Raw genomic sequence first — 112,410 nt, forward strand, 5'->3', positions numbered from 1 at the left:
GGCCTTGAACATCACCAGCGAATTGTACGCAGGCCGCCCTGGCCCCGCCGGCGAGCGCAGCCGCGCAAGGATCTTCTCGAAGCGATACCACTTCACCAGCGACGACAGCCGGTCCAGCCGACCACTCCGACCAAGACCCTGTGGCAGCAGAGCCTCCACAAAACTGAACTGACCGCTCGGCTTCGTCGTCATCGCAAAATCCCCGTTTCAAAAACAGGGAATCACATCCATCCAATTTTGCAACAGTCCCCTTGTGGGAGAAGGGGGATCGGCGCGATAGCGCCGAGACGGTTGAGGGGTGTTCCAGCGGAGTGAGACGCTGGCTTTCCCTGGAACCCCCCTCATCCGTCGCCTGCGGCGACACCTTCTCCCACAAGGGGAGAAGGTAAAAAGCCTCCTAAAGCCGCGCCAACCGCTCCACCAGCAGCGCGAAAAACGCGTCATGGTCGATGTCGCGCATCACCATGGCGTTCCTCGGCCGCTTGGTCACGCCCCACCAGTCGATCACGGTCATGCCCATGGTGAGTTCGGAGGCCGTTTCCACGGTGACGTTGCACTTGCGCCCATTGAACAACTCCGGCTTCAACAGATAGGCGATGACGCAGGGGTCGTGCAGTGGGCCGCCATCGGTGCCGTATTTCTCCTCGTCGAAGCGCTCGAAGAATTCCAGCATCTCGGCCGTCGCCGTGCCGACCCTGGTGCCGAGCTTGCGGATGGCCTGCGTGCGCTTGGCCGTGGTCAGCGCCTTGTGGGTAACGTCGAGCGGCATCATGACGATCGGAATGCCGGATTTGAACACCAGGTCGGCGGCCTGCGGGTCGACATAGATGTTGAACTCGGCGGTCGGTGTGACATTACCGCCCTCGAAGAAACCGCCGCCCATCAGCACGATTTCCTTGATGCGCGGCGCGATCTTCGGCTCGCGGATCAGCGCCAGCGCGACATTGGTGAGCGGGCCGAGTGCGCACAGCGTGATCGTGCCGGCCTCTTCCTTCATCAACGTCTCGACGATGAAATCGACCGCATACTGGTGCTGCAGCTTCATCTTCGGGTCGGGCAGTTGCGGGCCGTTGAGGCCGGTCTTGCCATGCACTTCCTCGGCGGTGACGAGTTCGCGCGCCAGCGGGCGGATGGCGCCGGCATAGACCTTGATATCGGGGCGACCGGCCAGTTCGCAGATTTTTCTGGCGTTCTTCTCGGTCAATTTCAGCGGCACGTTGCCGGCAACAGCGGTGATGCCGACGATCTCCAGCTCGGCGCTGCCGAGCGCCAGCAATATGGCGACGGCATCGTCCTGGCCGGGATCCGTGTCGATGATGATCTTGCGGGTTTGGGGCATTTCATTTCCTTATGCGGGGGAGTCTTTTGGCGGGGGTTTTAGACGGCTTGAACTTCGCCGCGGCGCGGACCATATCAAGACCATCGGGAAAAATGCCATCCGGGTTTTTCCAGTTTATGTCGCTCCAAAGAGGACAGTGTAACATGAGCCGAATGACGCCCTTCTCCAGCCCGCTTCTCCTGGGTTTCGATGCCATGGAAAAGACCTTGGAACGATTGGCGAAATCCGGTGACAGCTATCCTCCCTACAACATCGAGCGCCTCAGCGGTGCCGACGGCAACGCCGAAAGGCTGCGCATTACGCTCGCTGTGGCGGGATTCGCCGAAAGCGATCTCGATGTCACCACGGAGGAAAACCAGCTGGTCGTGCGCGGCCGTCAGACCGACGACACCGAGCGCGAATTCCTCCACCGCGGCATCGCCGCGCGCCAGTTCCAGCGCTGTTTCGTGCTGGCCGACGGCATGCGGGTGATCGCAGCGGAACTGAAGAACGGCCTTTTGTCGATCGATCTCGATCGGCCGGAGTCCGAACGGCTGGTACGGAAAATAAATATATCGGTGAAAGACTGATCTTACCGATGGCTCTCATGCGGGATGGCCTTGAGCGGCGTCCACGCGCCAAGGAGGCTTTGAAATGACCAGAACTGACGAAACCATCACCATGACCAGCGGCGAATTCGCCCATCTCGGCGAAGGCTCGGTCGCTTACCTCCGCAAGGTCTCGAGCGAAGAATTGCTCGGCCGCTTCCCCAATCTCGGCGAAATCGCGCCCGGCATGGTCTTGTGGGCCCTGTTTGCCGCCAACGGCCAGCCGATCCTGCTTTCCGATGCGAAAGACCGGGCTCTGGCCGGCGCCATGGAAAACGACCTGACCACTGTCGCTATTCACTAAGGCGCACCGTCGCCATTCACTATGGCGATTGTCAGGATCGGAAATGCAAAGGGCCGCCTTTGGCGGCCCCTGGAAGACTTAATCCCCGAAGACTTCAGGCCGCGTGCGAGGCCTGCGTGTCCGACAGCAGCGCGTGGATGGCGACCGCATCGCGCGTGCCCCTGATCTTGGCCACCGTGTCGGCGTCACGCAACACCCTTGCGATGCGCGACAGCGCCTTGAGGTGATCGGCGCCGGCACCTTCCGGGGCCAGCAGCAAAAACACCAGATCGACCGGCTGGTCGTCCAGCGCCTCGAAATCGACCGGCGTCTCCAGCCGGGCAAAGACGCCGGCGATGCGCTTGACCCCGGCGAGCTTGCCGTGCGGAATGGCAATGCCGTTGCCGACGCCGGTGGAGCCCAGCCGTTCGCGCTGCAGGATGGTGTCGAACACTTCGCGCTCCGGAATGCCGGAAATCACCGCCGCTCTCTCGGACAGCAATTGCAGAAGCTGCTTTTTGGAGTTCGCCTTCAACGCCGGCAAGATCGCCGGAACGTTGATAAGATCGCTCAGATCCATGCTTGAAAATCCCTTATTCGCCTGCCGTCGCCAGTCCTCGCCCCTCGCGCGGCTGGTTCTTTATCCCTGTGCGACTATTGTCGTCATCCTTGTGCGACTTTGGTCGTGGACGGGTCGATCCAGCCGATATTTCCGTCCGGCCGCCGATAGACGATGTTGAGGTGGTCGTTTCCGGCGTTGCGGAAGACGAAGACCGGGCTCTCCTTGGTGTCGAGCTCGATGACTGCCGACGCCACCGACATGGTCTGCAGCGTCATGGTTGATTCGGCGACGATGGCCGGCGCGAAATCCTCCGGGATCTCCTCGTCGTCGTCGGCTAGCGGCGCCATCACCGTATAGGCGATGTCGGTGATTTCGCCATTTCCGTTGCCTGAATTGTGCGACTTCAGCCGGCGCTTGTAGCGCCGAAGCCGAGTTTCGAGGCGATCCGCAGCCGCCTCGAAGGCAAGCGTTGGATCCTGGGCGTCCCCGGTCGCCTGCAGCGAAGCGCCGGAATCCAGCCGGATCATACAGTCGGCGGAATAACGCGAACCCGATTTGATGACCGTGACATGCCCTGAAAAACCGCGGTCGAAATATTTTCCGATCGCCTCTCCGACACGGTCGGTGATGCGCGTACGAAACGCATCGCCGATATCCATGTGCTTTCCCGATATGCGCAGCTTCATCTGAAAACTGACCTTCCTTGCTCAGGCTTCAAACTGGCCAGAGTTTATACTCGTGGTCCGTGCGCACAAGCTTTGCGGCGTCAACTCGCGCCGATTTTAGATCCGAACTTTCCGGTTGATCACAATCCGCCTTCTTGGCCGTCCCGTGGCCTTCATCGTGACGGACCATCCGCATGCGGGCAATTCAGCCCGTCTCATGCGGGCGGGCTTCTAGACACTTCATTGCGGCTTGTCAATGAAGGCCTAGAGTTGTGGAAATCCAGCCACAGCAAAAGCCGTGTCGGGCAAGCAGAACTAGCGCCCGGCGCTGGCCAGAGCGCGCTTCTCGCGCCGCCTCTGCACCGATGAGGGAATGTTCATGCCCTCGCGGTATTTGGCCACGGTGCGCCTGGCAATATCGACGCCGCTTTCCTTCAACATGTCGACGATGGCGTCATCGGACAGCACGTCTGCGGGCTTTTCCTCGTCGATCAACTGCTTGATGCGGTCGCGCACCGCTTCCGAGGAATGCGCGTCGCCACCGCCCGATGCCGCGATCGAAGCGGTGAAGAAATAGCGCAGCTCGAATACGCCACGCGGCGTCAGCATGTATTTGTTGGCCGTCACCCGGCTGACGGTCGATTCGTGCATGCCGATGGCATCGGCCACCGTGCGCAGGTTGAGCGGCCTGAGATGACGCACGCCATGGACCAGAAAAGCGTCCTGCTGGCGCACGATTTCCGACGCCACTTTCAGGATCGTCTTTGCCCGCTGGTCGAGGCTGCGCGTCAGCCAATTGGCGTTCTGCAGGCATTCGGCCAAAAAATCCTTCTCCGCCTGGTTCTTGGCCTGCGGCGAGACCTGGGCGAAATAAATGTGGTCGACCAGAACCCGCGGCAGCGTCTCGGCGTTGAGCTCGACCGTCCAGCTGCCGTCATTGGCGACGCGGACTTCGACATCGGCGACGATGGCGTCGCTGGTGCCGCCTGAAAACGCCATGCCAGGGCGCGGGTCCAGCGCGCGGATTTCGGCCAACATGTCGAGGAGATCCTCCTCGTCGACCCCGCAAAGCCGCTTCAGCGTCTGGAAATCGCGCCGCGCCAGGAGTTCGAGGTTGCCGACCAGCGTCTTCATCGCCGGATCGAGGCGATCGCGCACGGCAAGCTGCAGCGACAGGCATTCGGCAAGGTCGCGCGCAAACAGGCCGACCGGCTCGAATGTCTGGCAAACGGCCAGCACCTTGGCCACCATGGCCTGATCGGCGCCGAGCCGTTTCGCGATGTCAGCCAGGTCGGCGCGCAGATAGCCGGCCTCGTCTAGGCAGTCGGCCAGTTCGCTGGCGATCAGCCTTGCGGCCGGATCGGCAAAGGCAAGCGCAATCTGCTCGCCGACATGCTGGCGCAGCGTGATGGCGGCAGCAGCCATGTCGCCGACATCGAAGCCTTCGGACGAGCCGGACGAACCATTGCCGGTGGCCGACTTCCACTGCGCCGTCAGGTCGGGCCCGAGTCGCTCGCTGGTGCCGGGATCGTCTGGAAACAGGTTCTCCAGCGAGCTGTCGAGCTTGTCCGAGATTGCTTCGGCGCTCCACGCCGTCTCGCTCTCGAACCAGTCGCCATCGGCGGCAGGCTCAGGCGCGGCGTCGCCCTTCTGCACCTGGTCACTTGCGGCGTCATCCTGGGGCTCGGCGCGCTCCAGCAACGGATTGCGCTCGATCTCGTCGTCGATGAAGTGGTCGAGCTCGATATGGGTGAGCTGCAGCAGCCTGATCGACTGCATCAGTTGCGGCGTCATCACCAGCGACTGGGATTGTCGTAGCTGTAGTTTCGCCGCCAGCGCCATGGTTCGGTTTCAAACGCCCTTCTGCACCCGGAAGCCTACACATCAGAAGCTGCCGGAAAATGAATTTTTCCGACCCTCCATAGAAACTGGCCCAGCTTTTGCTTGTCAAGGAAAATGCTGGCAAACGGCCTCTACCAGGGCGCTATCTCACGCAAAATCGAAGAAAAAGGCTCGGCTGGGCGGCAAAAATCGCGTCAGGAAACAAATTTCACGCTCAGAGCGTGAAACCCTCGCCGAGATAAAGCCGCCGCACATCGGGGTTTGCCACCACCTGGTCGGCGCGGCCATGCGTCAGCACCTGGCCGGCATGGATGATGTAGGCGCGGTCGATGAGGCCGAGCGTTTCGCGCACATTGTGGTCGGTGATGAGCACGCCGATGCCGCGCGCCGTCAGATGGCGCACCAGCTGCTGGATGTCGGCGACCGCAATCGGGTCGATGCCGGCGAAAGGCTCGTCGAGCAGCATGTAGGCCGGCCGCGTCGCCAGGGCACGGGCGATTTCCAGCCGCCGCCGCTCGCCGCCGGACAGCGACATGGACGGCGACTTGCGCAGATGGCTGATGTGGAATTCCTCGAGCAGTTCGTCGAGATTGCGCTCGCGCACCTTGCGGTCCTTCTCGACCACCTCGAGCACGGCGCGAATATTCTGCTCGACATTGAGGCCGCGGAAGATCGACGCTTCCTGCGGCAGATAGCCGATGCCGAGCCGGGCGCGACGATACATCGGCATCGAGGTGACGTCGAAACCGTCGATCTCGATGGTGCCTTCGTCGACCGGCACCAGGCCGGTGACCATGTAGAAACAGGTGGTCTTGCCGGCGCCGTTCGGGCCGAGCAGCCCGACAGCCTCGCCGGCGCGCACACCGATGGTGACGCCGCTGACCACCTTGCGGCCCTTGTAGCTCTTGGTCAGACCCTTGGCGATCAGGGTGCCCTTGAACTTCGCGGAATCGACGGTGACAGTGGCCGGTGCAGCAAGTTTGCTGGCCGCCCGTCCCGGAAGGCGGGTCAGCAGCGAAGATACGCCAGTCATTCGGGCTTCGGCGCCTCAGATTTCGGCGGCGGTGTCATCGACATGATGACTCGCCCGCCGCAGCCATCGACCTGAGCCAGGCCGCTTTTCATCTGCACGGTGAGCTTGCAGCCCTTGAGCACATTGGGGCCCTGGGACAGCACGACTTCATTGCCCGACAGGACGAGAACCTGCGTCTTCATGTCGAACGTGGCGTTGTCGCCGGTGGCGATCTGATCATTCGACTTGATGTAGACTTTGTTCTTGACCACCAGGTGATCAATGTTGGCCGAGCCGGTCATCGCCGAAGCGCCGGCGGCCGCACCCTTGGCGGCGTTGGGGTCCTTGACGTAGTAGACTTCCATACTGCCGGCCTTGAGCAGCGTCGGCCCTTGCGTGACGGTGACGTTGCCGCTGAACAGCGCCATGCTGTCGGCCTGGCGGACCTCGAGCTTGTCGCTCTCGATCTGGATCGGCTGGTCGCCCGACAGTTTGAGCCCGGATTGGCTGCTGGCGCTGGACTGAGCCCAGGACGGCGCCACACCCAGCAACAGCAAGGCCGAAGCTGCGGCGACAAGCCGTGCCGAATTACTGGGACGCATTCGATTCTCCGCTCTTTGCCTCTGCCGCCTTCATAGTGGCCGGATCGATGTGAACGCTTACCTTATTTTCGAAAACGACAACGTTGCCATTTTCTTCGACCGACATCGAACCCGCCGTGATCCGCGAGCCGTTGCGGCTGACATCGACCGGATCACCTGTCTTCATAGAGCCTTTGCCCATGTCGAGGAAGACCGATTTGAACGTGGCAGCGACGCCGTCGGTGGTGGTGACGGTGACATCGCTGGTCATGTCCATCGTGTTGGCGTTGCGGTTATAGATGCCGCGCTTGGCATCGACGACCGCCACATTGTCCGCCGTCAGCGGCAGTTTGGCATGGATGCCTTCGAGTTGGATGATGTCCTGCTTGCCGACGTCCTGGATGGCGCGCAGCGCCGTCAGCGAATAGGGCAGCTTGCCCTTGGTGAAGCCGTTGAGCTTGGGATTGGCCATCACCAGCTTGCCGTCGGCAAAGGCGGTGCCGTCTGCCTGTATCGAGATCGAGACCGGCGCCGCAAGATAGGAATAGACCGGAAACGCAACCGCGATTCCAGCGGCAAGCACCGGCACTGCGAATTTCAGCACGCGCACACGGCGCGAATGGCGCTGGGCGCGGTCGAAGGCGTCGCCGCGCGTGCCCGCTGGCGCCGTGGGCGCCAAGGCTGCATCGGCGTTGGTCGGTTCGTCCGATCGAGCTAGCATGACTGTCTTCTAATAAACCCTTGTCCGCCAAAACACCTGCTATAGGTGGGTTGCCGGCCCCCGCAAGCAAGCACAAGCGGAGGAAAACCGCAAAAATGTGACGACCGTTGTTTTTGCAAACGGAAATCAGGCGACACAATTTCGGCACTTCATAGCAGAAACGAACGCGTCGCGTCATTTTTTCCTGAAATGCCTCCGACGTGAAGGTCGCTTCGTCGCAGGCCCGTGAGGAAGAGGTAGCCGGGCGCGGGCGCTTGCTTTAAAAGCATCGCTTCCCACCGACTATGAGGCAGACCATGGCAATGAGAGCCGACGACCTGATCGACCGCCGCCGCTTGCGGCGCAAGCTGACCTTCTGGCGCGGCGCCGCCATTGCCATCGCGGCCCTCGGGGTGATTGCGCTTGCAGGCTGGTTCTACGGCGAAGACCTCGGCGGCTCTTCCGTCGACCATATCGCCAAGGTCAGGATCGAAGGCACCATCACCGAGGATGAGGAGCTGATCAAGCGGCTGGAAACCATCCGCACGTCCTCGCAGGTCAAGGGCGTCATCCTGGCCATCGATTCGCCCGGCGGCACCACGGTCGGCGGTGAATCGATCTACGAAGAGGTGCGCAAGCTCGCCGCCGACAAGCCGGTGGTGGCCGAGGTCGGCACATTGGCCGCATCGGCCGGCTACATGATCGCCAGCGCCAGCGACCACATCGTCGCCCGCAAGAACTCGATCGTCGGCTCGATCGGCGTACTGATCCAGTATCCCGATGTCAGCGGCCTGATGGACAAGGTCGGCATCAAGCTCGAAGAGGTGAAATCCTCGCCGCTGAAGGCCGCGCCCTCGCCCTTCAAGCCGACCAATGACGACGAGCGCGCCATGGTCCGCAAGCTTATCCTCGACAGCTATGACTGGTTCGTCGGCATCGTCGCCGAGCGCCGCAAGATGACCCGCGACCAGGCGTTGGCGCTCGCCGACGGGTCGATCTTCACCGGCCGCCAGGGTCTCGCCAACGGTCTGATCGACGCCGTCGGCGGCGAAAGCGTGGCCATCGACTGGCTGGCGACCAAGGGTGTCGACGCCAAGCTCAAGGTGGTGGAATGGAAGGACACCGAACGGCGCGGCAGCTTCCTGTTCTCGAAAGCAATAGCGCGCAGCGTCGGCAGCGCGCTCGGTCTGTCGGAGACCGGAAGCGACGTTCTTCACGAAATCGGCGCCGATCGCTTGTTTCTTGACGGTCTCGTTTCCGTCTGGCACCCTTGATCTGCCGTTTGGGGCGAGTAAAAAAACAAATAAAATCATCCTGATAATTTGACCGCAGCGCTTTCACGGGGACCTTTCTGATGATCAAATCCGAGCTTGTGCAGATCATTGCCACGCGCAACCCGCATCTTTTCCTGCGCGACGTCGAAAACATCGTGGGGGCGATATTCGACGAGATCACTGATGCCCTTGCGGAAGGCAACCGGGTCGAGTTGCGCGGCTTTGGAGCTTTTTCGGTGAAAAACCGCCCTGCCCGCACCGGCCGCAACCCGCGCACCGGCGAATCCGTCGAGGTCGAGGAGAAGTGGGTGCCGTTCTTCAAGACCGGCAAGGAATTGCGTGAACGGCTGAACGGCGGCAAATAAGCGCGGACTTGACGCGTCGGCCTTCTCAAGGCCTGCCTTTCCCAAGGATTCTCTATGTTCAACCGCTTCATACTTATCGTGGTCTTCGTGCCGCTGGCCGTCATCCTGATTGCACTGGCCGTCGCTAACCGCGAACTCGTCGCCTTCACGCTCGATCCGTTCAACCCGGGCAATCCGAAGCTGACGCTGAACTTGCCGCTGTTTATCTTCCTGTTCGTGGCACTGGCCATCGGCATGGTCGTCGGCAGCCTGGCGACCTGGGTCAAGCAGGGCCGCTACCGCAAGCTGGCGCGCCAGCGCGGCGTCGAGGCCGAGAATTTGCGCCAGGCGGTCAGCCGCGTGCCGGCCGCGCCGCAAGGTTCTGCCCCGGGGACGGCGCTGCCGAAGCCAACGGCCTGAAGCCGGCGCTTTTGCCTTCGCGGAGTTTTGCATGCTGACAATTTCGGCCGACGCTGTCGACCAGGCGCTGAGCTTTCCCGGACTGGTCGAGACATTGCGCGCGGCCTTCCGGGAGGGTGCTGTGCAGCCCGTCCGCCATCACCACGGGGTCGAGCGGCCCGACGGTGCCACGTCGACGCTGCTTTTGATGCCGGCCTGGACCGACTTCCATGCCGCCGGCACATCGGCGGGCGGCCATATCGGCGTCAAGATCGTAACCGTATCGCCCGACAACAACGCCATCGGCAAACCGGCTGTGATGGGGCTCTACCTCTTGCTCAACGGTGCCACCGGCGAGCCCGAGGCGCTGATCGACGGCCAGCGGCTGACGCAGTGGCGCACCGCTTGCGCCTCGGCGCTCGCCGCCTCCTATCTCGCCCGCGAGGACGCCTCACGGCTTCTGGTGGTCGGCGCCGGCGCGCTGTCGCCATTCCTGGCCAAGGCGCATTCGGCGGTTCGGCCGATCAAGACCATCCGCATCTGGAACCGCACGCCGGCCAATGCCGAAAAGGTTGCGGCCGATTTGCGCGAGGAAGGTTTCAACGCTGAAGCCGCTAGCGATCTCGACGGCGAGCTTGCTCAGGCCGACATCATCTCATCGGCGACCATCACGACGACTCCGCTCGTCAAGGGTGCGCTGCTGAAGCCGGGCGCGCATGTCGATCTGGTCGGCGGCTTCACGCCGACCATGCGCGAAAGCGATGACGACGCGATCATGCGCGCCCGCATCTATGTCGACACCCGCGCCGGCGCCACCAAGGAAGCCGGTGACATCGTCCAGCCGCTCGCCTCCGGCGTGTTGAAATCGGAAGCCATCGTCGCCGATCTGCATGAACTGGCGCGCGGCGAAAAACAGGGCCGGCAGAGCTCCAGTGAGATCACGCTGTTCAAGTCTGTCGGCGCGGCGCTCGAGGACCTCGCCGCCGGCATTGCCGTCTACAACGCCCTCAAGCCGTAGCGTCGGCCGGCGCTACGGCGCCAGCCTTGCGATCGAATTTCCGGATTGCTTCCGCGCTGACCGGAGTGAAGAAGTTCACCAGATTGCCGTCGGGATCGCGCAGCAGCAGCGATCTGTTACCCCATGGCATTGTCGTCGGCGTCTGTACGAAGCCGCCGATGATTTTCGCCAGCCTGCTGTACTCCGCATCGACGTCGCTGACGCGAAACTCGATGATCGCTGATCGATTGGCGGCCGGCTGCGCCACATCCGTTCCGAACAGGGCCAGAGTGCGTGTGCTGCCGATCGCCAGCGTGCAGGAGGGCGTTGCCAGCTCGGCGAAATCGTCGGTGAACCAGGTTGCGCTAAGCCCGGTGATCGTTTCGTAGAATGCCACCAGTGGTTTGATCTGGTCGGTTATGATGCGGATCGAGACGAAGTCCATACTATTCTCCTTGGGGAGGCGCGGCGGATCAGGTGACGATGCGCTTGTCGCACAAGACTGCTGACAGCTTGGCGTCAGCAGCCTTGTCACCATGGCCGTGCCAATCCGGGGAGCTGAAGACCTAGGCTGCCTTCGTGGTTTCGGCGCCCATCGCCTCGGCGATCAGCGAGAAATCATGCGCGGTGATTTCGAACAGGCCAAAGCGCAGCTGGTAGCCCCAGTTCGACTTGCCCTTGGTGAAGTCGAGTTGTTCGAGCAGCGGCTTGATCGGCGCTTCGTCCGCCTTGGCCCATGCGACATCCCTACGAAACGGTGTGAAACCGGCGCCCATGTCGCCCTGGTAAGGTTCGCCTTCGCGCACGGTGCCGATCGCCGTGAAGGCCTGCAGGTGGTCCTTCTCGCGCAGAATTGTGGTCGGCGAGTAGTAGACGATGCCGTCACTGGGCTTGATGGCCGTGATTGACCTGCATGAAGCCGGCCTCGCGGCCGCGCCGCACATGTTCGGCGGAAGCCACCGCGATCCAATGGGCACTCATCCCTGTTCTCCGTCGTTCAGCCAATAAACGCGCAGCCGGTGGTTGTCGGGATCGAGCGCAACGAAGGTGCGGCCGAAATCCATGTCGGTCGGTGTTTGCAGGATGGCCAGGCCGCGCCCTGCCCAGTCCTTATGGGCGGCGTCCACCGCATCAGCCCGGTCCAACGCGAAGACGAGCTCCGCACCACCACCCGCTGCGGCGGCCGACGGCTCCACGGTGTGACGCGACCACAGGCCGAGCTTGAAGCCGTTGTCGAGCACGAACAGCACAAAGGTTGGCGCTGCCTCCACCGGCTGGCGCCCAAACAGCGCGCTGTAAAAGGCACCGCTCCGCTCCGGGCTGTCGACATAGAGGATGACGAAATTAGGGGTGGTCATGCCTGCTCTCCAGGGTTTCGATTGGAGGAGCATAGGCGGCCTCACTGTCAGATTCTGGCAGCAGTGATTCGCCAACTCGTAAAAGGAAGCATCACGCGTCAGTTTGGCGCTTTGGCGCATCCAACGTCACGCGCCATTCCTTCAGCAGCGCATGCCGGCGGCGCGGATAGCGGGTGTCGGTGGCGTTGAGAGCAGACATGCGATCAGCTCGAAAGTGGCGGAAATCCTGGCGCGTCTCGCACCATGCGACCATCACCCGCACCTTGTCGAAGAAGCCGATCGCAAACGGCCAGACCATGCGCTGCGAAGCGGCGCCACCGGCATCGCGATAGATAAAGCCGAGTTTTCGCTCATTGCGGATCGCCTGGCGAACAAGTCCAAGATCGATACCTTCGACGGCATCGCCGCGCGGCCCGACCAGCAGTGTGTTTGCATCGAGGTCCTCGCGCAGATCGTCCGGCAGCACCGCGGCGATCTTGGCCAGCGCGTCGGCGGCCGCGGCCGAGAGACGCTTGTCCGGTTGGCTGCCAACCCAACGCGATCCGAGCACAATGGCCTCGATCTCCTCGTCGGTGAACATCAGCGGCGGCAGCATGAAGCCGGGCTTCAGCACATAGCCCAGCCCCGCCTCGCCCTCGATCGGCGCGCCTTGCCCCTGCAGCGTGGCGATGTCGCGATAGAGCGTGCGGATCGACACATTCATCTCGCCGGCAAGCGTGCGGCCGCTGACCGGCCGGCGATGCCGGCGCAGGATCTGGATCAGGTCAAGCAGGCGTTCGGAACGGGACATCGCCCAGATTTGCCTGTTTCCTCAGGCGAGGTCCACTACCTCGGACATTCGTATGCTGGACCATTTTGTTTGCGCAGCCGGTGACCCTATGTCAAAAGCGGCCTGCCGCCTCCGGAGACGTTCCTGCTTGAAGTCTTTTCGCGACAAACGCCGCGACAACCGTCCGCCCGCAAAGGGCAGGGCCGAACACGTGCGGCCGCAGCCAGCCGCTGCGCCAGTCCGACCGGAAGCCAAGCGCCACGAAACAAAACCGGACGACCGGTTTGATCCGAAGCCGGCGCCGCGCCTGCTTGCGCGTCGCGACGGCGCCCTGCCCGCCGAACGCCTGCCGGTGATCCTCGAAGTAGCGCCCAATCAGGATTATGCGCTGCTCGACAGTGGCGCCGGCGAAAAACTCGAACAATACGGCCCCTACCGCATCGTGCGGCCCGAAGGCCAGGCGATCTGGCAAAAGGCCTTGCCGGCAAGGGACTGGGACCGCGCCGACGCCATCTTCACCGGCGACACCGACGAGGAGGGCATCGGCCGCTGGCGTTTTCCAAAAATGCCGCTTGGCGAGACCTGGCCGATGAAGCATGACGGCATCGATTATCTCGGCCGCTTCACCTCGTTTCGCCATGTCGGCGTCTTCCCCGAGCAGGCTTCGCACTGGGACCATATGGCTGGTCTCGTCGCTGCCGCGAAACGACCGGTGAAGGTGCTGAACCTGTTCGGGTATACCGGGCTCGCCTCTCTGGTAGCAGCCCGAGCCGGCGCCGAAGTCACCCATGTCGATGCCTCGAAGAAGGCGATCGGCTGGGCCCGCGAAAACCAGGAAATGGCCGGCCTCGGCAGCAAGCCGATCCGCTGGATCGTCGACGACGCGGTGAAATTCGCCGAGCGCGAGGAGCGCCGCGGCAGCCGCTACGACATCATCCTGTTCGACCCGCCCGCGTATGGTCGCGGCCCCAAGGGCGAGGTCTGGCAATTGTTCGAGGACCTGCCTGGCCTGACCGACCTTTGCCGCGCGATCCTGACGCCGAAGCCGCTGGCGGTGGTGCTGACCGCCTATTCGATCCGCGCCTCCTTCTTCGCCATCCACGCCGTGATGCGCGATACTTTTGCCGGCATGGGCGGCACGGTTGAATCAGGCGAACTGATCATCCGCGAGCAATCCGCCGGCCGGGCGCTGTCGACATCGCTGTTTTCGCGCTGGGTGGCCTGAATGCCCGGGGGACCTGAATGCCCGGGAGTCATAGATGAATGAGCGGCACGCCGGCGCGCCGGGGCAGGTGAAGGAAGTCACCAGCCTCGCCAACCCGTTGATCAAGGACATCAAGGCGCTCGCCCAGAAGAAATTCCGCGACCAGCAGAATGCCTTCATGGCCGAAGGGCTGAAGCTGGTCATCGACGCGCTCGACCTCGGCTGGTCGATCAAGACGCTGGTCTTCGCCAAGGCCGGTCGTGGCAATGCGGCGGTCGAAAAGGTAGCGGCGCGCACGGTTGCCGCCGGCGGCACCGTGCTCGAAGTGTCGGAAAAGGTGCTGGTCGCCATCACCCGGCGCGACAATCCGCAAATGGTGGTCGGCGTCTTCCAGCAGAAACTTCTGCCGTTGAAGGACATCCGCGCTCATGACGGCGATGTCTGGGTGGCGCTCGACCGGGTGCGCGACCCCGGCAACCTCGGCACCGTCATCCGCACCGTCGATGCTGTCGGCGCCAAGGGCGTCATCCTGGTTGGCGAGACCACCGATCCGTTTTCCGTCGAGACCGTACGTGCCACCATGGGCTCGATCTTCGCTGTGCCGGTAACCAGGGCCACGTCCGAAGCGTTCCTGGCCTGGCGAAACAGCTTCTCAGGCCTTGTCGTCGGTACCCATCTCAAGGGTGCGGTCGACTATCGCTCGGTCGATTTCTCCAGGGGGCCGGTGCTGCTGATGATGGGCAACGAACAGCAGGGCCTGCCCGACAATCTGGCCGAAAGCTGCGACCGGCTGCTCCGGATTCCGCAGGCCGGCCGCGCCGATTCACTCAACCTTGCGGTCGCCACCGGCGTCATGCTGTTCGAGATCCGGCGCGGCGCCCTGAAGCTTGCTCCCGAGGACGCCAAATCGTGAAATCATGGTCCCCCTACGCGCTGCTGGTGGTAGCGGCAATCGCGCTCGACCAATGGATAAAGCATCTGGTCGAAACCGGCCTCGCTTTCCAGGAAAAGCTCGATCTCGTACCGTTCCTGGCGCTGTTTCGCACCTACAACACCGGCATCGCCTTTTCGATGTTCTCGTCCTTCGGCGACACCGGCCTGGTCGTGATCGCCGTCGTGGTCGTCGCCTTCGTGCTTTACCTGGCGACGCGCACGCCGGCCGGCCATGTGCTGGCCCGCATCGGCTTTGCGCTGATCATCGGCGGCGCGCTCGGCAATCTGATCGACCGCACCGTCTACGGCCACGTCATCGACTACATACTGTTCCACACGCCGGTATGGTCCTTCGCCGTCTTCAACCTCGCAGACGCTTTCATTTCTGTGGGTGCCGCGCTGGTCGTCTTCGATGAACTCATCGGCTGGCGCCGGGAGGCAAAGCCGGAAAGCCCGGACGCTTGAACGGCGCCGTCTTTTGACCAATTGACCGCGCCGAACGGTCGCCGCACAGTCCGGCCAGCCTTTGCCGATCTTCACAGCTGCTCGACCGAGGAGAAGAAATGTCCGAAACCTTCAAAGCCATCTTCGTTTCGCGCGATGCCGACAAGAAGCAGTCGGTCGAGATCGTCGACCTTAGCGAAGCCGATCTGATGGAGGGCGATGTCACCGTCGCGGTCGAGGCGACGACGGTCAACTACAAGGATGGGCTGGCCATCACGGGCAAGGCGCCGGTGATCCGCCGCTGGCCCTTGGTGCCGGGCATCGACTTCGCCGGCACCGTGATCTCCTCCTCGCATGCCGACTGGCGCAAGGGTGACAAGGTCATCCTCAACGGCTGGGGTGTCGGCGAAACGCATTTCGGCGCCTATGCCGGGCGCGCCCGCGTCAAGGGCGACTGGCTGGTGCCGTTACCCGGCGGCATCAGCGCCCACGATGCGATGGCGGTCGGCACCGCCGGCTATACGGCGATGCTGTGCATCATGGCGCTGGAGCGGCACGGCATCCTGCCGGATCGCGGCCCGGTGGTGGTGACGGGTGCGGCCGGCGGCGTCGGCTCGGTCGCGGTCTCGATCCTGTCCAGCCTCGGCTACCATGTCATCGCTTCGACAGGCCGCAACGCCGAAAGCCCCTATCTGATCGACCTCGGTGCCGCCGAAGTGATTTCGCGCGACGAACTCTCCCAGCCGGCCAAGCCGCTGGCCAAGGAGCGCTGGGCCGGCGGCATCGATGCCGTCGGCAGCCACACTCTGGCCAATGTGCTGTCGATGACCGCCTACGGAGGCGCGGTCGCCGCTTGCGGCCTGGCCGGCGGCATGGATCTGCCGTCGAGCGTCGCGCCGTTCATCCTGCGTGGCGTCTCGCTGCTCGGCATCGATTCGGTGATGGCGCCCAAGGCGGTGCGCCTGGAAGCCTGGCGCCGCATCGGCACCGATCTCGACCTCAAGAAACTTGGAGGCCTGTCGACGACAATCGGCTTCGACGGCATCATCGCTGCCGCCCACGACATCGTCGAGGGCAAGATCAGGGGGCGCGTGGTCGTGGATATGTGAGGCCCCCAAAGCCACCAGAACGGGCGGCAAAAACGCATGAACCGCTAAAATTCGAACGATCCGCCGCGCTTTTCCATAATCTCTATCTGGCATGGATTTCTGCATGATCGCGGAGTCCGCCAGGAAAGAGAAGAACCGTGCCGAAAGCATCGACGGGCCGAGCCCGGCGACGCCGAAGCGGCAGCATGTTGTCCCACCGCCGCTGGCGCCGGATTTTCCGCGCGCCACGCACGAGGGCCTGCTGTTCTTGACCGTGGTCGCCAGTGTCGTGCTGGCGGGCCTGTCTCACCTCACCGGCGCGCCGATCTTCATCACGCTCGGCCTGCTGGCGACCGGCCTTGGCGGCGTCGCCATGCACCTGCGCAACCGCCACACCGTCCACCGCGCGACCGCCCTGCTCGACGAAACCGCCGCCCGCAGCCGCGCCGAGATCGAGACGTTGGCCGACCGCATGTGGGAAATGCAGGAGAGCGAGGAGCGTTTTCGCGGCTTGATCGATGCGCTCGGCGATCTCGTCGTCCATCGCGACCGCGACGGCCACATCGTCTATGCCAACAAGGTTTTCGCCGGCCTCGTCGGAACCGATCAGCGCGATCTTGCCGGCAGGACGCTGGCTGACCTCGGCATCGATGTCGGGGTCGTTCCCGACGCCGCCTTTTCGGATCACGAATGCCTGAGTTCCACCGACGTCTCCATCCGCACGCCGAACGGTCCGCGCTGGTTTTCGTGGATCGAACTGTCGGTGCGCGACAAGGACAGCGGCGCCGTTTCGCACCGGGCGATTGCCCGCGACATCACCGCCCGCAAACGTGCCGAATCCTCGCTCATCACCGCGCGGGAGCGCGCCGAATATGCCAGCCAGGCCAAGTCTCGCTTCCTCGCCACCGTCAGCCATGAGATCCGCACGCCGATGAACGGCATCATGGGCATGGCCAAGCTACTGGCCGACACCAATCTGTCGCCGGAGCAGCGCACCTATGTCGCCGCCGTCTCGACCTCGGCCAGCGCGCTTTTGGCGCTCATCGAGGACCTGCTCGATTATTCCAAGATCGAAGCCGGTCGCTTCGACCCGGAGCCGCAGCCGACATCTTTGCGCGAGATTGCCGACAACATCATCGAACTTATGGCGGCGAAAGCCTTCGCCAAGAACATCGGCCTCGGCTGTCATGTCGAGCCCGACGTGCCGCAGATGATCATGGCCGACCCGGGAAGAGTGAGGCAGGTGCTGCTCAACCTCATCGGCAACGCGGTCAAGTTCACCGACACCGGCGGCGTGCTGGTCTCGGTCGCGCGGGCCCGCACCGAGACCAGCGACCGCATCTGCTTCACCGTGGCCGACACCGGCCCTGGCCTGCGCGAAGAGGATATGGAGCGCATCTTCGAGGAATTCGAACAGTCCGACGGCACCTCGACCCGCACCCATGGCGGCGCCGGCCTCGGCCTTGCCATATCGAGACGACTGGCGACGGCCATGGGCGGCGCCATTTCGGTGTCGAGCCGGCTTGGCGAGGGATCTGAATTCGTCTTCGAAATCCCGGCCACAGGGGCCACCGAAGCGCCGCAGAACGGGCAGAATATCCTCGTCGGCCGGCGCGCCGTCATCGTGTCGAAGAACGCTGTAGAGGCTGATGCAATCGCCCGTGCCATCCGCGCCCATGGCGGCGCCGTCGATGTGGCCGCGACCGCTTCCCAGGCGACGCCTTTCGCCGAACATTGCGACGCGCTGTTGATCGACGCCGCCATGGAAGACAGCGACGGCAGGCTGCTCAAGCGCCTGCGCCAGAGCGGCTTTGCCGATTGTGAGGCGATCACGCTGATCGCGCCGACCGACCGCGGCATGCTTGGCGAATTCCGCGCCAGCGGCTACGCCACCTTCCTGGCAAGGCCGGTGCGCGGCGAAACGCTGATGCGCGTGCTGTTGACCAGCCACGCCCCTGCTTTGCCCCTGCCCATGAAGCCGGAAAAAAGCGGGGCGTCGTCGCATCGGGCTGTTGGCGGGCGCCAGCAGGGCCTGTCGGTGCTGATCGCCGAAGACAACGACATCAACGCCATGCTGGCCCGCGCCACGCTTTTGAAGGCAGGGCATCGGGTCAAAGTCGTCGGCAACGGCAAGGCCGCGGTCGAGGCAATCACCGAAGCCGGGCTGAAACACCGTTTCGACGTGGTGCTGATGGATCTGCACATGCCGGTGATGGACGGGCTGGACGCAATCGCGGCCATCCGCCGACACGAGGAAGAAATGGCCGTGCCGCCGGTTCCGATCATGGTGCTTTCGGCCGACAGCCAGGAAAAGACCCGCCACACAGTGCTTGCCCATGGCGCCAGCGGCTTCGTCACCAAGCCGCTGGACCCCGACGCGCTGGTCCATGCCGTCGAAGGCCAGGTGGCCGCCTGAGGCCGCCCCAACGCGCTCTCTGCGATCACGTAAGGTAGCCGGTTGAGGGTTTTCGCCAGCCGACGAAGTATTGCCCGCTGCGCCGTATCACGGTACTGTCACAATCCTGTTGCACCTACACCGTATCCCCGTGCCAAGAGGGATGGCTCGAAGGAGAATCACTCGTGCATACAGTTATGCCGGAATGTGACACTCGGCCCAACGCAGGCGGTGCTTTGCTCGCCGCGCGTAACGCCGATGCCGTCGCAACAGGCACACTGCTGGGCCGGATCGGTAATCTCGAAGTGCGGCTTGCCCGCAACGAAGCCGAGATCGCTGCCGCGCAGGAAGTGCGCTACCGGGTATTTTATGACGAGCTTGGCGCCAGGAAGGACCTGTTCCAGGCACAGGATCGGCGCGACGCCGACCGTTTCGACCCGCTCTGCGACCATCTGCTGGTGCTGGACACCTCGATTTCCGGACCCGAGCATCGCCGCATCGTCGGCACTTATCGGCTGCTGCGGCAAGAAATCGCAGCGACCGCCGGCGGCTTCTATTCCGAAGGCGAGTTCGAGTTGACAAAGCTGATTGCCCGTCATCCCGGACAGCGCTTCCTTGAGCTCGGCCGCTCCTGCGTTCTTAAGGAATACCGCTCCAAGCGCACCATCGAGGCGCTGTGGCAAGGCATCTGGGCCTATATCAAGCACTATGAGATCGGTGTGATGACCGGCTGTGCCTCGTTCCACGGCACGGTGCCGGCGGCGCATGCCGAGGCGCTTACCTATCTTGCACATCACTGCCGCACCAACTCAGCCTGGGATGTGCGGGCTGTGTCCGGGCGCTATTGCTCGATGGACCTGATGCCGATCGAGGCGGTAAACGCCAAGGCGGCGATCGCGGCCATGCCGCCGCTGGTCAAGGGCTATCTGCGCGTCGGCGCCCGCATCGGCGACGGCTGCGTCATCGACCGCGAATTCTCCACCGTCGATGTGTTCGTGGTGATGCCGGTCAAGGAAATCGGCGCCCGCTACGTCAACTATTATGGCGGCGAAGCGCAGCGGTTTGCGGCGTGATAGCGAATAGCGAATAGCGAATAGCGAATAGCGAATAGCGAATAGAATGTAGCGAGCATTGCCCCGCTCAAACCCCTATTCGCTACTCCCTACTCGCTATTCGCTCGTTTCACGGAATATCCTCCGGCCGCCGTCCCGGCCGGCTCTTGTAGGACGGAAACGTCCAGCCGAATTTGAGCGCGCCACCACGCACCAGGAAAGCCGCGACAAAGCCGGCAAGGTCCGAGGCGACCGGCGGCAATCCGATAAGATCGCCAAGCGTGTAGAGGCCGGCGCCCGCCAGCGCCGCGCTGACGTAGATTTCGGGCCTCAGCAGCACCGACGGCTCGCCGGCCAGCAGATCGCGCAGAATGCCGCCGAATGTGGCGGTCAGCACGCCCATAATGACGGAGACGACCGGAGAACCGGTGATCGCCAGTCCCTTGGCCGCGCCCATCACCGAAAAGGCCGCCAATCCGATGGCATCGAGCCAGAGCAGCCATTTCCAGCGGGATTCGACGCGGTGGGCAATGAAGAAGACCAGCACCGCAACCGCCGCGCAGATCAGCACATAGCCTGAGCTGCCGACCCAAAAGACGGGCAGGTTGAGGATGACGTCGCGCAGTGTGCCGCCGCCGATGCCGGTGACGCTGGCCAGGAACAGGAAGCCGATAATGTCGAGCTGCTTGCGCGAAGCCGCCAGCGCCCCGGTCGCCGCAAAGACGGCGACGCCAGCATAGTCGAGGAGGTCGATGGCGCTCAAGGGCATGAGGCAGGGATTAGGCAGTAGGGATTGGAATTGGAAGTATCAATAACACGAAGCCGGGCGATTGATACGGCCCCCACTGCCTACTGCCTACTGCCTACTGCCTACTCCCTACTCACGCATCCTTCTCGGCCTGCTCGTTCACCGGGCCTGGTTCGACAGGCGCCTCGGCTGCCGCGATCTTGGGGCCGCCCTTGGCGACGCCGACCATGGCGGGCCGCAGCACGCGCTCGCCGATCGAATACCCCGGCTGCACGACCTGGACCACGGTGTTGGCTGGCACATCGGGATTGGGCACCTCGAACATCGCCTGGTGGAAATTCGGGTCGAACTTCTCGCCTTCCGGCTCAAGCTTCTTCACCCCGTGCCGCTCCAGCGCCGACAGCATGGCGCGCTCGGTGATCTCGACGCCGTCGATCAGCGCCTTGAAGCCGGCATCTCCGGCTGCCTTGGCCTCGGCCGGGATGGCATCGAGCGCGCGGCGCAGATTGTCCGACACCGACAGCATGTCGCGGGCAAAATTGGCCACCGCATAAGCGCGCGCGTCATGCACGTCGCGGGCGGTGCGGCGGCGCAGATTCTCCATCTCGGCCGCGACGCGCAGCGCGCGGTCCTTCAGTTCCTCGTTTTCCTTCAGCAGCCGCACCAGCGCTTCATAATCGCCGTCGATGCCGCCTTGCGTGCGCTCGGCCTCGGCCGTTTCGATATCCTCGGGCGCGCGTTCGTCTTTTGCCTGGTCGCTCATCGCCGTTTCCCGTCATTCGAATGGTTTGGATTTGCGCCCGATATCGAGGTTTGGCGGTCAAAAATCAAGGGGCAAGCGGTGCTTGGGGTCGTTCGGAGGACCTTGGCACGGATCGCGAAGGTCTTTCGAAATTAATTCAAATTTTACCGTGATTGCCGGCTTTGCTTGCCAATACCCCGCTATGGGGGAACCATTCCGTGGCTGGAGGAGTTTCGAAGCCAACACAGGATTTTGGGACAATGACAGGCAACAATGGCAACAGGAGCGAAGAGCTCGCCGCCGATATCAAGCGCCAGTTCGGCACCGAGGCAACAAAGCGCTTCCTGCGTAGCTTGCCGGCATTCCGAACCGAGGCCGACATTCCGGAGCATTTTCGAGACCTGCTCGACCGTCTGGACGGCATAGAAGCCAGCGTGGCAGGCGGCCAACGCCGGCAATAGCGACGCAATCGCGCGACAATTACGCGCAGTAATTTCGCGTGAGCTGTACCTTGCGGCAACGGCAAGCCACGCCTATGCTTCCTGATGAACATGATTTCCCCCGAGACGGCCGCCAACAGCAAGCGCGCCTGGTTGAAGATTCTGGCGCGCTACAAGAAGCCTGACCGGCGGCGCAGTACCCTAGAACTGGCCATCACCCTCATCCCTTTCGCCACGCTGTGGGCGCTCTCTTCGGCCGCCTATTCCTACGGCCACTGGTGGGGCCTGATCCTCATCCTTCCTGCCGCCGGCTTTCTGGTGCGGATCTTCATGATCCAGCACGATTGCGGCCACGGCTCCTTCTTCGCCAACCGCACCGCCGACGACTGGATCGGCCGCGCGCTCGGCGTGCTGACGCTGACGCCTTATGATTGCTGGCGGCGCGCCCACGCGGTGCACCATGCCAGCGCCGGCAATCTTGATGAACGCGGCATGGGCGACATCCGCACGCTGACCTTGGCCGAGTACCGGCGCCTGTCATGGCGCGGGCGCCTTGCCTATCGTCTTTACCGCCATCCGCTGGTGATGTTCGGCCTCGGGCCGATCTGGCTGTTCATTTTCGAACAAAGGCTGCCCATCGGCATGATGCGCGGCGGGTTGACGCCTTGGGTGTCGTCGATGACGACAAACCTAGCCATTGCGATTGCCGCAGCCCTCCTCATCTGGTGGATCGGCCCCGGCGCTTTCCTGGTCGTCCATCTGCCCATCGTTGTCCTCGCCGGTTCCGCCGGCATCTGGCTGTTCTACGTCCAGCACCAGTTCGAGGAGACGGAATGGGCGAAAGACGAAGAGTGGGAGTTCCAGCATGCCGCGTTGCACGGCTCGTCCTATTACGACCTGCCGCCGGTGCTGAACTGGTTCACCGGCAATATCGGCGTCCACCACGTCCACCATCTCTCGGCCAAGGTGCCGGGCTACCGGCTGCAGGAAGTGCTGCGCGATTACCCGGAACTGCGCGGCATCGGCCGCGTCACGCTGCTCGACAGCCTTCGCTGCGTCAAGCTGGCGCTGTGGGACGAACAGCGCCGCAAGCTGATCTCGTTTCGCGAAGCGCGGGCTATGGCCTGAAGCAATCCACCGCGCCAGAGGCGCGGCGGGATTTTATCCAAAAGCTGCTCAGGCGGCCTTGCGCTCGTCGCGCATCAGCGCCTTGCCATCGCGAATCTCGGTGCCGAGCACCTTCAGGCATTCGCGCATGAAGGCGGCAAGGCCGGGCCAGCCCTTGGCCGACACCAGATTTCCGTCGACATGGGCGCCGGTCGGCGCGACATCGATGTAGATGCCGCCAGCAAGCGTCACCTCCGGCTCGCAATATTGCAGCGCCGCGACTTCCCTGCCGCGCACCACGCCGTCGACCGCGATCAGAATCTGCACGCCATGGCAGATGGTGAAGATCGGCTTGCCGGTCTCGTGGAAATGCCTGACCAACGCCTGCACCCTTTTGTCGATGCGGATATATTCGGGCCCACGCCCGCCGGCGGCATAGACGGCATCATATTGCGCCGGATCGACCTCGGAAAACGTCTTGTTCAGGATGTAATCGTGGCCGAGCTTTTCGGTGTAGGTCTGGTGGCCCTCGAAATCATGCAGCGAGGTCTTCAATATATCGCCGGCCTTCTTGTCGGGACAGACGACGTGGACGGTGTGGCCAACCGCATGCATGGCCTGTTCAAAGACGAAAATCTCATACTCCTCGCTGAACTCGCCAACGAGCATCAATATCTTCTTGCCTGCCATGCCGGTCTCCTCCCTTGCTGGCCATTATTTCGGATCGCGAAATAATGCCCCTATCCTAAGGGTAGGCTCGCGAAAGGAAAAGCCCAAATCGCACAATTGGTCTGACCAGATTGAGTTCGCTAGACGTGAGTTGGACGGCACATCAGCGCATCCAGCGAGATACGGCAAAGTTGGTCCGACCACGAGGCGAGAAATCAGGCAGCGGCCCTGATCATATCCGCCGCCTTTTCGGCGATCATGATGGTCGGCGCATTGGTATTGCCGCCGATCAGTGTCGGCATCACCGAGGCGTCGACGACACGCAGCCCCTGTAGTCCGCGCACCTTAAGCTGCGGATCGACCACGGCCATCGCATCGACACCCATCTTGCAGGTGCCGACGGGGTGATAGATCGTGTCGGCGCGAGCGCGGATATGGGCCATCAGCTCGGCATCGCTGGAAACGCCGGCGGTATAGATCTCCCTGTCACGGTACTTTGCCAACGCCGGCGCCTCCAGTATGGCGCGCATCATCCTGGCCCCCTTGAGCAGCAGGTCCCCGTCCCGTTCGTCGGACAAAAAGCGCGGATCGATGCGCGGCGGCGCCAGCGGGTCCGGGCTCGACAGCCCGACCTCGCCGCGCGAATGCGGCCGAAGCACGCAGACATGGCAAGAAAAGCCGTAGCCCAGATGCAGCTTGCGGCCATGATCGTCGACGATGGCGATGCAGAAATGCAGCTGCAGATCGGGCCTGTCGATCGCCTGATCGGATTTGAGGAAGGCGCCGCCTTCCGCATAGGGCGTGGCAATCATGCCGGTGCCGTTTCTGCGCCAGCGCAGCATGTGCCTGACGAGGCCGGGCAGACCGCGCAGGCCAACGCCCATCATGTCGGCATCCTTCGACGCCCAGGCCAGGATGAAATCGAGATGGTCCTGCAGGTTCTTGCCGACACCGGGCAGGTCGTGCGTGACGGCAATGCCCTGCGCGGCAAGCTCGTCGGCCGGACCGATGCCGGACAACAGCAGGAGCTGCGGCGAGCCGAAGGCGCCGCCGCAGACGATGACTTCGCGCCTGGCTTTCGCCACCGCTTCGCTGTTGCCCTTGCGATAGCGCACCCCGCTGGCGCGCTTGCCGTGGAGCACAATGCCGGTGGCATGCGCGCCGGTGATCACGGTGAGGTTCGGCCGGCTCATTGCCGGATGCAGATAGGCGGCGGCTGCTGAGCAGCGTTCGCCATTTCGGTCCCCACCCCAGAATTGCGTGACCTGATAAAGCCCCGCCCCTTCCTGTTCCGGCCCGTTGAAATCGTCATTGCGGCGGATCTGGTTTTCGCCACAAGCCTCGACAAAGGCGCGCGCGATCGGGCGCGGCTCCTGCTGTTCGCCGACCCTGAGCGGGCCGTCGCCGCCATGCAGCGCGTCGGCGCCGCGTTGATTGCCTTCGGCGCGCTTGAAATAGGGCAGCACCTCGTTCCACGACCAGCCCTGACAACCGAGGCCGGCCCATTCGTCATAGTCGCCACGGTGGCCGCGCGTGTAGAGCATGGCATTGATGGCGCTGGAGCCACCGAGCGCCTTGCCGCGCGGCTGGTAGCCCTTGCGACCGCCGAGCCCCTGCTGCGGCACCGTCTGCAATCCCCAATTGTTGATCTTCGGCCGGCCGGGCAGCAGTGCGATGATGCCTGCCGGCGCCCGGATGAGCAGGTTCCTGCCCTCGCCGCCCGCTTCGATCAGGCAGACGGTTTTCGACGCATCTTCCGAGAGCCGTGCGGCAAGCGTACAGCCGGCGGACCCGCCACCGGCGATGACATAGTCGAAATCCATGGCTTCCTCCCTGGCGTCCCGCGGATGTTTCCGTCTGGACAGCCAAGAGAAGGCTTGATTTCAGCCGATGTAAAGGCGGGTGGAATTACCGCTGCGTCAGCTGTTGCGAACGCGCCGCCAGGAATATTTTGGTCCCTTCGGCTCAGAGGCTTCGGTCGGCTGGTAATACAGCCCGAGCCCGCCGATACGGCCTTCTTCAAGCCGTTTCAACAGCACTGGGTTCGATATTTCGAACTCGTCGAAGCCGAGCCGCAGCATATGCGGCAGCTGGTCGACGAGGACCTGCCCGGTGGCGCGGACGGCGCCCTCGAACTGGTAACGGCTGCGCAGCAGCTCACCCTTGGAGAAGGAGCGGCCGTCGTTGAAGGCTGGAAAGGCCAGGGCCACCAGCGACAGCTGGTCGAGCAGATCGGCGATCTTCTCCAGCTGGTCGCCTGGCTGCAGCACCACGCCAAGCCGCTCCTTTGCCGAGCGCCGCACCTCCGCATCAAGGCCGAGAAACGCCTGCAGTGGCAGGATGAAGCGGCCATTGCCCGTCAGCGCGTCAGCACTTTCGGCATGCGCCCACTCATCTTCGCGAAAACCCATCGGGGTCCAGAGGCGGGTCTCCGCTATCGTCGGTTCAGTCATCAGAAATTCCTAAAGCCCCAAAAATCGAACGTCCGCTGAAAGCCAGTCCAAACGAAACCGGCGGCCTCCGAGTGGAAGCCGCCGTTTGCAGGCCAGCCTCACCTGAATATCTACATAGCCTAAAGGGAAGCGTCGGTCAGCGACTTCTCCAACCCGGAGAGGTGAATGCCGCACTCGGTCTTGGCGTGACCGGCCCAGCGGCCGCTGCGCGCATCCTCGCCCGGCTGCACCGGCTGCGTGCACGGGAAGCAGCCGATCGACAGATAGCCGTACGCGACCAGCGGATTTTCGCGCAGCGCATGAGCCCGCATGTAGTCGGCCTGGTCGGACGTCGTCCAATGCGCCAGCGGGTTGATGCGCACGCGTGGGCCGACCGCCTCGAACACCGGCAATGCCGCCCGCGTCGAGGCCTGGAAGCGCTTGCGGCCGGTGAACCATGCACGGAAGGGCGCCACACCCCGCGCCAGCGGCTCGACTTTGCGCACGTCGCAGCAGGCATCGGTGTTGCTCTGGTGCAGATTGCCGGTCGGATCGATCCGTTCGAGCGCTGCTTCCTCGGGCTTGATCACCCTGATGTTGGTCAGCCCGAAATCGGCGGCGAGTGCGTCGCGATAGCCGAGCGTTTCCTCGAAATGCTTGCCGGTGTCGAGGAAGATGACCGGCAACGTGCGATCGACCTTGGCGATCATGTGCAACAGCACCGCCGAATCCGCGCCGAAGGACGAGACGGCGGCGATTTCGTCATGAAACAGCTCGCGGGTCGCGCGTTCGATGATCTCAAGCGGCTTCAGATGTCCGTACAGCGCATCGAAGCCCGCCGCCTTGGCGGCGATGCTGTCGTCGACGTCGACGATACGGTCAAGCGGCCTTGGTTTCGCCAGCATAGAGCGCCTCCTTGAACGGCGCGGGACCGACACGGCGGTAGGCGTCGATGAATCTTTCACTGGGACTGAGCCGAAGGCCGAGATAGGTGTCGACGATCTGCTCGATGGCGTCGGTGATCTCTTCCGAGGAAAAGCCGCGGCCGATGATCTCGCCGACCGAGGTGTTCTCGTCGGCCGAGCCGCCAAGTGTCACCTGGTAGAGCTCGGAGCCCTTCTTCTCGACACCGAGAATGCCGATATGGCCGACATGGTGGTGGCCGCAGGCATTGATGCAGCCGGAAATCTTGAGCTTCAGTTCGCCGATCTCGCGCTGCCGCTCCAGCGAAGCAAAGCGAAGCGAAATCTCCTGCGCGATCGGGATCGAGCGCGCCGTCGCCAGCGCGCAATAGTCGAGGCCGGGGCAGGAAATGATATCGCTGATCAGATTGGAATTGGCTGTCGCCAGACCGATATCGACCAGCGCGTCATAGACCGCCTTCAGATCGGCGCGCGCCACGTGCGGCAGGATGAGGTTCTGCTCATGGCTGACGCGCAGCTCGTCGAAGGCGTATTTCTCGGCGATGTCGGCAACCGCTTCCATCTGGCTGTCGGTGGCGTCACCCGGCACCTCGCCGATGCCCTTCAGCGAAATCGTCACCGCCGCATAGTCGGGATGGCGATGCGTCACGACATTCTGGTCGAGCCAGTCCGAGAAGCTCTTTGAATCCAACCGTGCAAGCTTGACCGCCGCGTCGCCTTCCGGCCGATCCACCAGCTGAGGTGGCGCGAAATAGGCGTCGATGGCGCGGATGTCGGCCTCCGGCAGTTTCAGCTCGGCGTCCTTCAATTCCTGCCATTCGGCCTCGACCTGGCGGGTGATTTCTTCGACGCCGGTCTCGTGCACCAGAATCTTGATGCGCGCCTTGTACTTGTTGTCGCGGCGGCCATAGAGGTTGTAAACGCGCAGGATCGCCGTGCAGTAGGACAGAAGATCGGCTTCCGGCAGGAAGTCGCGGATCTTCTTCGCCACCATCGGCGTGCGGCCCTGGCCACCGCCGACATAGACCGCAAAGCCAAGCTCGCCGGCGGCGTTCTTCTTCAGGTGCAGGCCGATGTCATGCGTCTGGATGGCGGCGCGGTCGCGCTCGGCCCCGGTCACCGCGATCTTGAATTTTCTGGGCAGGAACGAGAATTCCGGATGCACCGACGACCATTGCCGCAGGATCTCGGCATAGGGGCGTGGATCGGCGACTTCGTCGGCGGCGGCGCCGGCAAAATGATCGGCGGTGACATTGCGGATGCAATTGCCGCTGGTCTGGATGGCGTGCATCTCGACGCTAGCGAGATCGGCCAGGATCGCCGGAATGTCCGACAGCGCCGGCCAGTTGAACTGGATGTTCTGGCGCGTGGTGAAGTGGCCGTAGCCCTTGTCGTATTTGCGCGCGATGTGACCGAGCATGCGCAACTGCTTGCCGTTCAGCGTGCCATAGGGCACCGCGATGCGTAGCATGTAGGCGTGCAGCTGCAGATAGACGCCGTTCATCAGCCTGAGCGGCCGGAACTGGTCCTCGGTGATCTCGCCGGACAGCCGGCGCTCGACCTGGTCGCTGAACTCGGCGACGCGGGCCTGGACAAAATCGTGGTCGAACTCATCGTAACGGTACATGCTTCGTCTTTCAGGGCGCGTCCGCCCGTATTTTGTTACGCTGCCCGCGCAGCCTGCTTGCCCAGGTCTTCGCGGATGGTGGGGCCGGCGGCGCGGATCTTTTCGCGCAGCCGCACCGGCTCGACGACGCCATTGACGACCTCAGCGTCGATCAGGTTGACGTCAACCACTTCATTGTCGGCATAGGCCTTGGCGCCGATCGCCTCGAGCCGATCTTCGGCCGCCTTGTCATGGGCGAGATCGGCGTGGTCCACCGTCTCGGCCCAGCCGCCATCGGCGTACCAGACAGCGATGCCGTCGGTGAGGCGGTTTGCGGTCAATATCTTCATGGTTCGACCTCTGCGGCGGCCGCGTTGGCGGCGCTCTCATGACTATGTGCCGCCAGCGGCTCGGAACGTTCAAAGTTGGCGCCGGCAACCGCGTCGCCGATGATGGTCATCACAGGGCCGGCCAGATCGGCGCGCGCTTCCAGCGACGGCAGGTCGGCCAGCGTGCCATGGAAACGGCGGCGGTTTTGCAGGCTGGCATTCTCGACCACGGCGACCGCCGTGTCCGGCGCCAGGCCGGCCTCGATCAGGCGTCCCGCAACTTCGGCAGCGACCGAGCGGCCCATATAGACGGCAACCGTGGCGCCGGAGATGGCGAGCTTGGCCCAATCCGGCAGCGAATTGCCTTTGAGATCGTGCCCGGTGGTGAACACCATCGAGGAAGACACACCGCGCAGCGTCAGCGGCAGTTCGAAATCAGCGGCGGCGGCGAAAGCAGCCGTGACGCCGGGGACCACGTCATAGGCGATCCCGGCATCGCGCAGCGCGGCCATCTCCTCGCCGGCCCGGCCGAACACCAGCGGGTCGCCGGACTTCAGCCGCACGACGCGCTTGCCCTGCTTGCCGAGCTCGACAAGCAGCGCGTTGATTTCGGCCTGGCTCTTGGTGTGGCAGCCCTTGCGTTTTCCCACCGGCAGCCGCTCGGCGTCGCGGCGACCCATGGCGACGATCGCCTCCGGCACCAGCGCGTCATGGACGATGACGTCGGCTTCCATCAGTAAGCGATGTGCCCGCAGCGTCAAAAGATCCCCGGCGCCGGGGCCAGCGCCAACCAGCGCGATATGGCCCGCGACCGGAGCCTTCGACAGCAATAGATCGACGGCGGCGTCGTGCGCCTGCGAAAGCTCGCCGGCTTCGACGGCACGGGCCGGCGCGCCTTGGAAAAAACTGCCCCAGAACAGGCGGCGGGCATTGCCTTTCGGCAGCAGCTTTTCGGCTGCACCGCGGAACGAGGCGGCAAGCGTTGCCAGCGGCCCGAGCGACGGCGACAGCATGCGGTCGATGCGGCTGCGCAGTATCTGCGCCAGCACCGGGCCGGCGCCTTCCGTGCCGATTGCAATGGCGACCGGCGCACGGTTTACCAGCGCGGGGGTGAAGAAATCGCAGAGCTCCGGCCGGTCGACAGCATTGACCGGAATGCCAAGCCGGCGCGCATCTTCGGCGACGCGGCGGTCGAGCGCCTCATCGCCGCTGGCGGCAAACACCATGACCGCGCCTCCGAGATGCGCGGCATCGTAAGGGGTGGCGATGTGGGTGGCGCCGGCTGCGGCGATGAAGCTCAGCAATTCGGTGTCGGCAGTTTCAGCGATGATGCGCAATACAGCGCTCGACTGATCGAGCAGCCGCGCCTTGGCCACAGCCTCGGCACCGCCGCCGATAATCGCCACGGCTTCGCCCTCGACCCGCATGAACACCGGGAACGCGTTGAGCTTGGGATTGGCCTGCGGCATGACAAACAAGATTCCGGAACAGTTCGGCAGTTTTACGCGCGGACGTGAAAAAGCTGAAGGAACCCACTCGCGCATCCCCTGACGGGACGCAATCGGTTTTCCGCAAGCACAAAGGCGAAGAGAAAAATATTCCACATCCGCGTATCCAGCGGATTCAGGCTGCTGCCGCAGGCCTTGTTCTGCGGCTCTTTTGTCCGCCAGCCAGCCAAGTCGCAAAATTGATTTTTCTAAATTCTACCAATTCAGTAGATTAAAGCCGTCGACCTCGAAACCATCTGCCGAGGCCGTTGAATCGTCACCAACAGAGGTTGCCACTGTCCTTGCCCCGAACAGTGGAACGTTCACGCTCCGCCACGCGTTCTGACCTTGCCGATGCTGACGATAGTCGGTCGGATTTGAAACCCTCGAGCAGGAGCGCGCGATGAACAAGATCAACCTGAAACATGGCATTCTGGTCATGGTGGCCGATGGCGAGAAGGCGCTGTTTCTGAAGAACGAGGGCGACAATCTCTATCCGAACCTGCAGCTCTTCCAGGAGATGAAGCAGGACAACCCGGCGACGCGCGAGCAGGGCAGCGACAGCCCCGGCCGCTACAATGACGGCCCCTCCGTTCATCGCAGCGCGGTCGAGGACACCGACTGGCACCGCCAGGGCAAGGAACGTTTCGCCGAAGAGATCGCCGATCGGCTTTACAAGCTCGCCCATCACGGCATCTTCGACGACATCGTTCTGATCGCGCCGCCGCTCATGCTCGGCACGATGCGCAAGAAATTGCACAAGGAAGTCACCGACAAGGTACAGGCCGAAATCCCAAAGACACTGACCAACCGCCCTGTGACCGACATCGAGGCCATGCTGCAGGCAGCGTGACGACCAACCGGGTTGCCCATCCGACATCCGCTATCAGGCGCGCGCAGCGGTTCTGCTGCGCGCGCCTTTGGTTTTTCAGCACCTCTGGCCAGCAATTCCGCCTTGCGGGTTGCATCGCCAACACCCTGCCCACCATATTGCAAAAGGCGGCGGCTTCGGGCGGCGCACCCCGACATCCCTGTTCTCGAAAGGCGCTCCATAGACAATGCCGCATGACACGCCCCTTATCGCCACCATCGTCGCCGGTCTGGGGCTGGCATTCATCTTCGGAGCGCTTGCCAACCGTTTTCGCATACCGCCGCTGGTCGGCTATCTCGTCGCCGGCGTGCTGGTCGGGCCGAACACACCTGGCTTCGTCGCCGATGCCGGCCTTGCCAATGAGCTGGCCGAAATCGGCGTCATCCTGCTCATGTTCGGCGTCGGCCTGCATTTCTCGCTGAAGGACCTGCTGTCGGTCCGCGCCATCGCCGTGCCTGGCGCCATCGTCCAGATCGGCTTTGCCACCGCGCTCGGCGCCGGCCTTGCCTGGATGCTCGGCTGGTCGATGGGCGCCGGCCTGGTCTTCGGCCTGGCGCTCTCCGTCGCGTCCACCGTGGTGCTGTTGCGCGCGCTTCAGGAGCGGCGGCTGATCGAGACCGAACGTGGCCGCATCGCCGTCGGCTGGCTGATCGTCGAGGATCTCGCCATGGTCCTGGCGCTGGTGCTGTTGCCCGCCCTTGCCGGCGTGCTCGGCGGCCAGCCGCAGGTCGACGACCATGCGAGCCTGTTGTCGCTGCCGGCCAGCTACGGCATCTGGGGCGTCGTCGGCCTTACCCTGGCCAAGGTCGTCGCCTTCGTCGTCGTCATGCTGGTCGTCGGCCGCCGGGTCATTCCGTGGATCCTGCACTATGTCGCCCATACCGGCTCGCGCGAGCTGTTCCGGCTGGCGGTGCTGGCGATCGCGCTTGGCGTCGCTTTCGGCGCGGCCAAGCTGTTCGGTGTTTCGCTGGCGCTCGGCGCCTTCTTCGCCGGCATGATCATGAGCGAATCCGAGCTCAGCCATCGCGCGGCGGAAGAATCGCTGCCTCTGCGCGACGCCTTCTCGGTGCTGTTCTTCGTCTCGGTCGGCATGCTGTTCGACCCGTTCAGCCTGATGAGCAATGGCTGGCCGACCCTGGCGACGCTGGCCATCATCGTCATCGGCAAGTCGCTGGCCGCCTTCGTCATCGTTATCGCCTTCCGCTATCCGCTGGGAACCGCGTTGATGATCTCGGCCAGTCTTGCCCAGATCGGCGAATTCTCCTTCATCCTGGCCGAGCTTGGCGTCGGACTGAAGCTGTTGCCCGAACAGGGACGCGACCTGATCCTGGCCGGCGCCATCCTGTCGATCCTGGTCAATCCGCTGATGTTCCTCGCCCTCGACTGGATGAAGCCAAGGCTGGACGCGCGTGCCGCCAGGGCAGCGTCGCCGGAAGAGGCCAAGCCGGTCGGCCCGGCGACGCAACCGGGACAAGTGGCCTCGGTCGCCACCGTGGCCAAAGAGGATGGCCCGCCGCCGAGCACGGCACTTTCCGGCCATACCATCCTGATCGGCTACGGCCGTGTCGGAAGCCTGGTGGGTGCCGCGCTGAAACAGGCGTCGCTGCCCTTCCTGGTCATCGAAGACGCCGACAAGACGCTGGCCAGGCTGAGAGAGGACGGCGTCGAAATTGTCTCGGGCAATGCGGCCAACGCAGGCGTGTTCGCCGCCGCCAATCCGCAGGGCGCCAAACGATTGATCCTTGCCATCCCCAATGCCTTCGAAGCAGGCCAGGTTGTGCTCAGGGCACGCGCCGCCAATCCCGGCATCAACGTCATCGCACGTGCCCATTCCGACGCCGAGGTCGAGCATCTCAAGGGGCTCGGCGCCGACACCGTCATCATGGGCGAACGCGAAATCGCCCGCGGCATCGTGGAAGAAGTGCTGGGGCAAAAGCCTATGCCGCGCCCCGAAGCCATTGAACCCTCCCCGGCCTGAGGTTTGCCCATAGGCGCGTTGATTACGCCACGAATGCAGAGCCGCCATTTTGCGCGACGCTGCTGAGGTACTTTGCCGGGGGCTTGCCAAGGGCCTTCTTGAACATGGTGATGAAGGCGGTGACGGAGCCATAGCCGAGATCGCCCGCAACCTGCTGCACGCTGGCGCCGGCGGCCAGCTCGCGTATGGCCACGATCAAATGCAATTGCTGGCGCCAGCGGCCGAAGCTCAGGCTGGTCTCCTTTACCACGAGACGGGCGAGGCTGCTCTCTGAGAGCGCAACGCGGCTGGCCCACTCCGCCAGCGTGCTGCGGTCGGCAGGGTCCTGCGCCAACGCTTCGGCGATCCGCCGCAAACGCGGCTCGGCGGAGATCGGCAGATGCAGCTGCTGAACCGGCATGCGCGGAAGTTCGGAGAGCAGGATCGTGGTCAGGGGCCCGTCCCTCGCCTCATCCTCCTCAACGCGATCGGCCAGCTCGATGATCAATTCGCGCAGCAGCGGCGAGATCGACAGCGTGCAGCAGCGATCCGGCAGATCGGCAGCGCCCGGCTCGATGTAGACGAAGAAAATCCGCGCATTGGCCGTCGCGATGTTGCTGTGTTCCATACTGCCGGGAATCCACACCCCGCAATGCGGCGGCACCATCCACAGGCCGCTGGGGACGCGGCATGTGACGCCACCGCCGAGTGCGAAGACGAGCTGGCCCTTGCGGTGCCAATGGGCAGCCACTTCCGCTTTGGTTTCGGTGACGTCGACGCGCACCGCAATTGCCGGCGCGACGGCGTCATCCACATCGAAATTGATCCAGGGGTAGCGTAGAGGCTGTCTCATGATTGACGGCTTTTAGCGACTATTCGCCATGATAGCTAAATTCTTTGGCCGAGGAAATCGATAGGTTCCGGTTTGTGGCTGGCGTCCACAAACCAGCAGGAAGGTTCCCATGCGCGCCCTCGTTATGTCTCCCGACAGCACCACCGGGCTCAGGCTCGCCGAGGTCGAGGACCCTCGGCCTCACGCCAACGAAGCGCTTGTCTGCGTCCACGCGACCTCGTTGAACCGCGGCGAATTACGCCTGCTCACCATACGCCCGGATGGCTGGATACCTGGTCAGGACGTGGTTGGAATTGTCGAACAGGCAGCTGCCGATGGCTCCGGGCCAGCCGTCGGCACCCGGGTTGCGGCTTTGGTCGACGAAGCCGGCTGGGCCGAACGTGTCGCCGTTCCGACAGACCGTCTTGCAGTCGTACCGGATGAGGTCAGCGTCGCTTCTGCGGCCACGCTTCCGGTCGCGGGCACGACGGCGCTGCGGACCCTGCGCCATGGCGGTGAACTCGCCGGCCAGCAGGTATTGATCACCGGCGCCAGTGGTGCGGTCGGGCGTTTCCAGATCCAGATCGCCCGCGAGCAAGGCGCCGTGGTGACCGTCATCGCCGCCGCCCGGCATGCCGAGGATCTTCGTGCCCTTGGAGCTCAAGAGGTCGTCGATTCGATCGAACTAGCCAAGGGACCGTTCTCGCTCATCACCGAGTCGGTCGGCGGTCAAAGCCTCGCCCATGCCATCGACCGCGTCGCACCCGGCGGCACCATCATCATGTTCGGGTCGAGCAGCGGCGAACTGACGCCGGTCGGCTTCAGACAGTTCGTTCCCGGCCACGAGGGGGCGCGGCTTCAAACCTTCGCCTACTACACATCAGGTCCAGCCATTGGCGCCGATATCGCCGCGCTGCTCGCCCTGGTCGCGGCTGGGCGGCTGGAGACCCGCGTGTCCCTGACCCTGCCGTGGACGGATATCGCCCAGGCCCTGGATGCACTGCGACAGCGCAGCTTCAGCGGCAAGGCGGTTCTCACCATCGCCGAATGAGCAACGCTCAGACGTGCTGACCGCCATTGATGTGGATTTCCGAGCCGGTCACATAGGAGGCCTGCTGCGAGCACAGGAAAAAGATGATGTCGGCGACTTCCGCCGTGGCGCCGAGGCGCCTGAGCGGGATGGTCTCGACGATCTTGTCGGTGCCCGGTGACAGGATCGCGGTGTCGATCTCACCCGGCGCAATCGCGTTGACCCGGATGCCGTGCGGCCCGAAATCATGCGCCATTTCGCGCGTCAGCGAGCCGAGTGCTGCCTTCGAGGTCGCATAGGCGGTGCCGGCGAAAGGATGCACGCGGGTACCGGCGATCGAGGTGACGTTGACGATCGAGCCCTTGGCCGCCGCGAGCTCCTTAAAGAGGCCACGCGCGAGCATGATCGGGGCGAAAAAATTGACCTGGAACACGTCGCGCCAGACATGCATCGGCGTGTCGATCGAATTCATCCGGCTGTTGCCGTCCTTCAGCTTGGGCGAGATGCCGGCATTGTTGACCAGCGCGTGCAGTTGGCCGCCATGCTCTTCGAGCCGATGGCGTATCTCCGACACGGCGATGCCGACATCTTCCTGGTCGGCGAGATCGACCTTGATGTGGTCTTCCGGCCCGGCCGGCCACGGGCAGTCCTCGGCAAAGGCCTGGCGCGAACAAGTGATGACCCGCCAGCCCTCGCGCGAAAAGCGCTTGACCGTGGCATGGCCGATGCCGCGGCTAGCGCCGGTCAGCACGATGGTTTTTCTGGTGTCGGTCTCGGCCATGTCGCTGTCTCCAGCACGTGATCTAGAGCAATTCCAGGAAAGGTGCGAAGTGGTTTTCCGTCCGGAATTGCGTCAAAACAAAGAGGTAGAGCGGTTCGCCGTTCCGTGAAACGGTGAAATGCTCTAGCCGAATATGGTTACGATAGCGAGAGGCCGCCAGGAGCTCGCAAGGGTGTCCGCATCGCCCGCTCAATAGCAGGTTGGGCACTCATAGCGCAGGTTGAGGTTCGAGACGAACATAAGTACCGCCAGAACCCAAAGAACGCCGAGAAATACAAGGCGCGATCTCCGAAAGATGCGCCCGGAGAGCCACGCCAGGCCGTAAGGGATAAGGAGACAGGTAATGAAGGCGCCTGTCATCCCGCCCAGTCTCTCATCGAGAAGGTACGCCGGCTCGGATCTGAGATTAGGCGCCTGACGAAACAGGATGGCGCTGGCCGACATGGCAATCAGCAGCGACCATTGCTCAAAGTCCAGACGGTTGAACCTACGAACGGGTTCCATTGCCCTGTCGCCCGATATCAGTCGATCACTTGATCAAACCGCCGTCGGGTTTTGTCAATGCCGATTTGTCGGACGATCTAGAAGCACGTTGACGCTCAGCCGCCGCCGAGAATATCGAGGATCGATGTCTTGCGCTTCTTGGTCGGGCCGCCGACGCTGCCGGGTGGCACCGGATGCTTGATCGAGGCGGTAGTGCTGCCGTCGCCTGGCATGTCGAAGCCGTCGGCATCAACGGTTTCGGCCGGACGGCGGACCGGCGCTTGTGCCGGTACAGCACCAGGCGCCGGAGCGGCAGCGGGCTCCGAACGGCCGACGGCCACGGTGGGCTGCGGCGCCGCCTGGTTGTTGTCGGCTGACGGAATATCGTCTGGGACGATGGTATCGGGCGGCGTCGACTTCCAGGTGCCGGGCAGCGGCCTGACCGGCACGCCTTCGTGCGCGGCGACCATGAACTCGTGCCAGGCCTGCGCCGGCAGCGCGCCGCCGGTGACCTTCTTCATCGGCGTGCCGTCATCATTGCCGAACCACACGCCAGTGGTGAGGTTTGCGGTGTAGCCGACGAACCAGGCGTCGCGTGAATTCTGGCTGGTGCCGGTCTTGCCGGCCGACGGCCAGGCAAAGGCCGCCTTCTTGGCCGTGCCGATCTCGACCGTGCCGGTCATCATCGAGTTCATCATGCCGACGATCTCTTGTTTGACGACGCGCGGCGCACCGCCACCACTGTCGTCATAGAGCACCTTGCCTTCGGTCGTGGTGATGCGGCGGATGAAGTGGATGTCCGGCTTGTAGCCGCCATTGGCGAACGGCACATAGGCCGATGTCAGCTCCAGCGGCGTCACTTCCGAGGTGCCGAGCGCGATCGAGGTGTTGGCCGTCAATTCCGACTGGATGCCCATGCGGTGCGCCGCCTCGACCACCGCGTCGGGGCCGACCTCCATGGTCAGCTGTGCCGCGACCGAATTCAGCGACTTCGCCAAAGCGGTCGCTAGCGTCACCTTGCCGAAATACTTGCCGCCGTAATTGTCCGGCGTCCACTTGCCGATCTTGATCGGCGCGTCGTTGCGCACGCTGTCGGGCGTGCGGCCGGCCTCGAGCGCGGCCATATAGACGAACGGCTTGAATGCCGAGCCCGGCTGGCGGCGCGCTTCCGAGGCGCGGTCGAACTGGCTGGTCGAATAGTCGTAGCCGCCGACCATGGCGCGCACCGCGCCGGAATTGTCGATCGACACCAGCGCGCCCTGGCTGACATTGAGTTTCTTGCCGCTGTCGTCGATTAGCCGGCGGATCGACTGTTCGGCGAGCTTCTGCAGGTTGAGGTCGACCGTGGTGTCGACGACGATATCGCTGCGCACGTCACCGATCAGATCGGGCAGTTCTTCCATGATGGTGTCGGCGACATAGTTTTCCGAGCCGGTCCAGTAAGACGGCGCGCGCGTTGCCGGCGCGCTCATCGCCGAGGTCAGTTCCTTGGCGCTGATCTTGCCTTCGTCGCGCATGGCGGCGAGCACCAGCTGCGAGCGCTGTTCCGCCGCCTTGGGATCGCGTGCCGGCGACAGCCGCGACGGCGCCTTCAACAGGCCGGCGAGAAGGGCCGCCTCCGAAAGCGTGACATCGCGCGCACTCTTGCCGAAATAGCGGCGCGAGGCCGCCTCGACACCATAGGCGCCGGAGCCGAAATAGACCCGGTTGAGGTACATTTCGAGGATCTGGTCCTTGGTATGCTTGTGCTCGAGCCACAGCGAAAGCAGCACCTCCTGCACCTTGCGCTCCAGCGTGCGGTCGGGCTTCAGGAACAGGTTCTTGGCCAGCTGCTGGGTCAGCGTCGAGCCGCCTTGCGAGAAATGGCCGCCGAGCACATTGGTCACCATGGCGCGCGACAGGCCGATCGGATCGATGCCGAAATGCGAATAGAAGCGGCGGTCCTCGATGGCGATGACGGCCTCGGGAATGTAGGGCGACATTTCGTGCAGGCCGACCGCCTCGCCGCCGCTCATACCTCTGTTGGCGAGCAGCTGGCCGTCGACCGAGACGATCTTGATGTTGGGGGCGCGGTCGGGGATCGACCAGGTGGTGGCCGCCGGCATCTTGGCACCGTAATAGACGACAATGCCGGCCACCGCGATGCCGCCCCAGATGCAGAGCACGAAGCACCAGTAGAGCATCCGGGCCATAACGCCGAACAGGCCGCGCCGGGGTTTGCCGCGCCTGCCGCGCGACGACTTCGCCTTCGACGATTTGCGTTTGGCGGAGGCTTTGCGGTTGCTCGGCACGACGCGATCCTCCTCGCTCACCGAAAGACCCGGCTGGGATCGCGCCTGCGGCGGTCCCTCGAAACTGGGCTCGATGCGGCTGTCTCTGCGGTTCGCCATGCCTGCGCTTGCTGTCCCCGGTGCCTATGGCGCTCCGGTTGCAGAGTAGATGCGGCGATTTAAGGGCGGGTTAAGTCGGAAAAATTCAAGGCGATTGATAATCAAATGCCTGGGGTCCGGCAGTGATCGCGCTGTTCGAGCCCCTGATTTGGCGCTGGCAAGCAGTCGCGCCCGCCGCGAAGGAACAATCCTCGCGTGGCATTTTGTCCGGGCGCCAAGGCCCGAGCCATTCTCAGCCGCGACCAGGCAGTCGCGGACATGTTCCGCGTTGGGGCGCGATCGCAAATGGTCGCAGCTTCGCGTTCGACCGCGCCCCAAAATCACCGGTCACCAGGTAAATCACCTGGTGGACATGCGTCAGCCGATCGCCGCACGAACCGAGAGCGCTGCCCTGGACGATTGCATAACCTCGCCGACATGGCAGTAGCAGACGATCTCGTGCAGTTGGTGGTCGGTCAGCTCGAAGAAGCGCTTGGCTTCGCCATAGCTGTCGTCTTTCAGACCTTCGTCGTGCAATATGGGGTCCGTGAAGGCAACCGCTATCGGCGAGCCATCGCCTCGCATGACATCGCGCTCCGGCGGGGCACGGTATTCAGTCCCGGCGAGCGCGGTCAGGAGCCGGCTGGGCTCACGTTCAAGAAGCTCAGCCCAACGTACGAGACGTTGGGTTCGGCTCATTACCGGCTGTGTGTTGACCTCGGCCACTGCATGCAGTTGGTCCAGTGTTTGGTGTTTCATGGCAACCTCCTAGTAATAGGTTGGTTGACCCCAAACGCCCTATATCGACATCATAGCGCCGAAGCGTCGATCCGTCATTCGAATTCCATGTCGGGGCAATCGCGGGAGACCTCGCCAATGCCTTTTTACATGCAGCCAGCCGGCGCCCGCCGCCGTCGACGGCAGGCTCAGTTCTGCTGGATCGAAATGCCCTTGTCGTCGATCTTGAGCTCGACGCCTTTTGGCTTGGTCTGTTCGTGATAGACATACGCACCGAGCGCGATGACCACGACAACGAGCGCGCCGACGAGAAGGTAGAGTGTATTCTGCTTCACGGCGCGCTCCTTCGAAAAGTTCCATGGGAAAGCGCGCAGCGCTTTTCCATGGAATTGCGTTAGATAAAAATCCGAGCCTCATGCTCGCTTCAGGACCTTGACCAGCACCAGCAGGATAACGGCGCCGATCGTGGCGTTGATGATGGCAGCGAGAATGCCGCCGCCGATGGCAAAGCCGAGCCTTGGGAATAGCCAGCCGGCGATCAAGGCGCCGATAATGCCGACGACGATGTTGCCGATCAGGCCGAAGCCGAAGCCCGAGACGATGAGGCCGGCGAGCCAGCCGGCAATGGCGCCGATGATCAGGAAGATGAGAAGGCTTTCGATGCCCATGGCGAGTCCCTCCAGGATGAGAGGCGGCTGCGGAGCGGACGGCCCCGAATCGGCCTCATTATCAATGGCCTCACGCTATGCGAAAGCACATCAACCCGCCAGCGGGCTCACGGATCGTCGTCATCGTCACTGGAGGCAGGCCGCCAGTTGGTCGGGTCGACCTTTTTCTGGGTGTCGCTGTCGGTATAGACCCACCAGGCGCCGTCGCGGTACTGCCCGACGGATTCGCTGACGACACCGGCGCCGTCCTTCCACAGGACAGTGACCTTGGATCCGTCCGTCGGGGCGGTTGCTATCGGCTTTCGGTCTGCCATGTCATCCCCTCTATGCGCAGAACAAGTAGCTGCTGCCGACAGAACGCTGCCACTCCCATCCGGTTCCAGAGCTGCGGCCCAGAACACCCTAACCGTCAGCTATGAGCAAAAATATCCTCTTCGTCCCAGCCCATCAGATCGAGCTTGGCACGCGTCGGCAGGAAGCGGAAGCAGGCGTCGGCTTCCTTGGCGCGCCCGTCCCGCGCCAGCCGTCCGGCCAGTACATCGCGCAGCCGGTGCAGATAGAGCACGTCGGACGCGGCATATTCGAGCTGTTCGGGCGACAAGGTCTCGGCCGCCCAGTCCGACGATTGCTGCACCTTCGACAGGCCAACGCCGAGCAGTTCGAAGCAGATGTCCTTCAGCCCGTGCCGGTCGGTATAGGTGCGGGTCAGCCGCGAGGCGATCTTGGTGCAGAACACCGGCTCCGGCATGACGCCGAAGGCATTGTAGAGCACGGCGAGGTCAAAACGGCCGTAGTGGAACAGTTTGGTGATGCCGCGGTTCCTGAGCAGGCTGACAAGGTTCGGCGCCTTCTTCTGGCCGGGCGCGATCTGGATCACGTCGGCGGAGCCATCGCCCGGCGAGATCTGCACCACGCAGAGCCGGTCGCGGTGCGGGTTCAGCCCCAGCGTCTCGGTGTCGATGGCCACTGCGTCGACATTGTAGTGGGACAGGTCAGGCAGATCGTTCTTGTGGAAGCGGATGTCGCTCATTGTCTTCTCCGGATCGCGGCCTGCAGCGCCGCGCATCTCTTGAGATGCGCAAAGGACGCTGCAGCATATTAAACTTGTCGGTCGTCCTCGCCGCGATCCGCTGAAAAATCAACCAGAAACTGGTTTCCCGCTGCTTCAGCGCGTTAGCGCGTCGAGAATGCGAGCCCAGGAGCGCTGGCCCTTGTGGAAGGAGGTCAGCTCGTATTTCTCGTTGGGCGAGTGGATGCGGTCGTCGTCGAGGCCGAACCCGACAAGCAGCGATTCCATGCCGAGATAGGTCTGGAAATCACCGACGACGGGAATGGAGCCGCCGCCGCCCGTGATTACCGCCGGCTTCGGCCATTCATCCGACAGCGCGTTCTTGGCCTTGGCCAGGAACGGCGAGTCATAGGAGAGCTGGATCGCCGGCGAACCGCCATGGGGATGGAACTCGACCGAACAGTCCCCGGGAATCCGCTCCCTGACGAATTGCTGGAACGCCGCGCGGATCTTCTCGGGATTCTGCTTGTGGACAAGGCGGAAGGAGATTTTCGCCGACGCCTCCGCCGCGATCACCGTCTTGAACCCTTTGCCCGTATAGCCGCCGATAATGCCGTTGAATTCGGCGGTCGGCCGCGCCCAGGTCAGCTCGAGCACCGAGCGGCCTTTTTCGCCCGACGGGATCGAAAGGCCGATAGGCCCGAGGAAGGTCTCGGCGGTTTCGCCCAGCGTCTCCCAGGATTTCAGGATCTGCGACGGCGTCTCTTCGACCCCGTCATAGAAGCCGGGGATGGTGATGTGGCCGTTCTCGTCATGGATGTCGGCGAGAATCTTCGCCAGGATGCGGATCGGATTGGCGGCGGCACCGCCATAAAGACCCGAATGCAGGTCGCGATCGGCAGCCTTCACCGTGATCTCCTCGCCGACCAGTCCGCGCAAGCCGACGCAGATCGACGGCGTCTCGCGGTCCCACATGCCGGTATCGCAGACCAGGGCGAAGTCGGCCTTGAGTTCTTCGGCATTGGCCTCGAGGAACGGCTTCAGCGACGGTGAGCCGGATTCCTCTTCGCCTTCGAACAGGATGGTGATGCGGCATGGCAGATTGCCATGCACCTGCTTCCAGGCGCGGCAGGCCTCGACGAAGGTCATCAACTGTCCCTTGTCGTCGGCCGAACCACGCCCGGTGATTACCTTGTGGCCGGGCTCGATCTCCTTGACCGCCGGCGCGAACGGATCGCTCTCCCAAAGCTCGATCGGGTCGACCGGCTGCACGTCGTAATGGCCGTAAAACAGCACATGCGGCGAACCGGCGGGGCCGTCATGATGCGCAACCACCATGGGGTGTCCGGGAGTGTCGCGCACCGAAGCGTCGAAGCCGATCAGCTTGAGCTCCGACACCAGCCATTCTGCGGCCTTGCGGCAGTCGGCGGCATAGTCGGAATCGGTGGAGATCGACTTGATGCGGAGCAGGCCGAACAGGCGCTCCAGACTCTGGTCGAGATTTTTATCGAGACGGTCGAGGACGGGGTAAATGGTGGACATTATTGCGGGCCTTTCTTTTCGGTGCCGGGACCGTAAAGGCAGCGCATCAAAACGAAAAGCCCGCGATCATTAGACCACGGCCCGGAATTTACTTGTTGAAAGGCAAAAAAGAGCCGCCGTGGTGGAGGGGGAACCACGGCGGCCTTTACTCGAAACGTTGCGGCAGCCCGGAGAGGGGGGATAGGCTGCCGCAGTTGTCCGGGATAGGCGGGGGACGGGCCTTGCTCCGGACTCGGCGAAAACTGCCGATGACATGTATTTGTGTCTTCGAACGTGGCGTTTCAAGGGCACGAAAATTACACTTTTGTAACATGGTTGTGAGCGGCCGAGGTCCATAACGAGGCATACACAGGCAGCCTCTGTCAGGATGGCGCCGCAACGCCTGTTGGAAGCGTGCCTTTGCCATGGACCGCGCCGCCCTGCCGCGCTATCCCTGCCGGCATGAAAAAAGGCGATCATCTCTTCCTTATCGACGGCTCCGGCTACATTTTTCGTGCCTATCACGCACTGCCGCCGCTGACCCGCAAATCCGATGGCCTGCCGGTCGGCGCCGTCTCGGGCTTCTGCAACATGCTGTGGAAGCTGATGCAGGATGCCCGCAACACCGATGTAGGCATTGTGCCGACGCATTTCGCGGTCATTTTCGATTATTCGTCGAAAACCTTCCGTAACGAGCTCTACCCGGAATACAAGGCCAACCGCAACGCGCCACCCGAAGACCTGATCCCGCAATTCGGCCTGATCCGCCAGGCTACCATCGCCTTCAATCTGCCCTGCATCGAGATGGAAGGGTTCGAGGCCGACGACCTCATCGCCACCTATTGCAAGCTTGCCTGCGAGGCCGGCGGCGACACCACCATCATCTCCTCGGACAAGGATCTGATGCAGCTGGTCGGCCCCACGGTCGGCATGTACGACCCGATGAAGGATCGCCAGATTGGCATCCCCGAAGTCATCGAGAAATGGGGCGTGCCGCCGGAAAAGATGATCGACCTGCAGGCGCTCACCGGCGACTCCGTCGACAATGTGCCGGGTGTGCCCGGCATCGGGCCGAAGACGGCAGCGCAATTGCTGGAGCAGTTCGGCGACCTCGACGGGCTGCTGGCGCGCGCCAGCGAGATCAAGCAGGACAAAAGGCGTGAATCCATCATCGCCAATGCCGACAAGGCGCGTATATCGCGCCAGCTGGTGACGCTGAAGAACGACGTCCCGGTGACCGACGGGCTCGACGATTTCGTGCTGCATGCGCCGGATGGGCCGAAGCTGATCGGCTTCCTCAAGACCATGGAATTCACCTCGCTGACCCGCCGCGTGGCCGAAGCGACCAGCACCGAAGCCGGCGATGTCCAGGCCGTTGCCGTCACCGTCGAGCGCGCCGACACCGCGCACGGCCCCGATGTCGGCTCCGGCGCACCGCCTGTTGCTCGCGGCGGCGGAACCAACGATGCGGCACAAGCTGAAGCCAAGGCTGATACCGCCAAGGCCGGCGATACCCCTTCTTTGCTTTCAGCCCTTCGTCTCGAAGCGGCGTCCGCCGCCAAAATCGATCCCGGCGCCTATGTCGCGATCCGCGACACGGCAACGCTCAAGACATGGCTGGCTCAGGCCAAGGAGACCGGCATCATCGCTTTCGACACCGAGACGACGTCTTCCGACCCGATGCTGGCCGACCTCATCGGTTTCTCCCTGGCGGTTGGCCCCGGCCGCGCCGCCTATGTGCCGCTCGCCCACAGAACCGGCGCAGGCGACCTGCTCGGCGGCGGCGCGCTGGAGAACCAGATTCCGGCCCGCGAGGCGCTGGCGCTGCTGAAGCCGCTGCTTGAGGACAAATCGGTGCTCAAGATCGCCCAGGACGCCAAATACGACATCGTCGTGATGAGCCGCCACGGCATCGACATCGCGCCCTTCGACGACACCATGCTGATCTCCTATGTGCTCGACGCGGGCACCGGCCACCACACCTTGTCGTCGCTTGCCCACAAATGGCTTGGCCATGCGACGACCCCGCTCAAGGATCTCGCCGGTTCCGGCAGAAGCTCCGTCGGTTTCGAGCAGGTCGATATCGACAGGGCGACCGCCTACGCCGCAGGCCATGCCGACGTGGCGTTGCGGCTGTGGCAGGTGTTGAAGCCGCGGCTGGCCGCCAAGGGCCTGGTCTCGGTCTATGAGCGGCTGGAGCGGCCGCTGGTGCCGGTTCTGGCCCGGATGGAGCAGCGCGGCATCTCGGTCGACCGCCAGATCCTGTCGCGGCTCTCCGGCGAGCTGGCGCAAGGCGCGGCGCGGCTGGAAGAGGAAATCTACGGGTTGATCGGCGAACGCATCAACATCGGTTCGCCAAAGCAGCTCGGCGACATCCTGTTTGGCCGCATGGGCCTGCCCGGCGGCTCCAAGACCAAGACCGGACAATGGTCGACCTCCGCGCAGCTTCTGGAAGACCTTGCCGCCGAAGGCCACGAACTGCCGCGCAAGATCGTCGATTGGCGCCAGCTGACCAAGCTGAAATCGACCTACACCGACGCCCTGCCCGGTTTCATCCATCCCGACACCAGACGCGTCCACACCTCCTATGCGTTGGCCGCGACGACAACCGGCCGGCTCTCCTCCTCTGATCCCAATCTGCAGAACATTCCGGTGCGCACCGCCGAAGGACGCAAGATCCGGACCGCCTTCATCGCCGACAAGGGCCAGAAACTGGTCTCGGCCGACTACAGCCAGATTGAACTGCGCGTGCTCGCCCATGTCGCCGAGATCCCGCAACTGACGCAAGCTTTTGCCGACGGCGTCGACATCCATGCCGTCACCGCCTCGGAAATGTTTTCCGTGCCCGTCGAAGGCATGCCTTCAGAGGTGCGCCGCCGCGCCAAGGCGATCAATTTCGGCATCATCTACGGCATTTCGGCCTTTGGCCTCGCCAACCAGCTGTCGATCCCGCGTGAGGAAGCCGGCGCCTACATCAAGAAGTATTTCGAGCGCTTCCCCGGCATCCGCGACTATATCGAGGCGACCAAGGCCTATGCGCGCGAACATGGTTTCGTCGAAACCATCTTCGGCCGCCGCATCCACTATCCGGAGATCAGATCGTCAAACCCGTCGATCCGCGCCTTCAACGAGCGCGCCTCGATCAACGCCAGGCTCCAAGGCACCGCCGCCGACATCATCCGCCGCGCCATGGTGCATATGGACGAAGCGCTGGAAAAGGCCGGCCTGTCCGCCCGCATGCTCCTACAGGTGCATGACGAACTGATCTTCGAGACGGTGGAAGCGGAAGTCGAGGCGACGATCCCCGTGGTGCGCCGTGTCATGGAAAACGCCCCGATGCCGGCAATCTCGATGTCGGTCCCGCTGCATGTCGATGCACGGGCGGCGAACAACTGGGACGAGGCGCACTAATACCCCGCCCGTAGGTGCGTCGAGATTCAGGTCAGGCCGAGTCGAAAATGGCGGATGCCGAGAACCGGAGCGGAGCGTACTTTTCGTACGTGAGCACCGGAAGCGCAGGTATCGGCCATTTGCAGGCCGGCCTAACCTGAATATCGGCGTACCTAGGCAGCCTCAGCCCGGCACTTCGCACACGTCCCGCGAAACTCGATCACCGCCTTCTTGGCCGCGAACCCCGTCGAGCGCACCCATTCGTCGAGCCGGTGGTCAACATCGTGATCCGACATCTCCGTCACCTGGCCGCACGTGTCGCAGATGGCAAAGGCGGTCATCGAATGGCTGTGGTCATGCGGTTCGGCGCAGGCGACGAAGGAGTTGAGGCTTTCCAGCCGGTGCACGAAGCCTGACTTCACCAGGCTGTCGAGCGCGCGGTAGACCTGCAGCGGCGCGCGGAAACCGCGCTCGCGCAACTGGTCGAGCAGCGTATAGGCGCTGAGCGGTCCGCTGGCGGCCTCGAGCTTCTCGAGCACGCTCAGCTGATTCTTCGTCAGCACATCCCTTGCCGTCATGATCCTGTTTCCGATCTTTCCGCACCGCCTGCACGGCACTTCTGTCATGCGCAGTCTCTATCCCCTTGAGATAGCGATGAACCGGGCTTTTTGCCACTGTTTCCGTTATCGCCATCGGCACCGTGACCACCACCGGCGGTTGACGGCACTGACCACATTCAAAATACTGACAAAATCCTCGGCAAAGGGTGCCGCACTTGGAAATTCGATCGGGCTTGGGGAAGCAATCATGATCAAATTGACACGACGGACGCTGCTCGTCGGCACGTCGGCGCTTGTGGCCGCCGGTACGGTTTCGTTCCGCACCCTCGCCGCTTCGCGCACTTACCATGCGCTGCTGGTTGCCTGCACCGACTATCCCAATCTGCCGCAGAAGAACTGGCTGATCGGTCCCAAGAACGATGCCGGCCTGGTCCGCGACTATCTCCTGAAGAACACGCCCGATCCGGTGAAATTCTCGGCCGAGAACGTGACCTTGCTCGCCAAGGACGTCGAAGGCGCCAACGGCCCGCCGACGCATGCGGCGATCAAGGCCGCCCTTGCCGATCTCGCCGGCAAGGTGCAACGCGACGATTTCGTCTATCTGCATTTGTCGGGCCACGGCGCCCAGCAGCCGCAAGCCAAGGCCGGCGACGAGACAGATGGCCTCGACGAGATTTTCCTGCCCTCCGACATCGACAAATGGATCAACCGCGAGGAAGGCGTGCCGAACGCGCTGGTCGACAACGAGGTCGGCGCCGCACTCGACGCCATCCGCGACAAGGGCGCCTTTGTCTGGGCCGTGTTCGATTGCTGCCATTCCGGCACTGCAACGCGTGCCGCGGAAGTCGACGACGAATTGGAGCGCAAGGTCGAATTCGCCGATCTGGTCGGCGGCGACGATGCGGCCAGGGCTGCAGCCGTGAAGGCCTATGATGACATCACGGCCAGCGCATCGCGCGGTTTCGACGAGAACGGCGGCCGCAAGCCGGCCTTCAACCTGACGCCGACCGGCGCCGAGCCGATCGCCAGGGGCAAGCTGGTTGCCTTCTATGCCGCGCAGACGGTCGAAACGACGCCGGAAATGCCGCTGCCCAAGGGTACGCCCGACGCGCCGCGCTTCGGTCTGTTCACCTTCACCATCCTGTCGAAGCTGGCCGAGAACCCCAACGTGACCTATCGCCAGCTCGGCCAGGCCGTGCTGCAGCAATATTCGGCCGACGGCCGCACAAGGCCGACGCCCTTGTTCGAGGGCGAGCTCGATGCCCGCGTGTTCGGCACCGACAAGACCGACGCCGTGATGCAATGGCCGATCGCCGTCAAGGATGGCGATGTCGCGATCGGCGCAGGGCTGCTGCAGGGGCTTACCCCCGGCAGCAAGCTCGCCATCCTGCCTTCGGCGCTGTCGAAACTGTCCGACGCGGTCGGTTATCTCGAAGTGCAATCGGCCAGGAACCTGGAGAGCAACCTCAAGCCGGTCGAATTCGACGGCAAGCCGGCGCTTGCGCCGACGGCGGTACCCGCCGGCGCCTATGCACGCGTTGCCGAACTTGCCGTCGACTACAAGCTGCTGGTGGCAAAGCCGGCGCCGACCGCGGGGCTCGAAAAGGAAACCGAACTCGTCGATTCGGTTCTGGATGAACTGGCGGCGAAGCGCAATTCCGGCTTCCACATCGCGCTGGTCGAACCCGGCAAGAGCGCCGATCTGCGTCTGGCGGTGCTGCGCGAAAAGTCCATTGCCGGCGCCGCCGCCGACGCCAGCGACGAGCCGGCGCTATGGTTCCTGCCGGCATCGGGCGACATCACCCTGAAGGACGGCAGCAAACCGCCGCGCATCGTCATCCATCAGGATGGCCGCGACAAGCTCGCCGAAAACACCGCCAAGAACCTGACCACGATCTTCCGCGCCACCGGCCTATCGCGGCTCGCCGCTGCTTCCGACTACCGGCCGGACGAAGTCAGCGTCCAGTTCCTGATCAAGCGCCAGGACAGCGGCGCGAAGGAGCCGATCGAATCGTCGACCGTGCCGCGCGTTTCGCCGGGCGACCAGGTGCACATTGCGGCCAGGAACCAGTCCGACGAGTTCGTCGACATCAACGTGCTCTATATCGGCAGCGACTATTCGATCACTCACATCGTCTCCGAGCGGCTGGCGCCGATCAACCAGCAGGCAGACCAGGGCCTGAAGGAAGGACTGCTTGCCTTCACCGACACCAGCTTCGGCATGGAGCGGATGATTGCCGTGCTGACCGAGGCGCCGCCGCAGAGCGAAAAAGAGGATCTGAGTTTCCTTGCCCAGGACGGCGTCCGTGCCGTGACGCGGGCTGCCTCGGGGACGCCGGGCTTCTCAGACATGCTCGCCGACATCGGCATGGCGCCGGCGACGCGCTCGGTGATGCGGCTTGCCGACAAGAGCGGTCCGAAGGGCGCGGTGATGATCTTCCCGATGGAGACGGTGCCGCGCGCCTGAGCTGCAACGGACCGACATCCTTTGTCGGCTCTTGCGCCAAGGCCGTGATATATGAACATTTCCCGGTTCGAAGCGCCTCGATGTGCCGAAGCGGAACGCAACAGATGAGGACATCAGTGACTATCCCCGTGCTTTCCTGGCGTGCAGCGATCACCGGCCTTGCCGCCGGCTTGTTGCTGGTTGCCAGTGCCTCGGCGGACGAAACCTGCGGCTTGTGCGTCAAGCAGGTCGTCACCAATTCCGAGCTCGCCACCTGCTTTCTCGACCAGTACGACCAGATCGCCAAGACCGGCAGCACGGCCGTCGTCGTCGATCTCTCCAGCTGCGCCTCGCGCGGCGTGGTCGAGCCCTTGCCGTCACCCAACAAGGCGGCTGTCGAACCGGACGTGCAGTTCATGATTTCGCGCACGCAGCTCGATTGCCTGAAAAAGAAACTGGAGGCGCCCGGCATCGTGCTCGATCCCTCCGCCACCATCCAACTGGACAACTGCGGATGAAAAAGCCGGGGGGCACTGCAACACAAAAACGGCCGGCCCTGCCGGTGCCGGCATCGAACAAGAAGCCGGAGACCTTGCCGGAAACCACCGAAGGTTTTCCGTGGCCGAGCAGCCACGAGATCAAGAAGGAATCCAACCCGTTCACCGACCGCGACTGGCGCATGCTGGCCTATGCCTGGTCGGGCCTTGCCGTGCGGCTGGCGATCATCTTCACCCTCGCCTTCTCGGTCTTCCAGTTTCTGGCAAACCAGGAACAGAAGCGCGTTGAGCAGACGATGTCGCTGGTCGAGCTCTGGGAAAGCAAGGATTTTCAGCAGGCACAACGCGCGCTCAAGGAGCGGCTGGCGGCGCTCAACGCCAAATATGACAATCTGCTCAGCGCCACGCCGTCGCCAACCGAGGAACAGGTGTTCCGGCAACGCATCGGCATCGAGGCAATGACGGCCGGGGGCGGCACCATGCCGATCGCCGATTTCAACGATAATTTCGACCGCATCGTCTATTTCCTCAACCGTCTTTCCATCTGCGTCGAGGGCAAGCTCTGCTCGCGCGATGTTGCCGACGCCTATTTCCGCGACTATGCCGTGTCGTTCTGGAGCTACTTTGCCGGCTACATAGAGAAGGAACGCAAGACCGGTTCCGCGAACTATGCCCAGGCGATCGAGAACTATGTACGCCACGGCTCGCCTCCCGCTGACTCCAAATAGCGGCGCAACGAAGGTGCCGAGCAGCTCTTATCCCTTGCATGCTTTCCGGTGGCTGATCGTGGTCGGTCTTCTGGCGCTGGCGTCGACCGCGCGTGCCGAAGACCTCGATTTCCATCTCGATCTCAACACCGGCGGTCACAGTGCGAGGGTGACCGACCTTGCCTTCACGCCGGACGGCCAGGAACTGGTCTCGTCGTCGGACGACAAGACCATCCGCATCTGGGACTGGCAGAGTGGGGTGACGCTGCGCACCATTCGCGGCTATCTCGGTAACGGCAATGACGGCAAGATCTTTGCGATCGCCGTGTCGCCGGACGGCAAGACCATCGCCGCCGGCGGCTATTTCGGCGCCGGCATCGGCGACAAGCCGCCTTATGGCGATGTCAGGCTGTTCGATTTCGCCACCGGCAAGATCAAGGCCGTGCTCAAGGCCGCCGACTACGCGATCTATGATGTCGCCTTCGCGCCGGACGGAAACATGCTGGCTGCCGGCGGTGGCGATGGCTTCGTCTATCTGTGGCGGGCGGACGACAAATCCGCATCCGGCTGGACGCTGGCCGCAAAACTCGATGCCGATTCCTGGCGTGTCGAGAAGCTCGCCTTCGCCGCTGCGGGAACGCGGCTGGCGGCGACGACCACCGACAACGGCATCCGTCTCTGGGACGTCGCCAAGGGCGAGGAAATCGCTTTGCCCGACGAAGCCGAACCGCTGCGCGACGTCAGCGTCGCCGCCCTCGCTGTCTCACTGGATGGCAGCCTCTTCGCCACCGGCAGCAAGGACGGTGACGTCCAGATCTGGCAGGCCAGCGACGGCAAGTTCGTCCGTTCCATGCCGAAGCAGGATTTCCAGATCGGCGCGCTGAGCTTCGCTACCGGCTGGCGGCTTGTGGCGTCGTGCAGCTATCGTTGCGCCGACAAGTATCGCTCGGTGATCTGGAATACCGACAGTGGCGAGCAGGTGCTCGACTATAGCGGCCATGACGGCACGGTCTTTGCCAGCGCCAGCAATGCCGACGGTTCGCTGGTGGCGACCGCCGGCGGCACCCGCAACGCCATCCAGCTCTGGAACCCCGCGACAGGCGAGCGCAAGGCACTGCTGCAAGGGGTCGGCGAACCGGTGACTTCTGTCGGCATCGATGCGGCGAGCAGCTCCATCGCCTGGGGCAATGCCAACCCCTGCCCCGAACGCGTGTCCTGTCCCGAGCTTCAGGGCACGCTGGACAAGACGCTGGCCCTGCCGACGGCCGAGCGGTTCTTCGAGGACCCGGAAGCGTTGTTGGAACAGGGCACCTTTGCCCGCGCCGCATTGGCCGACGGTCAGTGGTCGCTTCGCGCCGTCCCCGGCGGCAAGGACGGCCTGGAAAATGCCGTGCTCGAAATCTCGAGCGGCGGCAAGGTGGTGCACAGCATCGAGAACGCTGCCACCAACGGTTTCGTCCATTCGGCCTATACGTTGATCGACAACGGCCTTGGCCTGATCACCGGCGGCAGCGACGGCACGCTGCTGGAGTACAAGACCGCGACCGCCGCGGTCTCAGGCGAATTCACCGGCCACACCGGCGAGATCAACGCCATGGCCGCCACCGAGAAGGAAGGACTGCTGATCACCGGCAGCGCCGACCAGACCTTGCGGCTGTGGAACCTGAAGACGCACAGGCTGATCGTCTCGATGTTTTTTGCCGGCTCCGAATGGATCGTCTGGATGCCGCAGGGCTACTATTATTCCTCCGCCGACGGCGACAAATTGATCGGCTGGCAGGTCAATCAGGGCCGCGATATTGAGGGACGTTTCATCAGCGCCGGCCAGTTGAAGAAATACCTTTGGAGCCCGGAAATGGTGCGCCGGGCCATTGTCCTGCGCAGCGCCGAACAGGCGGTCCAGGAAATGCGGCCCGGCGTCGACCGCGAGTTGGAAAAGCTGCTTTCGCGCAAGCCGCCGGAATTCGGCATCAAGCTAGCTGACGACCAGAGCAATGTCCGCGAGGGCTATGTCGCCGTCGAGATCACAGGTGCGCAGGAAGCCGGCGCTGATGTCGCAGGCTTTTCGATCCTGTCGAACAGCCGCAATGTCGGCGATGTCACCGCGCGCTCGGCCGATGGCGGCAAGAGCACCATCGTTGAGGTGCCGGTCGAGAATGGCGAAAACACCATCCGCATCACCGGCACCAATGAATTCGGCTACTTGACTGAGCGCAGCGTCACAGCACTTGGCAGGAAAACCGAGAAGCCCGCCAACAAGGGCAAGCTCTACGTCGCCGTGATCGGCGTCGACAAATATCCTTTCCTCACCGACGCCTGCGCCGGCCGCGCCTGCGATCTGCGCTACCCCGTTGACGACGCGACGGAGTTCCTCAAGGTGATCTCGCAGAAATCGGCCCCATTGTTCTCGTCGATGGAGACGCTGATGCTGGTCAACCGCGAAGCACTGGAGGCGCCCGACGAGGACGTGTTCAAGGTCGCCAGCGCCGACAGCATCCTGGAGCCGGATTCCGACACCATTGATGACCAGCTCGCCGATTTCCTCGACAGACCCGGCGAGAACGACACCACCATCATTTTCGTCGCCGGCCACGGCATCAACATCGACGAGGACTATTATTTCATCCCCACCGATGGTCGCAAACAGGATGCCGAGCGCTGGAAGCGCTCCTCGCTGGTCGACTGGGGCGACATACAGAAATCGGTCGAACGGGCCAAAGGCATGCGCTTCATGCTGCTCGACACCTGCCATGCCGCCAACGCCTTCAATCCGCGCCTGGAAAAGGACGCGCAGGACGCGCGCATCGTCGTCTTCTCGGCCACCGCCGCCAACAGCACCGCCGCCGAACTGCCCGAGCTCGGCCATGGCGTCTTCACCTATTCGATCCTCGAAGGCCTGCGCGGCCGGGCCAAGACATCGGATGGCGGCGTGACGCTGTTCGGCCTCGCCGACTACATTTCGCGCGAAGTGGTGCGGCTGACCGCAGCGAAGCAGAAGCCGTTCTACTATGTCGGCGGCGTCGAAAACATTGTGCTTGCCGAGCCGTGAGAGTGAAGCGCCAGCGCCTGGGCACCCCCCTCTGCCCTGCCGGGCATCTCCCCCGCAGGGGGGGAGATCAGCTATCGCCTCAGGTTTCGCCAATCATCGACGTCTCAAAGGAAGGGCCGGCGACGAGGCGAGTAATCTCCCCCCTTGCGGGGGAGATGTCCGGCAGGACAGAGGGGGGTGCCTGGGCACGAACCTGCAATATCATTCTTGCAGTCATACTCCTTACGCTGTTCCCATTTGCCGCCTTCGCAGCCCCCATCACCTGCCCACCAGGCAACGCCAGCTTCCCCTCCTTCTACTCCGACCCCACCCTCTTCAACGACGCCATCTCTGCGGTCGCCAAAATTGACCCGTCCAACCAGCGCCTCACCGGCATCACCGTGCCGCATCATCTGCTGGCGGCCGATCTCGTCGCGCTCGGTTTCCATGCCGCGTCCGGCTTTCGCTACAAGCGCATCGTCATCCTGTCGCCGGACCATTTCCACAAGACGCAGAAACTCTTCGCCACCACGACACGCGGCTTCGACACTGTGCTTGGACCGGTCGTGGCCGACATGGCAGCGGTGCGTCTGCTGGAGGCGAACAGCGATATTGTCGAAGACTCCTGCCTGTTTGCCAAGGAGCATGGCGTGCAGGCCATGCTGCCCTTCCTGCACCATTATTTTCCTGAGGCCGAAATCGTGCCCGTTGCGATGTCGGTCAAAGCCAAGCGCGGTGATTGGGACCGGCTGGCAGAGGCGCTGAAGGCGATCGTCGACAAGGACACGCTGATCGTCGAATCCACCGATTTCTCGCACTATCTGCCTCAGCATAAGGCGCGGCGTTTCGACCAGCAGACGCTGAACATGCTCGCCGCCGGATCGCTCGACGGCATCGCGGCGCTGCATCAGCCGGATCATGCCGATTCGGTCGGCGCGCTTTACATCCAGACCAGGCTGCAGCGCGAACTGTTCGGCGCTGCGCCACTGGTCGTCGCCAACGAGAATTCGCAGGCGCATTCGAACGACTATGTCGAGCGCACCACCAGCTATGTCGTGGCCCTGTTCGGCGCCTTCGGCCCGAGTTTCAACAATCCGACCCGACCTGACGACAAGCTCTATTATTTCGCCGGCGACGTGAATTTCGGCCGCGCCATGAAGAAGATCCTGGTCCGCGACGGCGTTGCCGAGAAGATCGTCGAGAGCGTGCTGGCTCTGACCCGCTCGCGGCCGCTGATCGTCAACCTCGAAGGCGTCATCCTGCCCAACGTCCCGGAGGCGATTGACGACATGACGCTGGCCATGCCGACGGACCTCGCCATCGGCATGTTGAAGAAACTGCATGTCGCCGCCGTCAGCCTCGCCAACAATCATGCCTATGACCTCGGCCCGTCCGGCCATGCCGAGACTCTCGCCGCGCTCGATGCGGCCGGCATCGCCCATTTCGGCCAGGGCGAGACCGAGGCGCTTGCCGATCTCGACATCGTCGGTCTGACCGACATCGATACAAACGGCTCCAGCAACACCGACCTTTTGACGCCTGCATTGCTCGACCGGCTGCTGCACGACAATGCCGAGCGGCCGGTGGTCGCCTTTGTCCATTGGGGCCGCGAGTACAAGATCGAGCCGTCGCCGCGCGAGGAGATGCTCGCCGACCAGATGCGGCTGCGCGGTGTCACCGCAATAGTCGGCGGACATCCGCATGTGTCGAGCGAGGCGATCCTGCCGCTCGCCGGCGGCGATGTGGCGGAAATCTATTCGCTCGGCAATTTCCTGTTCGACCAAAAGGCCGAGCGATCGTCCGGGTCGATGCTGGAACTCAGGGTGTTCAGCCAGGGCACGATCTTTGCCCGGCTGATCCCGCTGCCCAATTATTTCGAGATGGGCTCCAAATAAAGCAATTCCAGGAAAAGTGTGAAGCGGTTTTCCGTCCGGAATTGCGTCACGGAGAGAGCTCAGCAGCCTTGCAGATCGGCCGGCAGATAGCAGGCCGCCGGCTTGGTCCTGGTTTCGAACAGAGACTGCTTCGGCTTGAAATAGAAGAATGTGGCGGGCTTGCTCTCGCGGGTGCTGCCGTCGGCGAAATGGGCGGCGATGCTGAAGCGATGGATCGACGACATCGACGACCACATTTTCAGCCGCGCCGTGTAGGCGCCGAGGTTCTTGTTGCCGCGCACCGGCATGGGGATGCTGTAATCGGTTTTGCCGATCGGAAATTCGATGTTCTGGTAGCGCAGCGCTTCGGGCGAAGCGCCGCCGCCATCCCCGCATTCGGCGAGCGATTCGGGAACCTCGATGCTGACCAGCGAAACGACGACGCGAAATGGCTCGCTCTGCTGGTAGACAACACCCTGATCGTCGGCCCAGGAATAATCGAGCTTGCCGATCCCGGTGACGCTCATCTTCTCGACGCTGCCGCTGATATAATCGGCAACATCGCCGAACTTGACCTTGTTGGCCACCTGGGCGCGGCAGACGTCAAGCGCGTCCGTCGACGGGCAAGTGAAGCGCTGGATCTCGAGCGTGGTCGTATCGACGCCGGCCTCGGCCAGCACATTCTTGACCGAGACGTCGACGCCGTCGCCGAAATTGCCGATGTCCTTCGTGAACATGCGGCTCGGCTCGCCGGTCACGTTGTCTTCCTCGTCGGTCCTCGTGAACTGGATCGACATCTTCATGTCCTTGACGTCGCCCCAGCCATTGTTGACGATCGAGAAATCGGGGCGGAATCCGACACAGCCATAGTGCTCGCTGATCGACAGCATTGGTTTGCGATAGGCTTCGCTGGAAGCAACCTTCATTTCCATGCTGTCAAGCTTGACCCGCGACTGATCGGTGGTCTTGAGGTCGACTTCGGCGAAGGCCGGCGCCTGCTCCCAATCCATGCCGTCATAGACATTGCCGGTACGAACCTGCCCGGTGCCGTTCCAGGCATCGTTGTATTCGTCCGACACTGGATAGATCGCTATGTCTTCGTCGCGCACCAGATGCTGGTACTGCATGTCGGCCTGCTGCGTCATGCGCTGGTCGACGGCAATGCCGATTTCGACCTTGTCTGCGGAGCCGCCGCCGGTTTGCGCCCTCAGCAGCCCGCCCACTCGGGCATCGGCCAGCACGTCGGGGCGCGCGCCGCCGATCTCCTTGCCCATCGCCCATTGCGACCAGTAGACGGTGCCGCCCGGCAGCCGGGTGCGGCCCTTGCCGTTCTTCAACCCGTCGGCAAATGAGCCGGCGAATATTTCGCCAGTCTTCGTCTCCAGCCGGCCCTCGCCATTTGGCACACCGGCCGTGAATTGCCCTTCATAGCGATTGCCGTCGGCGTCGATGTGGATGCCGTGGCCATCGAGCTGGCCGGCGACCCAATGGCCGTCGAGTATCTCGCCTGAGCGCAGTTCCAGTCGGCCCTGCCCATCGGGTCGGCCATTCCTGATCTCGCCGAAATAACTGGAATAGATGGTCTTGGGGTCATAGCTGGCGGAGCCGCGCACGCGCCAGACCAGCCTGCCCTTGCTGTTGACGGTGCCGTCGGCCGCGACCGTCCGGTCCGGAGACTGGCCGGCGGCCGGCTCCCAGACGAAGTCGAGACCGAGTTCCGGATGGAAATCCCAGACCCGCACGTTTTTGCGCAGCACCGAACGCGTATCGCTCTGGTAGAGGATTTGCACCCGCTCGGCCCATGCGCCATCAGGCGAGGCGCCACCTTGATCGGCCATAGCGGAAAAGCATGTCAGTGCGGCCAGCATGGATGCAGCCGCCATCGCCCTGACCCCGAAGATCATTCCTGCCCGCGCCATCGTTCCCAACCCCTTGGATCGCTTAGCGTAAGCGCCGCCGCAAAACTGTGCAAGGGAGCGATTTCGATACAAAAAACCGGCGACGGGAAGGTCCCGTCGCCGGTTTGGTATTGCCGGTTCTCGCCGCGGTTTGCCGGCGAAAGATCGGGTCTATTTGTACAGGCTATTGATCCACTGCACGTTGGCGGCGTTCAGGCGCACGGCGGTGTTGGCATTCGGGCTTTCAGCCACGTTTACGCCGGTGACGACGCGCTGCTTGGCGCCATTGTCATAGGCGTAGACCGAGCTGCCGCTCGACCCCGGATAGGTGTCGCAGTCGTATTGGAAATACTCCACGCCGATGTTTTCGGCGTGCACTTCGCAGGTCGCCTTCCACATCGTGCCCATCGGCTTGTCGCCGGGATACCCGACAATATTGGCGGTGAAATCGCCCAGGTTCTCATAGTTGGCATAACCCAGCCAGCCGAGATTGGTGCCGATATCCTGCTTCAGCGTGATGATGCCGAGGTCCCATGGAATGACCGAGCCGTAGTAGCCCTGATAATTGTCGATGAAGCCCTGCAGGATATAGACGCTCTCATAGGAGAAAGCGCCAAACGGTGCATCGTCTGCGGTGTTGCCGTTGAGCGACGGCACGAAGATGACGTCGTCGAGCCAGGCCTTGTCTTCATTGCTGTAGAGGCAATGCGCGGCGGTGAGCACCGTGCGCGGGCCGATCAAGGTCCCCGAGCAGCTGCCATAACCGCTCTTGGCTTTGCCTTCGATATAGCCGATCGCGGTGAACGGGTAGGTCTTGGTGTTCTTGATCTGCTCGCGGTCGTCTGCCCCGAACACCTGGCGGCCGGCTTCGTCGCCGCCCGTCAGCCCCGTCTTGTCGGCATTCGGTGCGTTGGCCGGCGCATTCAGTTCCTTGATGACAAGGTCCTTCAGCGTCTCGCCGGCATCGATCTTGATGTCCTTGCCATCGGCGGAACGGCCGACGATGCCATAGGATTTGACCGCCGTTGCCTCGTCGGTCAGCGGCGCTGCCCGGCTGGCTTCATCTTCGGTCAGCTTCGGCGGCGCGATCGGTTTTGCCCGGCCAGGCTGGTAGTCGCCCGTCCCGACATCGCGCATGCTTTCGCCGTTGCCGGCATTCGCGGAGCCGGGATCGGCGGCGAAGGCGGGCATCGCCCACAGTGCGGTGGATAGCAATGCGGACGCAATGATAGTGCTTGTCAGTTTTGTCATGGTGAGACTCTCCCAAAAGTCAGCAAGGAGTGGATCAAAATACAGAAATATTGTCGAGATCGTGGTGCCGTTAAAAAATCAGTTTGGTTACCCGCCCGTGTCAGATCATCATTCCGGCCGGCCTCGTTAAAGCCCCCCGCCAAACGCACCTGCGTCGATATACTGCCTAAAATAATCCAACATTGGCAATGACAAATCGCTTCCACGTAGCCCGTGGGGGGCTATAGGGTTTGGGTGGGCTCTGCCCGGCGGGGCACGATTAGCAAAAGTGGTGTTTCGGTTTTATGACCGCTCGCGCGCCGTTCGATATGGCGCAAGGTGCGAGCGGCGTACCGGTTCGCCCAGGCTGATTTTGCGCTAGCTTGGCATCGCCCGCCAATTTTCATCTCAGGAGGTTTCAAGGTGAACATTTTCCATCGGTTCAGGCCGCTCGCCGCTGCATCGCTGTTGGGCATCGCGGCTGCTTTTCCCGCCGTCAACGCGCTGCAGGCGGCCGACGCCGCCGCCAGGCCGGAAGCGGCGGTCTCGCCGATGCAACGCGTCGCCGAAGCTAGGGACAAGGCCAAGGCCGAGAACCCCGACGGCGCCGACCGCGTCTATGGCGGCAAGGAAGCCGACAAGGGCGCCTATCCATTCCAGGTCGCGCTGCTGACCACCGCCCGGCTGGATCCCAGCCCGGCCTCACAGCCGAACGCGCAATTCTGCGGCGGCAGCCTGATCGCGCCGCAATGGGTGCTGACGGCGGCGCACTGCCTCAACGACAAGGGCCGGCCGATTTCGCCCGAGACGGTGACCGTGCTAACCGGCGCCACCGATCTCACCGAAGGCAAGCGCTACAAGGTGGTCGAGGTCATCGTCAACGAGAACTACAGCGAACAGACACTGGACAATGATCTCGGCCTGCTCCGGCTGGCCGAGCCGGCTGACGCACCGGTCATCAAGATCACCAATGAGCCGACGCCTGACAGCGGCAAGACCACTGTGATCGGCTGGGGCAAGATGCAGGACGGGACTTTCCCGACCGCACTGATGGTCGCCGATCTCGATCTCGAGCCGAGCGCTGCCTGCAACAGCGGCATCAAGTCGATCTATGCACGCGACCTCAAGGCGGCGCTCAGCGACCTCTCGCACCGCATGCGTTATTCGGAAAAGGGCATCGATGCCGCTGCCAATGCGATTGCCGCCGACATGTCGGATCCGCTTACCAACAATATGATCTGCGCCGGCACCGACAGCGGCGAACGCGACGCCTGCAACGGCGACAGCGGCGGGCCGCTGTTCATGACCGGCGCCGACGGTCCGGTCCAGGTCGGCGTCGTCAGCTGGGGCGAAGGTCCGTCCGACGGCACCGCCGCCTGCGGCCACAAGAACGCCTACGGCATCTACACGCGGCTGGCCAACTACACCGGCTGGATCGAAGCCAAGATGAAGACCCCCGCTCCGGCCGCCGCGGCAGCGCCCAAGGCTGGTCTCGGCACCGCCAAGAAGCCCTGAGGCACGAACGGTTCATCGTCTCATGAAAATGCAAAACGGCGGGATCCTCCCGCCGTTTTGATTCGTATCGTTTGCCGGCTGTGCTTACTTCCTCGGCGGGCCTTTGCGCTCGGCCGACGCCGCCCACAGATTGATGTCGGACTCGCGCGCGTAAGTGTCGATCTCGGCGAGCTCGGCGTCGCTGAACTCGAGCACCTTGAGCGCACCGACGCAGTCCTCGACCTGTTCGGGCCGGCTGGCGCCGATCAGAGCCGAGGTCACCCGTCCCTTGCGCAGCACCCAGGCCAGCGCCATCTGCGCCAGCGTCTGGCCACGCTTGCCGGCGATCGCATTCAGCGCCTTGATGTTGGCGATGGTCTTGTCGTTGATGAAGGCGGGCCGCAACGACTTGCCTTGGGCAGCGCGGCTGCCCTCGGGAATGCCGCCGAGATATTTGTCGGTCAGCATGCCTTGCGCCAGCGGCGAGAACACGATCGAGCCGACGCCGAGCCCTTCCAGCGTATCGAGCAGCCCATCCTCTTCGACCCAGCGGTTGAGCATCGAATAGCTCGGCTGATGGATGATGCAGGGCGTCCCGAGCTGCTTCAATATGTCGGCCGCCTCGCGCGTGCGCTGCGAATTGTAGGACGAGATGCCGGCATAGAGCGCCTTGCCCGAACGCACCGCATGGTCGAGCGCGCCCATCGTTTCTTCCAGCGGCGTATCCGGGTCGAAGCGGTGCGAGTAGAAGATGTCGACATAGTCGAGCCCCATCCGCTTCAGGCTCTGGTCGAGGCTGGCCAGCACATATTTGCGGCTGCCCCATTCACCGTAGGGACCGGCCCACATCTCGTAACCCGCCTTGGTCGATATGATCAGCTCATCTCGATAACCGGCGAAGTCGTTGCGAAGGATGTCGCCAAAGGCGGTTTCCGCCGAGCCCGGCGGCGGGCCGTAATTGTTGGCGAGATCGAAATGGGTGATGCCGAGATCGAAGGCCTTGCGCGCAATCGCCTGCTTGGTCTTGTGCGGCGTGTCGTTGCCGAAATTGTGCCACAGGCCGAGCGAGATCGCCGGCAGCTTCAGGCCGGATCGCCCGCACCTGTTATAGACCATTTTCTCATAGCGGTTTTCAGCCGGCTGCCAGCGCATGGGTACATATCCTGGATTGAATGGGTGTCGGCGCGAGCGCGCCGACACCCTTCTACCTCATTTCTTCTTCGCCAACAGCCCTTTTGCGTCCTTGACGCCGAGTGCAGCCGGCCGCTCGCAGGTGGTCTGCATGGCGACGAACTTGCCGGTCTCGCCCGACCGCAACAGCCCGGTCATGACGTCGACCGCATGCAGTGCCAGTTCCATCGAGCAGCGGTGCAGCCGGCCCTCGGCGATTGCCAGCGCCATGTCGGCAAGGCCTGCGGTGCGGTAATTGGCCATCATGCCCTGCCCGTGCATTTCGTTCGGCACGCCGAACGGATGCTTCCATTTCGGCAGTTTCTTCACCGGCTTGGTAGCCTCGGTGATGCGCACGTCGCCGCCGAAGAAATTCGGATCCGGCACATAGACCGTTCCCGCCTCGCCATAGAGTTCCATCGGCGCATGACCGTGGGCCCAAACGTCCCAGCTGGTGTTGAGCGTAATCACCGCGCCATTTTCGAACTCGAGCAGACCGTGGATGGTCGTCGGCGTATTGACCGGGATCTTTTCTCCCGCACGCGGCTTTGAGCTGATGGTGCGTTCCTTGGCAGGGGTCGTCGCAACGGCCGCCACCTGTTTTACCGGGCCGATCAACTGGATCAGGTTGGTGATGTAATACGGTCCGATGTCGAGCACCGGACCCGCACCCGGCTGGAAGAAGAAATCCGGATTGGGGTGCCAGTGCTCCATGCCGTGACCCATGACGTGGCAGGTGCCGCTGGTGATCCTGCCCAGCGTGCCATTGTCGATGAGGTTGCGCACCAGCTGGTGCGCGCCGCCGAGGAAAGTGTCCGGGGCCGAGCCGATGCGCAGCCCCTTCTTCTCGGCGCGGCTCTTCAGGTCGAGCCCTTCCTTGATCGACAGCACGAACGGCTTTTCCGAATAGACATGCTTGCCGGCGTCGAGGATCTGCTTGGACACGTCGTAGTGCACGGCGGGGATGGTCAGGTTGACGATGATGTCGATCTCGTCGTCCTTGAGCAGTTCGTCGACAGTCTCGGCGCGCAGCTTGAACTCTTTCGCCCGTGCCTTCGCCGCGTCCATGTTGATGTCGGCGCAAGCGCGCATCTCGATGCCGCGAAACAGCGGCGCCAGCGAGAAATACGCTTTCGAGATGTTGCCGCAGCCGATGACGCCGATACCCAGTTTCTTTGCCATGATGATGTTCCTAGTAAGCCTTGACGGAAGCGAGCGAGCGGCTGGCGAAGCGCTCGATGTCGTTGGGGTTGTCCTGTTCCATGACGTAATATTTGGCCGCGCTCTTGGCGCGCAGTGTCTTGATCAGGCCGGCCCAGTCAATGGTGCCGTGGCCGACATCCGACCAACCATCCTCGTCAAGCCCTTCGCCTGCTTTGGCCATGTCCTTGACATGGACGGCGCTGATGCGCTTGCCGTGCTTCTCGATCCACGGCAACGGATCGACGCCGCCGCGGATCACCCAGGCGACATCCATCTCCCAGCCAATGTCGGGCGCGGCCGACAGAATATGATCCTGCGGCACCGAGCCGTCGGCGAGTTTCTTGAACTCGAAATCATGGTTGTGCCAGGCGAAACCGTAACCGGCCTTTTTTGCGGTTTCGCCGACCTTGGCAAGGCGCTCGCCAAAGCCGCGCCAGCCGGCGGCATCGGCCGGCCGCTGTTCGGCCATGAGATAGGGGCAGATGACCAGCGTGATGCCGAGCGCGTCGGCCGTTTTGCGCACGCCGTCGAAGTCGTTCTCCAGCGCATCGATCGAGAAATGCCCGGTCGGCATCGCAAGCCCGTTCTTGTCGAGCTCGGCGCGGAACGCCTTGGGGTCGTCATAGACGCCGCCGAAGCCTTCGACTTCCTTGTAGCCGACCTTGCCCAGCATTTTGAGGATGCCGTCCCAGGGCAGAAAATTACGGGCGCTGTAGAGTTGGAATGACCAGTTCATCGTCTTTATCCGTTTCTTGGGTGGTGGGTCTTGGGGGATCGTTCTTAGGGGATGTGATTGGGATGATTTTCAATAATTACAGCCGATTGCCGGTCGCCGCGTCGAACAGCGAGGCGCGCGCCGGATCGAAACCGAACTGGACCGGATCGCCGCTGCGCAGCGTCCTTTCCGCCTCGACGCGGAACGAAAGGTTGCGGCCGCCGAGCTTGGTCCACACCAGCGTGTCGGAACCCATCGGCTCGACGATCTCGACGGAACCACTGGCGGAAAACGGCATCGACTTCGCCGCATCACCGAAGCCGATGTGTTCGGGCCGGATGCCGAGCACGCAAGCGGCGGTGGGGCGCTCCGTACCGTCAAAGGCATAGCGCTCAAGCGGCACCGAAACACCGTCCGTCTTGAACGTCGGACCGGCCTCCAGTTCCCCTTCGAGGAAATTCATCGCCGGCGAGCCGAGAAAGCCGGCGACAAAGCGGTTGACCGGCCGGTTGTAGATCGTCTGCGGCGCGTCGAGCTGCTGGATGACGCCGCCGCGCATGACGGCGATGCGATCGGCCAGCGTCATCGCCTCGATCTGGTCGTGGGTGACGTAGATCATCGTGTTCTGCAGCTTGCGGTGCAGAAGCTTGATTTCGACGCGCAGTTCCGAGCGCAGCTTGGCGTCTAGATTGGACAGCGGCTCGTCGAACAGGAAGACGTCGACGTCGCGCACCAGCGCCCGCCCGATCGCCACGCGCTGGCGCTGGCCGCCGGACAATGCCGCCGGCTTGCGCTGCAGCAGCGGCTCGATCTGCAGGATCTCTGCGGCGCGCGCAATGCGCTTGGCGATCTCGTCCCTGGGCACGCCGGCAACGCGCAGGCCGAAGGACAGGTTCTTCTCCACCGTCATCTGCGGGTAGAGCGCATAGGACTGGAACACCATGCCGATGCCGCGGTCCTTTGGCTCCTCCCAGGTGACGTTCTTGCCCTTGATGAAGATACGGCCATCGGAAATGTCGAGCAGCCCGGCGATGCAGTTGAGCAAGGTCGACTTGCCGCAGCCCGAGGGACCGAGCAGCACGATGAACTCGCCCTCGGCGACATCGAGGTTGAGCGTCTGCAACACCGACACAGAGCCGAAATTGAGCGACAGATCCTGGATCGAAACGCTGGTGCCGTTGGCTGCCGTCATCGCCATCACCCTTTCACCGCGCCGGCGGCGATGCCGCGCACGAAAAGCTTGCCGGAGATGAAGTAGACGATGAGTGGCACAAGGCCGGTCAGGATGGTTGCGGCCATGTTGACGTTGTACTCCTTCACGCCTTGTACCGAATTGACGATGTTGTTGAGCTGCACCGTCATCGGATAGGTGTCGGGGCGAGTGTAGACGACGCCGAACAGGAAGTCGTTCCAGATGCCGGTGACCTGCAGGATGATGGCGACGACGAAGATCGGCAGTGACATCGGCGCCATGATGCGCAGGAAGATGCCCCAGAAGCCGGCGCCGTCGACACGCGCCGCCCGAAACAGCTCTTCCGGCATCGAGGCGAAGTAGTTGCGGAACAGCAGCGTCAGGATCGGCATGCCAAAGATCGAGTGCACGATCACCAGCCCGCTCAGGCTGCCATAGAGGCCGATCTCGCGCAGGATGATGACGATCGGATAGATCATCACCTGGTAGGGGATGAAGGCGCCGACGATCAGGATGACGAAGAATGTGTCGGCGCCCTTGAAGCGCCAGTTGGCGAGCGCATAGCCGTTGACCGAGGCAATCGCGATCGACAGCAGCACCGAGGGGACGGTGATGCGCACCGAATTCCAGAAGCCGCGCGAAAGCCCGTCGCAATTGAGGCCGGTGCAGGCCGTCGCCCACGCCTTGACCCACGGCTCGAAGGTGATTTCGAGCGGCGGCGAAAAGATGTTGCCGAGCCGGATCTCGGGCATGCCCTTGAGCGAAGTGACAACCATCACGTAGAGCGGCAGCAAATAGTAGACCGCCATCACGAACAGCGTGCCATAGAGGAAGATGTTGCGGCGCGAGAAGACATGCCGCGGCTTTGGTCCGCTCGGCCCCAAGGCTTCGCGCCCGACGGCACCCGCGCCGGCGGGCAAGGAGACGGCCTGGTCAGCCACGCTTCCGGCCTCCAAATTCGAGATAGGCCCACGGCACGACGACGATCACCACCGAGAGCAGCATCATGGTCGAGGCGGCAAAGCCCTGGCCGAGATTCTGGGCGAAGAACATGTAGTCGTAGACATACTTCGCCGGCACTTCGGAGGCGATGCCAGGGCCGCCGCTGGTCTGGGCGACGACGAGGTCGTAGACCTTGACGATGCCCGAGGCGATGATGACCAGCGTGGTGATGAAGACCGGCCGCATCATCGGAATGACGATGAACAGATAGGTCTTCCACATTGGAATCCCGTCGACCCGCGCCGCCTTCCATATGTCCTCATCAATGCCGCGCAGGCCGGCCAGCATCAGGCACATGATGAGACCGGTGCCTTGCCACAGCGCCGCGATCGAAATGCCGTAGATGACGATGCTGGAATTATAGAGCGGGTCGAAGCTGAAGCTCGTCCAGCCGAGGTCCCGCACCACATGCTGGATGCCGAAATCCGGATTGAGCAGCCACTGCCACACAAGGCCGGTGACGATGAAGGAAAGCGCGAATGGGTAGAGGAAGATAGTGCGGAACGTGTCCTCGAAGCGGATCTTCTGATCGAGAAGTGCGGCAAGCAGGAAGCCGATGACCAGCGAGAACACCAGCGAGATCGCGCCGTAGATCAACAGATTCTCGATCGAGATCAGCCAGCGCGGTGTCGACCACAGCCGGTAGTACTGATCGAGTCCGACAAAATTCAGCCGCGGCAAGAGCTTCGAATTGGTGAAGGAATAGAGCACCGTCCACAACGTGCCGCCAACGAAGACCACCGACGCGGTGAGGATCATCGGGATCGAGGCGACCTTCGCATTGAGGTTGCGGAACAGCGGGTTGGGGCGTTCGCTCTTGCTCATCTCGTCAGCCGGCTGGGTAAGGGCGTTGCGATCCCGGCCCTGCTTGTGGCAAGGCCGGGAGCGAGGTGGATTGCCTCCAACGTCAGTCTGCCGACGCGATGAGATCGGCGAAGCGCTTCTGCGCCTCTTCCACCGTCATGTCCGGCTTGGCGAAGAATTCGGCGAAGAGATCTTCCTTCTGCTTCTGGGTGTCCTGCGACATCAACTGGTCCGTCCACGGGATGACGGCACCCTTGGCGAGGATGGCGAGGCCCTTCTTCATGCAGTCATTGGCGGCGTTCAAGTCGACGTCGCCGCGTACCGGCAGCGAGCCCTTCTTGAGGTTGAAGGCGACCTGCGTCTTGGGATCGAGCAGCGTTTCGGCCAGCACTTCCTGCGCCTTGGACTTGTCGGCATCCTTGAGCAGCGGGAAGTAGAAAGCGTCGCCGCCAGTGGCGATGACTTCGTTCAAACCGAGGCCCGGCAGGCAGGTGTAGTCCTTGCCGGCGACCTTGCCGGCAACCTGGAATTCGCCCTGCGCCCAGTCGCCCATGATCTGGCCGCCGGCCTTGCCGGTGATGACCAGATTGGTCGCCTGGTTCCAGTCCTGGACATTGGTGTTCTTGGCCATCTTGCGGGCATCGTCGGCGGCTTTGAAGACCTTGGCGATCTCGGGTCCGGCGGCGAATTTGGCGTCCTTGTCCTTGTAGACCTTGAGGAACGCGTCGGTGCCGCCCACGGCCGCCAGCAGCACGTCGAAGGCGCCGGAGGATTGCCAGGCCTGTCCGCCGACGGCGAGCGGGATGATGCCGGCCTTTTCCAGCGCGGGCGCAGCCGCGACGAATTCATTCCAGTCCTTCGGCAGTGGCACGCCGGCCTTTTCGAAGGCCTCGTTCGACAGCCACAGCCACTGCCAGGAATGGATGTTGACCGGTACGCAATAGATCTTGCCGTCGATGGTGCAGCTGTCGAGCAAGCTCTTCGGCCGCACGATTTCCGTCCACTTGCCCTTGGTGGCGACATCGGTGAGGTCGCGCATCAGGCCGGCCTGCACCAGTTCTTCCGCCTGCCGGCCGTGGTTGAACTGGGTGGCGCCCATCGGATCGCCGCCGGTGATGCGGCTGATCATGATCGGCCTCGCCGTGCCGCCGGACCCGGCGATGGCGCCGTCGACCCAGTGATTGCCGGTAGCATCGAAGGCCTTGGCGAATTCCGCAACCGCCGCCGCTTCACCGCCCGACGTCCACCAATGGGTGACTTCCAGGTCGGTCGCGGCTGCCGGGCCAGCAAACTGCAGAGCGGCCGTCGCGGCAAAAGCAGCGGTCAAAAGTTTATAGCGCATTTCGGTTCCTCCCAGAATCTGAAACGTTACAGATTTTCGATACGGCAATTGTGCGGTGCGCGCAACCCCTCGACGTAAGCTGGTTTGATATTTTTTCGAGACGCGAACAAATTCCTTGCGCCTAAGCCGGAAAATTCAGAACAAAATCCGCTGCTGCGCTGCAAAATCATGCTGCAGTGCAAGAAATTCACCCCAGGCCTCGTTTTCTCGCGTAGCTTCGGCCCGGTCTGAAAACACTGCCGGTACCATGAATTAGGTGGCCTGCGGTGGCAAGATTGGCAATCTGTAACGTTTCAGTATATTGACGCTTAGCGGGTGAACGGCCTTGCCACATCGTCATGGAAGCGATTGTCGGCAGAGCCGGCGGCTGCTATGCGCCTGACGGGGCGGGACGAAATGGACAGGGACCAGACGGACAAGGACGACGAGGCGTCGGCGCATGAGCGCCCGACGTTGAAGACGCTTGCCTTCATGACCGGGCTCGGCGTCACCACCGTCTCGCGTGCGTTGAAGGATGCGCCCGAGATCGGCGCCGAGACCAGGCGGCGCGTCCAGCTCGTCGCCAGGCAGATCGGTTACCGGCCAAACCGTGCCGGCGTGCGCCTGCGGACCGGCAAGACCAATGTCATCAGCCTCGTGCTCAACACCGAGCGCGAGATCATGAGCTTTGTCTCGGACATCATCTACGGTGTCTCGGAGGTCATTGCCGACACGCCCTACCACCTGATCGTCACGCCCTATTCGCGCTCGCAGGATCCGCTGGATCCGGTGAAGTATCTGGTCGAGACGGGATCGGCCGACGGCGTCATCATTTCGCGCACGCAGCCCAATGACCCACGCGCCCGCTACATGCTGGAGCGCGGCATTCCCTTTGCCACGCATGGCCGCACCGATATGGGGCTCGTCCACCCCTATCATGACTTCGACAATTACGCCTTCGCCGCCGAGGCGGTGCGCCATCTGGCCGGCATCGGCCGGCGCCGGCTGGCGCTGGTGACACCGCCTGTGGGGCTCACCTATTACGGTCACACGGTGAACGGCTTTGTCGATGCGCTGGGCGAGGTCGACGCCAGCGAAGTGCCGTTCAACACCGTTTCAATCGACCAGTCGATCGATCAGATCAGGACCCGGACTGCCCAGCTGATGCGCCGGGAGGTCAGGCCGGACGGCTTCGTCAGCAGCGCCGCCGCGGCGACGCTGGCCGTCGTCGCCGGCATCGAGGATGCCGGCCTGAAACTCGGCCGCGACGTCGATGTCGTATCCAAGCAGTCGTCGGAACTGCTGCATTTGTTTCGCCGGGAGTTGCTGATCGTCAACGAAGACTTCCGCCTGGCAGGCACCGAACTTGCCCGCGCCGTGCTGGGCTGGATAGGCGGCGCGGCACCCGGCTCTTTGCAGACCGTGGTCAAGCCGGGCGACGTCGTCGCTTATCGAGGCTGACTGGCGCTACCGAGAGGCAGGTCAGGCCGAGTCGAAAATGACTGATACCGAGAACCGGAGCGGAGCGTACTTTTTGTACGTGAGCACCGGAAGCGCAGGTATCAGCCATTTGCAGGCCGGCCTCACCTGTCTCTACCCAGCCGCACCGCTGCCCCACGGCCCATGGAAAGCCCCCTGCTCGCCAATGCGCTCGAAGCCGTGCGCGCCGAAGAAATCGCGCTGCGCCTGGATCAGGTTCGAGGTGCCGCGGCCCTGGCGATAGCTGTCGAAATAGGCGAGTGCCGACGCCAGCGCCGGCACCGGCGATCCCGCTTCCGATGCCTTGGCGACGATGCGCCGGAGCGACGGATGCGCCTCCTGCATCATGGCGATGAAGGCCGGCGCCATCAAAAGGTTGGTGGAGGCGCCGCCGGAGCCGAAGGCTTCCGCCATCGTGTCGAGCATCTGCGAGCGGATGATGCAGCCGGCGCGCCAGATCTTGGCGATGGTCGGCATCGGCAGGTTCCAGTTGAACTCCTTCGAGGCGCCGCTCATCACCGCGAAACCTTGCGCATAGGCGGCGATCTTGCCGGCGAGCAGCGCCAGCTCCAGGTCCTTCAAAAGAGCGGCCTTGTCGCCAGCAATCTTGGTCACACCGATATTGCCATAGGCCTTTTCGGCTGCCTGGCGCTCATCCTTGATCGACGACAGCACACGGGCCGCAACCGCCGCTTCGATCGCCGTCGCCGGAATGCCGAGCTGCTGCGCCTCGATGACAGACCATTTGCCGGTGCCTTTCTGGCCGGCGCGGTCGAGGATGATATCGACCACCGGCTTGCCGGTCTTCGGATCATCGGCGGCCAGCACCTTGGCGGTGATCTCGATCAAATACGAATCGAGCCGGCCCTTGTTCCAGTCTTCGAAGACCCTGCCGATCTCCTTCGGCCCCATGCCGAGGCCGTCACGCAGGATGCCGTAGATCTCGGCGATCATCTGCATGTCGGCATATTCGATGCCGTTGTGAATGGTTTTCACGAAATGCCCGGCGCCGTCGGTGCCGAGCCAGGCAGCGCACGGTTCGTCCTTGAATTTGGCCGAGATCGCGGTCAGCACGCTTTCGACGCGCTTCCAGGATTCTTCGGTGCCGCCGACCATGATCGAAGGCCCATGGCGCGCGCCCTCCTCGCCGCCGGACACGCCCATGCCGATGAAGGTGAGGCCCGAACCGGACAATTCGGAAAAGCGCCGCATCGTGTCTCGGAAATTGGCGTTGCCGGCATCGATGACGATGTCGTTGTCCGAAAGCACGCCGCGCAGCGCTTCGATCTGCTCGTCGACCGGCTTGCCGGCCAGCACCATGATGATGATCGGCCGCGGCGGCCGGATGGCTTCGGCAAGTTCCTCCAGGCTGTAGCAGGGCACCACCCTGTCGCGCAGCGCACCGGCGCTCTCAAGGAAGGCATCGGTGCGCGCCTTGGTGCGGTTGAAGACGGCGATGCGGTGCCCATGCTCGGCAATGTTGAGCGCCAGGTTGGAGCCCATCGTGCCAAGGCCGATCAGGCCGATTTCGGCTTTTTCCATCGTTTCTTCCCTGTTTTCGAATTTTGTTTGTTTGAGCCCGCGATTTGCGGGGATGATTGACGGCCCTTTCGGGCCGCGTCAACCGCCTCGCCGATTTGTGTTGGGTGGATTGTCGCGCCCAACTCGCGGTGCCGTATGGCAGTCCGGCTTTACGGCCGGATATCGATCGGCGCCTCTATCTTCACAATGTCGAAGTCCGAAACCAGAATATCGAGCCGCGCCGTCCAGCGGCCGGGTACCGGGATGACGAGATTGTCGACGCGCCAGCTGCCGTCGCCCGGCTTGGTCGCCGGACGCTTTATCGGCTCGATGCCGGAATCGGGCTTCGACAGCACCAGCGTCACCTCCTTGGCATCGAGCGGTCCGAAATCCCCGTCCATGATGACGATGGAGGCGGCAACCTGTCCGGCATGGCCGGGCGTGATGTCGATGTCGGCCATCGCTTTGATCGTGTGGATATGGGTCGATGTCGGCTGCGCCGCAGCGATCGCCAACGCCCGTGGCGGCGGCGTGAAGCGCCAGCCGGCGGCAACGCCGAAGATCAGGAGCACGATCAGCATTTCGACTGAGGTCGAGCGGCTGAGCCGGCGCCGCACCTCCGTCGCTCCGGCCTCGGCCAAGGCGGTGAGCCGCCATCGATTGACCGCTGCCAGCGTGAACAGAAACACCAGCAGCGCCAGCTTGATCAGCAGCAGCCGGCCATAGGCGGTGTTGACGAGTGCCGCCGGCGTCTGCACCTGGATGATGGCGAGCACGATGCCCGCGGCGGCAAGCACCGCGACCACAGGCAGGATCGCGCGCGAAAACCGCCGCAGAAACGCGCCGGCCTCCGCCGATTGGCTGTTCAGCGCCAGACCGAGCGGCAGCAGCGCACCGGCCCAGAAGGCGATGCCGGCGCCGTGCAGGAACACCATCGGCCGCGTCAGCCATTGCGGCTCTGCCGCACTGGCATGGCCGCTGGCGGCAAGGGCTGCGCCGACACCCACAAGTCCGGCGAGCGCCAGTGGCCTGGCGCCAGCGCGCGGCCCGACCAGCGACAACAGGCCAAGCCCGAGTGCCGCCAGCGAAATCAGCACCGTCCAGCCGAAGCTGGTGCCGAGCCCGGTCCGCCAGACCAGCGGTTGTGCCAGCCGGGCGAGCGGCGCGCCCAGCGCATCCAGCCCCTGGAACCCGAGCGACAGGGGTGCTGCGACCAGGCCGCACAGGATGGCGGCAATGACGAAACGCTGGCCTGAGCGCACACCTTGCGCCAGCCATGTCAGCGCGAAGCTGCCGCCGACGCCGAGGAAAAGCCCGATGTAGAGAAGAACCTTGCCGGTCCAGATCGCCGACCGCAAATCCATGTCGACAGCTTCCGCCACTGCCGGCGCCGCGCTTGGCGCGCCGACGGAAAACAGCACCGAGCCGCCGACCGGATGGCCGTCGGCGGAAATCACCCGCCAGCTCAAGACATGCGTGCCCGGCCCGAGCTTTTGCGGATTGTCGATCTCGACCGTCTGGTCGCTGAGCCGGAAAGAGGTCAGCGCGACAGGCGTACCGTCGGGCCACACCAGCGTCAGCACCAGCGGCGACACCGGCTCGCTGAAGGTCAGCGAAAATTGCGTAGGCGTTTGCGCCAGCACAGCGCCGTCGGCCGGGTCGGCCTTGATCAGCGCCGCATGGGCAAAGGCCTGGTTTGGCGTGGCGAGGACGGCAAGAAGCAGGATCGTGGCCAGCAGGCCAAAGCACCTGCCGACTGTCCGTTCTATCCGCTGGAAACAGGCCACGCTCATGCCATCCACCAAAACAGTGGCGCGCCGCTTCGAAGCAGCGCGCCACCAATGCATCACTTCTTGGGCAGCAGGTTGAGGCCGGGCGCCGGATCTTCCAGCGCATCCTCATCCTGGCCAGCAGCCGGAATCTCTATCCAACGCGTGGCGGCGCCATCGCATTCCTGCACCACCGGAAAATAGATCTTCTGGCCGGTCGGCTGATCGGCGGCCAGCGTGCCGCGGAAGACGAATTCGTCGTAAAATTCATCCGGCAGGCTGCCGCCGCTCCAGTCGACTTCCTTGACGCCCGACGTCACCGCCTCGCCATAGAGCTGATAGGATTTCTCGTATTTGCCGTTCTTGACCTGCAGCGTCCAGCCGGGCTTCGGCATCGGCTTCACCGCGATCACCCCTTCCGGGATCTGCACGCGCACGGCAATCGTCGCCTTGCCGTCGCAGCCATGCGGCACCCGCAGCACGGCCTTGTAGGTCGAACCGACCGGCGCTTCCTGGGTTTCGAGCGTGATATGGGCGAAGGCGGCACTTGTCCCCAGGACGAGACATGCAACGGCGGGCAAAAGATACTTGTTCATGATGGTCCCTCTCGAAAAATCGGTTGGCAATAATTGGTCAGTCGTTGTCTTCCTGCGGCGGAGCGCTGCCTATGGCTTGCACGGCGAACTCGACAGTCACCGCTCCGGCCTTTTCGAAGGTCAGCGTGGCGGCAAACATCTGGCCCTCCTTGGGCCGCTGCTTCAGATCCATGAACATTATGTGGTAGGCGCCGGGTCCCAGCGTGACCTTGCCGCCCGCCGGGATGTCCAGGCCGCCCTCGACCGGGCGCATGGTCATGACGCCATCCTTCACCCCCATTTCGTGCAGTTCGGCCTTGCCCGAAATGTCGGAGGCAATCGACAGCAGCCGGTCCGGCGCGCTGCCCTTGTTGACGATGGTGAAGTAGCCGCCGGCAACCTTGGCGCCGGCCGGCGTGGCGCGCGACCAGGGATGCTCGATCTCGATGTCGCCGGCCTTGAACTCATGCGCGAAGGCGAAATGGGCGCCGCCTGCGAATACAAGTGCAAAGGCGAGCGCGGCGGCACGAAGAAAATGGGGCATGGGTAGGCTCCATGAATATGAGGTCGCGCCGTTTCCGGTCGCGAACGATATCGGTTATTGGATGATTGTCGCTCGCGCAGGTTACGCGAGATGCCGCAGTTTCAGGCAATAAGCGGCGGCGCGCGCGGATTGGCCGGAGAACGCTCGCGTGTGAAATCGAGATGCCTGACAGAGGCAAGCACAAAAGCGACGGTCTCGAAGGACAGGCTGACCGGCCCTATGCCGACACCGGGCGGCGGCGCATAGGCAACCGAGGCCAGGCTGCAGCCAAGCATGCAGCATGCCGGCATATGCTGCTGGTGCGGATCGCCTCCGGGAAGCCGGACCGCTCCCTCATGGGTGCAGATAACGTTGCCGAAGGCGTCGAGCTGCGAGGCATCCGGCGGCGTGCCGAAAGCAAAGGCGCCGAGCGTCGACTGGAGCAGCAACACACAAGCCGCGACAAACGCGGCCGTCATGCTCCATCTTTGGCGCCGGATGTTCAAAAACCTGCCTCTTTACGCAGCAACGGCAGATACCTAGCACGCGCCACGCGGCCGGAAAATCGCCAAATCATCGCTGCGGCAACGCGGCGCGTTAAGAAGCGATCCGACCGATTTCCGGAATCGAGGTCAGCAACGTGTTGCGCGCCGACTTCAGATGTTTGCGGCAGGCGACATCGACCTTGCCGAGATCGCGCGATTTCAGTGCCGCGATATAGGCGAGATGCTCGCCAACCGCGACTTCGTTGCGCTCGCGCTCCTGCGCCTTGTTCCACTGGTAGTGGTAGTGGAAGATCATGGCGATGACGTCGTAGAAATCGACGATGAAGCGATTGTGCGAAGCGCGGTGGATCAGCCGGTGAAAGCGCTCGTCGAGCTCCGAGAATTCGTTGAAGCGGGTGTCGATCTCGCTGGCCAGTAGCCGGTGCTCGTCCTCCAGGCGGTCGAGATCGGCCCACACCGGGCTGTCTTGCGGCAGCGCCGCAAAGGCCGCCGCCGAGCGTATCTCGAACATCTCGCGGATTTCGGTGAGTTCGAGCGCGAAGGCGCGCGTAAAACCCTTCAGCACCCAGTGGCTGTTGCGCCGCTTCTCGATCAGGCCGAAGCGGGAGAATCGGATCAGGAATTCGCGCACGCTGGTGGTGCCGACGCCGATCTCGCGCGCCAGTTCGAGCTCGTTGATCTGCATGCCGGCCTCGGCGCCGCCGGCGAGCAGCCTGCGCATGAACGAGCGCTCGATGATCTGCGCCAGCGTGTCGGTCTCCTCCTCGGGGAAGAAATCGTGCGGCTTCGGCGCCCTGAGCACGGTCTTGCTGCGCTTGTTCCAGGCGATAAGCCCGGTCTCTTCCATGCGCGCCAGAATGGTGCGCACGGTGGTGCGGCTGACGCCGAGCAAAGTGCCAAGCTCCGGCTCGGACGGCAGGCTCTGCGTTTCATCGAGCAGCCGCAGACCCCTGTTGTAAGCGTCCTTGTAGACGTTGTTGCTCTTCGACATCCCTGCCCCGTTGCGCGCCGGCGCTTGCTATGGCTGGCTTGAAGCGCGATATCACAGATGTTTCCTAGCGCATGACCCGGCAAAGCAAAACGCTTTGCGTGTCAGACGCGGCTCTCTACAACCCACGCGTCCATCGGATGCATGGTCTCCTCCTGAAAAAACAATTGACGCACAAATGTTTTTTCCCGATAAAAGACATTATATGGAAACAGACGCGTGTCAATCCGCGCATCCCCCCAGGAACAGACCCAGGAAACTGCCCGTGAACGCCTCGAACAGCATTCTTCTGTCTCCCGCCGACAATGTCGCGGTCGCCAATGGCCGCATCGAGATCGGCACCGCTCTGCCCGGCGGCGCCGTCGCCACGGCCTTGATCGAGCCCGGCCACAAGGTGGCGATCAAGCCTATCGCCGCCGGCGAGGCGGTGGTCAAGTATGCCCAGGCCATTGGCCGTGCCACGCAGGACATCGCCCCCGGCGAGCATGTCCATTCGCACAATCTGGTTTTCGAGAGCGGCCGCCTGCCGGTGGTGCCGCCGAGCGAGGCCGAACACGCGACGGCAGCCGATCGCGCCCGCACCTTCATGGGCTACCGCCGCGCCGATGGCCGCGCCGGCACCCGCAACTTCATCGGTATCATTGCCAGCGTCAATTGCTCGGCCACCGTCTGCCATGCCATTGCCGACGAGGCCAACCGCGTTCTGTTGCCGAAATATCCGGGCATCGACGGCTTCGTGCCGATCGTCCACGGCCAGGGCTGCGGCATGAGCGCCACCGGCGACGGCATGATGGTGTTGCATCGCACGCTTGCCGGCTATACCCGCCATCCGAATTTCGGCGGCGTGCTGATGGTAGGCCTCGGCTGCGAGGTCAACCAGCTCACCCTTTACGGCCAGAAGGGTGCGGCCGCCGGAAAACGCCATTTCAACATCCAGGACGCCGGCGGCTCGCGCAAATCGGTGGAGAAGGCGATGGGCGTGCTCGCCGAGATCGCCGAGGAAGTCGGCACATTGCAGCGTGAGCCGATCCCGGTCAGTGAGATCGTTGTCGGCCTGCAATGTGGTGGCTCCGACGGCATGTCGGGCATCACGGCCAATCCAGCACTTGGTGCGGCCGTCGACATCCTGGCCGGCGTCGGCGGCATCGGCATCCTGTCCGAGACGACGGAGATCTATGGCGCCGAGCATCTGCTCGCCTATCGCGCGGCGACGCCGGAGATCGCCAAGAAGCTCGACGGTTTCGTCAAGTGGTGGGAAGATCACGTCGCCAAGCATGGTGCCTCGATCGACAACAACCCTTCGCCCGGCAACAAGCGCGGCGGCCTGACCACCATTCTGGAGAAGTCGCTGGGTGCGGTCGCCAAGGGCGGCCAGACGCCGCTCAACGGCGTCTTCGGCTATGCCGAGAAGGTCACCGGCAGCGGCCTGGTGTTCATGGACACGCCCGGCTACGATCCGGTCTCGGCGACCGGCCAAGTGGCGGGCGGTGCCAACATCATCGTCTTCACCACCGGCCGCGGCTCCTGCTTCGGCTGCCGGCCGACGCCGTCGATCAAGGTCGCCACCAACTCGACCATGTACCACCAGATGGAAGAGGACATGGACGTCAATTGCGGCGTCATCGCCTCGGGTGAAAAGACCATCGCCGGCATGGGTCGCGAGCTGTTCGAACTGATCGTCGAGACGGCATCGGGCCGCAAGACCAAGAGCGAGGCGTTCGGCTACGGCGACAACGAATTCGTGCCGTGGCACCTCGGCGCAACGCTCTAAAACACTGACCAAAAAACTACGGGCTGCAAAAGTGGGTCCGCAAGGGAGGCTTTGGATGGACAAACGCCGCATCGGCACAACTGCGCTCGAGGTCACCGAGATAGGCTTCGGTGGGGCGGCGATCGGCGGCCTCTACCGGGCCTGTCCGCGCGAGGCGGCGATGGAGACGCTGCAGACCGCCTGGGAGGCCGGCCTGCGCTATTTCGACACCGCGCCCTTCTATGGCTTCGGCCTGTCGGAACGGCGGACCGGTGATTTCCTGCGCTACAAGCCGCGAGACTCCTATGTTCTGTCGACCAAGGTCGGGCGCCTGTTTCGCCCCGTGCCGGAAGATCAGGTTCCCGATCATTCCTATGTCGACCCGCTGCCTTTCGCGCTCGACTACGACTATTCCTATGACGGCATCATGCGCTCGGTCGAGTTCTCCTATGCGCGGCTCGGGCTAAACCGGATAGACATCCTGTTTGTTCACGACATCGGCACCTACACGCATGGTGTCGAGAAGACGAAAGTGCATTTTCGCCAGCTGATGGATGGCGGCTTGAAGGCTCTGGAAGAGCTGAAATCGTCCGGCGTCATTTCCGCCTATGGGCTCGGCGTCAACGAGGTGCAAATCTGTCTCGACGTGCTGCGCGAAGCCCCGCTCGACTGCATCCTGCTCGCCAGCCGTTATTCGCTGCTCGATCGCTCGGCTGAGGCCGACCTTTTGCCGCTCTGCCGGCAGCGGCAGACTTCGCTGATCATAGGCGGCGTCTTCAACTCCGGCATCCTGGCGACCGGCCCCGTACATGGCGCGCATTTCGACTATGTGCCGGCGACGGAGGACATCTTGGAGCGCGTCGGCGCGATGGAGAAAATCGCCACCGAGGGTGGCTATCCGCTGGCGGCGGCCGCGCTGCAGTTCCCGTTGCACGAACCGGTCGTGGCCAGCGTACTGACCGGAACAGCCAAAGCCGCCAATCTGACACGCAATCTCGACCTGTTCGACGTCGAGGTGCCGCAAATGGAATTCGCAAAATATGCTCCTTACACCGTCGTTCAGGAACTCGGATGACGACGATCACGTGATTCTCAAGAAAGAATGAACATTCCATATTGACTAGATGGTGGAATTAATATTCCATCGTAATCAAGGAGGATCGGGAGCGTCTGGACGTGGCATTGAGGATCGGCAAGGAGGGCTTCTCCGCCGAGCCATGCGCAGGCTGATATGAAACACCGCTTGCGTCGGCTGGATCGATGCACTATCAAAAAGCGGTAACTGTTTTTTATTGATAAAGTTCTGTTTGGGCCGCGCCTATCCGAATGGAGCTTCCGTAACCTTCACCGGGCGATCTAGGGAGGAACCCTCATGAAATTTGTGACCAGCATTCTCAACCGCCGCTCACTCGTCGCGCTCGCTGCCGCCTCTATGCTTGCCGGTGCGCTGCACACGGCGCCGGCTTCGGCGGCGGATGTGACCATTCCGATCATCGTCAAGGACACCACGTCCTTCTATTGGCAGATCGTTCTGGCCGGAGCCCGCAAGGCCGGCAAGGATCTCGGCGTCAATGTGCCGGAACTCGGCGCCCAGGCTGAGACGGACGTCAACGGCCAGATCTCGATCCTCGAGAACGCCGTTGCCGGCAACCCGGCTGCCGTCGTCATCGCCCCGACCGAGGCCAAGGCGCTCGGCAAGCCGATCGACGAGGCCGCCACCAAGGTCAAGGTCATCGGCATCGACTCCGGCGCCGACTCCAAGGCCTTCACCTCGTTCCTGACCACCGACAACGTCCAGGGCGGCCGCGTCGCAGCTGACGGTCTTGCCGCTGCCATCGGCGCCGCCAATGGTGGCAAGGTCGAGGGCAAGGTTGCGCTGATCACCGCACTGCCCGGCGCCGGCTCGCTCGAACAGCGCGCACAGGGCTTCAAGGAACAGCTCAAGGCCAAATATCCAGGCCTTGAACTGGTTGCCGACAAGTATGCCGACGGCCAGGCCACCACCGGCCTCAACATCGCCACCGACCTGATCACCGCCAACCCGGACCTCAAGGGCATCTTCGCGTCCAACCTGATCATGGCGCAGGGCGTCGGCCAGGCGATCGCCGAGAACAACCTTGCCGGTAAGGTCGGGCTGATCGGCTTCGACAGCGACGAGAAGCTGATCAAGTTCCTCAATGACGGCGTCATCTCCGGCCTCGTCGTCCAGGACCCCTACCGGATGGGCTATGACGGCATCAAGACCGCACTCGCCGCCTCGAAGGGCGAGAAGGTCCAAGCCAATGTCGACACCGGTGCCAATCTGGTGACCAAGGCCAACATGAAAGACCCCAAGATCGACGCGCTGCTCAACCCGAAACTCTGAGCCGCATCCATCTCGAAAACTGTTTCCGGGGCTCCTCGCGCGCCCCGGAAACATCCCGCAAGCTGCCACAAACGGCTTGGAAATGCATGCGCTTGGGCTAGGCTGTTTTGAGGCGTGTCCATGCCACGCCACGTGCCAATCGCAAGGCCAATCTGGGAGGATTGTCATGACGCCAACGGCGCAGGAACTGCACCCGGCCCCAACGCTGGAGCCTGGCAGGACGATCCTCGAACTGCACGGTCTGGAAAAGCGCTATCCTGGCACGCATGCCCTGAAGCCGGTCCACCTCGCCTTCAAGGCTGGCGAAATCCACGCCATCGTCGGCGAAAACGGCGCCGGCAAATCCACCCTGATCAAGCTTCTGACCGGCGTCATGCCGCGCACCTCCGGCGACGTCATCTGGGAAGGCAAGCCGGCAGCTCTGGCGACTCCGCACGAGGCGATGGCGCTCGGCATCAATGCCGTGCACCAGGAAGTCGTGCTTTGCCGCCACCTCACCGTCGCCGCCAACATGTTCCTCGGCGAGGAGGAGTCCCGTTTCGGCATCCTGCAGCAGCGCGCCATGGTCAAGGATGCGCAAAAGATCATAGACGACCTCGGTTTCGACCTGCCGGCGCATGTCGTGCTCGGCGACCTCACCATCGGCCAGCAGCAGCTGATCGCCGCCGCCCGCGCCACGGTGCGCGGCACCAAGTTCCTGATCTTCGACGAGCCGACCGCCTACCTCACCCGCAAGGAGGCCGACCAGCTGTTCAAGCTGATCCGCCGCCTCAAGGGCGAAGGCGTCACCATCATCTACATCAGCCACCGCATGGAAGAGGTGTTCGAACTCGCCGACCGTGTCTCGGTGTTGCGCGACGGCACGCTGGTCGGCACCAGGAACATCGCTGAGACCAACGACGCCGAGCTGGTCAAGATGATGATCAACCGCTCGATCGAGCAGGTCTACCACAAGGAGCATTTCACGCCCGGCGCGATGATCGTCGAAGCGAGGAACCTGTCCGGCAAGGGCTTCGAAAACGTCTCGATGACCGTCCGCGCGGGCGAGATCGTCGGCCTCTACGGCCTGATCGGCGCCGGCCGCAGTGAGTTCGTCACCACGCTCTATGGCCGCCATCGCAAGTCGGCCGGCCAGATTCTCTGGGAAGGCAAGGAAGTCCAGGTCAACTCCGAGCACGACGCGATCAGGCTCGGCATGGCGCTGGCGCCTGAAAGCCGCCGCGACCAAGGCCTGTGCCTGAACCTGCCCGTAGGCCTCAACCTCAATCTGCCGATCTACAAGCGCATATCCAGGAACATGCTGATCTCCGGCGCAAAGGAGAAGGCCGAGGCCGATCGCCAGATCGCCGACCTCCGGATCAAGACGCCGACACGCGGCGCCCTCGCCTCCAGCCTGTCGGGCGGCAACCAGCAGAAGATCGTCATTGGCAAGTGGCTGGCGCACGGCGCCAAGCTGTTCATCTTCGACGAGCCGACGGTCGGCGTCGATGTCGGCACCAAGGCCGAGATCTACCGCCTGTTCGGCGCGCTTTTGTCCAAGGGCGCCGGCATCATCCTGATCTCGTCGTACCTGCCGGAAGTCTATGAGCTGGCCGACACGCTGCATGTGTTCCGGCGCGGCAAGCTGGTGGCCACGCACGGGTTCCGCAGCGCCGACCACGAGGAAATTCTCTCTCAGGCGCTCGCCGAGAAACAAGAAAAAAAGGGAGGTCAGACATGAGCACCGAGGCCATTGCCGCCGAAAAGCCGAAGCGCAACTACAACGCCCTGTTCGGGTTGACGCTGCTGGCGCTGCTGGTTCTGCTTTGGATCATCCTGTCGGTGTCGACGCAGAGCTTCGCCTCGGCCAACAACATCTCGAACCTGCTGCGCCAGGGCTCGATGATCGCTATCCTGGCGGTCGGCCAGACCTTCGTCATCATCACCGGCGGTATCGATCTATCCGTCGGCGCCGTGGTCGGCTTCGCCACCGTCATCGCCGCCATGCTGATCAACGCCGGCGTGCCGGTTTTCCTCGCCATCCTGATCACGCTTCTGGTCGGCGTCACCATCGGCATGTTCCACGGCTTCGGCATCGTCAAAATGGGCCTGCCGCCTTTCATCATCACGCTGGCGACGCTCACCTCATTGCGCGGCATCGGCCTGTTGATGACCAACGGCAACTCGATCTCGATCAACAACGACGCCTTCCAGGAGTTCTCGCGCAACTCCTTCGTCGGCGTCCCCAATCTGTTCTGGATGGTGATCCTGGTCGGCATTCCGGCTTACATCTTCCTGCATCACAGCCGCTGGGGCCGCTATCTGTTCTCGGTCGGCTCCAACGCCGAGGCCTCGCGCCTCTCCGGCGTCAATGTCCAGCGCACCATCTACATGGCCTACACGCTGTCTGGCCTGTGCGCGGCCTTTGTCGGCGTGCTTTTGGCCTCACGCATCGGCATCGGCAACCCGACCCAGGCCGAGGGCTGGGAACTGCAGGCGATCGCCTCCTCGGTGATCGGCGGCACCTCGCTGTTCGGCGCCGTCGGCTCCGTGCACGGGCCGCTGCTTGGCGCCTTCATCCTCGCCACCATCAACAACGGCGCCAACCTCTTGAACGTCAACGCCTTCTGGCAGCGCATCATTACCGGCGCGCTGATCATCATCATCGTCTATTTCGACGGCCTGCGCCGTCGCGGCAAATAGTCCTCCCTGACCTTTTCGCCGGTCCGCTCGACGGACCGGCGCCTTTTTTGAACACTGGAATTGCTGAATGAAAGCCGTCGTTTGCCGCTCGCCTGGCGACCTTGTCCTGGAAGACCGCGCCGCACCAGGCGCACCACCTGCCGGCTGGGCGCTGATCGCGGTCAGCCATATCGGCATATGCGGTACCGACTACCACATCTTCGAGGGCAAGCACCCGTTCCTTGCCTACCCCCGCATCATGGGCCACGAAGTGTCGGGCACCATCGTCGAGGCCGGTGAAGGCGTCGAACTCGCCGTCGGCGAGCCCGTCATCATCAACCCCTACCTCGCTTGCGGCAAATGCATCGCCTGCCGGCAGGGCAAGCCGAATTGCTGTGTGCGGATCGAAGTGCTCGGCGTGCATCGCGACGGCGCCATGGCCGAGCAGATCCTGGTGCCGGCACAGAATCTTTATCCGGCAAACGGCCTGTCGCTGGCCGATGCCGCTGCCGTCGAATTTCTCGCGATCGGCGCGCATGCCGTGCGCCGTGCCCGCGCTGAACCAGGCGCCCGCACGCTGGTCATCGGCGCAGGGCCGATTGGGCTTGGCACGGCGATCTTCGCCCGCATTGCAGGGCTCGATGTCAGCCTGCTCGACATGAGCACGGAGCGGCTGGATTTTGCCAAAGGCGAACTCGGCTTCGCCACGCTCGACGGCTCGCAAAAGGCGGCAGCCGAACTGGTGCGCGATGCAACCGGCGCCGAAGGCTTCGACGTGGTTTTCGACGCCACCGGCAACACCGCCTCGGTGCAATCTGCCTTCGCCCACGTCGCGCATGGCGGCACGCTGGTTCTGGTCAGCGTCGTCAAGGACGACATCGTCTTTTCCGACCCCGAATTCCACAAGCGCGAGATGACCTTGGTCGGCAGCCGCAATGCGCTCAAGGCCGACTTCGACCACGTCGCCGCCTCCATCCGCAACGGCGCCGTGCCGCTGGCGAAACTCGTCACCCATCGCACGACGCTGGCCGGCACGCCGTACGATCTCGCCCGCTGGGCGCATGAGAAATCCGGGCTGATCAAAGCTGTGATCGAGGTGGGGTAGGGCCAGCAGGCGGGCTTACAGCGCCGACAGTTTCAGCTCCACCCGCTCCGCCGGAAACCGCGTTTCGGAGAACTGGACCGGTCGGCCATCCGTCGTGACATTGACGGCGACGGCGACCAGCACGATGGCCCCCGGCTGCAGGTTGAGGTCGGCAAGGTCGGCGGCATCGGCATGGCGTGCCGACAGCACCGTCGATTGCCTGAGATAATCATCCACGCCGAAACGCCGAAGCGAGGCGGTGATCGAACCGGTCTCCGCCATCACGGCATCGATGCCTGCGAAGCGCTTGGCCTCGTACCAGCTGGCAGCGCGCGACACCGGCCGGCCGTCTGCTTCGCCGCGCGTCTCCAGCCGGATCACCTCAGTGCCCCTCACAAGCCCAAGCCCGTCGGCGACGCGCTGGCTGGCCGGTTCGACCGCTGATGTAAGCAACACGATGTGCCGTTCCGAAGTCTGTCCTTGCAGACCCGTCGAAAACCGCGTCCGGGCACCGATCGGATAGGACAGCCGCTTGCGCGACAAGACGAAGGTGCCGCGCCCCTGCTCGGCCCGCAGCACGCCTTCCTGAACCAGCGTTGATATGGCGCTGCGCACCGTGTGGCGGTTGACGCCGTAGCGTTCGGCCAGCGCCACCTCTGGCGGCAACGCGGCATTCTCGGCAAAATCGCCGGCGGCGATCGAATGCAGGATCTGGTCGGCGATCTGCCGCCACAATGAGACGCCGCTGCGCCGTTCAATGCTGCTCGCCATCTGTTGCCCGGCCATTTTTGCCCCGATCACGCCCATGTCATCCACCAGTCATGGACACGGGTTAGATAATAGGTATAATTTGTATAGTTGTCTATATCACTAGACAAATTTTACACATTCAGGGAGTTGGTGCATGCGAGGACAGGAAGCCCGCGACCAGGCCGAGCGCAAAGCCCTCATGGCGACGCTGGCGCAGGCGAGCGGCGACGATGTAGCCCGGCTCTGGGACGAGGCCGGTCTGACCTCGGAGGCCGAGCTTCTGCGCGGGCCGGAAACTGGACTGGTCACGGTGCGTGGCCGCATCGGCGGCGGGGGCGCGCCCTTCAATGTCGGTGAAGCCACGGTCACCCGCGCCACCGTGCGGCTCCCCTCCGGGCAGGTCGGCCACAGCTACATGCTCGGCCGCGACCGGAAGAAGGCGAAGCTGGCGGCGATCGCCGACGCGCTCTGGCAGGACCCAGCCCAGCGCCATACGGTCGAGACAGCGCTGGTGGCGCCGTTGCGGGTCGCCCAAGGCGAGGCACGCGAGAAGCGCCGGGCCGAGACGGCAGCAACGAAAGTGGATTTCTTCACCATGGTGCGCGGAGAAGACTGATGGACATCGCAACACAAGCAATCGACGGCGGTTTCGCCGACCCGGTGTTCAACGCCCAGACCGTCTTCCGCGCCGTCATGGACGCCATGGCACGGCCTGGCAGCGTGCAGCCTCTGCCGGTCTTCGCCCGCCCGCCGGCGCCGCTGTCGGTCACCGCCGGCGCCATCGCGCTGGCGCTGTGCGACAACGACACGCCGCTCTGGCTCGACCCTGCTCTGCAGGCGTCCGCGGCGGTCAAATCCTGGCTCGGCTTCCACACGGGTGCGCCGCTTGCCAACACGCCGGCCGATGCGCATTTCGCCTTGATTGCCAACCCGGCGGAGATGGCGGCGCTCGACGGCTTTTCGCAAGGCACGCAGGACTACCCCGATCGGTCGACGACGCTGATCCTGCAGGTCGGCAATCTCGTCTCTGGCGCGCCGCTGCTGCTCGAAGGTCCCGGCATCGAAACCACCGCGACCATCGCGCCGGCGCAGATGCCGCGGCACTTCGTCGAACAGTGGAAGCAGAACATCAGCCGGTTTCCGCGCGGCGTCGACATCATCCTGGCGGCGCCCGACGGCGTCGCCTGCCTGCCGCGCACGACACGCATCAAGACGATGGAGGCGTAAAAATGTATGTCGCGGTAAAAGGCGGTGAAGCCGCTATCGCCAATGCCCACAGCCTGCTCGCCGACCGCCGGCGCGGCGACCGTTCGGTGCCGGCACTGCGCCTCGACCAGATCGTCGAGCAGCTGGCGCTCGGCGTCGACCGGGTGATGAGCGAAGGCTCGCTTTACGACCGTGAACTGGCCGCGCTCGCCATCGTCCAAGCGCGCGGCGACATGATCGAGGCGATCTTCCTGGTGCGCGCCTACCGCACGACGCTGCCACGCTTCGGCTACAGCAATCCTATCGACACCGGCGCGATGCTGGTCGAGCGGCGCGTGTCGGCGACCTACAAGGATTTGCCCGGCGGCCAGTTGCTTGGGCCGACCTTTGACTACACCCACCGGCTGCTCGACCCCGAGCTTGCCGCCGGCGCCGATGTCGCCGAGCCGTTGCAGCGCGTTGGTGAAGCGGAGGCGATGCCGCGCGTTTCGGCGATCCTTGCCCGCGAAGGCCTGATCGAGCCGGACGGCGAGATGCCGCAGGACCATGTTCCCGGCGACATCACCCGTGAGCCGCTGGAATTCCCGATGGCGCGCGACATCCGTCTGCAGGCGCTGTCGCGCGGCGATGAGGGTTTCCTGCTGGCGCTCGGCTATTCCACCCAGCGCGGCTATGCCCGCAACCATCCCTTTGTCGGTGAGATCCGCATCGGCGAGGTCGAGCTGGAGCTCGACGTGCCGGAACTGCCCTTCGCCGTGCCGCTCGGCTCGGTCCGCGTCACCGAATGCCAGATGGTCAACCAGTTCAAGGGTTCGGCCAAGGCACCGCCGCAGTTCACCCGTGGTTACGGCCTCGTCTTCGGCCAGAGCGAGCGCAAGGCGATGGCCATGGCGCTGTGCGACCGGGCACTGCGTGCCACCGAACTCGGCGAGGATGTCGTCGCCGCCGCGCAGGACGAGGAGTTCGTCATCTCGCACTCCGACAATGTCCAGGCGACCGGCTTCGTCGAGCATCTGAAGCTGCCGCACTATGTCGACTTCCAGGCCGAACTCGATCTCGTGCGCCGTATGCGTGCCGCGTACGAAGCGCGTGAGAACCCCATCGCGATGGACGAAAAGAAGGAGGCCGCGGAATGAACGCCCAACCGACAGACATCGCCACCTACAACTTCGCCTATCTCGACGAGCAGACCAAAAGGATGATCCGCCGGGCGATCCTCAAGGGCATCGCCATCCCCGGCTATCAGGTGCCGTTCGCCTCGCGCGAAATGCCGATGCCCTATGGCTGGGGCACCGGCGGCGTGCAGGTCACCGCGTCGATCATCGGTCCCGACGATGTGCTGAAGGTCATCGACCAGGGCGCCGACGACACGACCAATGCGGTCTCGATCCGCGCCTTCTTCAAGAAGGTCGCCAATGTCGCTGTCACCACGGACACGGCCAGCGCCTCGATCATCCAGACCCGCCATCGCATTCCCGAACATCCGCTCAGCGCCGGACAGGTTCTGGTCTATCAGGTGCCGATCCCCGAGCCATTGCGCTTCCTCGAGCCGCGCGAGACCGAAACGCGCAAGATGCATGCGCTTGAGGAATACGGCCTCATGCATGTGAAACTCTATGAGGACATCGCCAAACACGGCCGCATCGCCACCACCTATGCCTATCCGGTCAAGGTCGAGGGCCGCTATGTCATGGACCCGTCGCCGACGCCGAAATTCGACAATCCCAAGATGCACCGCTCGCCGGCCTTGCAATTATTCGGCGCCGGCCGTGAAAAGCGCATCTACGCGGTGCCGCCCTTCACCGATGTCGTCAGTCTCGACTTTGAGGACCATCCGTTCGAGGTGCAGACCTTCGACCAGCCCTGTGCACTGTGCGCCGCCGAGAACGTCTATCTCGACGAAGTCATCCTCGACGACCATGGCGGCCACATGTTCGTCTGTTCCGACACCGACCATTGCGAGAAGCGGCGGGCAGACGGCCATCGCGGCCACCTTGCCCCCGAGCCCCATCTTGCTGCAGAAAAAATGGAGCCGGCGCAATGACCGACGAACCGCTGCTGCGCGTCTCGGCGCTGTCCAAATTCTATGGCTCGCGCGTCGGCTGCGAGAACGTCACCTTCGATCTCTGGCCGGGTGAAGTTCTGGCTGTCGTCGGCGAATCCGGCTCCGGCAAGACGACGCTGCTCAACTGCCTGTCGACGCGGCTGCTGCCCTCTTCCGGCACCGCCAGCTACCGCATGCGCGACGGCCAGTTCCGCGAGCTCTACCGCATGAGCGAGGCCGAACGCCGCTTCCTGATGCGCACCGACTGGGGCTTTGTTCATCAGAATCCCGCCGACGGCTTGCGCATGACGGTGTCGGCCGGTGCCAATGTCGGCGAGCGGCTGATGGCGGTCGGTGACCGCCATTACGGCAAGATCCGCGCCACCGCCGTCGACTGGCTGTCGCGTGTCGAGATCGACGAGGACCGCATCGACGACGATCCGCGCGCCTTCTCCGGCGGCATGCGCCAGCGCCTGCAGATCGCCCGCAATCTGGTCACCGGCCCACGGCTGGTGTTCATGGACGAGCCGACCGGCGGCCTCGACGTCTCGGTGCAGGCACGCCTGCTCGATCTGCTGCGCGGCCTGGTCACCGATCTCGGCCTCGCGGCGATCGTCGTCACCCACGACCTCGCCGTGGCGCGGCTCCTGTCCCAGCGCATGATGGTGATGAAGGACGGCCGCGTCGTCGAAAGCGGCCTCACCGACCGCGTCCTCGACGATCCCCGCGCGCCCTACACGCAGCTTCTCGTTTCCTCGATCCTCCAGGTGTGACCATGCCGACGCCCCTCGTTGTCTCCGACGTCGCCAAGAGCTTCACCATGCATCTGCGCGACGGCATCAAACTGCCGGTTGTCGCCGGGGTCTCATTCTCAATCAGGGCCGGCGAATGCGCCGTGCTCGGCGGCCCCTCGGGCGCCGGCAAGAGTTCGATCCTGAAAATGCTCTATGGCAACTATGCCGTCGATGAAGGCCAGATCATCGTCCAGCATGAGGGCGTCCTGATCGACCTCGCCACGGCCAGCCCGCGCACGGTGCTCTCGGTACGCCGCCAGACGATCGGCTATGTCAGCCAGTTCCTGCGCACCGTGCCGCGCGTCTCGGCGCTGGATGTCGTGGCCGAGCCGCTGGTCGAGCGGGGCGAGGAGCGCGAGGTCGCGCGGACGAAGGCGCGCTCGCTTTTGGCGCAGCTCAACCTGCCGGAAAAACTCTGGGCGCTACCGCCGGCCACTTTTTCCGGCGGCGAGCAGCAGCGCGTCAACATCGCGCGCGGTTTCATCACCGAGCATCCAGTCCTGCTGCTCGACGAGCCGACCGCCTCGCTCGATGCGAAAAACCGCGACGTGGTTGTTTCGCTGATTGCCGCCAAGAAGGCGCAGGGCGTCGCTTTGCTCGGCATCTTCCATGACCTGGATGTCCGTGATGCCGTCGCCGATCGCATCATCGACGTTACCTCTTTCGCCGCCGGAATAATCGCCGCATGAGCAGGAAATTGTCGGAGGCGCCATTCGTCCACGAAACGGCGCAGGTCGAAAACTCGACATTGGGCCGCTGGACCGAGATCGCCGACCGCAGCCGGGTGTCCGAGAGCATCCTCGGCGACTATTCCTACATGATGCAGGACTGCGCCGTCTGGTGCGCGACGATCGGCAAGTTTTCCAACATCGCAGCAAGTGTGCGCATCAACGCCACCAACCACCCGACCTGGCGGCCGACACTGCATCACTTCACCTACCGCGCCTCCGACTATTGGGACGACGCTGAGCATGAGAGCGAATTCTTCGCCCAGCGGCGTGCCAAGCGCGTCACCATCGGCCACGACACCTGGCTCGGCCACGGCTCGACCATCCTGCCCGGCGTGACTGTCGGCGACGGCGCCGCGGTCGGCGCCGGCGCTGTCGTGTCGAAGGATGTCGCCCCCTACACCATCGTCGGCGGTGTGCCGGCAAAACCGATCCGCGAACGCTTCGATCGCCGCACCGCCGAACGTTACCAGGCGCTTGCATGGTGGGATTGGGATCATACCAGGCTGCGCGCCGCGCTCGACGATTTTCGCGAGCTAGGGGCTGAGGCTTTCTTGGAAAAATACGGCGGATAGCCGATCACATCATCGTCATAAGACCGGCCCGATTCACATCCCTGACACAGGACTCGGGGCAAGACGCGGTCTTCCCTTGGAGATCGCAATGCCTCAAACCATCAGACCCTCGCTCGCCGGCTTTTTCGAAGGCACCAACCCCAAGCCTCCGGTGCACCTGGGTACACGCTACGACACAGCGGGCAATTTTCTTCTCGAGCCCGGCAATACGGTCGTCAGCCATCTCGTCAACGGGTCGCCTTCCGAAGCTGTTGTCATCGAGGTGCGCGAGCGCATGCGCGCCATGCCGGATGCCGACCGGCTGGCCTTCACGCCCATCTCCAGCCTGCACATGACGCTGTTCCAGGGCATCATCGAATATCGCCGCCGCCTGCCTTACTGGCCGCAGGACGTGCCGCTCGACACCAGCATCGACGCCATGACCAGCCTCTATCTGGAGCGCTTGAAAGGCTTCCGGGGCCGCGGCCCATTCAAGGTCGAGGTGATCGAAGTCGTGCCGACCGGGCTCACCGTTGCCGGCGCGACGGAGGAGGACCGGCGCGTCATGAGCGCATGGCGCGACGCGCTGTCGGTGCCGTTCGGCTACCGCCACCCCGATCACGACGCTTACACCTTCCACATCACCTTTGCCTACCAGATCCAGCGCCTCGCCGATGACAGGGCCGCCGCTTGGCAGGACTTCTTCGACGACAGTCTCGCCGAGTTCGCCCGCAGGGCGCCGGTGATCGAGTTGCAGCCGCCGGCCTTCTGCAACTTCAAGGACATGAAGCATTTCGAGGAGTTGCTGGTGCTGGGCTGACCACCGGCACCTTCTCCGGCGCACGGGTCTGTGGGCGGTAACAAAACTGACATCAATCCGACACCGCAGGTTCATGCGGCTGCGCTAGCGAGGGTTAACAGACCTTCAAACTGCGACCGGACTGAAAGTTACGCCATGTCAGCAACGCTCGAAATCCGCGGCGTGTCCCGCCGATTTGGCAAGAACACCGCCGTCAGCGCCATCGACCTGTCGATCCCGCAGGGCCAGATGGTCGGCATCATCGGTCGTTCCGGCGCCGGCAAGTCCACCCTTCTTCGCATGATCAACCGTCTCATCGACCCCAGCCAGGGGTCGATTTTTTTTGACGGCGCCGAGGTTTCCCAGCTGCGCGGCTCGCCACTCAGGCGCTGGCAGCGCGATTGCGCCATGATCTTCCAGCAGTTCAACCTTGTGCCGCGCCTCGACGTCCTGACCAACGTTCTGCTTGGCCGGCTCAATCACCGTTCGACCGTCTCCAATCTGCTCGGCATGTTTACCCGCGCCGAATGCGCCGAGGCGGTCGCGGCGCTCGAACGCCTCGATATCGCCCGCACCGCACTTCAGCCCGCCGGCACGCTGTCCGGCGGCCAGCAGCAGCGTGTCGCCATTGCCCGCGCCATGATGCAGCAGCCCAAGGTGCTGCTCGCCGACGAGCCGATCGCCTCGCTCGACCCGCTCAACGCCAAGGTGGTGATGGACTCGCTGCAGGACATCAATCTGCGCGAGGGCATCACCGTCGTCACCAACCTGCACACGCTGGACACCGCGCGTGCCTATTGCAACCGCATCATCGGCATGGCCGCCGGCAAGGTCGTCTTCGACGGCGCGCCGGAAGAGCTCAACCGCGAAGCCGTGCGCCAGGTCTACGGCGCCGACAGCAATGGCGCTGAAATCTCTGAGGCCATCACCTCGACCAGCATCGCCTACAAGCAAAAGATCGAAGCATCCGCCAGCCCGCTCGAGCCGGCATTCCCGGGATACTGAGCGGCTGGGATCGTCAGCCCGCGTCAAGGGCATCTGTCAAAATCAAGAACGCTGCCGGCGCGGGGCCGGAACCTACAGGAGAGATAAAATGTTCAGGAAGATGGTTTTCAGCGCCATATCGGTGCTCGCCATGGCGACCAGCGCTGCTCATGCGGCCGACATGAAGGAATTCCGCGTCGGCATCCTCGGCGGCGAGAACGAAACCGACCGTCTGCGCAACTACCAGTGCCTGGCCGACCATCTGAAGACCGAATTCGGCTTCGAAAAAGTGTCGCTGTTCCCGGCCGCCGACTATGACGGCGTCATCCAGGGCCTGCTCGGCGGCACGCTCGACTTCGCCGAACTCGGCGCTTCCGGCTATGCCAGCGTCTACATCAAGGACCCGAAGGCGGTCACCCCGATCCTCACCACCCAGCAGACCGACGGCGCCACCGGCTATTATTCGATCGGCCTGGCGCTGAAGTCCTCGGGCATCACCGACATCAAGTCGGCCAAGGGCAAGAAGCTCGGCTATGCCGATCCGGATTCGACCTCGGGCTACCTGATCCCGCTGACCCAGATCCCGAAGGACACCGGCGCTTCCAACGACGCTTTCTTCGCCTCGACTCAGTTCAATGGCGGCCATGAGAACAACATCCTCGCCGTCCGCGACGGCAAGGTCGACGTTGCCGTTGACGATTCCTCGGGCATCGGCGACTTCAAGAACGGCTACACCTCCGGCACCTTCCACAAGGTAACCGCCAAGGGCGCCGTCGACCCTAACGACTTCGTCGAAGTCTGGCGCTCGGGCCTGATCCCGAACGGCCCGCTGGTCGTGCGCACGGCGCTGGGCGACGACATGACCGCCAAGCTGACTGCGTTCTTCACCGCCCTGCCGACCAAGGACAAGGCCTGCTTCGAAGGCGTCGAAGGCGGCGATTTCACCGGCTACGTACCGGTCAAGCCTGACTTCTACAACGTCATCGTCGAAGCCCGTAAGGCAGCCATCGGCGGCTAACGGCAAAATCAGAAAGGGCGGCGTTTGATGCGCCGCCCTTTTTGCATGTCCCGATCATGACCATGTCAGCGACAGCCCGCTCCGACGCGACTCTGCAGGTAGCCAACGCCTGGCAGCGCCAGATATCGTTGCGACGGCTTTATACGATCCTCGGCATCGGCCTTCTGCTGGCGGCAACGCTGTCGAGCATGTGGTTCGCCGACGAGGCCAATGCCGGCCACTTCTGGGACCGGCTGCCGCATATACTCGACTTCCTGAGCTGGCTGATCCCCAAGGACTGGAACGATGTCTGGCGCGCGGTGTTCGACATCGCCTCGCCGCATGACACCGGCACCCAGGAGTTCAACTTCCCGCTCGGCCGCGTCTATGTCTGGGGCGGCTTCTACATCCCCGAATATTTCGAGCTGATGCTGACCACGCTCAACGTGGCGCTGGTCTCGACCTTTATCGGCTTCATCTTCGCCGTGCCATTTTCCTTCATCGCCGCGCGCAACCTGACGCCGCACCCGGTGCTGCGGCTCGTGGTCAAGCGCTTCATGGAATTGCTGCGCGCCTTTCCGGAGATCGTCATCGCCGGTCTGTTCGCAGCCATCGTCTCGACCGGCCCGATCGCCGCCATCATCGCCATCGGCCTGCATTCGATCGGTGCGCTGGGAAAGCTGTTCTACGAGATCAACGAGAACATCGACATGCGTGCCGAGGAAGGCTTGAGGGCGGTCGGCGGCAACTGGTTCGAGCGCGTGCGCTTCGCCGACTTGCCGCAGGTACTGCCCAACTTCATGTCCTACACATTGCTGCGCGTCGAGATCAACGTGCGCGCGTCGACCATCATCGGCGCTGTCGGCGGCGGCGGCATCGGAGAGGAATTGAAGCTCTCGATCTCGCGCGGTTTCGGCGCCAAGACGCTGGCGCTGGTGCTGCTGTTGTTCACGACGATCTTCATCGTCGACCAGTTCTCCGCCTGGCTGCGCCGCAAGCTGGTCGGCGAACAAGCGTTTTTGATGAGCGCCTGACCATGACCCCGAAAAGTGGAATCCGGTTTTCGGAAAAGGTCATGGTCAAACGAGAAAATCTGTCATGGCAACGATGACATCAGAGCAAATATCGTCGATCGAGGAACGCTATCCCCAGGTGTTCCGGCGGCCGGCCTACAAGCGCTTCGCGCCGCTGTTCCTGTTCGGCGGCATCCTGCTCTACCTCGTTTACGCCTTGTGGTTCTTCAACCTGCCGCAGGTGATGCGCGACTCGCACTGGGAGCGTCTACCGCTCTTCCTGACGCAATGGATCAGCTACGATCTGCAGCCCGAATTCCGCCTCGATCAGCCCGAGATCACGCCGAAATACCCGCGCTTTTCCGCCCTTGGCGACAACCCCAATCCCGACTGGGTCGTCAGGAATGCGGACGGCACCTTCACCGTCCTGATCGACGGCCAGGCCAAGTCCATCACCTTCGACAAGACCAAGGCGACGATTGTCGCCAATGGCCTGACGGTGCCGGTCGCGCTGACCAGTGGCAAGCCGGTGATATCAGGAACGGTGCCCGACTGGATCACCGCGCATGACGACGAGATCGTCGCCAAGATGGGTTTTGTCGGCGAGGTGCGCGTCACCGTCGACCGCGTGAAGGTGCGCAAGCGCTTCCTCGGCTGGGCGAATTTCGTCTTCGACACGCGCTCGCCCTTCTTCGGCAAACCGGCCGGTGAAGTGATCTCGCTGATCTGGTCGGGACCCGAACTGAAGCCCGGCACCTCGAACCTCGCGCTGGCGGGCGACAACATCTGGAACAATGCGCAGTGGCAGCACGGCGACGTCTGGACGAAACTGCTGCAGACTATCGTCATGGCGTTTCTCGGCACCTTGCTCGGTGCTTTCGTCGCCTTTCCGCTAGCCTTCTTCGCCGCCCGCAACATCACGCCGAGCGGGCTGCTCAGCCAGGTACTCAAGCGCTTCTTCGATTTCATGCGCTCGGTCGATATGCTGATCTGGGCACTGTTCTTCACCCGCGCCTTCGGCCCCGGACCGCTCGCTGGCAGTGCCGCGATCTTCTTCACCGAGATCGGCACGCTCGGCAAAACCTATTCGGAAAGCCTGGAAAACATCGACGACAAGCCACGCGAAGGCATCAAGTCCACCGGCGCCAATGGGTTGCTGGTGCAGCGCTACGGCGTCATGCCGGAAGTGATCCCGGTCTTCATCAGCCAGACGCTCTACCAGTGGGAATCCAACACAAGAGGCGCCACCATCATCGGCGCCGTCGGCGCCGGCGGCATCGGCCTGAAACTCTGGGAAGCGATGCGCACCAACTCCAATTGGGCCAACGTCTTCTACATGGTGCTGCTGACGCTGTTGGTCGTGTTCGTCTTCGACAACATCTCGAACTTCCTGCGCCGCAGGCTGAGCCGGACGATCCATGATTACAACCGGATCCAGGCCGAGCAGGGGTAGCCTTGTGACGCCGAAGCGCAAGCACCGTCTCACCCGGCGCCAAAGGGTCGACCCCCACTCCGTCGAGCTTCGCTCGACACCTCTCCCCCGATCGACGGGGGAGAGGAAAGGCACCAGGCCGCCCTAGCCGGTGCCTGTCCTCAAAGGCTGAGGCTTTCTCCCTCTCCCGAGCCGCTCGGCTCCCTTTCCTCTCCCCCCGGAGGGTCCCCTCGAGGGGGGAGAGGTAGCTCGGCGAAGCCGAGACGGAGTGGGGGAACCACCTGGCAACCGCCGCGACGCAAATAGAAAATGGACTAGGGCGCAGGGCCTAAGCCGCCCTCTTCCACCCATCCCGGATATGCCTATACCCCTCCCGATAAACCGCCTCCGGGCTCTCCGAAAAATCCCTCCACACCTTGGTCGCCGCCGCCAAATCCTTGAGCGACCTGCCAAACGCCTCGATCGTCAACCAGTCGTCATAGCCGCTCTTGCGGATCGCCGAAAAAGTCTCCTTCCACGGAATGTTGCCACGCCCCGGCACGCCGCGATCGTTCTCCGAAATGTGGATATGCACGACATTCCGGCGGTGCTTGGTATAGGCGCCGATCGGGTCGGCCTCCTCGATATTGGCGTGGAAGGTATCGTACATCGCCTTTATGTGCGGCCGGTCGATGGCGTCGATGTGCTCGGACAGGTCGGCCATCGTGTTGAGCAGGTAGCACTCGAAACGGTTGAGCGCCTCCAGCCCGATGGTGACGTTCCTCTTGCCGGCATGGTCGCCAATGGCGCGCTGCGAGGCGACCGAACGTTTTTTCTCGGCCGCCGTCGGTCCACTGCCGGAAAAGGCGCCGAGCGTCGAATGCAGCGGTCCACTCAGCTTGTCGGAACCGAGTGCCACGCTGCAGTCGATGGCCCATTTCATATAGTCGATGCCAGCCTTGCGGGTCGCCGCATCCGGCGAGATCAGATTCATCCCCGGATCGCCCATCGCGGTCACAGCCGTGCGCTCCAGCCCGATGCGGTCGAGCATTTCGCCGAGTTTTCTGTAGTCGTCAGGCGTACCGGCAAAGACCGGGATCTCGACCCCGTCGAAGCCCGTCGCCTTGATGTCCCTGAGCAGCGCCTCGTGCTTCTTCGAGACGCTGGTCGTCCACAAGAACATACACATGCCGATTTTCATCGACATTCCCTCCCCGTTTGACGGGCGCGCGCTGGTTTCTGTCGCCAACTTCGCGCCATGCCCCCTCATCCGGCCGCTTCGCGGCCACCTTCTCCCCTAGGGGAGAAGAGACTTGGCGTCGGCGCCACCTCCTCCTCTCCCCTAGGGGAGAGGTCGGATTGTCCCGAATTGCCCTTTGCAATTCGGCTGGCAATCCGGGTGAGGGGGAGGCGCCGCCTAAAGTTTCGTCCACGCCCCATTCTTCTTCGACGACTTCACGCAGGCTTCGATAAACGCCATGCCTTCGACGCCGTCCTCGATCGTCGGGAACACCACATCCTTGCCCGGCTTGCCGCCCTTCTTGCGTGCAGCCCGGATCGCCCGCGCGGCTTCCTGGTAGATGTTGGCGAAGCCTTCGAGATAGCCCTCGGGATGGCCCGACGGGACGCGGCTGACGCGGCCGGCGACCGGCAGCGCGCCGGCGCCATTGCGGGTCAGCAGTTGCTTGGGCTGACCGAACGGCGTGTACCAGAGATAGTTCGGATCGGCCTGCACCCATTCCAGCCCGCCCTTCGAGCCGTAGATGCGCAGCTTCAGCCCGTTCTCGTGGCCGGGCGCCACCTGGCTCGCCCAGATCATGCCTTTGGCAGGATGCGTCTTGCCGACCGGTTTGAAGCGCAGCATGACGTTGACGTTATCATCGAGCTGCCGCCCCGGCACGAAAGCGTCGAGATCGGCCGACAGTGAATCGAGTTCCAGCCCGGAGACGAACCGCGCGAGATTGTAGGCATGGGTGCCGATGTCGCCGAGCGCGCCGCCCGCCCCTGCCTGCTTGGGATCGGAGCGCCACGCCGCCTGCTTCTGGCCGGTGGCGGCAAGGTCTTCGGTCAGCCAGTCCTGCGGGTATTCGGATTGCACGATGCGGATATCGCCGAGCTGGCCTTTGGCCACCATCTCGCGCGCCTGCCGGATCATCGGATAGGCGGTGTAATTGTGCGTCAGCACGAACACCTTGCCGGTCTTCTCGACCAGCGCGGCAAGCTTCTTGGCCTCAGCCAAAGTCGTCGCCAACGGCTTGTCGCAGATCACGTGGATGCCGGCTTCGAGGAAAGCTTTCGCCGCCGGCACGTGCACATTGTTGGGGGTGACGATCGCCACCGCCTCGATGCCGTCCGGACGCTTGGCTTCGGCCTTGGCCATCTCGGCATAGGACGCGTAGCTGCGCGCCGGGTCGAGACCGAGTTCGGCGGCGGAAGCCTTGGCGCGCTCGGGATTGGCCGACAGCGCGCCGGCCACCAACACGAAGTCATTGTCCAAGCGCGCCGCGATCCGGTGCACGGCGCCGATGAAAGCGCCCTGGCCGCCACCGACCATGCCATAGCGGATCGGGCCGCCTCCCGTTTCAGCTTTCGATGCGCCGACCATGATCGTCTCCCTCGTCTTGTGCGTTCTGCTTTTGGCGTCTGCCACTGCCGGCGAAGCCGGTCAGATCCCCATCATCGCGCGCAGCATCTTCTTGTCGGTTGTGCCGCCGGCGAAATCGTCGAATGCCTTTTCCGTCACGCGGATGATGTGGTGCTGGATGAAGGGCGCGCCTTCGGCCGCGCCGTCTTCCGGATGCTTCAGGCAGCACTCCCATTCCAGCACCGCCCAGGAATCGTAGCCATACTGGGTGAGCTTGGAGAAGATGCCGCCGAAATCGACCTGCCCGTCGCCCAGCGAGCGGAAGCGGCCGGCGCGGTTGGTCCAGCTCTGATAGCCGGAATAAACGCCTTGCCGTCCCGTCGGGTTGAACTCGGCATCCTTGGCGTGGAACGCTTTGATCCGCTCGTGATAGATGTCGATGAATTCGAGATAGTCGAGTTGCTGCAACAGGAAATGCGACGGGTCGTAATTGATGTTGCAGCGCTTGTGGCCGCCGACCGCGTCGAGGAACATTTCGAAGGTGGCGCCGTCGAAGATGTCTTCACCGGGATGGATCTCATAGCCGACATCGACGCCATTCTCGTCATAGACGTCGAGGATCGGCTTCCAGCGTTTGCCAAGTTCGGCGAAGGCCTCCTCGATCAACCCGGCCGGCCGCTGTGGCCAAGGGTAAAGGTACGGGAAGGCCAGCGCCCCGGAAAATGTCACCGAGGCCTTCAGGCCCAGATTCTTCGAAGCCTTGGCGCCGAACGTCATCTGTTCGACCGCCCATTTCTGCCGCGCCTTCGGGTTGTTGTGCACCGAGGCCGGGGCGAAACCGTCGAACTGCGCGTCATAAGCGGGATGCACCGCCACCAACTGCCCTTGAAGATGCGTCGACAGTTCAGTGATCTCGACGCCGGCATCGGCACAGATGCCTTTCACCTCATCGCAATAGGTCTTGGAAGACGCCGCCTTCTTGAGGTCGAACAGGCGTGCGTCCCAGGTCGGGATCTGTACGCCCTTGTAGCCGAGACCGGCCGCCCATTTGGTGATCGAAGCCAGCGAATTGAATGGCGCGGCATCGCCCGCGAACTGCGCCAGAAACAGCCCCGGACCTTTCATTGTCGACGGCATCGGCATCCTCCCAATTCATTTTTCCAGGGACCAAGCATAGCGCCTGATGAAAGCAGGGCCAGCCTCTTTGGTCTTTTGTGATGTGCATTCTCGACTTGCCATTCTGGTATTACCAAATACCGGAAATGGGTCAAGCCATTTGACTCGCAAGAGCAGCAGCCGGCGCACCCTAAAATTGGGAACATATGCAAGCATAATCAATACAATAAATGGATGTCGCGATCGCACGGCGGCAGTTCTTGCCGCGTGACAAAAATTGCTGTAGACCTCCATTCAGGCCCAATTGGTCGAACCAGTTTGCGTAAAAATGCTGGAGCGCCTTGGGGAGGAATCATGAGGCGCGCTTCAGTGAGGCGCATCGCAGGCGAACTGGCACAGACGAATTCTGGGAAGGATAGACCATGCATCTTTCGACGCACAACTGGATGCGCGCGGAGCCGTTGGAGGTGACGCTGAAGCGCATCAAGAAATTCGGCTACGAGTCGATCGAGATTTCCGGCGAGCCCGAGCAATACAAGACCAAGGAGACCCGCGCGCTGCTGAAAGAACACGGCATACGCTGCTGGGGTGCGGTGACGCTGATGCTTGGCGAACGCAACCTGGCCGCCAGGGACCAGGGTCAGCGCGAACGCTCGGTGCAGTACGTCAAGGACGTGCTGACCATGATCAGCGAGCTCGACGGCGAGATCATCACGCTTGTGCCCGCCACCGTCGGCAAGGTGGTACCGGACGGCACCGAGGAAGAGGAGTGGAAGTGGGTGGTCGACGCCACCCGCGAATGCTTCACCCATGCCAAGAAAGTCGGCGTCAAAATCGCCGTCGAGCCGCTCAACCGCTTCGAGACCTATCTGTTCAACCGCGGCGCGCAGGCCCTCGCCCTGGCCGATGCGGTGAGCCCCGAATGCGGCGTCTGCCTCGACGCCTACCACATCCACATGGAAGAATTTAACGTCTATGACGCCATCCGCCAGGTCGGCAAACGCCTGTTCGATTTCCACGTCGCCGACAACAACCGCTTCGCCGCCGGCCTCGGCCAGATCGACTGGCCACGGATCGTGCAGACGCTGAAGGAAGTCGGCTATGATGGCGCGCTGACCAACGAGTTCGTCGCGCCTGTCGACCGCACGCCGGCCGCGCCTTATCCCGACATGGTCGAGCGCCACCCGGTCGACATCTCGCCGGAGCAGTTGAAGTTCATCCAGGATCACGGCTCCAGCGTGCTGACGGAGAAATTCTACACCGACCAGATGCGCATCACCGCCGAAACGCTATTGCCGCTGATCAAGTAGCCGATCCGATTTGGAATGCGCCCTTCCGCCTGCCGGCGGCGGGGCCGGGGATGACCATGCGCATCAGAAACGTCCAGGCCTGGTGGGTCCGCATACCGATCGAAGCCGCGAAGCAGCATCGCAGCGACTTCGGCCAGGTGACGACCTTCGACGCTGCCATCCTGCGCATCGAGACCGATGACGGGCTGGTCGGCTGGGGCGAAGGCAAGAACGCCGCCGGCAGCGCCGGCAGCTATGGCGCGCTGGTCCACATGCTGAACCATGAGGTCGGGCCGCAGCTGATCGGCCGCGACCCCGCCGACATCGGCATCATCTGGGAGATGCTCTACAACGGTGTGCGCCACGAGACAGCAGCGCATGCCGGCCACGCCATGCCGCAACTGGCCCGGCGTGGCATGAGCGTAGCGGCGATCAGCGCCGTCGACATCGCGCTGTGGGACATCCTCGGCAAGTCGCTGGGCCAGCCCGTGTGGCGGCTCATCGGCGGCCGCAAGCTCGACCGCATGCAAGCCTACGCCTCCGGCGGCTGGGCCGCAGCCGGCGCCATCGGCGAGCAACTCAAATCCTACATCGCCAAGGGTGGCTTCAAGGCGCTGAAGATGCGCGTCGGCGCCATGGACGGCGCCCCGCACATTTCCGCCGCCCGTGTCCGTGCCGCCCGGCAGGCGCTCGGCCCCGACGTCGAACTGATGGTCGATGCCCACGGCACCTATACGGTTGCCGAAGCCAAGCGCTTCATCCACCTCGCCGCCGATCTCGACCTCGCCTGGTTCGAGGAGCCGGTCATCGCCGACGACAAAGCAGGCATGGCCGAGGTACGCGCTTCGGGTTCGATCCCGATCGCCACCGGCGAAAGCGAGGCGACACGCTACGCCTTCCGCGATCTCGCCGTGCTGAAATCGGCCGACATCTTCCAGCCCGATCCGGCCTTTTGCGGGGGCATCAGCGAGGCGATGAAGATCGGCACCATCGCCAGCGCCTTCAATCTGCGCTTTGCCCCGCATCTGTGGGCCGGCGCGCCATGCTTCTTTGCCGGCCTGCATGTCTGTGCTGCTTCGCCGGCTAGCTTCACCGTCGAATATTCGCTCGGCGCCAACCCGATGATCCACGATCTTGTCGAAGAGACTGTCGAAGCAAAAGACGGTATGATAGCGATCCCTGAAAAGCCGGGTCTGGGATTCACCATTTCGGAGCGGTTCCTGGAGGCGCACGCGCAACGCAGTTGACGATGAAAGAAAAAAACCTTCTCGCCGAACTCGCCGCCTATCTGTTCTCCCATTCGGACAAGGAGACCGGCCGCACGCCCTCGGAGCGCGAACTGGCGGAGCATTTCAGCGTCAGCCGCGGCCAGATCCGCGAGGCGCTGGCCATTCTCGAAGCCATGCGCATCGTCGAGCGCCGCGCCAAATCCGGCATCTATGTCGACACCAGGCAGGCCAGTGTCGAGGCACTGGCCCTTTTCGCCCGCGCGGGCCTGCCGCTCGACCCGGTGCAGATCTACGAGACCGTGGAGCTGCGCAAGATCCACGAGATCAAGGCCGCCGAACTCGCCTGTTCGCGCGCCACCGAAGAGAATTTCGAGCGCCTGCGCGAGATCCTGAAAGCGTCCGAAGAGCGTATCGCCGCCGGCGAGGGTCTCGCCAAGGAGGACCGTGAATTCCACCTTGAAATCGTCCGGGCGACCAAGAACGGCGTCTTCCACAACATCTGCAGCGTCTACTATCTGATGGGCGAGTTGCGCCTGCCGATCTACTTCAACGACCCCGAGCGCTCGGTGCGCTCGCATGCCGAGCACATCCAGATCTACGAGGCGCTGCTGCGCCGCGACGGCAATCTCGCCCAGGCGCTGATGAGCGCCCATCTGCAAGGCGCGGAAAGCTACTGGAAGGGGATCATCGAGGGTCGGGGCATGGAGCAGAAAAACTCCACGCTCGAAAAGGTCTAGAGCAATTCCAGGAAAAGTGTGAAACGGTTTTCCCGGGAAAAGCGCGCAGCGCTTGCCCTTGGGAATTGCGACTAAGAACGAGAGCTCCATGCCCAGAATCCTGTCGACGCACACGCTGCATCCGCGTGCCTCCGCCATGCTGGTCGGCGCCGGCGAACTCGTCGTCGCCTCCGCGCTTGACGCCGAAACACTGACCGCGGAGGCGAAGAACGCCGACGTCATCATCGTGCGCGCGCCGCTGCCGCCGGCGCTGTTCGAAAACGCAACGAAGCTTCGGGCAGCAGTCCGTCACGGCGCCGGCCTCGACATGGTGCCGATGGAGGCCGCCGCCGCGGCCGGCGTGCTGGTCGCCAATGTGCCGGCGGTCAATGCGCGCTCGGTCGCCGAATATGTGATGTTCGCGGCGCTTGCTTTGCTTCGCCGCTTCCGCTCGGTCGACCGCGACCTGCGCGCCAAAGGCTGGAATGCCGGCCGCGACCACGCTAGCCATGCCAGCGAGCTCGCCGGCAAGACGATCGGCATTATCGGCTTCGGCGCCATCGGCCAGGCGGTCGGCCATATCGCCGCGCACGGCTTCGGCCTCAACGTGGTGGCGACGACGCGCAGCATGCAGCCGGCTCCCGACAGGATCGGCTTCCTGTCGATCGACGCGCTGGTCGAACAGAGTGACATCATCGTGTTGTGCTGCCCGCTGACGCCGGAAACACGCGGTCTGATCAACCGCGAACGCATCGCCCGCATGAAGCCCGACGCGCTTTTGATCAACATTTCCCGCGGGCCCGTGATCGACGACGACGCGCTGGTCGAGGCCTTGCGCAAGGACCGCATTGGTGGCGCCGCGCTGGATGTCTTTGCCACACAGCCACTGCCGCCAAATCACCCCTATTTCGGTTTCGACAATGTCATCGTCACCCCGCATATGGCGGGCATTACCGAACAGTCGATGATGCGCATGGGCGTTGGTGCTGCCGGCGAAACGCTGCTGGTGCTGGCCAACCGGCTGCCGGTCAATCTGCGCAACCCCGACGTTGTCGAGCACTACCGCAGGCGGTTTCCGGCAGACACGTGAGCCGTATCGCGCTTTCGCCCCATTCTCCGCGACGTTGAACCATGTCCAGCCTTCGCCCCACCCTCCTCGCTATCGTCACATCTTCGATCACGGCATTGCCGTCGATCGCTCTGGCCGACAGCAGTTATGTCTATTGCAGCAATGGGATCGTCTGCATGATGGCGCCCTGCCCGTCGGGCAACGCGCTCGATCTGACCACCGGCAAGATCATTAAAGGCGTTTCTCTCAACACCACCGAATTGCCGCCACTGGACAGATCGGCACCTGACCTCTCGGACAAGCTCCATGCAGGAAAGCTCGTCGTTCGAGGATCGATCCAGCATCGCGGTGAGGCGAACGATCCGCCGATGCTGGTCGCTACCAACATCGAACGCGCTTCCAGGAAAACCGAGCGCAAGCGCTGCGCGGCGCGCTGACGCCAGTCACGACCCGAGTAGCCTTTCGACCTCAGCCGCGATGCGCAGCAAATGATGGTCATGGCCGTTGCGCGCCACCAGCATCAGCCCGGCCGGCAACGTCATGCCGGGCATCGGCAGCGAGATGGCGCAGAGGTCGAACTGGTTAGCGACCTGGGTGTTGCGCAACAGCAGGCCCTCGGCCTTGTTGCGCAGCGCTTCGTCGCTGGCCAGGGTGGCGATCGAGGGCGCGACGATTGGCACGGTCGGCAGGGCTAACACATCGATTGACGCCAGGCGTTCGGCCATGACAGCGGCGAGTTCGCGGCGGCGGCGGATGGTCCTGATATAGACCGAGGCAGGAATGGCGAGTGCCCGCGAAAGCGGCCCGCTGACATGCGGGTCCACCGGAACCGATGCTCCGACGGACAGCCAGTCGGCATGAACCTCGGCACCTTCCATCGATGCGATCGAGGCGCGTTTGGTCGCCGTGCGCATCTCGGCAATCAGATCGTCGATCAACAGCTCGACGACGCGCACGCCGCTTTGCTCCAGCACGCGCAAGCATCGCTCGAAGCCTGCCGCGACCTCCGGTTCCGTCTCGTCGAACAGCACACCGCGCGGGACGCCAACGCGGAGGCCGGCAAGTGACAGCGGCAGATGCAGCGGCGGGAGTTCGTCCCCTGACATGACGGCGTCGGCGACCGCGCAGGCGGCGACGCTCAGCGCGAGCGGCCCGATCGAATCCAGCGTCGCGGACAGGGGATAGGCGCCGGTCAGCGGTACGCGCCGCGCCGTCGGCTTGAAGCCGACGACGCCGTTCAGCGACGCCGGGATGCGCACCGAGCCGCCAGTATCCGAGCCGATGGCGATGTCGCATGTGCCCTCGGCCACGGAAACGCCGGCGCCCGAGGACGAGCCGCCGGGAATGCGGCTGGCGTCGGCGGCATTGCCGGGTGTGCCATAGTGCTGGTTGTCGCCGATTGCGGTGAAGGCGAATTCGGTCATGTTGGTCTTGCCGATGATGATAGCGCCGGCCTGCCGCAGCCGGCTGACGATTGCCGCGTCCCACAGGGGAGGTGCTGCATTCTTCAGCATCAGCGAACCGGCCGTGGTCGGCTCGCCGGCGACATCGAACAGATCCTTGATCGAGACAATGGTGCCATCGAGCGGCCCGAGGCTCACACCAGCCCGTTTGCGCGCATCGCTGGCATCGGCCGCGGCCCGCGCCGCCTCGGCATAGACTTTGGTGTAGACCCTCTCGTCCGCACGATTGGCAAGACGTGACAGGATGATTTCGAGATGATCGCGGATTGATTGCATGTCGATGTCGGACTCCGCCAGGATGCAACGTCTTTAAAGCAAGCACAGAGAGTTCAAGCGGCCGGTTGGGCCTGCGGAAGGGATAACCCGGCCAGCGTGCCTTTGCACCTGCCAGCGATAGGAAGAGACTGATGCTGTACAAAGGCAGCTGCCACTGCGGCAAGGTGGCGTTCGAATTCAAGGCAGAGCTGACCGGCGCCGTGCGGTGCAATTGTTCGATCTGCTCGCGCAAAGGCGCGCTTCTATGCGCTATCCCGCATGACAGCCTGACCGTGCTGGCCTGGGGTGATGATCTCGGCACCTATACATTCGGCAATCATGCGATGGCGCATCGCTTCTGCCGCACCTGCGGCATCCATCCCTTTGCCGAGGATGTTCGCGAAGGCAGTGAACGCAGTGCCTATATCAACATCAACTGCGTCGCCGATATCGACCCATCCTCCCTGTCGATCTTTGACTTCGACGGCCGCTCGTTCTGAAACCTATCGATAGCCTCATCACAACAGCAGCCCGAAAACCGCGATGGTCCTCGGGCCGCTGCCAGCGATGGTTTTTGGGCTAGATTACTCAACGCTTTTCGGGCCGCGCGCGAACACCAGGATCGCCGCCAGCAAGGTCGCAGCGCCGCAATAGGCGAAGGCGCTGGCCACACCGGCATTGTCGACCAGCAAGCCGCCGCAGACAGCGCCCAGCGCAATCGCCACCTGGAAGGTCGACACCATCAGCCCGCCCGCGCTTTCGGCCTGGTCGGGCGCCGCCCGCACCAGCCAGCTCTGCAGCCCGACCGGAACCGCGCCGAAGGCAAAGCCCCAGGCCGCAACCGAAGCGGCAGCGATCGTCGGCGAAGTGCCGAAGACCAGCATCGAGGCTGCGGCCAGAGCAATCAGCAACGGCGCCAGCGCCACGGCTGCCTTGAGGCTGCGCTCGGCCACGATGCCGCCGAAGATGTTGCCGAAGAAGCCGCCAATGCCATAGGCGAGCAGCACCAGCGAGATCGTCTCGATGTGCAGCAGCGGCACCTTCTCAAGGAACGGGCGCACATAGGTGAAGCCGGCGAAGTGGCCGGAAGCGACCAACAGCACGACCAGCAGCGCCACCCGGATCGACGGCCGCTCCAGCACTTCGAGCAGAGTGCGGAAGCTTGCCACGCCAACCGGCGGCAGCCGCGGAATGGTCGCCAGTTGCACCAGCAGCGCCAGCCCGCCAACGATGGTCGCGATCATGAACGCCGTGCGCCAACCCCAGATGTCGCCGACATAGGCGCCGACCGGCGCAGCGGTGACGGTGGCCAACGAAACGCCGGTCAGGATGATCGACATGGCGCGCGGCATCAGTCGCATCGGCACCAGCCGCAGCGCCATGGCCGCCGACATCGCCCAGAAGCCGCCAAGCGCAACGCCGAGTATGACGCGGGCGATAAGCAGCATGGGCAGCGACGAGGCAAAGGCCGCAAGAAGATTGGAGACGATCAGGAAGCTCGACAACATCCACATCACCAGCCGGCGGTCCATCCGCCTGGTGATGATGGCCATGGTGGGCGCGGCGATGGCGCCGACCACAGCCGTCGCCGTTACCGCCTGCCCGGCCACGCCTTCGCTGACGCCGAGATCGGCAGCCATTGGCGTCAACAGGCTGGCGGGCAGGAATTCTGCTGTGACCAAGCCGAACACACCGAGCGCCAGCGAGACCACGGCGCCCCAAACAGGCTCGGTTCGTTCGTCGGCTTCCGCGGGGTTCAGAACTGTGGCGTCGATGACGCCTGTCGAGGAGTCGGCCATGGTCAGTCTCCGGTCTGCTTGCGGCGCAACATTTGGCTGCACTGCAACATAGGAAGTGACGGACTGGAGTTTCCATGTTAGAAACACCGAAATGAACTACAATTCGTCCAAAGCCGCTTTACCCGCGTCCGGCGACCCGCTGACCGATATGCTGCGCGGCTTGCGCCTCGACGGTGTCGACTATGGCCGCTGCGTGCTTGGCGAACCCTGGGCCGTGTCCTTTCCCGCGCAGAAAGCGGCGCGGTTCCATTTCATTGGACAGCAAAGCTGCTGGCTGTTTTCGCCGTCGAAGGAGTGGATCGAACTGTCGGTGGGCGACGCGCTGCTGATCCCGCGCGGCGACGAGCATATTCTGGCCAGCGCGCCAGGCGTGCCACCCGTTCCGATCGGCCGCTACTCGATCGAACCGGTATGCGAGAACATCTACGACGTCTCCAACGGCTGCGATGGCTGCAAGACGCTGTTGTTCTGCGGCAGCATGCATTTCAACCTCGACGGCTCGCACCCGCTGCTCGACATGATGCCCAATCTGATGCAGGCGCATAAGCTCATGACCAACGCGCCGGGCATCCAGCATTTGCTCGATGCCATGGCCGGCGAGGTGACGATGGACCGGGTCGGCTCCGGCGGCATTCTGGCGCGTCTTGCCGACGTGCTTGCCGCCACCATCATCCGCTCCTGGGTGGAGAATGGCTGCGGCGATGCCTCCGGCTGGATTGCCGCCGTGCGCAATCCCGATGTCGGCAAGGTGCTCGCCGCCATTCACCTGCAGCCCGACCGCGACTGGACAGTCGAGGCGCTGGCAAGGCTGATGGGCGCCTCGCGCTCCGCCTTCGCCCAGCGCTTTGCCACCGTCGTCGGCGAAACGCCGGCTAAATACGTGCTGCGTGTGCGCATGCACCGGGCCCGGCAATGGCTTACTCGCGACGGTTTGAGAGTGTCGGTGGCAGCGGCGAAACTGGGTTACGATTCGGAAGCTTCCTTCAGCCGCGCCTTCAAGCGGGTGATGGGCGTCGCACCGAGCCATCTGCGCAACACCGGCGGCGGCGACATCCTCCCGTAAGATTCGGGACGTCCCGCCAGCCCCACTGCGGCTGGAGAAATTGCCAAACCTTTTGGACGGCATGTCATTGCACGCGAGACCAACCTCCATAGTCTGGCAGGCGGAGGAACCCACCATGTCCAGTCGCTCTGCGTTTCTAGCGCTCGCCATTCTGTGCATCTTTCCCGCTCGCGCCTTCGCCCTCGAGGACAGCTACCTGCCGGCCGACAAGATCCCCTATGTCGCCGAAGTGCCGGACCAGCCGCATCGCCTTGGCCCATTATGGGGCGAGCGGGCCAAGGGGCCGGCCGGCACGTTGCTGAAAGTTCCCGGCAACTGGCGCGCGCCGGTCCATGCGCACACCGCCGACTACCGCGCGGTGGTCATAAAGGGGCTGTGGGCGCATTGGCAGATGGAGGGCGGCGAGGCGAGCAAGGTCGAACTGCCGCCGGGATCTTTCTGGACCCAGAAGGCCAATGAGATGCACGACGACGCCTGCCTGTCGGAGACCGAGTGCGTGATCGTGCTGATCAACGACACGCCCTACGAGACCTATTTCCAGAAATAGAAGGCGCCTGCAGATTTTCGCCAGAGGATTGGCGCCGGCTTAAGTCTGCAGGAGAGCCTAGCTGGCGTGCCGCAAGCTCACGCCGCTGCCCTTGTCGAACAACACGACCTTGTCCGCATTCCAGGCGAAGCGCACCGATTGCTCGATCGCCACATCGGTTCGCGCCGGCACGGTGGCGCGCAGCATCGTGTCGCCGACCCTGAGCGTCAGGATCTTTTCCACGCCATGGTTCTCGACGTCATGGACGCGTGCCTCGACCGGCGCGCCGCTTTCGAGATAGACATCCTCCGGACGGATGCCGAAGACGAGTGGGCGCCCTTCCGTCGCCGCGCCCGTCTTGGCTCCCCCTAAAGCTTTGGCTCCCCCTGAAAGCGGCAGCTCGAAATTCATCGGCGCCATCACCGCGCGATTGTTGACCAGCCTGCCGTCGATGAGGTTCATCGGCGGCGAGCCGACGAAGCTCGCCACATAGGTATCGCGCGGATTGTTGTAGATCTCGTGCGGCGTTCCGGTCTGGACGATACGGCCGTGGTTCAAGACGCCGACCTTGTCGCCCATCGACATCGCCTCGATCTGGTCGTGGGTGACGAACAGGAAGGTGGCGCCGAGCTGTATCTGCAGGTTCTTCAGCTCCGTCCGTAGCGCCTCGCGCAGCTTGGCGTCGAGCGCCGACAGCGGCTCGTCCATCAGGAACACGCGCGGCTTGCGCACGATGGCGCGGCCGATCGAGACGCGCTGCATCTCGCCGCCCGAAAGGCGATCGGTCTTGCGGTCGAGCAGATGTTCGATCCGCAGTGTCTTGGCGGCCCGCGCAACGCGATCCTTGATCTCGGCGTCGGGCAGCCGGCGGATCTTCGGCTTCAGCGGGAATTCCAGGTTCTCGCGCACCGTATAGCGCGGATAGAGCGAATATTGCTGCAGCACCAGTGCCACGTCGCGCTCGGCCGCACCCCAGTCGGCGACATCGACGCCGTCGATGAACACCTGGCCTTCCGTCGGCTTTTCGAGGCCGGCGACCATGCGCAGCGTCGTCGTCTTGCCAGCTCCCGTCTCGCCGAGCAGCACGAAGAACTCGCCATCGGCGATCTCGAGATTGAGCCCGGTCAGCGCCGTGTGGTTGCCGAAGCTCTTGGAAATGTTCTTGAGCTGGATATGCGCCATCAGAGCCTCACCCCAAGCGACTTGCCGCTTGCCGTGTCGAAGAAATGCGCCTGCGTCGGATCGATCCTCGCGAAGACCTTTTCGCCGGGGCCACCGACAAAGCCGCTCTTGGTGCGGGCGCGCAGCATCTTGGTGCCGACCTTGAGGTCGACAATGTCGAAGGAGCCGAGCGGCTCGACGATCTGCGTCTCGACCTGCAGAAAACCTTCCGCCGCTTCATGGCGCACCAGCACGCCTTCGGGCCGGATGCCGAGCGCCAGCTGGCCGCCGGCATGGCCGTTGAGCTTGGACAGAAGCGCCCGCGGGAATTCGAAACCGGCGGCAGCACCACCGACGGTGACCGAGGCCGAGGACGCTGTTTCTGCGACCGACGCATCGGCGACATTCATCACCGGGCTGCCGACGAACTGCGCGACGAACAGATTGGCCGGGTGCGAATAGACCTCGTCCGGCGAGCCGACCTGCTGCAGCACGCCTTCATGCATGATGACGATGCGGTCGGCGAGGCTCATCGCCTCGATCTGGTCGTGCGTGACATAGATGGTGGTCGAGCCCTGCTTGATGTGCAGCCGCTTGATCTCGGCCCGCATCTCCTCGCGCAGTTTGGCGTCGAGCGCACCGATCGGCTCGTCCATCAGCATCGCCTTCGGGCGTCGCACCAGCGCCCGGCCGATGGCGACGCGCTGCATGTCGCCGCCCGACAGCGCCGACGGCTTCTTGGCCAGGAGGTCGGTGATCTGCAGCGTCTTGGCAACGGAGCGAACCTCGCTGTCGATCTCGGCCTTGCTCTTGCGGGTGGCGCGCAAGGGGAAGGCAATGTTCTCGTAGACGCTCATATGCGGATAGAGCGAGAATGACTGGAACACCATGGCGATGTCGCGGTCGGCCGCCTTCAGATGCTGGACCGGCTTGCCGTCGATGAGGATATCGCCCTCGTCGATCGTCTCCAGCCCGGCAATGGCGCGCAACGTCGTCGTCTTGCCGCAGCCGGACTGGCCGAGCAACACGATGAATTCGTTGTCTGATATTTTTAAGTTGAGGTCCTTGATGACCTGGACGGCGCCGAAATATTTCTGGACGCCGCGAAGCTCGATCTGGGTCAATGCTGCGCCCCCGGATTTCCCGTTTGTCCGGTGCCGGCCTTCTCCTCCGGTGCGATCTTCGACGTGATGTTGAAGCCGATCAGGCCGATCAGGATGATGGTCACGCCGTAGCGGTGCAGCAGCAGGTTCCATGGTTGGCAGAGCGCGATGATGCCGAGCACCATCAGGATCTGCGAGCCGGGTTCGAGATATTTCTGGTTGATGGCTCGAAAGCTCATTTGCGGATCGCTCCGAAGGACATGCCGCGCAGAAGGTGGTTACGCAGCAGGAAGGTGAAAATGGCAACCGGCAGCAAGAACAGGAAGGTTCCGGCGGCAATGACCGTCCAGTCCGGCAGGCCGGAACCGACCTGGCTGGGGATGAAGGGCGGCGCCGTCTGCGCGCGGCGGTTGGTCATGATCAGCGCGAAGGCATATTCGTTCCACGCCGTGATGAAGCAGAACACAGCGGTGGCGGCGATGCCTGTGGCTGCCTCGGGCAGCACGATCTTGAAGAACGCCTCCATGCGCGTGTAGCCGTCGACCAACGCTGCCTCCTCGTACTCCTTCGGAATTTCGTCCATGAACCCCTTCATAAGCCATACAGAGAAGCTGAGGTTGAAGGCGGTGTAGAGGATGATCAGGCCCCAGTGCGTGTCGTTGAGGCCGACGGCCCGGTACATCAGGAACATCGGGATCGCGACCACCACCGGCGGCAGCATGCGCGTTGACAGGATGAAGAAGAGCAGGTCCGCCTCTCCCTTCACCCTGAAGCGCGAGAAGCCGTAGGCGGTGAAGGTGCCCATGCCGACTGCCAGCACTGTCGACGTTATGGCCACGATCAGCGAGTTCATGAAGCGACTCGGATAGCCGGACCATTGCACCTGGCCCTTGCCGTCGCGCACGATCTTTTCACCGCCGTCGAAGACGACGCGCTCCCACCAGGGCGCTGCCGCATACTCTTCCGGCGTCGGCGCGCTGCGCAGTTGCGAGCGCTTGGTGAACAGCTTGACGAAGGGCGATATCTCCGGCTGGAACACCACCGTCGGCGGGATCGTGGTGGCTAGGTTGCGCGGCTTGAACGCCGTCGAGGCAATCCAGTAGATCGGCGCGAGGAAGATGATCGTCACCAGCAGGACGGCGACGATGGCGACGCGATTGAACCCGATTTCGGAAGAAGTGCGGACGGCGGCCATCTCAGCGCTCCTTCACCTTGTTGAGGTATTTGACGTAGATGTTGGTGATAGCCAGCACCATGATCAGCACGATGTAGGCGAGCGCGCAGGAGCGCCCGGTCTGCCATTCCTGGAACGCCATCTTGTAGAGCCGAATCGAGATCACCTCGGTGGTTGGCTGGCTGGTCAGGATGTAGGCGAGATCGAAGGTCTTGAACGCCTCCATGGTGCGAAAGATGATCGCGATCATCAGAATCGGCGCGACCAGCGGCAGCGTAATGCGAAAGAACGTATAGAACGAGCCGGCGCGGTCAATCGCCGCCGCCTCGTAGAGGTGCTTCGGCACTGCCGACAGGCCGGCAAGCGACAGCAGCATGACGAAGGGCGACCACATCCAGATGTCGGTGATGGCAACCGCGTAGAGCGCCATGTCAGGGTTGGACAGCCACTCGAAATTGCCGAGGCCGAGTGCATAGTTGATGACACCCCATGATGGATCATAGAGCAGTTTCCAGAACAGACCGACGACGGCCATCGACAGCATCATCGGCAATAGCAGCAGTGTCGTCAGCAGGCCCTTGAGCGGGATATCGCGGTTGAGCAGCAACGCCACGCCAAAGCCGACGATGACCTGGCCGACCACGGAGACGATGACATATTTGGCGGTGATGGCGAAATTCGACCAGATGAATGGGTCGTTGAGCAGTTCGCGGTAATTCTGCAGTCCAACGAAATTAGCCGGCGCCGGGCTCGACGCGCGAAAGTCGGTGAACGAATAGCCGAGCGAATAGAGCAGTGGAAAGATGTTGAAGACGATCAGGAAAACGATCGTCGGAATAATGAAGAGATTTCGGATCGTGAGGTCGCTCATGCCGCGGGCGGCGGAGCGCGAGTTGGGATCCAGCGTGGTCATGACTGCAGTGGCCAAAGCCAGTTCCTTCCTTTGGAAAAGAAAACGGAAGGGGTGGGCTCCCACCCCTTCCGACCGTTAGTACCGTTCACTTCACGCGGTTGTATTTCTTGAACGTCGCGTTCCAGTCCGCGGCGAGCGAATCGAGCACTTCCTTGGCTGTGCCCTGGTTGCCGGTGATGTACGGATAGACGCGTTGGTTCATCTGGATGAGCAGCTCGGCATATTCCGGCGTTGCCCAGAAGTCCTTCACCTTGAACATGGTTTCGTAGAAAGCCTTGTTGTACGGCGTGGCATTCTGGAATTCAGGCGACTCGAGCACCTTGGCGCTTGCCGTGTATCCACCGAGTTCCGCCCACTTCTTCTGCGTCTCGTCCTTGATGAACCATTCCAGGAACTTCATCGCCTCTTCCTTATTCTGGGAATAGGAAATGACGGAGATGCCCTGGCCGCCGAGCGCGGCGAACTGGTCGCCGTTCGGGCCGGGAGGATTGGCGAAGAAGCCGGTGTTCTTGGCATTCGGGTTCGAGGCTTCGTTGATGAGCGCCGGGAAGAAGGCGAAGTAGTTCATGCTCATCGCCGCCAGGTTCTCGGTGATCGCCTGGTTGTCCTCGATGAAGAAGCTCTTGGCCCAACCCGGAGGGGTGAAGGAATAGAGTTCCTTGTAGGCCTCGAGCGCCTTGATGTTCTGCTCGGAGTTGATGATCCCGTCGACCTTGTAAGTGGCATAGTCGCCAAGTTCGCCGCCGTAGGAGAAGATGGCGTTCTCGACGCCCATCACCAGGGCATCATATGAGTTGTCGGTGTAGATGGCGACGCCGTAGCGCTTCTGGTCGGGACGGTGGAAGAATTCGGCAATGTCGCGCAGCGCCTTGAAATCCTTCGGCACGTCGAGATCGTAGCCATACTTGGCCTTGAAGGCCTCCTTTTCCTTGGGATCCTCGAACCAGTCCTTGCGATAGGACCAGCCGACTGCGTCACCCTCGGCCGGGATCGACCAGTACTTGCCAGAGGCCGAAGGATATTCGGCGTAGTACTTGACAGTCGCCGGCGCCATTACCTCCTTCAGATTGTGCTTGTTGAAGAAGTCGGTGAGGTCGACATAGTGCCCGGCTTCGGATGCAGCGCCGATCCACTGCGAGTCGCCGACGACCATGTCATAGGCACTGCCCTTGGCGTTGAACTCGGTGAATGCCTTTGTCTGGAAGTCGGACCAAGGCGTGGTTTCGACCGTGACCTTCACGCCGCTCTCGGCCTCGTAAAGATTGACGAGTTCCTGCAGATAGTTCGCCGGATCCCATTCCGCCCAGAATATGGTGAGTTCCTTGCCCTGGGCGTAAGCGGACGTTCC

At 63.3% G+C, this 112,410-nt stretch carries 109 protein-coding genes and 2 pseudogenes (1 of these 111 only partly in view); 52 read left to right on the plus strand and 59 right to left on the minus strand.

The features are described 5' to 3' along the window. Window positions 1-192: pseudogene (locus tag AC1D1N_RS29990) on the minus strand (IS5/IS1182 family transposase); the annotation flags it as partial. A 205-nt stretch (window positions 193-397) separates the two neighbouring features. Further along, window positions 398-1,339 carry a nucleoside hydrolase gene (locus AC1D1N_RS29995; protein ID WP_436261381.1) on the minus strand — a complete coding sequence of 314 codons (942 nt, stop codon included), beginning with the start codon at window positions 1,337-1,339 and terminating at the stop codon, window positions 398-400. 143 nt (window positions 1,340-1,482) lie between these two features. Here AC1D1N_RS29995 and AC1D1N_RS30000 point away from each other — a divergent pair, with 143 nt between their 5' ends. After that, window positions 1,483-1,908, plus strand: a complete 426-nt coding sequence (locus AC1D1N_RS30000) for an Hsp20 family protein (RefSeq protein WP_023770615.1) — start codon at window positions 1,483-1,485, stop codon at window positions 1,906-1,908. 64 nt (window positions 1,909-1,972) lie between these two features. Further along, window positions 1,973-2,230 carry a BQ00720 family protein gene (locus AC1D1N_RS30005; RefSeq protein ID WP_112562677.1) on the plus strand — a complete coding sequence of 86 codons (258 nt, stop codon included), beginning with the start codon at window positions 1,973-1,975 and terminating at the stop codon, window positions 2,228-2,230. 94 nt (window positions 2,231-2,324) lie between these two features. Here the strand turns inward: AC1D1N_RS30005 and ptsN are convergent, their stop codons facing one another. The 6 genes from ptsN to lptC all read right to left on the minus strand — a co-directional run bounded on the left by ptsN (window position 2,325) and on the right by lptC (window position 7,592). Beyond that, window positions 2,325-2,789 carry a PTS IIA-like nitrogen regulatory protein PtsN gene (gene ptsN, locus AC1D1N_RS30010; RefSeq protein ID WP_112562679.1) on the minus strand — a complete coding sequence of 155 codons (465 nt, stop codon included), beginning with the start codon at window positions 2,787-2,789 and terminating at the stop codon, window positions 2,325-2,327. Window positions 2,790-2,872: 83 nt separating this feature from the next. Beyond that, a complete protein-coding gene (gene hpf / locus AC1D1N_RS30015; RefSeq protein WP_112562681.1) occupies window positions 2,873-3,457 on the minus strand; it encodes a ribosome hibernation-promoting factor, HPF/YfiA family in 585 nt (194 codons plus the stop codon). Window positions 3,458-3,751: 294 nt separating this feature from the next. Continuing rightward, complete coding sequence (gene rpoN, locus AC1D1N_RS30020; RefSeq protein ID WP_477352862.1) at window positions 3,752-5,278, minus strand: RNA polymerase factor sigma-54; 1,527 nt, start codon at window positions 5,276-5,278, stop codon at window positions 3,752-3,754. Between the two features lie 214 nt (window positions 5,279-5,492). Continuing rightward, on the minus strand, window positions 5,493-6,311 hold the full coding sequence (gene lptB, locus AC1D1N_RS30025; RefSeq protein ID WP_112562685.1) for an LPS export ABC transporter ATP-binding protein: 819 nt from the start codon (window positions 6,309-6,311) through the stop codon (window positions 5,493-5,495). Next, entirely contained in the window at window positions 6,308-6,892 is a 585-nt protein-coding gene (locus AC1D1N_RS30030; protein ID WP_352559666.1) for an LptA/OstA family protein, read from the minus strand. Before AC1D1N_RS30030 ends, lptB begins: the two co-directional genes overlap by 4 nt. Then, window positions 6,879-7,592, minus strand: coding sequence for an LPS export ABC transporter periplasmic protein LptC (lptC, locus tag AC1D1N_RS30035; RefSeq protein ID WP_477343809.1), 714 nt, complete (start codon window positions 7,590-7,592; stop codon window positions 6,879-6,881). The genes AC1D1N_RS30030 and lptC overlap by 14 nt, the downstream gene beginning before the upstream one ends. A 296-nt stretch (window positions 7,593-7,888) precedes the next feature. Here lptC and sppA point away from each other — a divergent pair, with 296 nt between their 5' ends. From sppA to lhpI, 4 genes are all read left to right on the plus strand, one after another. Next, window positions 7,889-8,845, plus strand: coding sequence for a signal peptide peptidase SppA (gene sppA, locus AC1D1N_RS30040; protein WP_477352864.1), 957 nt, complete (start codon window positions 7,889-7,891; stop codon window positions 8,843-8,845). 80 nt (window positions 8,846-8,925) lie between these two features. Further along, on the plus strand, window positions 8,926-9,210 hold the full coding sequence (locus tag AC1D1N_RS30045; RefSeq protein WP_006200394.1) for an integration host factor subunit beta: 285 nt from the start codon (window positions 8,926-8,928) through the stop codon (window positions 9,208-9,210). A 54-nt stretch (window positions 9,211-9,264) separates the two neighbouring features. Further along, the gene (locus tag AC1D1N_RS30050; protein WP_112562691.1) at window positions 9,265-9,609 is read left to right on the plus strand and encodes a lipopolysaccharide assembly protein LapA domain-containing protein; all 345 of its coding nucleotides are present in this window, start codon (window positions 9,265-9,267) and stop codon (window positions 9,607-9,609) included. A 31-nt stretch (window positions 9,610-9,640) separates the two neighbouring features. Then, window positions 9,641-10,606 (plus strand): bifunctional Delta(1)-pyrroline-2-carboxylate/Delta(1)-piperideine-2-carboxylate reductase, encoded by a 966-nt coding sequence (lhpI, locus tag AC1D1N_RS30055; RefSeq protein ID WP_477352866.1) that lies wholly within the window; start codon window positions 9,641-9,643, stop codon window positions 10,604-10,606. Here lhpI and AC1D1N_RS30060 read toward each other — a convergent pair. The 4 genes and pseudogenes from AC1D1N_RS30060 to AC1D1N_RS30075 all read right to left on the minus strand — a co-directional run bounded on the left by AC1D1N_RS30060 (window position 10,596) and on the right by AC1D1N_RS30075 (window position 12,733). Continuing rightward, entirely contained in the window at window positions 10,596-11,030 is a 435-nt protein-coding gene (locus tag AC1D1N_RS30060) for a VOC family protein (RefSeq protein ID WP_192259159.1), read from the minus strand. The genes lhpI and AC1D1N_RS30060 overlap by 11 nt on opposite strands. 121 nt (window positions 11,031-11,151) lie before the next feature. Further along, window positions 11,152-11,566: pseudogene (locus AC1D1N_RS30065) on the minus strand (EVE domain-containing protein). Further along, complete coding sequence (locus AC1D1N_RS30070; RefSeq protein WP_477352869.1) at window positions 11,563-11,943, minus strand: VOC family protein; 381 nt, start codon at window positions 11,941-11,943, stop codon at window positions 11,563-11,565. Before AC1D1N_RS30070 ends, AC1D1N_RS30065 begins: the two are co-directional and overlap by 4 nt. 91 nt (window positions 11,944-12,034) lie before the next feature. Then, window positions 12,035-12,733: a helix-turn-helix transcriptional regulator gene (locus AC1D1N_RS30075; RefSeq protein ID WP_477352871.1), complete on the minus strand. Its 699-nt coding sequence runs from the start codon at window positions 12,731-12,733 to the stop codon at window positions 12,035-12,037. Between the two features lie 127 nt (window positions 12,734-12,860). On the opposite strand from AC1D1N_RS30075, the gene AC1D1N_RS30080 reads away from it, so the two are divergent. The 6 genes from AC1D1N_RS30080 to olsB all read left to right on the plus strand — a co-directional run bounded on the left by AC1D1N_RS30080 (window position 12,861) and on the right by olsB (window position 19,849). Further along, window positions 12,861-13,937: an RsmD family RNA methyltransferase gene (locus AC1D1N_RS30080; RefSeq protein ID WP_477352873.1), complete on the plus strand. Its 1,077-nt coding sequence runs from the start codon at window positions 12,861-12,863 to the stop codon at window positions 13,935-13,937. A gap of 34 nt (window positions 13,938-13,971) precedes the next feature. Next, on the plus strand, window positions 13,972-14,829 hold the full coding sequence (locus tag AC1D1N_RS30085) for a TrmH family RNA methyltransferase (protein ID WP_192259164.1): 858 nt from the start codon (window positions 13,972-13,974) through the stop codon (window positions 14,827-14,829). Next, window positions 14,826-15,314, plus strand: coding sequence for a signal peptidase II (gene lspA, locus AC1D1N_RS30090; protein WP_477352874.1), 489 nt, complete (start codon window positions 14,826-14,828; stop codon window positions 15,312-15,314). Before AC1D1N_RS30085 ends, lspA begins: the two co-directional genes overlap by 4 nt. Window positions 15,315-15,412: 98 nt before the next feature. Continuing rightward, window positions 15,413-16,402: an acrylyl-CoA reductase (NADPH) gene (acuI, locus tag AC1D1N_RS30095; RefSeq protein WP_477352876.1), complete on the plus strand. Its 990-nt coding sequence runs from the start codon at window positions 15,413-15,415 to the stop codon at window positions 16,400-16,402. A 103-nt stretch (window positions 16,403-16,505) separates the two neighbouring features. Beyond that, on the plus strand, window positions 16,506-18,797 hold the full coding sequence (locus AC1D1N_RS30100; protein WP_477352878.1) for a response regulator: 2,292 nt from the start codon (window positions 16,506-16,508) through the stop codon (window positions 18,795-18,797). Between the two features lie 176 nt (window positions 18,798-18,973). After that, a complete protein-coding gene (gene olsB / locus AC1D1N_RS30105) occupies window positions 18,974-19,849 on the plus strand; it encodes a l-ornithine N(alpha)-acyltransferase (protein WP_162712211.1) in 876 nt (291 codons plus the stop codon). Window positions 19,850-19,958: 109 nt separating this feature from the next. Here olsB and AC1D1N_RS30110 read toward each other — a convergent pair whose 3' ends face one another. After that, the gene (locus AC1D1N_RS30110) at window positions 19,959-20,597 is read right to left on the minus strand and encodes a trimeric intracellular cation channel family protein (protein WP_436261393.1); all 639 of its coding nucleotides are present in this window, start codon (window positions 20,595-20,597) and stop codon (window positions 19,959-19,961) included. A gap of 112 nt (window positions 20,598-20,709) precedes the next feature. Further along, window positions 20,710-21,339, minus strand: a complete 630-nt coding sequence (gene grpE / locus AC1D1N_RS30115) for a nucleotide exchange factor GrpE (protein ID WP_112562714.1) — start codon at window positions 21,337-21,339, stop codon at window positions 20,710-20,712. Window positions 21,340-21,578: 239 nt separating this feature from the next. Between grpE and AC1D1N_RS30120 the strand changes: the two genes are divergently transcribed. Together AC1D1N_RS30120 and AC1D1N_RS30125 are read left to right on the plus strand one after the other, a co-directional pair. Beyond that, a complete protein-coding gene (locus AC1D1N_RS30120; RefSeq protein ID WP_436261394.1) occupies window positions 21,579-21,779 on the plus strand; it encodes a hypothetical protein in 201 nt (66 codons plus the stop codon). 84 nt (window positions 21,780-21,863) lie between these two features. Further along, window positions 21,864-22,886, plus strand: coding sequence for a fatty acid desaturase (locus tag AC1D1N_RS30125; RefSeq protein WP_112562718.1), 1,023 nt, complete (start codon window positions 21,864-21,866; stop codon window positions 22,884-22,886). Between the two features lie 48 nt (window positions 22,887-22,934). Here AC1D1N_RS30125 and AC1D1N_RS30130 read toward each other — a convergent pair whose 3' ends face one another. The 7 genes from AC1D1N_RS30130 to cysG form a co-directional block, all read right to left on the minus strand. Further along, entirely contained in the window at window positions 22,935-23,555 is a 621-nt protein-coding gene (locus AC1D1N_RS30130; RefSeq protein WP_142868981.1) for a DJ-1/PfpI family protein, read from the minus strand. 194 nt (window positions 23,556-23,749) lie between these two features. Then, window positions 23,750-25,357, minus strand: a complete 1,608-nt coding sequence (locus AC1D1N_RS30135) for a GMC family oxidoreductase (RefSeq protein ID WP_436261395.1) — start codon at window positions 25,355-25,357, stop codon at window positions 23,750-23,752. A gap of 96 nt (window positions 25,358-25,453) precedes the next feature. Continuing rightward, window positions 25,454-25,987: a DUF934 domain-containing protein gene (locus AC1D1N_RS30140; RefSeq protein ID WP_477352881.1), complete on the minus strand. Its 534-nt coding sequence runs from the start codon at window positions 25,985-25,987 to the stop codon at window positions 25,454-25,456. Between the two features lie 119 nt (window positions 25,988-26,106). Next, window positions 26,107-26,871, minus strand: a complete 765-nt coding sequence (locus tag AC1D1N_RS30145; RefSeq protein WP_192259174.1) for a phosphoadenylyl-sulfate reductase — start codon at window positions 26,869-26,871, stop codon at window positions 26,107-26,109. After that, window positions 26,846-28,516: a nitrite/sulfite reductase gene (locus tag AC1D1N_RS30150; protein ID WP_112562728.1), complete on the minus strand. Its 1,671-nt coding sequence runs from the start codon at window positions 28,514-28,516 to the stop codon at window positions 26,846-26,848. The genes AC1D1N_RS30145 and AC1D1N_RS30150 overlap by 26 nt, the downstream gene beginning before the upstream one ends. A gap of 35 nt (window positions 28,517-28,551) precedes the next feature. Beyond that, window positions 28,552-28,845 (minus strand): DUF2849 domain-containing protein, encoded by a 294-nt coding sequence (locus AC1D1N_RS30155; protein ID WP_112562730.1) that lies wholly within the window; start codon window positions 28,843-28,845, stop codon window positions 28,552-28,554. After that, window positions 28,842-30,293 carry a siroheme synthase CysG gene (gene cysG / locus AC1D1N_RS30160; protein WP_477352883.1) on the minus strand — a complete coding sequence of 484 codons (1,452 nt, stop codon included), beginning with the start codon at window positions 30,291-30,293 and terminating at the stop codon, window positions 28,842-28,844. The genes AC1D1N_RS30155 and cysG overlap by 4 nt, the downstream gene beginning before the upstream one ends. A gap of 44 nt (window positions 30,294-30,337) precedes the next feature. Between cysG and AC1D1N_RS30165 the strand changes: the two genes are divergently transcribed. From AC1D1N_RS30165 to AC1D1N_RS30175, 3 genes are all read left to right on the plus strand, one after another. Beyond that, window positions 30,338-30,547 (plus strand): hypothetical protein, encoded by a 210-nt coding sequence (locus tag AC1D1N_RS30165; protein WP_477352885.1) that lies wholly within the window; start codon window positions 30,338-30,340, stop codon window positions 30,545-30,547. Window positions 30,548-30,714: 167 nt separating this feature from the next. After that, complete coding sequence (locus AC1D1N_RS30170; protein WP_112562734.1) at window positions 30,715-31,164, plus strand: host attachment family protein; 450 nt, start codon at window positions 30,715-30,717, stop codon at window positions 31,162-31,164. 205 nt (window positions 31,165-31,369) lie between these two features. Continuing rightward, the gene (locus tag AC1D1N_RS30175; RefSeq protein ID WP_477352887.1) at window positions 31,370-33,160 is read left to right on the plus strand and encodes a cation:proton antiporter domain-containing protein; all 1,791 of its coding nucleotides are present in this window, start codon (window positions 31,370-31,372) and stop codon (window positions 33,158-33,160) included. Between the two features lie 22 nt (window positions 33,161-33,182). Here the strand turns inward: AC1D1N_RS30175 and AC1D1N_RS30180 are convergent, their stop codons facing one another. Continuing rightward, window positions 33,183-33,992: an AraC family transcriptional regulator gene (locus AC1D1N_RS30180; RefSeq protein WP_477352889.1), complete on the minus strand. Its 810-nt coding sequence runs from the start codon at window positions 33,990-33,992 to the stop codon at window positions 33,183-33,185. 109 nt (window positions 33,993-34,101) lie between these two features. On the opposite strand from AC1D1N_RS30180, the gene AC1D1N_RS30185 reads away from it, so the two are divergent. Continuing rightward, a complete protein-coding gene (locus AC1D1N_RS30185; RefSeq protein WP_477352891.1) occupies window positions 34,102-35,022 on the plus strand; it encodes a zinc-binding dehydrogenase in 921 nt (306 codons plus the stop codon). Between the two features lie 7 nt (window positions 35,023-35,029). Here the strand turns inward: AC1D1N_RS30185 and AC1D1N_RS30190 are convergent, their stop codons facing one another. From AC1D1N_RS30190 to AC1D1N_RS30230, 9 genes are all read right to left on the minus strand, one after another. Next, the gene (locus AC1D1N_RS30190) at window positions 35,030-35,782 is read right to left on the minus strand and encodes an SDR family NAD(P)-dependent oxidoreductase (protein WP_477352893.1); all 753 of its coding nucleotides are present in this window, start codon (window positions 35,780-35,782) and stop codon (window positions 35,030-35,032) included. 189 nt (window positions 35,783-35,971) lie between these two features. Beyond that, window positions 35,972-36,286: a hypothetical protein gene (locus AC1D1N_RS30195; protein ID WP_477352895.1), complete on the minus strand. Its 315-nt coding sequence runs from the start codon at window positions 36,284-36,286 to the stop codon at window positions 35,972-35,974. Between the two features lie 95 nt (window positions 36,287-36,381). Beyond that, a complete protein-coding gene (locus AC1D1N_RS30200) occupies window positions 36,382-38,655 on the minus strand; it encodes a transglycosylase domain-containing protein (protein WP_477352897.1) in 2,274 nt (757 codons plus the stop codon). A 357-nt stretch (window positions 38,656-39,012) separates the two neighbouring features. Beyond that, window positions 39,013-39,393 (minus strand): hypothetical protein, encoded by a 381-nt coding sequence (locus AC1D1N_RS30205; RefSeq protein ID WP_112562746.1) that lies wholly within the window; start codon window positions 39,391-39,393, stop codon window positions 39,013-39,015. 167 nt (window positions 39,394-39,560) lie between these two features. Further along, window positions 39,561-39,707, minus strand: a complete 147-nt coding sequence (locus tag AC1D1N_RS30210; RefSeq protein WP_023686592.1) for a hypothetical protein — start codon at window positions 39,705-39,707, stop codon at window positions 39,561-39,563. A gap of 78 nt (window positions 39,708-39,785) precedes the next feature. Then, window positions 39,786-40,040, minus strand: coding sequence for a GlsB/YeaQ/YmgE family stress response membrane protein (locus tag AC1D1N_RS30215; RefSeq protein ID WP_112562748.1), 255 nt, complete (start codon window positions 40,038-40,040; stop codon window positions 39,786-39,788). Between the two features lie 107 nt (window positions 40,041-40,147). Further along, complete coding sequence (locus AC1D1N_RS30220) at window positions 40,148-40,354, minus strand: hypothetical protein (protein WP_477352899.1); 207 nt, start codon at window positions 40,352-40,354, stop codon at window positions 40,148-40,150. 95 nt (window positions 40,355-40,449) lie between these two features. Next, the gene (locus tag AC1D1N_RS30225) at window positions 40,450-41,070 is read right to left on the minus strand and encodes a ribonuclease D (RefSeq protein WP_477352901.1); all 621 of its coding nucleotides are present in this window, start codon (window positions 41,068-41,070) and stop codon (window positions 40,450-40,452) included. 135 nt (window positions 41,071-41,205) lie between these two features. Further along, window positions 41,206-42,591, minus strand: coding sequence for a M20/M25/M40 family metallo-hydrolase (locus AC1D1N_RS30230; protein ID WP_436261405.1), 1,386 nt, complete (start codon window positions 42,589-42,591; stop codon window positions 41,206-41,208). A 441-nt stretch (window positions 42,592-43,032) separates the two neighbouring features. Here AC1D1N_RS30230 and polA point away from each other — a divergent pair, with 441 nt between their 5' ends. Continuing rightward, a complete protein-coding gene (gene polA / locus AC1D1N_RS30235; RefSeq protein ID WP_477352903.1) occupies window positions 43,033-45,981 on the plus strand; it encodes a DNA polymerase I in 2,949 nt (982 codons plus the stop codon). A 152-nt stretch (window positions 45,982-46,133) separates the two neighbouring features. Here the strand turns inward: polA and AC1D1N_RS30240 are convergent, their stop codons facing one another. Continuing rightward, window positions 46,134-46,538, minus strand: a complete 405-nt coding sequence (locus AC1D1N_RS30240; protein WP_477352905.1) for a Fur family transcriptional regulator — start codon at window positions 46,536-46,538, stop codon at window positions 46,134-46,136. Window positions 46,539-46,767: 229 nt separating this feature from the next. On the opposite strand from AC1D1N_RS30240, the gene AC1D1N_RS30245 reads away from it, so the two are divergent. The 5 genes from AC1D1N_RS30245 to amrB all read left to right on the plus strand — a co-directional run bounded on the left by AC1D1N_RS30245 (window position 46,768) and on the right by amrB (window position 55,093). Further along, window positions 46,768-48,987, plus strand: coding sequence for a caspase family protein (locus AC1D1N_RS30245; protein ID WP_477352907.1), 2,220 nt, complete (start codon window positions 46,768-46,770; stop codon window positions 48,985-48,987). A 104-nt stretch (window positions 48,988-49,091) separates the two neighbouring features. After that, window positions 49,092-49,484 carry a hypothetical protein gene (locus AC1D1N_RS30250; protein WP_477352909.1) on the plus strand — a complete coding sequence of 131 codons (393 nt, stop codon included), beginning with the start codon at window positions 49,092-49,094 and terminating at the stop codon, window positions 49,482-49,484. Then, window positions 49,481-50,191: a DUF4760 domain-containing protein gene (locus AC1D1N_RS30255; protein ID WP_192259194.1), complete on the plus strand. Its 711-nt coding sequence runs from the start codon at window positions 49,481-49,483 to the stop codon at window positions 50,189-50,191. The genes AC1D1N_RS30250 and AC1D1N_RS30255 overlap by 4 nt, the downstream gene beginning before the upstream one ends. A gap of 34 nt (window positions 50,192-50,225) precedes the next feature. Further along, window positions 50,226-53,219 (plus strand): caspase family protein, encoded by a 2,994-nt coding sequence (locus AC1D1N_RS30260; RefSeq protein ID WP_477352911.1) that lies wholly within the window; start codon window positions 50,226-50,228, stop codon window positions 53,217-53,219. 155 nt (window positions 53,220-53,374) lie between these two features. After that, complete coding sequence (gene amrB, locus AC1D1N_RS30265; protein WP_477352913.1) at window positions 53,375-55,093, plus strand: AmmeMemoRadiSam system protein B; 1,719 nt, start codon at window positions 53,375-53,377, stop codon at window positions 55,091-55,093. Between the two features lie 59 nt (window positions 55,094-55,152). Here amrB and AC1D1N_RS30270 read toward each other — a convergent pair whose 3' ends face one another. Continuing rightward, complete coding sequence (locus AC1D1N_RS30270) at window positions 55,153-56,991, minus strand: MORN repeat-containing protein (RefSeq protein WP_477352915.1); 1,839 nt, start codon at window positions 56,989-56,991, stop codon at window positions 55,153-55,155. A gap of 150 nt (window positions 56,992-57,141) precedes the next feature. Further along, window positions 57,142-58,221, minus strand: a complete 1,080-nt coding sequence (locus AC1D1N_RS30275; protein ID WP_436261412.1) for a trypsin-like serine peptidase — start codon at window positions 58,219-58,221, stop codon at window positions 57,142-57,144. 402 nt (window positions 58,222-58,623) lie between these two features. Here AC1D1N_RS30275 and AC1D1N_RS30280 point away from each other — a divergent pair, with 402 nt between their 5' ends. Then, complete coding sequence (locus AC1D1N_RS30280) at window positions 58,624-59,715, plus strand: S1 family serine peptidase (RefSeq protein WP_112562766.1); 1,092 nt, start codon at window positions 58,624-58,626, stop codon at window positions 59,713-59,715. An 84-nt stretch (window positions 59,716-59,799) separates the two neighbouring features. Here the strand turns inward: AC1D1N_RS30280 and mgrA are convergent, their stop codons facing one another. The 7 genes from mgrA to AC1D1N_RS30315 form a co-directional block, all read right to left on the minus strand. Next, window positions 59,800-60,846 carry an L-glyceraldehyde 3-phosphate reductase gene (gene mgrA, locus AC1D1N_RS30285; protein ID WP_477352918.1) on the minus strand — a complete coding sequence of 349 codons (1,047 nt, stop codon included), beginning with the start codon at window positions 60,844-60,846 and terminating at the stop codon, window positions 59,800-59,802. A 57-nt stretch (window positions 60,847-60,903) separates the two neighbouring features. Next, window positions 60,904-62,046, minus strand: a complete 1,143-nt coding sequence (locus AC1D1N_RS30290) for a Gfo/Idh/MocA family protein (RefSeq protein ID WP_477352920.1) — start codon at window positions 62,044-62,046, stop codon at window positions 60,904-60,906. Window positions 62,047-62,056: 10 nt separating this feature from the next. Beyond that, window positions 62,057-62,803 carry a sugar phosphate isomerase/epimerase family protein gene (locus AC1D1N_RS30295; protein ID WP_352559706.1) on the minus strand — a complete coding sequence of 249 codons (747 nt, stop codon included), beginning with the start codon at window positions 62,801-62,803 and terminating at the stop codon, window positions 62,057-62,059. A 76-nt stretch (window positions 62,804-62,879) separates the two neighbouring features. Beyond that, window positions 62,880-63,974: an ABC transporter ATP-binding protein gene (locus tag AC1D1N_RS30300; RefSeq protein WP_477352922.1), complete on the minus strand. Its 1,095-nt coding sequence runs from the start codon at window positions 63,972-63,974 to the stop codon at window positions 62,880-62,882. Window positions 63,975-63,979: 5 nt separating this feature from the next. Continuing rightward, entirely contained in the window at window positions 63,980-64,915 is a 936-nt protein-coding gene (locus tag AC1D1N_RS30305; RefSeq protein ID WP_112562774.1) for a carbohydrate ABC transporter permease, read from the minus strand. Next, the gene (locus tag AC1D1N_RS30310) at window positions 64,908-65,801 is read right to left on the minus strand and encodes a carbohydrate ABC transporter permease (RefSeq protein WP_112562776.1); all 894 of its coding nucleotides are present in this window, start codon (window positions 65,799-65,801) and stop codon (window positions 64,908-64,910) included. The genes AC1D1N_RS30305 and AC1D1N_RS30310 overlap by 8 nt, the downstream gene beginning before the upstream one ends. Before the next feature lie 82 nt (window positions 65,802-65,883). Next, window positions 65,884-67,122, minus strand: a complete 1,239-nt coding sequence (locus tag AC1D1N_RS30315; RefSeq protein ID WP_436261416.1) for an ABC transporter substrate-binding protein — start codon at window positions 67,120-67,122, stop codon at window positions 65,884-65,886. 396 nt (window positions 67,123-67,518) lie between these two features. On the opposite strand from AC1D1N_RS30315, the gene AC1D1N_RS30320 reads away from it, so the two are divergent. Then, on the plus strand, window positions 67,519-68,562 hold the full coding sequence (locus AC1D1N_RS30320; RefSeq protein ID WP_112562780.1) for a LacI family transcriptional regulator: 1,044 nt from the start codon (window positions 67,519-67,521) through the stop codon (window positions 68,560-68,562). Between the two features lie 132 nt (window positions 68,563-68,694). Here the strand turns inward: AC1D1N_RS30320 and gndA are convergent, their stop codons facing one another. The 6 genes from gndA to AC1D1N_RS30350 all read right to left on the minus strand — a co-directional run bounded on the left by gndA (window position 68,695) and on the right by AC1D1N_RS30350 (window position 74,465). Continuing rightward, a complete protein-coding gene (gene gndA / locus AC1D1N_RS30325) occupies window positions 68,695-70,122 on the minus strand; it encodes an NADP-dependent phosphogluconate dehydrogenase (RefSeq protein WP_477352925.1) in 1,428 nt (475 codons plus the stop codon). A gap of 149 nt (window positions 70,123-70,271) precedes the next feature. Beyond that, window positions 70,272-71,894, minus strand: a complete 1,623-nt coding sequence (locus AC1D1N_RS30330; protein WP_477352927.1) for a copper resistance CopC/CopD family protein — start codon at window positions 71,892-71,894, stop codon at window positions 70,272-70,274. A gap of 53 nt (window positions 71,895-71,947) precedes the next feature. Beyond that, window positions 71,948-72,466 (minus strand): YcnI family copper-binding membrane protein, encoded by a 519-nt coding sequence (locus AC1D1N_RS30335; protein WP_477352929.1) that lies wholly within the window; start codon window positions 72,464-72,466, stop codon window positions 71,948-71,950. 37 nt (window positions 72,467-72,503) lie between these two features. Then, on the minus strand, window positions 72,504-72,989 hold the full coding sequence (locus AC1D1N_RS30340) for a copper chaperone PCu(A)C (protein WP_436261420.1): 486 nt from the start codon (window positions 72,987-72,989) through the stop codon (window positions 72,504-72,506). Window positions 72,990-73,090: 101 nt separating this feature from the next. Further along, entirely contained in the window at window positions 73,091-73,447 is a 357-nt protein-coding gene (locus tag AC1D1N_RS30345; protein WP_477352931.1) for a DUF2946 family protein, read from the minus strand. A gap of 118 nt (window positions 73,448-73,565) precedes the next feature. Next, window positions 73,566-74,465, minus strand: a complete 900-nt coding sequence (locus AC1D1N_RS30350; RefSeq protein WP_112562790.1) for a GntR family transcriptional regulator — start codon at window positions 74,463-74,465, stop codon at window positions 73,566-73,568. A gap of 262 nt (window positions 74,466-74,727) precedes the next feature. Here AC1D1N_RS30350 and AC1D1N_RS30355 point away from each other — a divergent pair, with 262 nt between their 5' ends. The 6 genes from AC1D1N_RS30355 to AC1D1N_RS30380 all read left to right on the plus strand — a co-directional run bounded on the left by AC1D1N_RS30355 (window position 74,728) and on the right by AC1D1N_RS30380 (window position 82,343). Further along, a complete protein-coding gene (locus AC1D1N_RS30355) occupies window positions 74,728-76,233 on the plus strand; it encodes a UxaA family hydrolase (protein ID WP_436261422.1) in 1,506 nt (501 codons plus the stop codon). 55 nt (window positions 76,234-76,288) lie between these two features. Next, the gene (locus tag AC1D1N_RS30360; RefSeq protein ID WP_477352934.1) at window positions 76,289-77,287 is read left to right on the plus strand and encodes an aldo/keto reductase; all 999 of its coding nucleotides are present in this window, start codon (window positions 76,289-76,291) and stop codon (window positions 77,285-77,287) included. A gap of 297 nt (window positions 77,288-77,584) precedes the next feature. Beyond that, window positions 77,585-78,577, plus strand: coding sequence for a substrate-binding domain-containing protein (locus tag AC1D1N_RS30365; RefSeq protein WP_477352935.1), 993 nt, complete (start codon window positions 77,585-77,587; stop codon window positions 78,575-78,577). Between the two features lie 166 nt (window positions 78,578-78,743). Continuing rightward, entirely contained in the window at window positions 78,744-80,297 is a 1,554-nt protein-coding gene (locus tag AC1D1N_RS30370; protein ID WP_112562798.1) for a sugar ABC transporter ATP-binding protein, read from the plus strand. After that, window positions 80,294-81,259 carry an ABC transporter permease gene (locus tag AC1D1N_RS30375; protein WP_477352938.1) on the plus strand — a complete coding sequence of 322 codons (966 nt, stop codon included), beginning with the start codon at window positions 80,294-80,296 and terminating at the stop codon, window positions 81,257-81,259. Before AC1D1N_RS30370 ends, AC1D1N_RS30375 begins: the two co-directional genes overlap by 4 nt. Before the next feature lie 67 nt (window positions 81,260-81,326). After that, window positions 81,327-82,343, plus strand: a complete 1,017-nt coding sequence (locus tag AC1D1N_RS30380; RefSeq protein ID WP_477352940.1) for a zinc-binding alcohol dehydrogenase family protein — start codon at window positions 81,327-81,329, stop codon at window positions 82,341-82,343. Between the two features lie 15 nt (window positions 82,344-82,358). On the opposite strand, the gene phnF is transcribed toward AC1D1N_RS30380, so the two are convergent. Further along, a complete protein-coding gene (phnF, locus tag AC1D1N_RS30385; protein ID WP_477352983.1) occupies window positions 82,359-83,108 on the minus strand; it encodes a phosphonate metabolism transcriptional regulator PhnF in 750 nt (249 codons plus the stop codon). Between the two features lie 118 nt (window positions 83,109-83,226). On the opposite strand from phnF, the gene phnG reads away from it, so the two are divergent. From phnG to phnE (AC1D1N_RS30445), 12 genes are all read left to right on the plus strand, one after another. Continuing rightward, on the plus strand, window positions 83,227-83,688 hold the full coding sequence (gene phnG, locus AC1D1N_RS30390) for a phosphonate C-P lyase system protein PhnG (protein ID WP_477352942.1): 462 nt from the start codon (window positions 83,227-83,229) through the stop codon (window positions 83,686-83,688). Next, the gene (gene phnH / locus AC1D1N_RS30395) at window positions 83,688-84,299 is read left to right on the plus strand and encodes a phosphonate C-P lyase system protein PhnH (RefSeq protein ID WP_477352943.1); all 612 of its coding nucleotides are present in this window, start codon (window positions 83,688-83,690) and stop codon (window positions 84,297-84,299) included. The genes phnG and phnH overlap by 1 nt, the downstream gene beginning before the upstream one ends. 2 nt (window positions 84,300-84,301) lie before the next feature. After that, window positions 84,302-85,414 carry a carbon-phosphorus lyase complex subunit gene (locus AC1D1N_RS30400; protein WP_477352945.1) on the plus strand — a complete coding sequence of 371 codons (1,113 nt, stop codon included), beginning with the start codon at window positions 84,302-84,304 and terminating at the stop codon, window positions 85,412-85,414. Beyond that, window positions 85,411-86,322: an alpha-D-ribose 1-methylphosphonate 5-phosphate C-P-lyase PhnJ gene (locus AC1D1N_RS30405; RefSeq protein ID WP_477352947.1), complete on the plus strand. Its 912-nt coding sequence runs from the start codon at window positions 85,411-85,413 to the stop codon at window positions 86,320-86,322. Before AC1D1N_RS30400 ends, AC1D1N_RS30405 begins: the two co-directional genes overlap by 4 nt. Then, the gene (gene phnK, locus AC1D1N_RS30410; RefSeq protein ID WP_477352949.1) at window positions 86,319-87,095 is read left to right on the plus strand and encodes a phosphonate C-P lyase system protein PhnK; all 777 of its coding nucleotides are present in this window, start codon (window positions 86,319-86,321) and stop codon (window positions 87,093-87,095) included. The genes AC1D1N_RS30405 and phnK overlap by 4 nt, the downstream gene beginning before the upstream one ends. 2 nt (window positions 87,096-87,097) lie before the next feature. Further along, on the plus strand, window positions 87,098-87,805 hold the full coding sequence (phnL, locus tag AC1D1N_RS30415; protein ID WP_477352951.1) for a phosphonate C-P lyase system protein PhnL: 708 nt from the start codon (window positions 87,098-87,100) through the stop codon (window positions 87,803-87,805). Beyond that, entirely contained in the window at window positions 87,802-88,419 is a 618-nt protein-coding gene (locus AC1D1N_RS30420) for a DapH/DapD/GlmU-related protein (protein ID WP_477352953.1), read from the plus strand. Before phnL ends, AC1D1N_RS30420 begins: the two co-directional genes overlap by 4 nt. An 88-nt stretch (window positions 88,420-88,507) precedes the next feature. Beyond that, a complete protein-coding gene (locus AC1D1N_RS30425) occupies window positions 88,508-89,218 on the plus strand; it encodes a DUF1868 domain-containing protein (protein ID WP_477352954.1) in 711 nt (236 codons plus the stop codon). 135 nt (window positions 89,219-89,353) lie between these two features. Further along, entirely contained in the window at window positions 89,354-90,202 is an 849-nt protein-coding gene (gene phnC / locus AC1D1N_RS30430; protein ID WP_436261435.1) for a phosphonate ABC transporter ATP-binding protein, read from the plus strand. Window positions 90,203-90,290: 88 nt separating this feature from the next. Beyond that, window positions 90,291-91,199 carry a phosphonate ABC transporter substrate-binding protein gene (phnD, locus tag AC1D1N_RS30435; protein ID WP_477352956.1) on the plus strand — a complete coding sequence of 303 codons (909 nt, stop codon included), beginning with the start codon at window positions 90,291-90,293 and terminating at the stop codon, window positions 91,197-91,199. Between the two features lie 56 nt (window positions 91,200-91,255). Next, window positions 91,256-92,212, plus strand: a complete 957-nt coding sequence (phnE, locus tag AC1D1N_RS30440) for a phosphonate ABC transporter, permease protein PhnE (RefSeq protein ID WP_436261436.1) — start codon at window positions 91,256-91,258, stop codon at window positions 92,210-92,212. A 64-nt stretch (window positions 92,213-92,276) separates the two neighbouring features. Next, entirely contained in the window at window positions 92,277-93,644 is a 1,368-nt protein-coding gene (gene phnE, locus AC1D1N_RS30445; protein WP_477352959.1) for a phosphonate ABC transporter, permease protein PhnE, read from the plus strand. A 307-nt stretch (window positions 93,645-93,951) separates the two neighbouring features. On the opposite strand, the gene AC1D1N_RS30450 is transcribed toward phnE (AC1D1N_RS30445), so the two are convergent. The 3 genes from AC1D1N_RS30450 to AC1D1N_RS30460 form a co-directional block, all read right to left on the minus strand. Further along, complete coding sequence (locus AC1D1N_RS30450) at window positions 93,952-94,803, minus strand: sugar phosphate isomerase/epimerase family protein (RefSeq protein WP_112562824.1); 852 nt, start codon at window positions 94,801-94,803, stop codon at window positions 93,952-93,954. Window positions 94,804-95,019: 216 nt separating this feature from the next. After that, window positions 95,020-96,207 (minus strand): Gfo/Idh/MocA family protein, encoded by a 1,188-nt coding sequence (locus AC1D1N_RS30455; protein WP_477352961.1) that lies wholly within the window; start codon window positions 96,205-96,207, stop codon window positions 95,020-95,022. A 60-nt stretch (window positions 96,208-96,267) separates the two neighbouring features. Continuing rightward, entirely contained in the window at window positions 96,268-97,323 is a 1,056-nt protein-coding gene (locus AC1D1N_RS30460; protein ID WP_112562946.1) for a sugar phosphate isomerase/epimerase family protein, read from the minus strand. Between the two features lie 401 nt (window positions 97,324-97,724). Between AC1D1N_RS30460 and AC1D1N_RS30465 the strand changes: the two genes are divergently transcribed. From AC1D1N_RS30465 to AC1D1N_RS30485, 5 genes are all read left to right on the plus strand, one after another. After that, window positions 97,725-98,612, plus strand: a complete 888-nt coding sequence (locus AC1D1N_RS30465) for a sugar phosphate isomerase/epimerase family protein (protein ID WP_352585618.1) — start codon at window positions 97,725-97,727, stop codon at window positions 98,610-98,612. Window positions 98,613-98,668: 56 nt separating this feature from the next. Beyond that, window positions 98,669-99,838: a mandelate racemase/muconate lactonizing enzyme family protein gene (locus AC1D1N_RS30470; RefSeq protein WP_477352964.1), complete on the plus strand. Its 1,170-nt coding sequence runs from the start codon at window positions 98,669-98,671 to the stop codon at window positions 99,836-99,838. 2 nt (window positions 99,839-99,840) lie between these two features. Beyond that, window positions 99,841-100,557 carry a FadR/GntR family transcriptional regulator gene (locus AC1D1N_RS30475; RefSeq protein WP_112562829.1) on the plus strand — a complete coding sequence of 239 codons (717 nt, stop codon included), beginning with the start codon at window positions 99,841-99,843 and terminating at the stop codon, window positions 100,555-100,557. Between the two features lie 88 nt (window positions 100,558-100,645). Next, a complete protein-coding gene (locus AC1D1N_RS30480) occupies window positions 100,646-101,626 on the plus strand; it encodes an NAD(P)-dependent oxidoreductase (protein ID WP_477352966.1) in 981 nt (326 codons plus the stop codon). A gap of 41 nt (window positions 101,627-101,667) precedes the next feature. Then, the gene (locus tag AC1D1N_RS30485; RefSeq protein WP_477352968.1) at window positions 101,668-102,042 is read left to right on the plus strand and encodes a hypothetical protein; all 375 of its coding nucleotides are present in this window, start codon (window positions 101,668-101,670) and stop codon (window positions 102,040-102,042) included. 6 nt (window positions 102,043-102,048) lie between these two features. Here AC1D1N_RS30485 and AC1D1N_RS30490 read toward each other — a convergent pair whose 3' ends face one another. Beyond that, the gene (locus AC1D1N_RS30490; RefSeq protein WP_477352970.1) at window positions 102,049-103,344 is read right to left on the minus strand and encodes an amidase; all 1,296 of its coding nucleotides are present in this window, start codon (window positions 103,342-103,344) and stop codon (window positions 102,049-102,051) included. A 131-nt stretch (window positions 103,345-103,475) separates the two neighbouring features. Between AC1D1N_RS30490 and AC1D1N_RS30495 the strand changes: the two genes are divergently transcribed. Next, on the plus strand, window positions 103,476-103,823 hold the full coding sequence (locus AC1D1N_RS30495) for a GFA family protein (RefSeq protein ID WP_112562835.1): 348 nt from the start codon (window positions 103,476-103,478) through the stop codon (window positions 103,821-103,823). 84 nt (window positions 103,824-103,907) lie between these two features. On the opposite strand, the gene AC1D1N_RS30500 is transcribed toward AC1D1N_RS30495, so the two are convergent. Beyond that, the gene (locus AC1D1N_RS30500; RefSeq protein WP_477352972.1) at window positions 103,908-105,122 is read right to left on the minus strand and encodes an MFS transporter; all 1,215 of its coding nucleotides are present in this window, start codon (window positions 105,120-105,122) and stop codon (window positions 103,908-103,910) included. 91 nt (window positions 105,123-105,213) lie between these two features. Here AC1D1N_RS30500 and AC1D1N_RS30505 point away from each other — a divergent pair, with 91 nt between their 5' ends. Then, window positions 105,214-106,185, plus strand: a complete 972-nt coding sequence (locus AC1D1N_RS30505) for an AraC family transcriptional regulator (protein WP_477352973.1) — start codon at window positions 105,214-105,216, stop codon at window positions 106,183-106,185. Window positions 106,186-106,300: 115 nt separating this feature from the next. Further along, complete coding sequence (locus tag AC1D1N_RS30510) at window positions 106,301-106,732, plus strand: DUF4437 domain-containing protein (RefSeq protein WP_436261447.1); 432 nt, start codon at window positions 106,301-106,303, stop codon at window positions 106,730-106,732. Window positions 106,733-106,789: 57 nt separating this feature from the next. Here the strand turns inward: AC1D1N_RS30510 and AC1D1N_RS30515 are convergent, their stop codons facing one another. From AC1D1N_RS30515 to AC1D1N_RS30540, 6 genes are all read right to left on the minus strand, one after another. Beyond that, a complete protein-coding gene (locus AC1D1N_RS30515) occupies window positions 106,790-107,893 on the minus strand; it encodes an ABC transporter ATP-binding protein (RefSeq protein ID WP_436261448.1) in 1,104 nt (367 codons plus the stop codon). Beyond that, window positions 107,893-108,996: an ABC transporter ATP-binding protein gene (locus tag AC1D1N_RS30520; protein WP_477352976.1), complete on the minus strand. Its 1,104-nt coding sequence runs from the start codon at window positions 108,994-108,996 to the stop codon at window positions 107,893-107,895. Before AC1D1N_RS30520 ends, AC1D1N_RS30515 begins: the two co-directional genes overlap by 1 nt. Beyond that, window positions 108,993-109,214, minus strand: a complete 222-nt coding sequence (locus tag AC1D1N_RS30525) for a hypothetical protein (protein WP_112396023.1) — start codon at window positions 109,212-109,214, stop codon at window positions 108,993-108,995. The genes AC1D1N_RS30520 and AC1D1N_RS30525 overlap by 4 nt, the downstream gene beginning before the upstream one ends. Then, window positions 109,211-110,170: a carbohydrate ABC transporter permease gene (locus AC1D1N_RS30530; RefSeq protein ID WP_112562844.1), complete on the minus strand. Its 960-nt coding sequence runs from the start codon at window positions 110,168-110,170 to the stop codon at window positions 109,211-109,213. Before AC1D1N_RS30530 ends, AC1D1N_RS30525 begins: the two co-directional genes overlap by 4 nt. Window position 110,171: 1 nt before the next feature. Continuing rightward, a complete protein-coding gene (locus AC1D1N_RS30535; protein ID WP_112562846.1) occupies window positions 110,172-111,077 on the minus strand; it encodes a carbohydrate ABC transporter permease in 906 nt (301 codons plus the stop codon). Window positions 111,078-111,147: 70 nt separating this feature from the next. Then, window positions 111,148-112,410, minus strand: partial view of an extracellular solute-binding protein gene (locus AC1D1N_RS30540; RefSeq protein WP_112562848.1) — the 3' portion only. 54 nt of this gene lie beyond the right edge of the window; only the last 1,263 of its 1,317 coding nucleotides appear in the window; the start codon falls outside the window, past its right edge — the gene reads right to left on this strand; the stop codon is at window positions 111,148-111,150.

The sequence above is a fragment of the Mesorhizobium sp. P2_B5 genome (assembly GCF_056404775.1).

Excerpts from the sequence above, each read along its gene's own strand:
- AC1D1N_RS29995 (WP_436261381.1), bottom strand. The coding sequence starts at position 1,339 with ATGCCCCAAACCCGCAAGATCATCATCGACACGGATCCCGGCCAGGAC.
- AC1D1N_RS30000 (WP_023770615.1), top strand. The coding sequence starts at position 1,483 with ATGAGCCGAATGACGCCCTTCTCCAGCCCGCTTCTCCTGGGTTTCGAT.
- AC1D1N_RS30005 (WP_112562677.1), top strand. The coding sequence starts at position 1,973 with ATGACCAGAACTGACGAAACCATCACCATGACCAGCGGCGAATTCGCC.
- ptsN (WP_112562679.1), bottom strand. The coding sequence starts at position 2,789 with ATGGATCTGAGCGATCTTATCAACGTTCCGGCGATCTTGCCGGCGTTG.
- hpf (WP_112562681.1), bottom strand. The coding sequence starts at position 3,457 with ATGAAGCTGCGCATATCGGGAAAGCACATGGATATCGGCGATGCGTTT.
- rpoN (WP_477352862.1), bottom strand. The coding sequence starts at position 5,278 with ATGGCGCTGGCGGCGAAACTACAGCTACGACAATCCCAGTCGCTGGTG.
- lptB (WP_112562685.1), bottom strand. The coding sequence starts at position 6,311 with ATGACTGGCGTATCTTCGCTGCTGACCCGCCTTCCGGGACGGGCGGCC.
- AC1D1N_RS30030 (WP_352559666.1), bottom strand. The coding sequence starts at position 6,892 with ATGCGTCCCAGTAATTCGGCACGGCTTGTCGCCGCAGCTTCGGCCTTG.
- lptC (WP_477343809.1), bottom strand. The coding sequence starts at position 7,592 with ATGCTAGCTCGATCGGACGAACCGACCAACGCCGATGCAGCCTTGGCG.
- sppA (WP_477352864.1), top strand. The coding sequence starts at position 7,889 with ATGGCAATGAGAGCCGACGACCTGATCGACCGCCGCCGCTTGCGGCGC.
- AC1D1N_RS30045 (WP_006200394.1), top strand. The coding sequence starts at position 8,926 with ATGATCAAATCCGAGCTTGTGCAGATCATTGCCACGCGCAACCCGCAT.
- AC1D1N_RS30050 (WP_112562691.1), top strand. The coding sequence starts at position 9,265 with ATGTTCAACCGCTTCATACTTATCGTGGTCTTCGTGCCGCTGGCCGTC.
- lhpI (WP_477352866.1), top strand. The coding sequence starts at position 9,641 with ATGCTGACAATTTCGGCCGACGCTGTCGACCAGGCGCTGAGCTTTCCC.
- AC1D1N_RS30060 (WP_192259159.1), bottom strand. The coding sequence starts at position 11,030 with ATGGACTTCGTCTCGATCCGCATCATAACCGACCAGATCAAACCACTG.
- AC1D1N_RS30070 (WP_477352869.1), bottom strand. The coding sequence starts at position 11,943 with ATGACCACCCCTAATTTCGTCATCCTCTATGTCGACAGCCCGGAGCGG.
- AC1D1N_RS30075 (WP_477352871.1), bottom strand. The coding sequence starts at position 12,733 with ATGTCCCGTTCCGAACGCCTGCTTGACCTGATCCAGATCCTGCGCCGG.
- AC1D1N_RS30085 (WP_192259164.1), top strand. The coding sequence starts at position 13,972 with ATGAATGAGCGGCACGCCGGCGCGCCGGGGCAGGTGAAGGAAGTCACC.
- acuI (WP_477352876.1), top strand. The coding sequence starts at position 15,413 with ATGTCCGAAACCTTCAAAGCCATCTTCGTTTCGCGCGATGCCGACAAG.
- AC1D1N_RS30100 (WP_477352878.1), top strand. The coding sequence starts at position 16,506 with ATGATCGCGGAGTCCGCCAGGAAAGAGAAGAACCGTGCCGAAAGCATC.
- olsB (WP_162712211.1), top strand. The coding sequence starts at position 18,974 with ATGCCGGAATGTGACACTCGGCCCAACGCAGGCGGTGCTTTGCTCGCC.
- AC1D1N_RS30110 (WP_436261393.1), bottom strand. The coding sequence starts at position 20,597 with ATGCCCTTGAGCGCCATCGACCTCCTCGACTATGCTGGCGTCGCCGTC.
- grpE (WP_112562714.1), bottom strand. The coding sequence starts at position 21,339 with ATGAGCGACCAGGCAAAAGACGAACGCGCGCCCGAGGATATCGAAACG.
- AC1D1N_RS30120 (WP_436261394.1), top strand. The coding sequence starts at position 21,579 with ATGACAGGCAACAATGGCAACAGGAGCGAAGAGCTCGCCGCCGATATC.
- AC1D1N_RS30125 (WP_112562718.1), top strand. The coding sequence starts at position 21,864 with ATGAACATGATTTCCCCCGAGACGGCCGCCAACAGCAAGCGCGCCTGG.
- AC1D1N_RS30130 (WP_142868981.1), bottom strand. The coding sequence starts at position 23,555 with ATGGCAGGCAAGAAGATATTGATGCTCGTTGGCGAGTTCAGCGAGGAG.
- AC1D1N_RS30135 (WP_436261395.1), bottom strand. The coding sequence starts at position 25,357 with ATGGATTTCGACTATGTCATCGCCGGTGGCGGGTCCGCCGGCTGTACG.
- AC1D1N_RS30140 (WP_477352881.1), bottom strand. The coding sequence starts at position 25,987 with ATGACTGAACCGACGATAGCGGAGACCCGCCTCTGGACCCCGATGGGT.
- AC1D1N_RS30145 (WP_192259174.1), bottom strand. The coding sequence starts at position 26,871 with ATGCTGGCGAAACCAAGGCCGCTTGACCGTATCGTCGACGTCGACGAC.
- AC1D1N_RS30150 (WP_112562728.1), bottom strand. The coding sequence starts at position 28,516 with ATGTACCGTTACGATGAGTTCGACCACGATTTTGTCCAGGCCCGCGTC.
- AC1D1N_RS30155 (WP_112562730.1), bottom strand. The coding sequence starts at position 28,845 with ATGAAGATATTGACCGCAAACCGCCTCACCGACGGCATCGCTGTCTGG.
- cysG (WP_477352883.1), bottom strand. The coding sequence starts at position 30,293 with ATGCCGCAGGCCAATCCCAAGCTCAACGCGTTCCCGGTGTTCATGCGG.
- AC1D1N_RS30170 (WP_112562734.1), top strand. The coding sequence starts at position 30,715 with ATGAACAAGATCAACCTGAAACATGGCATTCTGGTCATGGTGGCCGAT.
- AC1D1N_RS30175 (WP_477352887.1), top strand. The coding sequence starts at position 31,370 with ATGCCGCATGACACGCCCCTTATCGCCACCATCGTCGCCGGTCTGGGG.
- AC1D1N_RS30180 (WP_477352889.1), bottom strand. The coding sequence starts at position 33,992 with ATGAGACAGCCTCTACGCTACCCCTGGATCAATTTCGATGTGGATGAC.
- AC1D1N_RS30185 (WP_477352891.1), top strand. The coding sequence starts at position 34,102 with ATGCGCGCCCTCGTTATGTCTCCCGACAGCACCACCGGGCTCAGGCTC.
- AC1D1N_RS30190 (WP_477352893.1), bottom strand. The coding sequence starts at position 35,782 with ATGGCCGAGACCGACACCAGAAAAACCATCGTGCTGACCGGCGCTAGC.
- AC1D1N_RS30195 (WP_477352895.1), bottom strand. The coding sequence starts at position 36,286 with ATGGAACCCGTTCGTAGGTTCAACCGTCTGGACTTTGAGCAATGGTCG.
- AC1D1N_RS30200 (WP_477352897.1), bottom strand. The coding sequence starts at position 38,655 with ATGGCGAACCGCAGAGACAGCCGCATCGAGCCCAGTTTCGAGGGACCG.
- AC1D1N_RS30205 (WP_112562746.1), bottom strand. The coding sequence starts at position 39,393 with ATGAAACACCAAACACTGGACCAACTGCATGCAGTGGCCGAGGTCAAC.
- AC1D1N_RS30215 (WP_112562748.1), bottom strand. The coding sequence starts at position 40,040 with ATGGGCATCGAAAGCCTTCTCATCTTCCTGATCATCGGCGCCATTGCC.
- AC1D1N_RS30220 (WP_477352899.1), bottom strand. The coding sequence starts at position 40,354 with ATGGCAGACCGAAAGCCGATAGCAACCGCCCCGACGGACGGATCCAAG.
- AC1D1N_RS30225 (WP_477352901.1), bottom strand. The coding sequence starts at position 41,070 with ATGAGCGACATCCGCTTCCACAAGAACGATCTGCCTGACCTGTCCCAC.
- AC1D1N_RS30230 (WP_436261405.1), bottom strand. The coding sequence starts at position 42,591 with ATGTCCACCATTTACCCCGTCCTCGACCGTCTCGATAAAAATCTCGAC.
- polA (WP_477352903.1), top strand. The coding sequence starts at position 43,033 with ATGAAAAAAGGCGATCATCTCTTCCTTATCGACGGCTCCGGCTACATT.
- AC1D1N_RS30240 (WP_477352905.1), bottom strand. The coding sequence starts at position 46,538 with ATGACGGCAAGGGATGTGCTGACGAAGAATCAGCTGAGCGTGCTCGAG.
- AC1D1N_RS30245 (WP_477352907.1), top strand. The coding sequence starts at position 46,768 with ATGATCAAATTGACACGACGGACGCTGCTCGTCGGCACGTCGGCGCTT.
- AC1D1N_RS30250 (WP_477352909.1), top strand. The coding sequence starts at position 49,092 with ATGAGGACATCAGTGACTATCCCCGTGCTTTCCTGGCGTGCAGCGATC.
- AC1D1N_RS30255 (WP_192259194.1), top strand. The coding sequence starts at position 49,481 with ATGAAAAAGCCGGGGGGCACTGCAACACAAAAACGGCCGGCCCTGCCG.
- amrB (WP_477352913.1), top strand. The coding sequence starts at position 53,375 with ATGTCCGGCAGGACAGAGGGGGGTGCCTGGGCACGAACCTGCAATATC.
- AC1D1N_RS30270 (WP_477352915.1), bottom strand. The coding sequence starts at position 56,991 with ATGGCGCGGGCAGGAATGATCTTCGGGGTCAGGGCGATGGCGGCTGCA.
- AC1D1N_RS30275 (WP_436261412.1), bottom strand. The coding sequence starts at position 58,221 with ATGACAAAACTGACAAGCACTATCATTGCGTCCGCATTGCTATCCACC.
- mgrA (WP_477352918.1), bottom strand. The coding sequence starts at position 60,846 with ATGCGCTGGCAGCCGGCTGAAAACCGCTATGAGAAAATGGTCTATAAC.
- AC1D1N_RS30290 (WP_477352920.1), bottom strand. The coding sequence starts at position 62,046 with ATGGCAAAGAAACTGGGTATCGGCGTCATCGGCTGCGGCAACATCTCG.
- AC1D1N_RS30295 (WP_352559706.1), bottom strand. The coding sequence starts at position 62,803 with ATGAACTGGTCATTCCAACTCTACAGCGCCCGTAATTTTCTGCCCTGG.
- AC1D1N_RS30300 (WP_477352922.1), bottom strand. The coding sequence starts at position 63,974 with ATGACGGCAGCCAACGGCACCAGCGTTTCGATCCAGGATCTGTCGCTC.
- AC1D1N_RS30310 (WP_112562776.1), bottom strand. The coding sequence starts at position 65,801 with ATGAGCAAGAGCGAACGCCCCAACCCGCTGTTCCGCAACCTCAATGCG.
- AC1D1N_RS30315 (WP_436261416.1), bottom strand. The coding sequence starts at position 67,122 with ATGCGCTATAAACTTTTGACCGCTGCTTTTGCCGCGACGGCCGCTCTG.
- AC1D1N_RS30320 (WP_112562780.1), top strand. The coding sequence starts at position 67,519 with ATGGACAGGGACCAGACGGACAAGGACGACGAGGCGTCGGCGCATGAG.
- gndA (WP_477352925.1), bottom strand. The coding sequence starts at position 70,122 with ATGGAAAAAGCCGAAATCGGCCTGATCGGCCTTGGCACGATGGGCTCC.
- AC1D1N_RS30330 (WP_477352927.1), bottom strand. The coding sequence starts at position 71,894 with ATGAGCGTGGCCTGTTTCCAGCGGATAGAACGGACAGTCGGCAGGTGC.
- AC1D1N_RS30335 (WP_477352929.1), bottom strand. The coding sequence starts at position 72,466 with ATGAACAAGTATCTTTTGCCCGCCGTTGCATGTCTCGTCCTGGGGACA.
- AC1D1N_RS30340 (WP_436261420.1), bottom strand. The coding sequence starts at position 72,989 with ATGCCCCATTTTCTTCGTGCCGCCGCGCTCGCCTTTGCACTTGTATTC.
- AC1D1N_RS30345 (WP_477352931.1), bottom strand. The coding sequence starts at position 73,447 with ATGACGGCCGCGTTTGTCGCGGCTTGTGTGTTGCTGCTCCAGTCGACG.
- AC1D1N_RS30350 (WP_112562790.1), bottom strand. The coding sequence starts at position 74,465 with ATGTCGAAGAGCAACAACGTCTACAAGGACGCTTACAACAGGGGTCTG.
- AC1D1N_RS30360 (WP_477352934.1), top strand. The coding sequence starts at position 76,289 with ATGGACAAACGCCGCATCGGCACAACTGCGCTCGAGGTCACCGAGATA.
- AC1D1N_RS30365 (WP_477352935.1), top strand. The coding sequence starts at position 77,585 with ATGAAATTTGTGACCAGCATTCTCAACCGCCGCTCACTCGTCGCGCTC.
- AC1D1N_RS30370 (WP_112562798.1), top strand. The coding sequence starts at position 78,744 with ATGACGCCAACGGCGCAGGAACTGCACCCGGCCCCAACGCTGGAGCCT.
- AC1D1N_RS30375 (WP_477352938.1), top strand. The coding sequence starts at position 80,294 with ATGAGCACCGAGGCCATTGCCGCCGAAAAGCCGAAGCGCAACTACAAC.
- AC1D1N_RS30380 (WP_477352940.1), top strand. The coding sequence starts at position 81,327 with ATGAAAGCCGTCGTTTGCCGCTCGCCTGGCGACCTTGTCCTGGAAGAC.
- phnF (WP_477352983.1), bottom strand. The coding sequence starts at position 83,108 with ATGGCCGGGCAACAGATGGCGAGCAGCATTGAACGGCGCAGCGGCGTC.
- phnG (WP_477352942.1), top strand. The coding sequence starts at position 83,227 with ATGCGAGGACAGGAAGCCCGCGACCAGGCCGAGCGCAAAGCCCTCATG.
- phnH (WP_477352943.1), top strand. The coding sequence starts at position 83,688 with ATGGACATCGCAACACAAGCAATCGACGGCGGTTTCGCCGACCCGGTG.
- AC1D1N_RS30400 (WP_477352945.1), top strand. The coding sequence starts at position 84,302 with ATGTATGTCGCGGTAAAAGGCGGTGAAGCCGCTATCGCCAATGCCCAC.
- AC1D1N_RS30405 (WP_477352947.1), top strand. The coding sequence starts at position 85,411 with ATGAACGCCCAACCGACAGACATCGCCACCTACAACTTCGCCTATCTC.
- phnK (WP_477352949.1), top strand. The coding sequence starts at position 86,319 with ATGACCGACGAACCGCTGCTGCGCGTCTCGGCGCTGTCCAAATTCTAT.
- phnL (WP_477352951.1), top strand. The coding sequence starts at position 87,098 with ATGCCGACGCCCCTCGTTGTCTCCGACGTCGCCAAGAGCTTCACCATG.
- AC1D1N_RS30420 (WP_477352953.1), top strand. The coding sequence starts at position 87,802 with ATGAGCAGGAAATTGTCGGAGGCGCCATTCGTCCACGAAACGGCGCAG.
- AC1D1N_RS30425 (WP_477352954.1), top strand. The coding sequence starts at position 88,508 with ATGCCTCAAACCATCAGACCCTCGCTCGCCGGCTTTTTCGAAGGCACC.
- phnC (WP_436261435.1), top strand. The coding sequence starts at position 89,354 with ATGTCAGCAACGCTCGAAATCCGCGGCGTGTCCCGCCGATTTGGCAAG.
- phnD (WP_477352956.1), top strand. The coding sequence starts at position 90,291 with ATGTTCAGGAAGATGGTTTTCAGCGCCATATCGGTGCTCGCCATGGCG.
- phnE (WP_436261436.1), top strand. The coding sequence starts at position 91,256 with ATGACCATGTCAGCGACAGCCCGCTCCGACGCGACTCTGCAGGTAGCC.
- phnE (WP_477352959.1), top strand. The coding sequence starts at position 92,277 with ATGGCAACGATGACATCAGAGCAAATATCGTCGATCGAGGAACGCTAT.
- AC1D1N_RS30450 (WP_112562824.1), bottom strand. The coding sequence starts at position 94,803 with ATGAAAATCGGCATGTGTATGTTCTTGTGGACGACCAGCGTCTCGAAG.
- AC1D1N_RS30455 (WP_477352961.1), bottom strand. The coding sequence starts at position 96,207 with ATGGTCGGCGCATCGAAAGCTGAAACGGGAGGCGGCCCGATCCGCTAT.
- AC1D1N_RS30460 (WP_112562946.1), bottom strand. The coding sequence starts at position 97,323 with ATGCCGTCGACAATGAAAGGTCCGGGGCTGTTTCTGGCGCAGTTCGCG.
- AC1D1N_RS30465 (WP_352585618.1), top strand. The coding sequence starts at position 97,725 with ATGCATCTTTCGACGCACAACTGGATGCGCGCGGAGCCGTTGGAGGTG.
- AC1D1N_RS30470 (WP_477352964.1), top strand. The coding sequence starts at position 98,669 with ATGCGCATCAGAAACGTCCAGGCCTGGTGGGTCCGCATACCGATCGAA.
- AC1D1N_RS30475 (WP_112562829.1), top strand. The coding sequence starts at position 99,841 with ATGAAAGAAAAAAACCTTCTCGCCGAACTCGCCGCCTATCTGTTCTCC.
- AC1D1N_RS30480 (WP_477352966.1), top strand. The coding sequence starts at position 100,646 with ATGCCCAGAATCCTGTCGACGCACACGCTGCATCCGCGTGCCTCCGCC.
- AC1D1N_RS30485 (WP_477352968.1), top strand. The coding sequence starts at position 101,668 with ATGTCCAGCCTTCGCCCCACCCTCCTCGCTATCGTCACATCTTCGATC.
- AC1D1N_RS30490 (WP_477352970.1), bottom strand. The coding sequence starts at position 103,344 with ATGCAATCAATCCGCGATCATCTCGAAATCATCCTGTCACGTCTTGCC.
- AC1D1N_RS30495 (WP_112562835.1), top strand. The coding sequence starts at position 103,476 with ATGCTGTACAAAGGCAGCTGCCACTGCGGCAAGGTGGCGTTCGAATTC.
- AC1D1N_RS30500 (WP_477352972.1), bottom strand. The coding sequence starts at position 105,122 with ATGGCCGACTCCTCGACAGGCGTCATCGACGCCACAGTTCTGAACCCC.
- AC1D1N_RS30505 (WP_477352973.1), top strand. The coding sequence starts at position 105,214 with ATGAACTACAATTCGTCCAAAGCCGCTTTACCCGCGTCCGGCGACCCG.
- AC1D1N_RS30510 (WP_436261447.1), top strand. The coding sequence starts at position 106,301 with ATGTCCAGTCGCTCTGCGTTTCTAGCGCTCGCCATTCTGTGCATCTTT.
- AC1D1N_RS30515 (WP_436261448.1), bottom strand. The coding sequence starts at position 107,893 with ATGGCGCATATCCAGCTCAAGAACATTTCCAAGAGCTTCGGCAACCAC.
- AC1D1N_RS30525 (WP_112396023.1), bottom strand. The coding sequence starts at position 109,214 with ATGAGCTTTCGAGCCATCAACCAGAAATATCTCGAACCCGGCTCGCAG.
- AC1D1N_RS30530 (WP_112562844.1), bottom strand. The coding sequence starts at position 110,170 with ATGGCCGCCGTCCGCACTTCTTCCGAAATCGGGTTCAATCGCGTCGCC.